The 111,975-nt window shown below is 71.7% G+C and carries 110 protein-coding genes, 2 tRNA genes and 1 riboswitch (1 of these 113 only partly in view); of the genes, 53 read left to right on the top strand and 59 right to left on the bottom strand.

The window, feature by feature from the left end:
* Positions 1-1,604 carry the 5' portion of an LLM class flavin-dependent oxidoreductase gene (locus Msi02_RS29885; RefSeq protein WP_204051313.1) on the bottom strand. It extends 667 nt beyond the left edge of the window, so the window shows 1,604 of its 2,271 coding nt (coding positions 1-1,604); the start codon lies at positions 1,602-1,604; its stop codon lies beyond the left edge, outside the window.
* A 92-nt stretch (positions 1,605-1,696) separates the two neighbouring features.
* Here Msi02_RS29885 and Msi02_RS29880 point away from each other — a divergent pair, with 92 nt between their 5' ends.
* A complete protein-coding gene (locus Msi02_RS29880; RefSeq protein WP_239108807.1) occupies positions 1,697-2,224 on the top strand; it encodes a MarR family winged helix-turn-helix transcriptional regulator in 528 nt (175 codons plus the stop codon).
* A 34-nt stretch (positions 2,225-2,258) separates the two neighbouring features.
* Here the strand turns inward: Msi02_RS29880 and Msi02_RS29875 are convergent, their stop codons facing one another.
* Positions 2,259-2,711: a MarR family winged helix-turn-helix transcriptional regulator gene (locus Msi02_RS29875; RefSeq protein WP_239108806.1), complete on the bottom strand. Its 453-nt coding sequence runs from the start codon at positions 2,709-2,711 to the stop codon at positions 2,259-2,261.
* A gap of 92 nt (positions 2,712-2,803) precedes the next feature.
* Here Msi02_RS29875 and Msi02_RS29870 point away from each other — a divergent pair, with 92 nt between their 5' ends.
* Together Msi02_RS29870 and Msi02_RS29865 are read left to right on the top strand one after the other, a co-directional pair.
* The gene (locus Msi02_RS29870) at positions 2,804-3,262 is read left to right on the top strand and encodes an SgcJ/EcaC family oxidoreductase (RefSeq protein ID WP_079313477.1); all 459 of its coding nucleotides are present in this window, start codon (positions 2,804-2,806) and stop codon (positions 3,260-3,262) included.
* A gap of 26 nt (positions 3,263-3,288) precedes the next feature.
* Positions 3,289-3,915, top strand: coding sequence for an NAD(P)-dependent oxidoreductase (locus tag Msi02_RS29865; protein ID WP_204051312.1), 627 nt, complete (start codon positions 3,289-3,291; stop codon positions 3,913-3,915).
* Between the two features lie 44 nt (positions 3,916-3,959).
* On the opposite strand, the gene Msi02_RS29860 is transcribed toward Msi02_RS29865, so the two are convergent.
* Complete coding sequence (locus tag Msi02_RS29860; protein WP_079313475.1) at positions 3,960-4,406, bottom strand: Lrp/AsnC family transcriptional regulator; 447 nt, start codon at positions 4,404-4,406, stop codon at positions 3,960-3,962.
* A gap of 93 nt (positions 4,407-4,499) precedes the next feature.
* Here Msi02_RS29860 and Msi02_RS29855 point away from each other — a divergent pair, with 93 nt between their 5' ends.
* A complete protein-coding gene (locus tag Msi02_RS29855) occupies positions 4,500-5,348 on the top strand; it encodes a TIGR03619 family F420-dependent LLM class oxidoreductase (RefSeq protein ID WP_204051311.1) in 849 nt (282 codons plus the stop codon).
* On the top strand, positions 5,345-5,770 hold the full coding sequence (locus Msi02_RS29850; RefSeq protein WP_204051310.1) for a nucleoside deaminase: 426 nt from the start codon (positions 5,345-5,347) through the stop codon (positions 5,768-5,770). Before Msi02_RS29855 ends, Msi02_RS29850 begins: the two co-directional genes overlap by 4 nt.
* Before the next feature lie 9 nt (positions 5,771-5,779).
* Here the strand turns inward: Msi02_RS29850 and Msi02_RS29845 are convergent, their stop codons facing one another.
* Positions 5,780-6,328, bottom strand: coding sequence for a dihydrofolate reductase family protein (locus tag Msi02_RS29845; RefSeq protein ID WP_204051309.1), 549 nt, complete (start codon positions 6,326-6,328; stop codon positions 5,780-5,782).
* Between the two features lie 110 nt (positions 6,329-6,438).
* Entirely contained in the window at positions 6,439-6,978 is a 540-nt protein-coding gene (locus Msi02_RS29840) for an NUDIX domain-containing protein (RefSeq protein ID WP_239108805.1), read from the bottom strand.
* Between the two features lie 189 nt (positions 6,979-7,167).
* Here Msi02_RS29840 and Msi02_RS29835 point away from each other — a divergent pair, with 189 nt between their 5' ends.
* Entirely contained in the window at positions 7,168-11,409 is a 4,242-nt protein-coding gene (locus tag Msi02_RS29835; RefSeq protein ID WP_204051308.1) for an nSTAND1 domain-containing NTPase, read from the top strand.
* Between the two features lie 52 nt (positions 11,410-11,461).
* A complete protein-coding gene (locus Msi02_RS29830) occupies positions 11,462-12,127 on the top strand; it encodes a hypothetical protein (protein ID WP_204051307.1) in 666 nt (221 codons plus the stop codon).
* A gap of 80 nt (positions 12,128-12,207) precedes the next feature.
* Here the strand turns inward: Msi02_RS29830 and Msi02_RS29825 are convergent, their stop codons facing one another.
* Positions 12,208-13,143: a CU044_5270 family protein gene (locus Msi02_RS29825; RefSeq protein ID WP_204051306.1), complete on the bottom strand. Its 936-nt coding sequence runs from the start codon at positions 13,141-13,143 to the stop codon at positions 12,208-12,210.
* Positions 13,140-13,718, bottom strand: a complete 579-nt coding sequence (locus Msi02_RS29820; protein WP_204051305.1) for an RNA polymerase sigma factor — start codon at positions 13,716-13,718, stop codon at positions 13,140-13,142. Before Msi02_RS29820 ends, Msi02_RS29825 begins: the two co-directional genes overlap by 4 nt.
* A gap of 287 nt (positions 13,719-14,005) precedes the next feature.
* Between Msi02_RS29820 and Msi02_RS29815 the strand changes: the two genes are divergently transcribed.
* Positions 14,006-16,396: a galactose-binding domain-containing protein gene (locus Msi02_RS29815; protein ID WP_204051304.1), complete on the top strand. Its 2,391-nt coding sequence runs from the start codon at positions 14,006-14,008 to the stop codon at positions 16,394-16,396.
* On the opposite strand, the gene Msi02_RS29810 is transcribed toward Msi02_RS29815, so the two are convergent.
* From Msi02_RS29810 to Msi02_RS29785, 6 genes are read right to left on the bottom strand one after another with little or no spacing between them, the layout of a single operon-like run.
* On the bottom strand, positions 16,384-17,262 hold the full coding sequence (locus Msi02_RS29810) for an SMP-30/gluconolactonase/LRE family protein (protein WP_239108804.1): 879 nt from the start codon (positions 17,260-17,262) through the stop codon (positions 16,384-16,386). The two genes, Msi02_RS29815 and Msi02_RS29810, sit on opposite strands and share 13 nt — an antisense overlap.
* Positions 17,259-18,203 (bottom strand): sugar kinase, encoded by a 945-nt coding sequence (locus tag Msi02_RS29805; RefSeq protein WP_204051303.1) that lies wholly within the window; start codon positions 18,201-18,203, stop codon positions 17,259-17,261. The genes Msi02_RS29810 and Msi02_RS29805 overlap by 4 nt, the downstream gene beginning before the upstream one ends.
* Positions 18,200-18,832: a bifunctional 4-hydroxy-2-oxoglutarate aldolase/2-dehydro-3-deoxy-phosphogluconate aldolase gene (locus Msi02_RS29800; protein ID WP_204051302.1), complete on the bottom strand. Its 633-nt coding sequence runs from the start codon at positions 18,830-18,832 to the stop codon at positions 18,200-18,202. The genes Msi02_RS29805 and Msi02_RS29800 overlap by 4 nt, the downstream gene beginning before the upstream one ends.
* 5 nt (positions 18,833-18,837) lie before the next feature.
* Positions 18,838-19,983 carry a galactonate dehydratase gene (dgoD, locus tag Msi02_RS29795; protein WP_204051301.1) on the bottom strand — a complete coding sequence of 382 codons (1,146 nt, stop codon included), beginning with the start codon at positions 19,981-19,983 and terminating at the stop codon, positions 18,838-18,840.
* Positions 19,980-20,684: a FadR/GntR family transcriptional regulator gene (locus tag Msi02_RS29790; protein WP_079313466.1), complete on the bottom strand. Its 705-nt coding sequence runs from the start codon at positions 20,682-20,684 to the stop codon at positions 19,980-19,982. Before Msi02_RS29790 ends, dgoD begins: the two co-directional genes overlap by 4 nt.
* Positions 20,685-20,702: 18 nt before the next feature.
* The gene (locus tag Msi02_RS29785; RefSeq protein WP_204051300.1) at positions 20,703-21,467 is read right to left on the bottom strand and encodes an SDR family NAD(P)-dependent oxidoreductase; all 765 of its coding nucleotides are present in this window, start codon (positions 21,465-21,467) and stop codon (positions 20,703-20,705) included.
* Between the two features lie 138 nt (positions 21,468-21,605).
* Between Msi02_RS29785 and Msi02_RS29780 the strand changes: the two genes are divergently transcribed.
* The 6 genes from Msi02_RS29780 to Msi02_RS29755 are packed head-to-tail and all read left to right on the top strand — an operon-like array spanning position 21,606 to position 28,083.
* Positions 21,606-22,619: a substrate-binding domain-containing protein gene (locus tag Msi02_RS29780; protein WP_204051299.1), complete on the top strand. Its 1,014-nt coding sequence runs from the start codon at positions 21,606-21,608 to the stop codon at positions 22,617-22,619.
* A 47-nt stretch (positions 22,620-22,666) separates the two neighbouring features.
* On the top strand, positions 22,667-24,160 hold the full coding sequence (locus tag Msi02_RS29775; protein ID WP_204051298.1) for a sugar ABC transporter ATP-binding protein: 1,494 nt from the start codon (positions 22,667-22,669) through the stop codon (positions 24,158-24,160).
* 8 nt (positions 24,161-24,168) lie between these two features.
* The gene (locus tag Msi02_RS29770; protein ID WP_079313463.1) at positions 24,169-25,182 is read left to right on the top strand and encodes an ABC transporter permease; all 1,014 of its coding nucleotides are present in this window, start codon (positions 24,169-24,171) and stop codon (positions 25,180-25,182) included.
* Positions 25,179-26,249: a zinc-dependent alcohol dehydrogenase family protein gene (locus Msi02_RS29765; RefSeq protein WP_204051297.1), complete on the top strand. Its 1,071-nt coding sequence runs from the start codon at positions 25,179-25,181 to the stop codon at positions 26,247-26,249. The genes Msi02_RS29770 and Msi02_RS29765 overlap by 4 nt, the downstream gene beginning before the upstream one ends.
* Entirely contained in the window at positions 26,242-27,195 is a 954-nt protein-coding gene (locus Msi02_RS29760; RefSeq protein WP_204051296.1) for a DUF4380 domain-containing protein, read from the top strand. Before Msi02_RS29765 ends, Msi02_RS29760 begins: the two co-directional genes overlap by 8 nt.
* 36 nt (positions 27,196-27,231) lie before the next feature.
* Entirely contained in the window at positions 27,232-28,083 is an 852-nt protein-coding gene (locus Msi02_RS29755; RefSeq protein ID WP_239108803.1) for a DUF72 domain-containing protein, read from the top strand.
* A 1-nt stretch (position 28,084) separates the two neighbouring features.
* Here the strand turns inward: Msi02_RS29755 and Msi02_RS29750 are convergent, their stop codons facing one another.
* The 4 genes from Msi02_RS29750 to Msi02_RS29735 are packed head-to-tail and all read right to left on the bottom strand — an operon-like array spanning position 28,085 to position 31,082.
* Positions 28,085-29,251 (bottom strand): methyltransferase, encoded by a 1,167-nt coding sequence (locus Msi02_RS29750; RefSeq protein WP_204051295.1) that lies wholly within the window; start codon positions 29,249-29,251, stop codon positions 28,085-28,087.
* A gap of 25 nt (positions 29,252-29,276) precedes the next feature.
* A complete protein-coding gene (locus Msi02_RS29745; protein WP_204051294.1) occupies positions 29,277-29,981 on the bottom strand; it encodes a DUF2812 domain-containing protein in 705 nt (234 codons plus the stop codon).
* Positions 29,978-30,316, bottom strand: a complete 339-nt coding sequence (locus tag Msi02_RS29740) for a PadR family transcriptional regulator (RefSeq protein WP_079313459.1) — start codon at positions 30,314-30,316, stop codon at positions 29,978-29,980. Before Msi02_RS29740 ends, Msi02_RS29745 begins: the two co-directional genes overlap by 4 nt.
* Positions 30,317-30,347: 31 nt before the next feature.
* Complete coding sequence (locus tag Msi02_RS29735) at positions 30,348-31,082, bottom strand: CPBP family intramembrane glutamic endopeptidase (protein WP_204051293.1); 735 nt, start codon at positions 31,080-31,082, stop codon at positions 30,348-30,350.
* A 215-nt stretch (positions 31,083-31,297) separates the two neighbouring features.
* On the opposite strand from Msi02_RS29735, the gene thrS reads away from it, so the two are divergent.
* Positions 31,298-32,584, top strand: a complete 1,287-nt coding sequence (gene thrS / locus Msi02_RS29730; RefSeq protein ID WP_275414184.1) for a threonine--tRNA ligase — start codon at positions 31,298-31,300, stop codon at positions 32,582-32,584.
* A 1-nt stretch (position 32,585) separates the two neighbouring features.
* On the opposite strand, the gene Msi02_RS29725 is transcribed toward thrS, so the two are convergent.
* The 6 genes from Msi02_RS29725 to Msi02_RS29700 all read right to left on the bottom strand — a co-directional run bounded on the left by Msi02_RS29725 (position 32,586) and on the right by Msi02_RS29700 (position 39,472).
* A complete protein-coding gene (locus Msi02_RS29725; RefSeq protein ID WP_204051291.1) occupies positions 32,586-33,644 on the bottom strand; it encodes an LCP family protein in 1,059 nt (352 codons plus the stop codon).
* A 2-nt stretch (positions 33,645-33,646) separates the two neighbouring features.
* Positions 33,647-34,225 (bottom strand): RNA polymerase sigma factor, encoded by a 579-nt coding sequence (locus tag Msi02_RS29720; RefSeq protein WP_239108802.1) that lies wholly within the window; start codon positions 34,223-34,225, stop codon positions 33,647-33,649.
* 503 nt (positions 34,226-34,728) lie between these two features.
* Positions 34,729-35,241 carry an SRPBCC family protein gene (locus Msi02_RS29715; protein ID WP_204051289.1) on the bottom strand — a complete coding sequence of 171 codons (513 nt, stop codon included), beginning with the start codon at positions 35,239-35,241 and terminating at the stop codon, positions 34,729-34,731.
* A gap of 90 nt (positions 35,242-35,331) precedes the next feature.
* Positions 35,332-36,588, bottom strand: a complete 1,257-nt coding sequence (locus Msi02_RS29710; protein ID WP_204051288.1) for an MFS transporter — start codon at positions 36,586-36,588, stop codon at positions 35,332-35,334.
* Positions 36,569-37,576 (bottom strand): glycerophosphodiester phosphodiesterase, encoded by a 1,008-nt coding sequence (locus tag Msi02_RS29705; protein WP_204051287.1) that lies wholly within the window; start codon positions 37,574-37,576, stop codon positions 36,569-36,571. The genes Msi02_RS29710 and Msi02_RS29705 overlap by 20 nt, the downstream gene beginning before the upstream one ends.
* 132 nt (positions 37,577-37,708) lie before the next feature.
* Positions 37,709-39,472 (bottom strand): ABC transporter ATP-binding protein, encoded by a 1,764-nt coding sequence (locus Msi02_RS29700; protein WP_204051286.1) that lies wholly within the window; start codon positions 39,470-39,472, stop codon positions 37,709-37,711.
* 326 nt (positions 39,473-39,798) lie between these two features.
* On the opposite strand from Msi02_RS29700, the gene Msi02_RS29695 reads away from it, so the two are divergent.
* The 5 genes from Msi02_RS29695 (at position 39,799) to Msi02_RS29675 (ending at position 46,188) form a co-directional block, all read left to right on the top strand.
* Positions 39,799-41,277, top strand: coding sequence for a PP2C family protein-serine/threonine phosphatase (locus Msi02_RS29695; RefSeq protein ID WP_204051285.1), 1,479 nt, complete (start codon positions 39,799-39,801; stop codon positions 41,275-41,277).
* Positions 41,277-41,660: an STAS domain-containing protein gene (locus Msi02_RS29690; RefSeq protein WP_204051284.1), complete on the top strand. Its 384-nt coding sequence runs from the start codon at positions 41,277-41,279 to the stop codon at positions 41,658-41,660. Before Msi02_RS29695 ends, Msi02_RS29690 begins: the two co-directional genes overlap by 1 nt.
* Before the next feature lie 128 nt (positions 41,661-41,788).
* The gene (locus Msi02_RS29685) at positions 41,789-42,265 is read left to right on the top strand and encodes a hypothetical protein (RefSeq protein WP_204051283.1); all 477 of its coding nucleotides are present in this window, start codon (positions 41,789-41,791) and stop codon (positions 42,263-42,265) included.
* Positions 42,262-43,437, top strand: a complete 1,176-nt coding sequence (locus tag Msi02_RS29680) for a zinc-dependent alcohol dehydrogenase (protein ID WP_204051282.1) — start codon at positions 42,262-42,264, stop codon at positions 43,435-43,437. The genes Msi02_RS29685 and Msi02_RS29680 overlap by 4 nt, the downstream gene beginning before the upstream one ends.
* A 465-nt stretch (positions 43,438-43,902) precedes the next feature.
* The gene (locus Msi02_RS29675; RefSeq protein WP_204051281.1) at positions 43,903-46,188 is read left to right on the top strand and encodes a HelD family protein; all 2,286 of its coding nucleotides are present in this window, start codon (positions 43,903-43,905) and stop codon (positions 46,186-46,188) included.
* Between the two features lie 290 nt (positions 46,189-46,478).
* On the opposite strand, the gene Msi02_RS29670 is transcribed toward Msi02_RS29675, so the two are convergent.
* Positions 46,479-46,898: a hypothetical protein gene (locus tag Msi02_RS29670; RefSeq protein WP_204051280.1), complete on the bottom strand. Its 420-nt coding sequence runs from the start codon at positions 46,896-46,898 to the stop codon at positions 46,479-46,481.
* Positions 46,899-47,119: 221 nt separating this feature from the next.
* On the opposite strand from Msi02_RS29670, the gene Msi02_RS29665 reads away from it, so the two are divergent.
* Together Msi02_RS29665 and Msi02_RS29660 are read left to right on the top strand one after the other, a co-directional pair.
* A complete protein-coding gene (locus tag Msi02_RS29665) occupies positions 47,120-47,653 on the top strand; it encodes a peptidylprolyl isomerase (RefSeq protein ID WP_079313446.1) in 534 nt (177 codons plus the stop codon).
* A gap of 121 nt (positions 47,654-47,774) precedes the next feature.
* On the top strand, positions 47,775-48,638 hold the full coding sequence (locus Msi02_RS29660) for a rhomboid family intramembrane serine protease (protein ID WP_204051279.1): 864 nt from the start codon (positions 47,775-47,777) through the stop codon (positions 48,636-48,638).
* Here Msi02_RS29660 and Msi02_RS29655 read toward each other — a convergent pair.
* Positions 48,631-49,344 carry a TetR/AcrR family transcriptional regulator gene (locus Msi02_RS29655; protein ID WP_204051278.1) on the bottom strand — a complete coding sequence of 238 codons (714 nt, stop codon included), beginning with the start codon at positions 49,342-49,344 and terminating at the stop codon, positions 48,631-48,633. The two genes, Msi02_RS29660 and Msi02_RS29655, sit on opposite strands and share 8 nt — an antisense overlap.
* Before the next feature lie 110 nt (positions 49,345-49,454).
* Here Msi02_RS29655 and Msi02_RS29650 point away from each other — a divergent pair, with 110 nt between their 5' ends.
* Together Msi02_RS29650 and Msi02_RS29645 are read left to right on the top strand one after the other, a co-directional pair.
* Entirely contained in the window at positions 49,455-50,189 is a 735-nt protein-coding gene (locus Msi02_RS29650; RefSeq protein ID WP_204051277.1) for an SDR family oxidoreductase, read from the top strand.
* A gap of 53 nt (positions 50,190-50,242) precedes the next feature.
* Positions 50,243-50,449: a 4-oxalocrotonate tautomerase family protein gene (locus tag Msi02_RS29645; RefSeq protein ID WP_079313442.1), complete on the top strand. Its 207-nt coding sequence runs from the start codon at positions 50,243-50,245 to the stop codon at positions 50,447-50,449.
* A 128-nt stretch (positions 50,450-50,577) separates the two neighbouring features.
* Here Msi02_RS29645 and Msi02_RS29640 read toward each other — a convergent pair whose 3' ends face one another.
* On the bottom strand, positions 50,578-50,823 hold the full coding sequence (locus tag Msi02_RS29640; protein ID WP_079313441.1) for a cell division protein CrgA: 246 nt from the start codon (positions 50,821-50,823) through the stop codon (positions 50,578-50,580).
* Positions 50,824-51,016: 193 nt separating this feature from the next.
* On the opposite strand from Msi02_RS29640, the gene Msi02_RS29635 reads away from it, so the two are divergent.
* On the top strand, positions 51,017-51,595 hold the full coding sequence (locus Msi02_RS29635) for an anthranilate synthase component II (protein WP_204051276.1): 579 nt from the start codon (positions 51,017-51,019) through the stop codon (positions 51,593-51,595).
* A gap of 214 nt (positions 51,596-51,809) precedes the next feature.
* Here Msi02_RS29635 and pknB read toward each other — a convergent pair whose 3' ends face one another.
* The 7 genes from pknB to Msi02_RS29600 form a co-directional block, all read right to left on the bottom strand.
* Positions 51,810-53,705, bottom strand: a complete 1,896-nt coding sequence (gene pknB, locus Msi02_RS29630; protein ID WP_204051275.1) for a Stk1 family PASTA domain-containing Ser/Thr kinase — start codon at positions 53,703-53,705, stop codon at positions 51,810-51,812.
* Positions 53,706-53,772: 67 nt separating this feature from the next.
* Complete coding sequence (locus tag Msi02_RS29625; protein WP_239108801.1) at positions 53,773-55,260, bottom strand: serine/threonine-protein kinase; 1,488 nt, start codon at positions 55,258-55,260, stop codon at positions 53,773-53,775.
* Positions 55,257-56,714: a peptidoglycan D,D-transpeptidase FtsI family protein gene (locus tag Msi02_RS29620; protein WP_204051274.1), complete on the bottom strand. Its 1,458-nt coding sequence runs from the start codon at positions 56,712-56,714 to the stop codon at positions 55,257-55,259. Before Msi02_RS29620 ends, Msi02_RS29625 begins: the two co-directional genes overlap by 4 nt.
* On the bottom strand, positions 56,711-58,057 hold the full coding sequence (locus tag Msi02_RS29615; protein WP_204051273.1) for an FtsW/RodA/SpoVE family cell cycle protein: 1,347 nt from the start codon (positions 58,055-58,057) through the stop codon (positions 56,711-56,713). Before Msi02_RS29615 ends, Msi02_RS29620 begins: the two co-directional genes overlap by 4 nt.
* 26 nt (positions 58,058-58,083) lie before the next feature.
* Positions 58,084-59,358 (bottom strand): Stp1/IreP family PP2C-type Ser/Thr phosphatase, encoded by a 1,275-nt coding sequence (locus Msi02_RS29610; protein WP_204051272.1) that lies wholly within the window; start codon positions 59,356-59,358, stop codon positions 58,084-58,086.
* Positions 59,355-59,819, bottom strand: a complete 465-nt coding sequence (locus tag Msi02_RS29605; protein ID WP_079313436.1) for an FHA domain-containing protein FhaB/FipA — start codon at positions 59,817-59,819, stop codon at positions 59,355-59,357. The genes Msi02_RS29610 and Msi02_RS29605 overlap by 4 nt, the downstream gene beginning before the upstream one ends.
* Before the next feature lie 17 nt (positions 59,820-59,836).
* Complete coding sequence (locus tag Msi02_RS29600; protein WP_079313435.1) at positions 59,837-60,577, bottom strand: FHA domain-containing protein; 741 nt, start codon at positions 60,575-60,577, stop codon at positions 59,837-59,839.
* Positions 60,578-60,734: 157 nt separating this feature from the next.
* Here Msi02_RS29600 and Msi02_RS29595 point away from each other — a divergent pair.
* Positions 60,735-60,820, top strand: a tRNA-Leu gene (locus Msi02_RS29595).
* 450 nt (positions 60,821-61,270) lie between these two features.
* Here the strand turns inward: Msi02_RS29595 and Msi02_RS29590 are convergent.
* Positions 61,271-62,287: a hemolysin family protein gene (locus Msi02_RS29590; protein WP_204051271.1), complete on the bottom strand. Its 1,017-nt coding sequence runs from the start codon at positions 62,285-62,287 to the stop codon at positions 61,271-61,273.
* Positions 62,284-63,765 (bottom strand): hemolysin family protein, encoded by a 1,482-nt coding sequence (locus tag Msi02_RS29585; RefSeq protein WP_204051270.1) that lies wholly within the window; start codon positions 63,763-63,765, stop codon positions 62,284-62,286. Before Msi02_RS29585 ends, Msi02_RS29590 begins: the two co-directional genes overlap by 4 nt.
* Before the next feature lie 254 nt (positions 63,766-64,019).
* Here Msi02_RS29585 and Msi02_RS29580 point away from each other — a divergent pair, with 254 nt between their 5' ends.
* Positions 64,020-65,273 carry an LCP family protein gene (locus Msi02_RS29580; RefSeq protein WP_204051269.1) on the top strand — a complete coding sequence of 418 codons (1,254 nt, stop codon included), beginning with the start codon at positions 64,020-64,022 and terminating at the stop codon, positions 65,271-65,273.
* Between the two features lie 90 nt (positions 65,274-65,363).
* Here the strand turns inward: Msi02_RS29580 and Msi02_RS29575 are convergent, their stop codons facing one another.
* Entirely contained in the window at positions 65,364-66,017 is a 654-nt protein-coding gene (locus Msi02_RS29575) for a GOLPH3/VPS74 family protein (RefSeq protein WP_204051268.1), read from the bottom strand.
* A gap of 43 nt (positions 66,018-66,060) precedes the next feature.
* Between Msi02_RS29575 and Msi02_RS29570 the strand changes: the two genes are divergently transcribed.
* The 4 genes from Msi02_RS29570 to Msi02_RS29555 all read left to right on the top strand — a co-directional run bounded on the left by Msi02_RS29570 (position 66,061) and on the right by Msi02_RS29555 (position 69,528).
* Complete coding sequence (locus Msi02_RS29570; RefSeq protein ID WP_204051267.1) at positions 66,061-66,666, top strand: TenA family protein; 606 nt, start codon at positions 66,061-66,063, stop codon at positions 66,664-66,666.
* A 22-nt stretch (positions 66,667-66,688) separates the two neighbouring features.
* Complete coding sequence (locus Msi02_RS29565; protein WP_204051266.1) at positions 66,689-67,567, top strand: Fpg/Nei family DNA glycosylase; 879 nt, start codon at positions 66,689-66,691, stop codon at positions 67,565-67,567.
* A 135-nt stretch (positions 67,568-67,702) separates the two neighbouring features.
* Positions 67,703-68,026 (top strand): rhodanese-like domain-containing protein, encoded by a 324-nt coding sequence (locus Msi02_RS29560; RefSeq protein WP_079313429.1) that lies wholly within the window; start codon positions 67,703-67,705, stop codon positions 68,024-68,026.
* Between the two features lie 54 nt (positions 68,027-68,080).
* Positions 68,081-68,197, top strand: a riboswitch (TPP riboswitch).
* Positions 68,188-69,528, top strand: a complete 1,341-nt coding sequence (locus Msi02_RS29555) for a purine-cytosine permease family protein (protein ID WP_204051265.1) — start codon at positions 68,188-68,190, stop codon at positions 69,526-69,528. It overlaps the preceding riboswitch by 10 nt.
* A gap of 34 nt (positions 69,529-69,562) precedes the next feature.
* On the opposite strand, the gene Msi02_RS29550 is transcribed toward Msi02_RS29555, so the two are convergent.
* A complete protein-coding gene (locus Msi02_RS29550) occupies positions 69,563-70,123 on the bottom strand; it encodes a methylated-DNA--[protein]-cysteine S-methyltransferase (protein WP_204051264.1) in 561 nt (186 codons plus the stop codon).
* A 281-nt stretch (positions 70,124-70,404) separates the two neighbouring features.
* Between Msi02_RS29550 and Msi02_RS29545 the strand changes: the two genes are divergently transcribed.
* Positions 70,405-72,216: an ATP-binding protein gene (locus Msi02_RS29545; RefSeq protein ID WP_239108810.1), complete on the top strand. Its 1,812-nt coding sequence runs from the start codon at positions 70,405-70,407 to the stop codon at positions 72,214-72,216.
* A gap of 150 nt (positions 72,217-72,366) precedes the next feature.
* The gene (locus Msi02_RS29540; RefSeq protein ID WP_308441839.1) at positions 72,367-72,819 is read left to right on the top strand and encodes an ATP-binding protein; all 453 of its coding nucleotides are present in this window, start codon (positions 72,367-72,369) and stop codon (positions 72,817-72,819) included.
* Between the two features lie 111 nt (positions 72,820-72,930).
* Here Msi02_RS29540 and Msi02_RS29535 read toward each other — a convergent pair whose 3' ends face one another.
* The 4 genes from Msi02_RS29535 to Msi02_RS29520 all read right to left on the bottom strand — a co-directional run bounded on the left by Msi02_RS29535 (position 72,931) and on the right by Msi02_RS29520 (position 74,655).
* Complete coding sequence (locus tag Msi02_RS29535; RefSeq protein WP_204051263.1) at positions 72,931-73,440, bottom strand: GNAT family N-acetyltransferase; 510 nt, start codon at positions 73,438-73,440, stop codon at positions 72,931-72,933.
* A gap of 28 nt (positions 73,441-73,468) precedes the next feature.
* A complete protein-coding gene (locus Msi02_RS29530; protein ID WP_204051262.1) occupies positions 73,469-74,131 on the bottom strand; it encodes a YidC/Oxa1 family membrane protein insertase in 663 nt (220 codons plus the stop codon).
* Positions 74,132-74,204: 73 nt separating this feature from the next.
* A complete protein-coding gene (locus Msi02_RS29525; protein ID WP_204051261.1) occupies positions 74,205-74,486 on the bottom strand; it encodes a DUF6412 domain-containing protein in 282 nt (93 codons plus the stop codon).
* Between the two features lies 1 nt (position 74,487).
* Positions 74,488-74,655, bottom strand: coding sequence for a hypothetical protein (locus Msi02_RS29520; protein ID WP_204051260.1), 168 nt, complete (start codon positions 74,653-74,655; stop codon positions 74,488-74,490).
* Between the two features lie 206 nt (positions 74,656-74,861).
* Here Msi02_RS29520 and Msi02_RS29515 point away from each other — a divergent pair, with 206 nt between their 5' ends.
* Both Msi02_RS29515 and Msi02_RS29510 read left to right on the top strand, forming a co-directional pair.
* Positions 74,862-75,575, top strand: a complete 714-nt coding sequence (locus Msi02_RS29515; RefSeq protein WP_079313421.1) for a response regulator transcription factor — start codon at positions 74,862-74,864, stop codon at positions 75,573-75,575.
* Complete coding sequence (locus Msi02_RS29510) at positions 75,572-76,687, top strand: sensor histidine kinase (RefSeq protein ID WP_204051259.1); 1,116 nt, start codon at positions 75,572-75,574, stop codon at positions 76,685-76,687. The genes Msi02_RS29515 and Msi02_RS29510 overlap by 4 nt, the downstream gene beginning before the upstream one ends.
* A gap of 8 nt (positions 76,688-76,695) precedes the next feature.
* Here the strand turns inward: Msi02_RS29510 and Msi02_RS29505 are convergent, their stop codons facing one another.
* From Msi02_RS29505 to Msi02_RS29470, 8 genes are all read right to left on the bottom strand, one after another.
* Positions 76,696-78,477, bottom strand: a complete 1,782-nt coding sequence (locus tag Msi02_RS29505) for an ABC transporter ATP-binding protein (protein WP_204051258.1) — start codon at positions 78,475-78,477, stop codon at positions 76,696-76,698.
* Positions 78,474-79,001 (bottom strand): TlpA family protein disulfide reductase, encoded by a 528-nt coding sequence (locus tag Msi02_RS29500; RefSeq protein WP_204051257.1) that lies wholly within the window; start codon positions 78,999-79,001, stop codon positions 78,474-78,476. Before Msi02_RS29500 ends, Msi02_RS29505 begins: the two co-directional genes overlap by 4 nt.
* Before the next feature lie 27 nt (positions 79,002-79,028).
* A complete protein-coding gene (locus Msi02_RS29495) occupies positions 79,029-79,505 on the bottom strand; it encodes a S26 family signal peptidase (RefSeq protein ID WP_204051256.1) in 477 nt (158 codons plus the stop codon).
* Positions 79,506-79,507: 2 nt separating this feature from the next.
* Positions 79,508-80,062, bottom strand: a complete 555-nt coding sequence (locus Msi02_RS29490; protein WP_204051255.1) for a MauE/DoxX family redox-associated membrane protein — start codon at positions 80,060-80,062, stop codon at positions 79,508-79,510.
* Positions 80,063-80,230: 168 nt separating this feature from the next.
* The gene (locus Msi02_RS29485; protein ID WP_204051254.1) at positions 80,231-80,428 is read right to left on the bottom strand and encodes a hypothetical protein; all 198 of its coding nucleotides are present in this window, start codon (positions 80,426-80,428) and stop codon (positions 80,231-80,233) included.
* A 264-nt stretch (positions 80,429-80,692) separates the two neighbouring features.
* The gene (locus Msi02_RS29480; RefSeq protein ID WP_204051253.1) at positions 80,693-82,258 is read right to left on the bottom strand and encodes a multicopper oxidase family protein; all 1,566 of its coding nucleotides are present in this window, start codon (positions 82,256-82,258) and stop codon (positions 80,693-80,695) included.
* An 11-nt stretch (positions 82,259-82,269) separates the two neighbouring features.
* Positions 82,270-82,740 (bottom strand): hypothetical protein, encoded by a 471-nt coding sequence (locus Msi02_RS29475; RefSeq protein ID WP_204051252.1) that lies wholly within the window; start codon positions 82,738-82,740, stop codon positions 82,270-82,272.
* A 214-nt stretch (positions 82,741-82,954) separates the two neighbouring features.
* Entirely contained in the window at positions 82,955-83,392 is a 438-nt protein-coding gene (locus tag Msi02_RS29470; protein WP_239108800.1) for a hypothetical protein, read from the bottom strand.
* Between the two features lie 224 nt (positions 83,393-83,616).
* On the opposite strand from Msi02_RS29470, the gene Msi02_RS29465 reads away from it, so the two are divergent.
* The 6 genes from Msi02_RS29465 to serS all read left to right on the top strand — a co-directional run bounded on the left by Msi02_RS29465 (position 83,617) and on the right by serS (position 91,916).
* Positions 83,617-83,967: an STAS domain-containing protein gene (locus Msi02_RS29465; protein ID WP_030511009.1), complete on the top strand. Its 351-nt coding sequence runs from the start codon at positions 83,617-83,619 to the stop codon at positions 83,965-83,967.
* A 4-nt stretch (positions 83,968-83,971) separates the two neighbouring features.
* Positions 83,972-84,718: a glycosyltransferase family 2 protein gene (locus Msi02_RS29460; RefSeq protein WP_239108799.1), complete on the top strand. Its 747-nt coding sequence runs from the start codon at positions 83,972-83,974 to the stop codon at positions 84,716-84,718.
* Between the two features lie 83 nt (positions 84,719-84,801).
* On the top strand, positions 84,802-86,262 hold the full coding sequence (mptB, locus tag Msi02_RS29455) for a polyprenol phosphomannose-dependent alpha 1,6 mannosyltransferase MptB (RefSeq protein ID WP_239108798.1): 1,461 nt from the start codon (positions 84,802-84,804) through the stop codon (positions 86,260-86,262).
* A 2,058-nt stretch (positions 86,263-88,320) separates the two neighbouring features.
* Entirely contained in the window at positions 88,321-89,574 is a 1,254-nt protein-coding gene (locus tag Msi02_RS29450; protein ID WP_204051251.1) for a glycosyltransferase 87 family protein, read from the top strand.
* A 117-nt stretch (positions 89,575-89,691) separates the two neighbouring features.
* Positions 89,692-90,612: a prephenate dehydratase gene (pheA, locus tag Msi02_RS29445; RefSeq protein WP_193201910.1), complete on the top strand. Its 921-nt coding sequence runs from the start codon at positions 89,692-89,694 to the stop codon at positions 90,610-90,612.
* A 38-nt stretch (positions 90,613-90,650) separates the two neighbouring features.
* On the top strand, positions 90,651-91,916 hold the full coding sequence (serS, locus tag Msi02_RS29440) for a serine--tRNA ligase (protein ID WP_204051250.1): 1,266 nt from the start codon (positions 90,651-90,653) through the stop codon (positions 91,914-91,916).
* Positions 91,917-92,269: 353 nt separating this feature from the next.
* On the opposite strand, the gene Msi02_RS29435 is transcribed toward serS, so the two are convergent.
* On the bottom strand, positions 92,270-92,473 hold the full coding sequence (locus Msi02_RS29435; RefSeq protein WP_041952879.1) for a cold-shock protein: 204 nt from the start codon (positions 92,471-92,473) through the stop codon (positions 92,270-92,272).
* Positions 92,474-92,713: 240 nt separating this feature from the next.
* Between Msi02_RS29435 and Msi02_RS29430 the strand changes: the two genes are divergently transcribed.
* Positions 92,714-93,523 (top strand): Cof-type HAD-IIB family hydrolase, encoded by an 810-nt coding sequence (locus Msi02_RS29430; RefSeq protein ID WP_079313411.1) that lies wholly within the window; start codon positions 92,714-92,716, stop codon positions 93,521-93,523.
* An 8-nt stretch (positions 93,524-93,531) separates the two neighbouring features.
* On the opposite strand, the gene Msi02_RS29425 is transcribed toward Msi02_RS29430, so the two are convergent.
* Together Msi02_RS29425 and Msi02_RS29420 are read right to left on the bottom strand one after the other, a co-directional pair.
* Positions 93,532-94,059: a bacterial proteasome activator family protein gene (locus tag Msi02_RS29425; protein WP_079313410.1), complete on the bottom strand. Its 528-nt coding sequence runs from the start codon at positions 94,057-94,059 to the stop codon at positions 93,532-93,534.
* A 64-nt stretch (positions 94,060-94,123) separates the two neighbouring features.
* A complete protein-coding gene (locus Msi02_RS29420) occupies positions 94,124-95,086 on the bottom strand; it encodes an NAD(P)H-quinone oxidoreductase (protein ID WP_204051249.1) in 963 nt (320 codons plus the stop codon).
* Positions 95,087-95,272: 186 nt separating this feature from the next.
* Between Msi02_RS29420 and Msi02_RS29415 the strand changes: the two genes are divergently transcribed.
* Together Msi02_RS29415 and Msi02_RS29410 are read left to right on the top strand one after the other, a co-directional pair.
* Entirely contained in the window at positions 95,273-97,627 is a 2,355-nt protein-coding gene (locus Msi02_RS29415; RefSeq protein WP_204051248.1) for a MinD/ParA family ATP-binding protein, read from the top strand.
* A gap of 99 nt (positions 97,628-97,726) precedes the next feature.
* Positions 97,727-97,815: transfer RNA gene (locus tag Msi02_RS29410), tRNA-Ser, on the top strand.
* Between the two features lie 154 nt (positions 97,816-97,969).
* Here the strand turns inward: Msi02_RS29410 and Msi02_RS29405 are convergent.
* From Msi02_RS29405 to Msi02_RS29395, 3 genes are all read right to left on the bottom strand, one after another.
* The gene (locus Msi02_RS29405) at positions 97,970-98,554 is read right to left on the bottom strand and encodes a hypothetical protein (RefSeq protein WP_204051247.1); all 585 of its coding nucleotides are present in this window, start codon (positions 98,552-98,554) and stop codon (positions 97,970-97,972) included.
* Between the two features lie 221 nt (positions 98,555-98,775).
* Complete coding sequence (locus tag Msi02_RS29400) at positions 98,776-99,945, bottom strand: endo-1,4-beta-xylanase (RefSeq protein ID WP_204051246.1); 1,170 nt, start codon at positions 99,943-99,945, stop codon at positions 98,776-98,778.
* Positions 99,946-100,016: 71 nt separating this feature from the next.
* The gene (locus Msi02_RS29395; RefSeq protein WP_204051245.1) at positions 100,017-100,646 is read right to left on the bottom strand and encodes a polysaccharide deacetylase family protein; all 630 of its coding nucleotides are present in this window, start codon (positions 100,644-100,646) and stop codon (positions 100,017-100,019) included.
* 693 nt (positions 100,647-101,339) lie between these two features.
* Here Msi02_RS29395 and Msi02_RS29390 point away from each other — a divergent pair.
* The 4 genes from Msi02_RS29390 to Msi02_RS29375 all read left to right on the top strand — a co-directional run bounded on the left by Msi02_RS29390 (position 101,340) and on the right by Msi02_RS29375 (position 106,332).
* Positions 101,340-102,770 carry an MDR family MFS transporter gene (locus Msi02_RS29390; protein WP_239108797.1) on the top strand — a complete coding sequence of 477 codons (1,431 nt, stop codon included), beginning with the start codon at positions 101,340-101,342 and terminating at the stop codon, positions 102,768-102,770.
* Positions 102,771-103,020: 250 nt separating this feature from the next.
* Positions 103,021-103,803, top strand: coding sequence for a carbon-nitrogen hydrolase family protein (locus Msi02_RS29385; protein WP_204051244.1), 783 nt, complete (start codon positions 103,021-103,023; stop codon positions 103,801-103,803).
* Between the two features lie 148 nt (positions 103,804-103,951).
* Positions 103,952-105,514, top strand: coding sequence for an alpha/beta hydrolase (locus Msi02_RS29380; protein ID WP_204051243.1), 1,563 nt, complete (start codon positions 103,952-103,954; stop codon positions 105,512-105,514).
* 83 nt (positions 105,515-105,597) lie between these two features.
* Positions 105,598-106,332 carry an alanyl-tRNA editing protein gene (locus tag Msi02_RS29375; protein ID WP_204051242.1) on the top strand — a complete coding sequence of 245 codons (735 nt, stop codon included), beginning with the start codon at positions 105,598-105,600 and terminating at the stop codon, positions 106,330-106,332.
* A 31-nt stretch (positions 106,333-106,363) separates the two neighbouring features.
* Here Msi02_RS29375 and Msi02_RS29370 read toward each other — a convergent pair whose 3' ends face one another.
* Positions 106,364-106,978 (bottom strand): GNAT family N-acetyltransferase, encoded by a 615-nt coding sequence (locus Msi02_RS29370; protein ID WP_204051241.1) that lies wholly within the window; start codon positions 106,976-106,978, stop codon positions 106,364-106,366.
* Complete coding sequence (locus tag Msi02_RS43520) at positions 106,975-107,169, bottom strand: mycothiol transferase (protein WP_373308321.1); 195 nt, start codon at positions 107,167-107,169, stop codon at positions 106,975-106,977. Before Msi02_RS43520 ends, Msi02_RS29370 begins: the two co-directional genes overlap by 4 nt.
* A gap of 152 nt (positions 107,170-107,321) precedes the next feature.
* On the opposite strand from Msi02_RS43520, the gene Msi02_RS29360 reads away from it, so the two are divergent.
* Together Msi02_RS29360 and Msi02_RS29355 are read left to right on the top strand one after the other, a co-directional pair.
* A complete protein-coding gene (locus Msi02_RS29360) occupies positions 107,322-107,546 on the top strand; it encodes a helix-turn-helix transcriptional regulator (protein WP_204051240.1) in 225 nt (74 codons plus the stop codon).
* Positions 107,546-108,274: a helix-turn-helix transcriptional regulator gene (locus Msi02_RS29355; protein WP_204051239.1), complete on the top strand. Its 729-nt coding sequence runs from the start codon at positions 107,546-107,548 to the stop codon at positions 108,272-108,274. Before Msi02_RS29360 ends, Msi02_RS29355 begins: the two co-directional genes overlap by 1 nt.
* A 10-nt stretch (positions 108,275-108,284) precedes the next feature.
* Here the strand turns inward: Msi02_RS29355 and Msi02_RS29350 are convergent, their stop codons facing one another.
* Positions 108,285-108,806: a helix-turn-helix domain-containing protein gene (locus Msi02_RS29350; protein WP_204051238.1), complete on the bottom strand. Its 522-nt coding sequence runs from the start codon at positions 108,804-108,806 to the stop codon at positions 108,285-108,287.
* A gap of 82 nt (positions 108,807-108,888) precedes the next feature.
* Between Msi02_RS29350 and Msi02_RS29345 the strand changes: the two genes are divergently transcribed.
* Complete coding sequence (locus Msi02_RS29345; RefSeq protein WP_204051237.1) at positions 108,889-109,230, top strand: hypothetical protein; 342 nt, start codon at positions 108,889-108,891, stop codon at positions 109,228-109,230.
* 14 nt (positions 109,231-109,244) lie between these two features.
* Complete coding sequence (locus Msi02_RS29340; RefSeq protein ID WP_204051236.1) at positions 109,245-110,180, top strand: alpha/beta hydrolase family protein; 936 nt, start codon at positions 109,245-109,247, stop codon at positions 110,178-110,180.
* Positions 110,181-110,210: 30 nt separating this feature from the next.
* On the opposite strand, the gene Msi02_RS29335 is transcribed toward Msi02_RS29340, so the two are convergent.
* On the bottom strand, positions 110,211-111,029 hold the full coding sequence (locus tag Msi02_RS29335; protein ID WP_204051235.1) for an oxidoreductase: 819 nt from the start codon (positions 111,027-111,029) through the stop codon (positions 110,211-110,213).
* A 238-nt stretch (positions 111,030-111,267) separates the two neighbouring features.
* Between Msi02_RS29335 and Msi02_RS29330 the strand changes: the two genes are divergently transcribed.
* A partial coding sequence (locus Msi02_RS29330) for a MarR family transcriptional regulator (RefSeq protein WP_204051234.1) occupies positions 111,268-111,975 on the top strand: 708 nt, incomplete at its 3' end.

Genomic DNA, 111,975 nt, shown 5'->3' with positions numbered 1-111,975 from the left:
GTGTCACGGGCGTCCAGGGTCATCTGGGAGAAGACGACGTCGCCGAGCTCCATCGCCTCGATCTCGACCCAGGTGACCACGCCGAGGTTGCCCCCGGCGCCGCGCAGGCCCCAGAACAGGTCGGGGTTCTCCTCCCGCGAGGCGTGCAGCACCCGTCCGTCGGCGGTCACGACCTCCGCGGCGACGACGTGGTCGATCGTCAGGCCGAACTTGCGCCCGAGCAGGCCGATGCCGCCCGTGGTCGCGAGGCCGCCCACGCCCACGCCGCCGAAGTCGCCCGAGCTGATCGCCCATCCGTACGGCACCAGGGCCTCGGCGACCTCGCCCCAGGTCGCGCCCGCGCCCAGCCGTACCCGGCGCGTGGCCGGATCCACGACCTCGACGGCGTTGAGCGCGCCGAGGTCGAGCACGATGCCGCCGTCGTTCGTGGAACGGCCGCTGATCCCGTGCCCGCCGGAGCGTACGCCGAGCGGCACGTCCTGGGACCGGGCGTACGCGAGCCCCTCGACGACCTGGCCGACGGTCCGGGGCCGCAGCACCAGGCCGGGGGACCCGGCACGCAGGTAGTTGTGCCGCACCGACTCGTAGGCGCGGTCGCCGGGCTCGACGGCGTCCGCCGCGAGGCTCACCGGGACCTTGTCGTAGTCGATCCCGTCACGGCGCAGTGCGAGCGCGGCGGCTCCGCGACGGGCCGCCGCGGGGACGGTGCCGGTGCCGGCCCGTTCGCGCGCCACCGCCTCCCGTACGGCGGGGGCGATCTCCTCGCCGTACACCTGAATGAGGCGCGGGTCGTCCGAGCCCAGGACGAACGTGCCGATGCCGTCCTCCAGCGCCAGAGCGGTCAGCTCCTCCACCCACTGCTCGACCGGCCCCTGCAGGAAGCCCTGACGGGCCTCGGTGACCGCGCCACCGATGTTCAGCAGGCGGCGCACCTGCGCCGGATCGCGCCCGGCCTCCTCGGCGGCCTCGTCGATGATTTCGTTGCCGCGCCGCAGGTCGCCGTCTTTGAGGTAGGCGAGCGAGGGCAGCCAGCCGTCGGCCTCGCGTGCCACCAGGCGCAGCATCCGCGGCTTGTAGGCGCCGATCCAGATCGGGATGTCGTGCGCGGGGGCCGGGCCGCGCTTGGCCCCGGCCACGCGGTGGTGTTCGCCGTCGACGCGCAGGATGCGGCGCTCTCGCACGTCCCAGATGCCGCGGATGATCTCGATGGCCTCCTCGAGCGCGGTCACGGACTCGGCCGGCGTCAGGCGGGTGCCGCCCATCGACTCGATCGCGTCCCAGAAGCCGCCCGCGCCGATGCCGAGCGCGAACCGGCCGTCGGAGAGCAGGTCGAGCGACGCCGCGGCCCGGGCCAGCACGGCCGGCGGGCGCAGCGGCAGGTTCAGCACGTTGCCCGAGACCGTGATCCGCTCGGTCCGCGCGGCAACCCAGGACAGCAACGTCCAGGTGTCCAGGAACCCCGGCTGGTACGGATGGTCCTGGAACGTCACGAGATCCAGCCCCGCGGCCTCGGAGATCTGGGCGAGCCGGACGGGCCCCTGCGGGTCGTGGTTCTGCGGGGTGAGGAACGTGCCGAAGGCCAGTTCGTGGCCGTAGTCCGTCATGCCGAGCCTCTCCGAGAAGTAATCTGTCGAACAGACGATATGCGGCACAACTTATCGAGGCGTCATCGTATTCCGGGGTTAGAGTGGACGATGTGACCACCCTCGAACCAGCCGAATCCACGACGTCGTCGTCGCAGGGTTCGTCATCGCACGGTTCCGTGCTCGGGTGGTCCCTCACCGTGCTGCTGCGGGAGTGGAGCGCGCGGGTCGAGGAGGCTTCACGCGACCTGCCGCACGGGGTGCGCGGCTACCAGGTGCTCTCCGCGGTCGTGCACGACGCCCCGCCCACGCAGGCCGCGCTCGCCGCCCGCCTCGGCATCGACCGCACGGTCATGACCTATCTGCTCGACAAGTTCGAGGGGTGCGATCTCCTGGAGCGCCGGCAGGACCCGTCCGACCGCAGGGCGCGGCGCATCGTGCCGACCGACCACGGCCGGCGGGTCCTCGCCGAAGTGGACGCGCGGGTCGCGCAGGCCGAAGAGGAGCTGCTCTCCACCCTCCCGCCCGAGGACCGGCGTGTCCTCCGGGCGCTGCTGGAGCACGCCGCGACCGGGGCGGCCCCCGGCGAGGACCGCTGCGCCGCCGTCGCGAGATCGGCCGGACTGACACAGGAGGCATGACCGGGTCCGGCGCGTCCCGGCCCGTCGCCGTCCGTCAATCGGTCCGTCTGCCGTGGAGCTCCGCGGTCGCCTCCAGGTATGCGTCGGCGGCACGGGCGAAGTAGTCGAACAGGACGGCCCGCTGTTCGGGCGAGTAGCCCTGGACGATGGCGCCGATCTTCTGGCGGGCCGGGGCCAGGGCCTCGTCGAGGCCGCCGGGCTGGGCGACGAGTTCGACGATGACCTTGCGGCGGTCGTCCGGGTCGGGCGCGCGGCGCACGTAGCCCGCCTGCTCAAGGCGGTCGATCAGCCGGGTCGTGGGCCCGGTGGTCAGGCCGGTGCGCCGGCCGAGCTCGCCGGGGGTCATCGCGCCGCCGAGCCCCAGGATGTTCAGCGCGTACAGGTCGGTCGCGCCCAGGCCGACGGCCTTGGCGCCGGCGTGACCGTGCAGCATCACGGCGCTGAGGTAGCGCCGGTACACCGCTCCCGCGTCCTCGGCTGTTGACACGTCCTCACCCCTTCACTAATCTCTTCCTCAGAGAAGAGAAATCTTCTGAGAAGCAAATGCTCCAAAGAAGCTATCATGAGAGGGTATGGGTCATGAACGCCTCCATCGCCGCCGACACCGCCGCCGTCACCGCCGCCGTCACCGCCGTTCTGGACCGTCTCACCGCCGCCTGGAACGCCGGGGACGGCGCCGCCTACGGCGCCGAGTTCACCGCGGACGCCACCTACATCACCTACGTCGGCACCCTCTACGTCGGCGGCGCCGAGATCGGCAGCGCCCACCAGGCCCTGTTCGAGAGCTTCCTCAAGGGCACCCGGCTCGCCTGCGAGATCGTCGGCATCCGCTTCACCGGCCCGGACACCGCCCTGGTCGTCACCCGCGGCGACGTCCACAAGGGCAGGCCCGGCAAGCTCGGCAAGATCCAGACCTACACGCTGGTCCGCCAGGCGGACGGCGACTGGAAGGTGGCCGCCTTCCAGAACACCAAGCACAAGGCCCTCATGGAGGCCATCTCGTTCAGGGTCCAGCCCGCCACCAAGCCCGCCGCCTGATCACGACCGACCGGAGGAGGACCCCCATGGCCCGTCTCGCCGTCGTCGGTGCCACCGGCCGCACCGGCCGTCTCGTCGTCGAACGCGCCCTGGCGGCCGGGCACCACGTGACCGCCGTCGCCCGCCGCCCCGAGAACCTCGGCCTCGACCATCCGCGCCTCACCCGCCGCGCCGCCGACGTGCTCGACCCCGGCGCGCTCCGCGAAGCCCTGGCCGGACTGCACATCGTGGTCTCCGCGCTCGGCTCGGCCGGGCGCGGACCCACCACCGTCTACTCGGCGGGGACGGCCGCGATCATCGCGGCGCTGCCGCCGGACGCCCGTCTCATGGTGATCTCGTCCGCCGGTCTATCGGTCCCGGCGGACGCCGGACCGGGAACCCGGCTGCTCGGACGTGTCCTGCATCGCCTGATGCGGGACACGTACGCCGACATGGCCCAGATGGAAGAGCTGCTCGCCGGGAGCGGCCTCAGGTGGACGGCGGTGCGGCCGACCGGCCTGACAGACCGGCCGGGCACGGGCCGTCCGCGCGTCTCGATCGGCGCGACCGGGCGTGTCGGCAACCGGACCTCCCGTGCCGATCTGGCCGCCTTCGTGGTGGACCGCCTCGACGACCCGTCGACCTTCGGCCGTCCCGTCGCGGTCTCGTCCTGAGCGCCGCCGGCCGTGGCTCGGGACCCTCGCCCACCCGTGCGATGTCACGGGGCGTGCGGTCCCCGATACGGGAGGGTCTCACTGTAGACGATGTTGGTGGTAGTGCTGCCGAACTGCGCGAGCTCGTCCACCACCTTCTCCAGGTGGGCCATGGAGGTCGCGGCGACCTTGAGCGTGTAGCAGTCGTCGCCGGTGGTGCGCAGGCACTCCAGGATCTCCGTACGCTCACCGAGCAGCCGGTGCAGCGGCTCGTGCCGGCTGCCCGGATATTTCAGCCGCACCACGGCGAGCACGGCGTATCCGGCCTTTCCCAGGTCGACGACCGCGCGGTAGCCACTGATGACGCCGGCCGCCTCCATGCGCCGCACCCGCTCGGTGGTCGCGGAGGCGCTGAGGCTCACCCGCCGGGCCAGCTCGGTGAGCGGTACGCGGCCGTCGCGCTGCAGCTCGGCCAGGATCGACCAGTCCGTCGCGTCAAGACTCTCGGCCATCGGCCGAATATACCGTGGAATCCACGGCGAAACCGCCCCTAACCAGGGGGTTCTTTCTTCCGGACGGCCTGATCGCCTGAATAGGCTGGTCCGGTGAAATTTGGCGTCAACGTCCCGAACTTCGGGCCGGGCACCCGCCCCGGCGTGCTGCGGGGCTGGGCCGAGACGGTGGAGGGGCTCGGGTTCGACCTGCTCATGGTCTCCGATCACGTCGTGGTGACCCCCGACGTGGCCGAGCAGTATCCAGCGCCGTTCTACGAGCCCTTCACCACGCTGTCCTGGCTCGCCGGGATCACCACCAGGATCAGGCTGGGCACCACCGTGCTGATCCTGCCCTACCGGCACCCGCTGCTGACCGCCCGGATGGCGGCCAACCTCCAGCAGCTCAGCGGGGGACGGCTGGTCCTCGGAGTCGGCGTGGGCTGGGCCCGGCAGGAGTTCGAGGCGCTCGGCGTGCCGTACGGGCGGCGCGGGGCGCTGACCGACGAGCACCTGCGGGCGATGCGCCTGGCCTGGCAGGACGAGGAGGACTACCGGGCCGGGCACATCCCGATCTGGGTCGGCGGCGGCAGCGACGCCGCCCTCCGCAGGGCGGTGCTCCTCGGCGACGCGTGGCACCCGCTGCGCTTCACCCTCCCCTGGGTGGACGAGCGGGTGGGCCGGCTGGCCGCCATCGCGGAGGATCTGGGGCGCCCCGTCCCGGCGTTCGCCCCGCGCATCCTGCTGCGGCTTACCGGCACCCCGGTGACCGGTGAGGGACGCCGGGCCGGCGAGGGCACCCTCGACCAGGTCATGGACGACCTGGAACGGCTGCGCCTCCTGGGCGCCGAGACCGTCCTGCTCGACCCCTTCAGCGGGGACCCCGATGAGACGAACCATCCGGAGGCGGCGTGGCACACGCTCGAAACGGTGGCCGCCGCGTACACGAAGGAGCATTCATGACACCCGACGACGAGAAGTTCCTGCGCAGGGCGATCGAGCTGGCCGCCGAGGCACGAGCGGGCGGCAACCCGCCGTTCGGCTCGCTGCTGGTGGGCCCGGACGGCGACGTGCTCGCCGAGGAGCGCAACACCACGCTGACGGAGGCCGACATCACCGCCCATCCCGAGCTGAAGCTCGCGCGCTGGGCCGCCCGCGAGCTCGACCCTGCCGCCGCGGCCGGTGTCACCATGTACACGAGCTGCCAGCCGTGCGGCATGTGCGCGGGCGCCATCGAACGCTCCGGACTCGGCCGGGTCGTCTTCGCGCTCTCCGGCGACCAACTGGGCGGGCTCAAGCCGCCGGCCGCTCCGTCGTCCTTCCGGCAGGAGGGGCCGGCGCTCTTCGACGAGGCGCGCGTACCCGTGGAGGGCTACTACATCTGACGCGCGCCGTCAGCCGGCGTCCGGGACGTACCTCAGGTTGAGCACGCCGGTCTTGAACGTCTCGGACTTCACCAGCTTCAGCTTGTGCGTGGGAGTGTCCTCGAACAGTCGCTGCCCGTGGCCGACGACGATCGGGTGGACGAGCAGGTTCAGCTCGTCGAGCAGCCCGTTGGCGAGCAGCCACCGCACGGTCGTCGCGCTGCCGGACATCTGGAGGTCGCCGCCCTCGATCCGCTCCTTGAGCTCGCGCAGCCTGGCCGCGACGTCGCCGTTGACGACGGTGGTGTTGTTCCAGTCCGCCTTCTCCAGGGTGGTCGACACGACGTACTTGGGGGCGTTGTTGAAGGCCTCGGCGATCTCCGGGTCCTGGTCCGTCGTCGTCCAGTAGGCGGACCACTCCTCGTACAGCCTGCGGCCCATCAGCATCCCGGCCGAGTTCTGCATGCCCGCCTGGACCACGGCACCCATCTCGTCGCTCCAGTACGGGAAGTGCCACTGGTCGGGCGACTCGACGACGCCGTCCAGCGAGATGAAGAAGTTGGCGACGATCCTGGCCATGTTGCTCCGCTCCTTGTGCCGTATGACGGTGGCTGTGAATGGGAGCCTAGGCGGGAACGCCCGCGCGGGTCTTGTACGGAAACGACACGAGAAACGACACGGCCCTACGGCTACGGCCGGCGCAGCCGCCAGAGCATGTAGGCGGCGATGGACGACGAGTCGCTGACGGCGCCGTCGAGGATCATCTGCTCGAACTCGGTGCGGTGCACCCACCGCTGGCGCATGTCCTGCTCGGTGTGCTCGCGGCGGGGCTCGCCCTTGGTGAGGCCGGTGGCCACGTACACGTGCAGCCCCTGGTCGGTCATCCCGTGGGCGTTGTCCATGCGCCCGAGATAACGCAGCGTGCCGGCCCGGAGCCCGGCCTCCTCCACCAGCTCGCGCCGGGCCTCGTCCTCACGGGTGTCCGCCTCGGCCGTCCCCTGGGGGAAACTCCACGAGCGGCGGCCGATCGGGTATCGGTACTCCTCCACGATGTGGAAGCCGTCGTCCTCTTCCGGAACGACCAGGACGAAGTCGGGCCTGACCACGTATCCGTACAGGCCGGGAGAGCCGTCAGGGTGCTCGATCGCGTCCTCTCGGACCGTCATCCACGGGTTGCTGTAGACGATTCGGGAGGACACCTGCCGAATTACGGGCTGCGCTTCGGTCACGTGGCCGGATCCTACCCACGCTCCGGCCGTACGGGAGGGCTTCTTGCGTATAACCCCTGGTAGGGGCGCATTCGCCGCCCGGCGGACGGCCCTCGATCGGCCCGGAGCCGCCGCCCTGACTGATGATTGACAAATCGGGCGATGATCCTGGATTCTTCACTCCCGGTGTCCGACAGAGGCGGAATCCGAGTGGAATTTCACGTCCTGGGGCCGCTCAGCGTTTCCCGCGATGGGCACCTGGTCCCTGTCGGTGGAGCGCCGAAACTGCGGCTCACCCTGGCCGCGCTGCTGTCGAAGGCGGGCCAGCCGGTGTCCGTCGACTGGCTGATCGCCGCCGTCTGGGGTGACCGGCCGCCCGCGTCCGCGCGGCGCAACATCCACCTCTACGTCCATCAGTTGCGGCGGGCGTACGGCGCCCACGTCCTGCCCGGACGGCCGGGCGGCTACGCGATCATCCCCGACGCGCTCGACGCGGCGCGGTTTCGCGGCCTCGCCGCGCAGGCGGGCGCGGCCCTGGACCGGGGAGACCTCGAATCCGCTCGGGACGGGCTTCGCGCGGCGCTCGACCTGTGGCGGGGGCCGGCGTTCGCGGAGTTCGCCGACTGCGCGCTCGTCGCCGACGAGGCCCGGCGGCTGGAGGAGTCGCGGCTCGTGGTGTACGAGCGGCTGGCGGAGGCCGAGCTCGCTCTGGGCCGGCACGCCGAGGTGGCCGCCGAACTCGCCGACCTCACCAGGGAGCATCCCTACCGGGAGAGCCTGCAGGGGCATCTCATGCTCGCGCTGTACCGGTCCGGGCGCCAGGTCGAGGCGCTCGAGGTCTTCCGCGCAACGCGCGACGTCCTGAACGCCCAGCTCGGCATCGAACCCGGCCCCGTGCTCCAGCGTCTGCACGAGGCGATGCTCCGGGGCGACGAGGACCTCCTCCCCGCCCTGGCCCCGCCCCCGCAGGCGGAGCGGCGCAAGACGGACGACTGCCCCTACCGGGGCCTGACGGCGTTCCAGCCGGAGGACGCGGACTGGTTCTTCGGCCGTTCCCACCTGGTCGACCGGCTCCGCGAACTGGTCGACCGGCTTCCCGTGGTCGGCGTGTTCGGCGCGTCGGGGAGCGGCAAGTCGTCCCTGCTGCGCGCCGGCCTGCTGGGGTCCGCCTCCGGCGAGTACGGCGAGGCGGCGCCGTGGCGGGGACTCCTCATGACGCCGGGGGAACACCCGCTGGACGCGCTGGCCGACGTGGTGGCCAAGGCGTCAGACGGCGACCCGGTGGCCCTGCGCGACGACCTCGCCCGCGATTCGGATGCGCTCGCCGTCGCGCTCCGCGGCGTACCGGAGACCCGCCTGCTGCTGGTGGTGGACCAGTTCGAGGAGATCTTCACGCTGTGCGCCGACGACGGGGAGCGCCGCCGGTTCGTCGAGGCCGTCCTCGGCGTCGCCCTCGGCACCGAACCCGACGCCGGCCGCCGCGCCGTCCTCGTGCTCGGCGTCCGCGCCGACTTCCTCGCCCACCTGACCCAGCACCCCGCCCTGGTCGAGGCGCTCGGCGGCGAGGCGCAGATGCTCGTCGGGCCGGTGTCGTCTCCGGACCTCCAGGAGATCGTCGTACGGCCCGCCGCCCGGGCGGGGCTCACCGTGGAACCCGACCTGCTGGCCACGGTGCTGGCCGACGCCGCCGAGGAGCCGGGCAGCCTGCCGCTGGTCTCGCACGCGCTGCTGGAAACCTGGCGGAACGCCACCGGCCCGAGGCTCACGCTGGCGGCCTACCAGGCGGCCGGCGGCGTACGCGGGGCCATCGCACAGAGCGCGGAACGGGTCTTCGGCGAGTTCGCCCCGGCCGAACGGCAGGCCGCCCGCAGAATCTTCCTGCGGCTGACCGCGCTGGGAGACGGCACGGAGGACACCAGGCGTCCCATCTCCCGTACGGAACTCGTCGGCGTGGCCGACCCCGGCGTCACCGCCCGCGTGCTCGACCGGCTCGCCGCCGCGCGGCTCGTCGTCCTCGCCGAGGAGACGGTCGACGTCGCGCACGAGGCGCTGATCAGGGCCTGGCCGCGGCTCCACCGCTGGCTTACCGACGACCGGGAGAACCTGCTCGTCCACCGGCGGCTCACCGACGCCGCGCAGACGTGGCGGGAGCTGGACCGCGACCCGGGCGCCCTGTATCGGGGCGCCCAGCTTCTCGTGGCCGGAAGCTGGGCGGAGGACCACCCGCAGGAGCTCAACGACATCGAAAGCGCCTTCCTGCGGGCCAGCCGCGCGTTGGAGGACGGCGAGCGCACCGCGGCGCGGCGCCGCACCCGGCTGCTGCAACGCCTGCTGGCCGGGATGGCCGCGCTCTTCCTGCTCGCCCTGCTCGGCGGCGGCGTCGCCGTACGGCAGGGCAGGGAGGCCGGCCACCAGCAGGTGGTCGCCCTGTCGCGGCAGCAGTCACTGCAGGCCCGGTCGCTCCTCGCCACCGATCCCGACCTCGCCGGCCTGCTGGCGATCGCGGCGTACCGGCTCGACCCGGAGGCCGAGACGCGGGGCGCCCTGCTGAGCGTGTCGGCCGCCGCGCGCCGACGGACCGAGCTCAACGTGGAAGGGCCCGCCGTCTTCGGGCTGGCGTTCGCCCCGGACGGGTCGCGGCTGGCCGCGGCCGGCACCGACGGAGCCGTCGGCCTCTGGGACCTGCGTACCCGCACCCGCGTGGCCGTCTTCCCCGGGCCGCTGCCCCGGACGGGACCGGGGGAGATCCACGCCAGGGCGGCGGCGTTCAGCCGCGACGGCAGGCTGCTCGCCTCCGTGGTCAGGGACGCCGCGCTCGAATCGAGCAGGGGCGTGGTCGTCGTGTGGGACCTGGCCTCGCGCAGGCCCGTGTTCCAGCGGCAGCGGGAGCGGCTCACCGACGCGATGGCGCTGAGCCCCGACGGGACGCGGATCGCCGTCGGGGCGGGCAAGGGCGCGGTCGAGCTGTGGGACCTGCGCGACGGGAGCATGCGCACCCTGAAGGGACACCGGGAGGAGGTCGTGGCCCTTGCCTTCAGCCCCGACCGTGCGTTCCTGGTGTCGACGACGGGCGGAACCGAGAAACCCCTCGTGTGGGACGCCGCCTCCGGGGCGAAGGTCGCGGCGCTCGACGCCGTGAACGTCCACAGGCTGGGCTTCGATCCCGCCGGCGGGATCCTCGCCACGGGATCGTCGCACTACGGCGTGCGGTTCTGGCGGATCGCTCACGACCACGTGACGCGCCTGCCGGGGCTGCCCAAGCGGTCGCCGTACACCTGGGACATGTCCGCTCCGGTCGCCGGCCGGATCGCCGTCGCCGACGAGGACGGCCTGATCACGATCTGGGACGTGGCACGACGGCAGCCCGTCGAGACCTACCAGGACAGAAGCCGCACCGAGACGCTGTCCCTCGCCCTGAGCGCCGACGGCTCGATGCTCGCCTCGGCCGGGCTGGGCCGGACCATCGTGGTCAGGGAGCACGCCGTTCCTCCGTTCAGCGGACACAACCAGGCCGTGAACGACATCGAGATCAGCCCGGACGGCCGGCTCGTGGCCTCCGCGAGCAGCGACAGGACCGTCCGGCTGTGGGACGTGCGCGGAAACCCGATCGCCACGCTCGGCGACCACCCCGATCACGTCCGGGCCGTCGCCTTCAGCCCGGACGGCCGCCTGCTCGCGACCGTCACCCGCAGCCACACGCTCACCCTCTGGGACGTCGGCAGCGGACGGAGGCTCGGCACGGCCGCGTACCGGGGGCTCGGCGCGTCGACCGACGTCGGTTTCGACCCGCGCGGGCGCTTCCTCGTCGCCACCGCGCTCGGCCGGTTCCGCTGGGACGTCCGCGATCCGGGCAAGCCGGTCGAGGTGCCGATCCCGGGTGGATATCTCGTCTCGGCGCTGGCGTTCAGCCCCCGCGAGCCGCTGCTCGCCACCACAGGACCCGCCGGCGACCTGGTCGTCCGGGACCTCGCCCGGGACCGGGAGGTGCGCGCCCTCAGGACCAGGCAGGGCTCGGTGCTCGACGTCGCCTTCAGCCCGGACGGCGGGTCCATCGCCACGGCGGGCGCCGACCGCACCGTGAAGCTCTGGGACACCAGGACCGGGGCGTCGTACGCCACGCTGACCGGCCACACCGCCCCCGTCCAGGCCCTCGCCTTCAGCCGGGACGGCCGTTCGCTCGCGTCCGCGGGGGACGACCGCACGATCATGGTCTGGGACCTGGCGACCAGGCGGCCGGCGGCCACGCTGACCGGGCACACCGCTCCGATCAGGGGCCTGGCCTTCACCGCGGACGGAGACCTGATCTCGGGCGGTGAGGACGGCAGGATCGTCCGCTGGGAGCTGCGGCCCGGCCCGCTCGTGGGGAAGCTCTGCGCGGAGATCGGCCGCGACCTCACCCGTGCGGAGTGGGCCGCCCACTTCCCCACGGTGGACTACCGGCCCACCTGCTGACGGCCGCCGCGGTCCTGGACCGGCTCCGACCGCGTTTGTGAGACTGCCAGGCATGACAGACCGGCTCTCCATCGCCGACATCCGCCGTCGGCTCGCGCATGTCCGCTGGATCGCCGGCGGCGCCGGAGCAGGCAAGAGCACCGTCACCCGGGCCCTGGCCGAACGGCATGACGTACTCGTGTACGACGGCGACCGCGCCGAACTCGGCTATGTCCACAGGTGTGACCCGCGGCGACAGCCCTACCTGTGGACGTTGCTGCGAACGCCCACGGAGGACAGATGGGCGAGCCGTACCGCCGAGGAGATCTTCCACGCCATGCCCAGCCTGCACGGTGAGACTTTCGGCTTCGTCCTCGACGACCTGCTCGCCCTGCCCGCCGACCGTTCCGTCCTCGTCGACGACTTCCGTACGCTGCCGAGGGAGGTCGCGCCGCTGCTCACCCGGCCGGGGCATGCCGTCTTCCTCCTGCCGACGCCCGAATTCCGGGCCCGTGCGCTGGGCGACCGGTTCGCCGATCCCGCGCGAGCGCGTGCCAACTGGGGAAACGGTGACCACGCCGTCGCCCTGGCCAAGCGACTGGCCCGTGACCGGCTCTGGGACGAGGAGGTGCGACGCCAGGCCCGCGAACTCGAGCTGCCGGTCCTTTCCGTCGACGGCTCTCGGGGTGTCGCGGACCTGGCCACGGAACTGGCCGCGATGTTCCAGCTCGTCAGATGACACAGGTCCGGGCGACGGCGACGAGTTCAGCCGTACAGGGCGGCCGGCAGGACGGTGCCCGTCGTCCGGTGAGCGCAGGCTCAGTCGCAGCTTCTCCGCTTCACGGACGTGGACCAGGCCGGAAGTACGTCGGTGATCCGCGGACGGGTCATGGACCAGAGTTCACGCCCTCGCCCCGGCGCGAGTTCCTGGCCTCCGAGGAAGACATAGGAGGTCTTGTCGAAGATGAGCGATTCGCGGCCCCGGTGGTCTACCCAGGTCACGGCGATGCCCGATTTGCCGGTGGCGTCCTTCAGTTCTTCCATCTCGATGCCCGGCAGGGTCGCGGTGATCTCGAAGATGGCCGCCTGCAGCGTGGGCGGCACCGGGGCGCCGAGGACGCTGACGGCGCCGTACCAGATCTGGGTCGCGGCGTCCTTGCCGCCGACCGACTCGTTACCGCGTTCGGCCAGCTTGCGCCGGAGCTGCTCCTGGTCGGTCGGCCACCTGCGGAGGTCGGCGTAGGCGAGGCCGGGCCGCCAGGGGCACCGGGTCAGGAGTTCCTTGTACTCGTTGCCCCGGGGGACGGACTTCGCCGGCTTGTGCCAGAGGAGCCCGGGGCGGGAGCCGTCGACGGATGCCCAGATCTCGCCCGTGATGTGGCGCGGAACGACGGTGGGCACCCCGTTCTCGGCGCGCGAATACGCGATCAGCTCGTAGTGGAAGTACTGGTCGTCCCGGGGCTCCGGCCACGAGGTGGCGGTCGCGGCCTCGGCCGCCAGCCTCAGGACCTCGGCGGCGCTCGCGGGCGCGGAGGGGGTGAGCGTCTGGACGAGGATCGCTCCTCCGGCCATCGCCGCGACCAGGCCGCCCGCCAGCATCAGGCGCCGCAGGCCGGCCGCCCGGGCCCGGGGCTGTCGCTCCGTGCGGGCTTGGGCCAGGAGGGCGGTACGGGCGGGGGCGAGGCGGTCCGCCGTGGGGTGCGGCTTGTCGGCGAACAGGTCGCGGAGTTCGGTCAGATCGGTCAGCTCGTTCATGAGGTCTGCTCCGTTGTGGGGTCGGTGCTGCCGAGGGCGTCGCGGACGATGGCCCGCGCGCGGTTGAGGCGGGAACGGACTGTTCCGATCGGGATGGACAGGGCGTTGGCGACCTCCTCGTAGGTGAGGCCGGCCCAGGCCACGAGTAAGAGGACGTCACGGTCGCGGGCCTTCAGCGAGGCGAGCGCCCGGGCGAGAGGCCGGCGTACGGCATGCGCGCTCGCCCGCTCAAGAGCTTGATCCGCGGCGTCGTCGGCGTCGGGAAGCACGCCCACTTTCGCGTACGCCTTGTAGCGGTGGGTCTCGGCGCGCTGATGCCGGCGGATGAAGTTGGTCGCGATGCCGTACAACCAGGGGAGGGCCTCAGGACGGGCGGTGTCGTAGTCGCGGCGCTGCCTGAACGCGGCGAGGAATGTCTCGGAGACGACGTCGTCGGCCGTGTCGTCGCCGAGCCGGCGGGCCACATAACGGTGGATGTGTCCCGCGTGCCTGTCGAACAGCAAGGCGAAATCCTCGGGATCTCGCCACGACCGTTCGATCAGGGCGGCGTCCGACAGGGTCGTACTGAGCGGCATGTGGGGGGCCTTCCCAAGGAAGTAGTGTCGCCCGTCTTTCACACGAGTCGGGAAACGAGTTCACGGGACGCTGCCGAGGGCAAGACACCTGCAAGCTTCGGCGCAAATGGTCGCAAAAATTTGGCCTATTGCACGAAGAAGTCGGACGCGGTAACCATTACGGCAAGCGGTCCGCCGGGCGGAAACGGCCCGGGCCGCTCCGTGCCTCCTGGCGTCCCCGGAGCTCTCCGGAAGGACGGCGCGGTCAGCGAACGCTGCCCAGCATGAGCCCAGCATGAGGAGTGCACGTGCCGTTCTCACGCCGTACGTTCATCACGTCCGTCGTCTCCGGATCCGCGTTGGCCGCGGTGTCGTCCAGTCAGCTGGTGTCCGCGCTGACCGCCGCCGCGAGCGCGGCGAGCGGCCCGGGCGACGTGGTGGGCAAGATCACTGTCGGCTACCAGGGCTGGTTCGCCTGCCCCGGCGACGGAGCCCCGATCAACGGCTGGTGGCACTGGAGCCAGAACTGGTCCCAGGCGCCCTCCCCCGGCAACACCGCCATCGTGGCCTGGCCCGACATGCGGGAGTTCACCCACGCCTACCCGACCGCGTACGGCAACCTCGGCAACGGGCAGCCCGCCACGCTGTTCTCCTCCTACGACCAGCAGACGGTGGACACCCACTTCCGCTGGATGCGGGACAACGAGATCGACACGGCCGCCCTGCAGCGCTTCAACCCGAATGGCGGCGAGGGCGCCACGCGCGACGCGATGGCCGCCAAGGTGCGCAGCGCCGCTGAGACGTACGGACGCAAGTTCTACATCATGTACGACGTGTCCGGCTGGACGAACTTCCACCCCGAGATCAAGACCGACTGGACGACCAAGATGTCGGCCCTGACGGCCTCCTCGGCGTACGCGCGCCAGAACGGCAAGCCGGTCGTGGGCATCTGGGGCTTCGGGTTCAACGAGGACAAGCACCCGTCCGACCCGGCGGCCTGCCTCGACGTGGTCAACTGGTTCAAGGCCCAGGGCTGTTACGTGATGGGCGGAGTGCCCACCTACTGGCGTACGGGTGTGGAGGACTGCCGGCCGGGGTTCATCGACGTCTTCAACGCCCTGGACATGCTCTCGCCGTGGATGGTCGGCCGTATCGGCAACGCGGCCGACTCCGACCGGTTCTACGCCAATCTCAACGTCCCCGACCAGGCGTACTGCGACGCCCACGGCATCGACTACCAGCCGTGCGTGCTGCCGGGAGACGTGAAGTCGCGGCAGCGGGCGCACGGCGACTTCATGTGGCGGCAGTTCTACAACATGGTCCGCGCCGGGGCCCAGGGCATCTACATCTCGATGTTCGACGAGTTCAACGAGGGCAACCAGATCGCCAAGACCGCCGAGAACGCCTCGATGATCCCGGTCGGCTCCGGTCTCCTCGGGCTGGACGAGGACGGCACGGTCTGCTCGTCGGACTACTACCTGCGGCTCACCGGCGACGGCGGCCGGATGCTCAAGGGCCGGATCGCGCTCACGTCCGTACGCCCGACGCCGCCCGTCATCGGCGGGGGCGGCGACACCAACCTGGCGCGGGGGAAGGCGACGTCGGAGAGCGGGCACACGCAGAACTTCGCCTCCGGCAACGCGGTGGACGGGGACGCGAACAGCTATTGGGAGAGTCCGAACAACGCGTTCCCGCAGTGGGTGCAGGTCGACCTGGGTGCCGCCGCGACGGTCGGGCGGGTGGTGCTGAAGCTGCCGCCCGCCGCCGCGTGGGAGAGGCGTACGCAGACGTTGTCGGTGCAGGCGAGCACGAACGGCTCGTCGTTCACCACGCTGGCCGGGCCGGGCGGCTACACGTTCGACCCGGCGTCCGGCAACACGGTGACGATCACGGTGCCGTCGACCTCGGCCCGGTATGTGCGGATCACCGTGACCGGCAACACCGGCTGGCCCGCCGCCCAGATCGGCGAGCTGGAGGTGTACGGCACGGCGGGGGACCGTGACACGAAGGCCCCCACCGCGCCGGGCAACCTGACCGTGACCGCGAAGACCGCCACCAGCGTCTCGCTGTCGTGGTCGGCCGCGAGCGACGACACCGGAGTGACCGGCTACGAGGTGCGCCAGGGGAGCACGGTCGTGGCCACCGTGCAGGGCACCACGCACACGGTGACCGGGCTCAGCCCGGCGACCGCGTACACGTTCACGGTCGCGGCGCGGGACGCGGCGGGCAACGTCTCACCCGCCTCGAACAGCGTGTCCGTGACGACCGACGCGGACCGGAACACGAACCTCGCGCGGGGGAAGGCGACGTCGGAGAGCGGGCACACGCAGAACTACGCCTCCGGCAACGCGGTGGACGGCGACGCCAACAGCTATTGGGAGAGTCCGAACAACGCGTTCCCGCAGTGGGTGCAGGTCGACCTGGGTGTCGCCGCGACGGTCGGGCGGGTGGTGCTGAAGCTGCCGCCCGCCACGGCCTGGGAGAGGCGTACGCAGACGCTGTCGGTGCAGGCGAGCACGAACGGGTCGTCGTTCACCACGCTGGCCGGGCCGGGCGGTTACACGTTCGACCCGGCATCCGGCAACACGGTGACGATCACGGTGCCGGCGACCTCGGCCCGGTATGTGGGGATCACCGTGACCGGCAACACCGGCTGGCCCGCCGCCCAGATCGGCGAGCTGGAGGTCTACTCCGGGTAGCGGGACAGGACGGCGGCGCGGGCCGGTGGGGCGGTCACCCCCGCCTCGCACGTCCACAGCGCTCCGTCGGCCGGGGCCGGGTCGGTGAGGCCGTACCGCGCGGAGGTCACCAGCAGCCGTGTCCCGTCCTCGCCGCCGATCGCCACGGACGACGGCTGCCGACACGGCAGGTGCACCACCCGGTCCACCTCGCCGTACGGGCTGACGCGCAGGACGCGCGACTCGCCCCAGACCGCCGTCCAGAGGAAGCCCTCGTCGTCCACCGTCATGCCGTCCGGGCTTCCGCTGTCCAGGTGGATGAGCGGTTCCGGGGCGCCGAGCGCTCCGGTGCGCGGGTCCAGGGGATAGGCGCTGACGACGCCGCGTGCGCTGTCGGCCAGATAGAGCCGCGTGCCGTCCGGGGAGAACGCGGGCCCGTTGGCGACGGTCACTCCGGTCAGGGCGGTGACCACGGTCCCGTCGGGATCGACCCGATAGAGGCTGCCCGCGCCCGGCGTGCCGTCGTAGGCCATGCTGCCGGCCCAGAACCGGCCGGTGGGATCGACCACCCCGTCGTTCATGCGGCAGCGCACGCTCTTGCCCGCCTCGGGACGGGCCAGCCAGCGGGCCGTGCCGTCCGGGCCGAGGACGGCGACGCCCTCGCCGACGGCCGCGAGCCAGTGCCCGGGGCGGTCCCGGAGCGGGGCGACCGCGCCCAGCGGTTCACCGCCCGTACGCAGCAGCGGCGTCAGGGCCGCGCCGGCTCCTTCTGAGACCTCGTACAACGCGCCGTCGAGGATGTCCACGACGACCCACCGGTCCCCGAGCCAGCGGGCGCCCTCGCCGAGCTCGAGACCGGCGTCGACCAGCATCTCCGGCGATGTCATCGCAGCGTCTCCCCGTCCGGCAGGGCCAGCGCGGGCAGCTCGGCCCGGGTGGGCAGCCCCTCCCAGTCCCCGGCGCAGGCCACGCTGGCGGCGCCGAGCAGGGTGGCCCGGTCGAGCCGGCCGTACGCGTCGAGCCCGTCGAGCCGCCCGGACAGATATCCGGCGGTGAACGCGTCGCCCGCGCCGACGACGTCCACCACGGGCACCCGGCGAGCCGGGACGTCGAACGAGGCGCGCGCGTCGTGGTAGCTCGCGCCCGCCGCGCCGCGCTTGACGACGACCTCCTCGACACCGGCGTCCAGCAGGGCCGCAACGCGGTCGCGTTCGCCGTCGCCGTCCGCCACCAGATCCAGCTCGTCGTCGGACGCGATCAGCACCGTGACGTACGGCAGCAGCGGGCGCAGCGCCCGCACGGCCGCCTCCCGTGACCAGAGCAGGGAGCGGTGGTTGACGTCGAGGCTCACCCAGGCGCCGGCCTCGCGGGCGTGTTCGGCGGCGGCGGCGACGGCCTCCAGCGGCGCGGGCCCCAACGCCGGCGTGATGCCGGTGAGGTGCAGGCCCGTCTGACCCGCCTCGACGGCGGGACGCACTTCGTCCCACGACAGCGTCGAGGCGGCCGAGTCCCTGCGGTAGTAGTGCACCCGGGCCCGGCCCCCGGCGGCCACGTCCCGCAGCAGCAGGCCGGTCGGGGCCTCCGTACGCCGCACGACGTGGTCGGTCAGCACGCCCTCGGCCCGCAGCGTGCGCAGGACCAGCTCGCCGGGCTCGTCGTCCCCGAGGGCGCCGGTCCAGCGGGCGGTGTGCCCGAGGCGGGACAGGGCGATGGCGACGTTGGCCTCCGCACCGGCGGTGGACACCCGCGAGTCGCCGCCGAGGCGCAGCGGTCCGGCGCAGCGGACCGTCACCATCGCCTCGCCGATCGTCAGGACGTCCGCCCTCATGAAGCGTCCACCAGGTCGAGCGCCGTCCTGACCCGGCGGCGCAGGTCGTCCAGGTCGCCGCCGCGCGGGGCGTCGCCGAGCAGCGGCGAGCCGAGGCCGACCGCGACGGCCCCGGCCTCCAGATAGTCGTGGACACTGTCGAGGCCGACGCCGCCGACCGGCACGAACGGCACGGCAGGGAACGGGTCGCGCAGCGCGCGCAGGTAGGAAACCCCTCCGGCGGAGGCGGGAAAGAGCTTGACGGCGGCGGCCCCCCGCGCGGTCGCGGCGATGACCTCGGTGGGGGTCATCGCCCCGGCGAGCACGGGCAGTCCGAGGCGCAGGGCCTCGTCCACTCCCTCGCCGAGGCCGGGGGTGACGGCGAACGTCGCGCCAGCGTCCCGGGCCGCGACGGCGTCCCGCGCGGTCAGCACGGTCCCGGCGCCGAGGTGCACGCCCGCGCCCAGGGTGGAGGCCGCCTTCCGGATGACCGACAGCGCGTCGGCGCCGCTGAGCGAGACCTCCATCAGGGTCACGCCCTCTTCGGCGAGGACGTCGATGCTGCGCAGCGCCGCCGCCGGGTCGTCGCCGCGGACGATGGCCAGCAGGCGCCTGGTCCTGAGGAGGTCGAGCAGATCGTGTGGTTGCACGCCGGTCACCATTCTGCGAAGGAGCGGTCGGGGTAGCGCCAGATCGGAGAGCGCCAGGTATGGCCCTGCTTGTCGGCCTCGCGCACCGCGGCCTCGTCGACCACGATGCCCAGACCCGGCCCGGTCGGCCGGGAGATCCGGCCGTCGGTGAAGGCGAAAACGGACGGATCGACCAGGTAGTCCAGCAGTTCGTTGCCGTCGTTGTAGTGGATGCCGATGCTCTGTTCCTGGATGAGGAAGTTGGGGGTCGCGAACGCCACCTGGAGGCTGGAGGCCAGGGAGATCGGTCCCAGCGGGCAGTGCGGAGCGAGCAGGGCGCCGAACACCTCGGCCTGGGCGGCGATGCGGCGGACCTCCGAGATGCCGCCGGCGTGGGACAGGTCCGGCTGTGCCACGGCGACGCCCGCCTGGAAGGCCGGCAGGAAGTCCCAGCGGGAGTAGAGCCGCTCGCCCATCGCGATGGGGACGTTGGACGCCTCCACGAGGCTGCGCACCTGGGACATGGACTCCGGCACGACCGGTTCCTCGACGAACAGGGGCGTGAGCGGTTCGAGCAGCGGCAGCAGCCGCCGGGCGTTCGGGTAGGACACCCGGCCGTGGAAGTCGACCGCGACGTCCCGGCCAGGGCCGAGCACCTCGCGGGCCGCCGCGACGCGGCCGATGACCTCGTCGATCTCGCCCGGGCCCGCGATGGGGGACATGCGGCCGCTGGCGTTCATCTTCACCGCGGAGAAGCCCGCCTCCACCTGGCGCCGGGCCTCCTCCTTGATCTCGCCGGGCTCGTCGCCGCCGATCCAGGCGTACGCCCGGACGTGTTCGCGTACGGGACCGCCGAGCAGTTCGTGGACGGGGACGCCGCGCGCCTTGCCGGCGATGTCCCACAGGGCCTGGTCGAGGCCGGCGACGGCGCTGGCGAGCACCGGCCCGCCGCGGTAGAAGCCGCCCTTGGTCATGACCTGCCAGTGGTCCTCGATGCGCAGCGGGTCGGCGCCGACGAGCAGCTCGGCGATCTCGCCGACCGCCGCCCTGACCGAGTGGGCCCGTCCCTCGACGACCGGCTCGCCCCAGCCGACGTGTCCCTCGTCGGTCTCGACCCGGCAGAACAGCCACCGGGGCGGGACCAGGAACGTTTCGATGCGGGTGATCTTCACCGGTCTCCCTGGAGGCGGGCCGCGCGGTCGACGTCGGCCATGGACTTGTCGAGGAGCGCGAGCGCGCGGCTTCTGGCGGCTTCGCCGTCCCCCGCCCGGATGGCGTCGAGCAGAGCGCGGTGGCTCGGCACCGGGTCGTCGGCGGTGACGACGTCGTGGACGATGCGGTCCCGTTCCGCGAGCACGGACTCGATGACGACCTCCATGCGGACCAGGAGCTCGTTGCCGGTCGCGGCCAGGACGGCGCGGTGGAAACGCAGGTCGGCGGAGGCCGCCTCGGCCGGGGTCCTGGCCGCGGTCATGTCCTCCAGGGCCGCCTCGAGTTCGGCGAGGTCGGCGTCGGTGCGCCGGCCGGCGGCCAGCGCGGCGGCGGCCGGTTCGAACATCTGCCGCACCTCGGCGAGCTGTCCGAGCATCTCGCTGCCCCGGTTCTCGAACTCCCAGCTGATCACGTCGGGATCGAGCAGGTTCCACTCGCTGCGGGGGCGTACCACCGTTCCTCGCTTCTGCCGCGAGTCGACCAGGCCCTTGCCGGCCAGCACCTTCAGCGCTTCGCGCACCACGGTGCGGGACACCTGCAGCTCGGCCTCCAGCTCGACCAGGTCGATGCGCCCGTTCTCGGCGAACTGCCCGGTGACGAGGCGGCGGCCGATGGTCTCGACGACCTGGCCGTGGATGCCACGCCCTTTGTAGGTGCTCATGCTCTGCGGTCATCCCTCTCAGGAGGAGTTCTTCGTCGCGCTCCAGCCGCCGTCGACGACGAGGGTGGTGGCGGTGATGTAGGACGCCTCGTCCGACAGCAGGAAGGCGATCGCCGCGGCGACCTCGGCGGGGTCGCCGAACCGCTTGGCGATCGTGGCCTCCACGCTCAGGCGCCGGTCCTCCTCCGCCACGCGGTCCCAAGCGGGGGACATGATCGGCCCGGGCAGCACGGTGTTGACGCGTACCTCGGGGCCGTAGTCCACCGCGAGCTGGCGGCCGAGACCCACCAGCGCCGCCTTCGTCGCCGCGTACGCCGGGTGGCCGGGGAGGCCGACGAGGGCGTGCACCGACGAGACGAGGACGACCGCCCCCGACGTCGCCTTCAAATCCTCGTGTAGCGTGCGAAAGGCCAGGTAGGAGGCGGTGAGGTTCACTTCGAGCTGCCGGTTCCACGATGTTGCGCCCAGGTCGTGCACGGGTCTCACGTCCACGACGTAGGCGTTGCTGACGAGGTGCCGCACCGGGCCGTACTCCCGGTGGGCGACGCGGCGGAGTTCCCCCCACGCGCTCTCGTCGCTGACGTCCATGCGCACGAATCTTGCCGTGCCGCCCGCCTCGACGACAGCCGCGGCGACGTCCTCCCCGGCCGGGGAGATGTCGCACAGCAGGACGGGCATGCCCGTCGCGCCGAGGCGCCTGGCGGTAGCCGCGCCGATGCCGGAGGCGGCGCCGGTCACGACCGCGCAGCATCCGGCCTCCGTGGAAGGTCCGGGGAGGTTCACGCCGCCACTCTACGATAAGTGTTTTTTTATGACAATTTATTGACAGGCACGTTACGCCCGCCTCATCATCTGGACGTGGCGCAGCGCGCCCTACCCGGTGGCGTCGCCAACCGAAGACAGACTCATGGGAGGCCATTCGTGGCATCAGTTCGACTCACGGCGATGCGCTGCATCGCCCTGCTGGCCGTCGGCGCCGTGCTCGCCGCCTGCGGTCAGTCCGCCGGGTCCGGCGGCGCCTCGGGCACGAAGGAACAGCTGCGCGTCGGCGTGATCTACCTGGACTCGCAGGGCTTCTACGCCGGCGTGAAGAAGGGCATCGAGACCGCCGCCGCCCAGGACTCGCAGCTCAAGCTGCTGGGCAACAACGCGCAGGGCGACGCGGCCAAGGAGTCCTCGTTCATGTCGACCCTGGTCGCCTCCAACGTGGACGCGATCATCACCTCGGCCGTCTCCGCCACGGCGTCCACCCCGGCGATCGCGGCGGCGAGCAAGGCCGGCATCCCGGTCGTCTGCTACAACACCTGCATCAACGACGCGGACGCCAAGAAGTACGTCTGGGGCTACGTCCTGTCCGACCCGTACGTCTTCGGCAAGAAGCTGGGTGAGCAGGCCGGCAAGTACTTCACCTCCCAGAAGATCGACAAGCCGAAGATCGCGATTCTGAACTGCGACTTCGTGGAGGTCTGCAAGGAGCGCAAGCGCGGCTTCAAGGACGGCCTGGCCGAGTCGGTGCCGGGTGCCCAGTACGTCGCCGACCAGGAGGGCGCGGTCGTCGACAAGGCCACCCCGGTCGCGGAGAACATCATCACCGCGAACCCCGAGCTCGACGCGTTCTACGCCGTGGCGGGCGGCGGCACCCTGGCCGGCATCAAGGCCGTCACCACGCGCTCCCGCGTCGGTAAGACCGTAGTCTTCGGCAGCGACATGACCGTCGACATCGCCAAGGCCCTGGTGGACGGCAGCATCCTCAAGGCGGAGATCGACGTGCCCGCGCAGACCGTGGGCAAGCTCGCGTACGAGGCCGCCCGCAAGGCGTCGAGTGGCGCCAAGAACGACTCGTTCGTCATCCCGGTGGACCCGATCCTCTACACCGCCGACGACAAGGCGACGAACGAGAAGTGGCTGACCGAGCACGCAGACGGGATTCCGTAAACCGTCCAGGTCACCCGTCCCCACCGAAGGCTCCCAGGAAGGCTCCCATGTCGAACACCGACGTCGTCGCGGAGGTGCGTGCGGGCACCAAGCGCTACCCCGGCGTCACCGCTCTCAGCGACGTCGACTTCGCGGTGCGGCGCGGCGAGGTCCGCGCGCTGCTGGGCAAGAACGGCGCCGGCAAGTCCACCCTGATCAAGGTGCTGTCCGGCGCCGAGCACCTCGACTCCGGTGAGGCGCTCGTACGCGGCACGCCGCTGGCGGGTCTCGGCACGCGGGACGTCGCCGCCCTGGGGGTCGCGACCGTCTACCAGGAGCTGAGCCTGGTGCCGGAGATGACGGTCGCGGAGAACCTGTTCCTGGGGGCCTGGCCGCGCTCCCGCGGCGCGCTCGACCTGCGCAGGATGCGCGCCGACGCGAAGGAGGCGATGGCGCGCATCGGCGTGGACATCGACGTCGACAGCCCGGTCGGCTCGCTGGGCTCCGCCGGGCAGCAGCTCGTGGAGATCGCCCGCGCCGTCAGCCAGCGGCCCACCCTGCTCATCCTCGACGAGCCGACCAGTTCCCTGGCCGCCGCCGAGGTCAGGCAGGTGATCGACGTCGTACGGACCGTCGCGGAGCAGGGCGTGGCGGTCATCTACGTCAGCCACCGCATGGACGAGATCCGGCAGGTGGCCGACACCGCCACGGTCGTCCGCGACGGCAGGATCGTGGAGACGCTGCCGGTGCGCACGGCCTCCACCCACGAGATCGTCGCGATGATGCTCGGCACGGCGCCCGAGACCGTGGCGGCCCGGGACCGCCGCCCGAGCGAGGAGCCGCCGGTGCTGTCGGCGCGCGGCCTGGTCAGCGACCGGCTGAACGGCCTCGACATCGACGTGCGCCCCGGCGAGATCCTGGGCATCGCCGGGGTGCTCGGCTCGGGCCGCACCGAGACGCTGCGCGCCCTGGTGGGGCTCGACCGCCCGGTCTCCGGCGAGATCCGCCTGCGCGGCGAGGCCGTACGGCCCGGCGCGTTCGCCGCGATGCTCCGCAGGGGCCTCGGCATGACGCCGGAGAACCGGCGGCGCGAGGGGATCGTGCCGCTGATGGGCGTCGACGAGAACATCGTCATCAGCGACCTGCGCAGGGTGAGCAGGTCGGGAGTGCTGGACCGCCGGGCGATACGGCAGGCCGCCCGGGCGCTCATCGACCGCCTGGCGATCAAGACGGCCCGTCCGGGCACGCCGATCGGCACGCTCAGCGGCGGCAACCAGCAGAAGGCCGTGCTCGCCCGGTGGCTGCACGCGGGAAGCGACGTGCTGCTGCTCGACGAGCCCACCCGCGGCGTGGATGTGGAGGCCAAACGCCAGATCTACGACCAGATGCGCCTGCTGGCCGACGACGGGCGCGCGGTGGTCTTCGTGTCCAGCGAGGTGGAGGAGCTGGCCGACGTCTGCGATCGGATCGTCGTCCTGCGCGGCGGGCGTGCCGTGGCCGAGCTGAGTGGTGACGAGATCGAGCTCAACCGGGTCATGGCCCTAGCGATTGCCGAGGAGTGAGGGAGAACATGAGCACGACCACGCCCACGGGCCCGCCCGTGGCCAAGGCGGCTGCCCGGGGCGGGCGGCTGGGACGCAACACGCAACGGCTGAACGAGATCGGGCTCATCGGGGCCATCGTGGTGCTGTTCGTGGTGCTCGCCGCCACGGCGCCGGGGTTCCTGACCGTGACGAACCAGCTGGCCATCCTGCGCGACGCGGCGACGATCGGCGTCGTGGCGTGGGCGATGACCCTCGTCATCGTGGCCGGTGAGATCGACATCAGCATCGGCCCGGCCGTGGCGTTCTCCTCGGTGCTGCTGGCCAAGGCCACCGGGGAGTGGCACATCCCGTTCGCCCTCGCCGTACTGGTCTGCCTCGCGGTGGGCCTGCTGCTCGGAGCCGGGGCCGGCTTCCTGCGCGCCCGCTGGGGCATCCCGTCGTTCGTGGCCACGCTGGGCCTGTGGAGCGCCCTGCGCGGGCTGGCGCAGTACATGACGGACGGACTGCCGGTCCCGCTGGAGGCCAACGGGTTCCTCGATGTCCTGTCCGGGAGCATCCTCGGCATCCCGACCCCGGCCATCATCATGGCGGTCCTGTTCGTCGTGTTCCTCTTCGTGGCCAACCGCACGGCGTACGGCCGCTCGGTCTTCGCCGTCGGCGGCAACGCCGAGGCCGCCCGCCTCGCGGGAATCAACGTCTCCCGGATCCGGGTGATCCTGTTCGCGACGACCGGCCTGCTCGCCGCGGTCAGCGGCCTGCTGCTGGCCGCGCGCCTCGGGTCGGGGAACGGCGGCGCGTCGGTCGGCCTCGAGTTCGACGTGATCGCCGCGGTGGTGATCGGCGGCACCTCCCTCGCCGGCGGCAAGGGTTCCCTGCTCGGCACCCTGCTGGGCGTCGCGTTCATCACCGTCATCGGCAACGGCCTCGTGCTGCTCGGGGTCAACGCCTTCTTCCAGGACGTGGTCCGCGGCGTCATCATCGTCGGCGCCGTGCTGATCAACGTGTTGCTCTCCCAGCGGAACGGAGCCCGTAGCTCATGACCACCATGAAAGGCGTCTTCCTGCCCGGCGACTTCACCGCCGTGCTCCGCGACGTCGAGGTGCCCACGCCCGGTCCCGGCCAGTTGCTCGTACGGGTGGGCGCGTCCGGCATCTGTGGCAGCGACCTGTCCTACATCTACCGGGGGCACAAGACCCACGTCGGACAGGAGGGCGCGGCGTACAAGGGGGTCGTGGCCGGGCACGAGCCCAGCGGCCAGGTCGTGGAGACCGGTCCGGGCTGCCGGCGTTTCGGGGTGGGCGACCGGGTGATCGTCTACCACATCTCCGGCTGCGGGCGCTGCTCCAACTGCCGCCGCGGCCACATGATCAGCTGCTCCGACCCCGAGCGCAGGTCGGCGTACGGCTGGCAGCGCGACGGCGGGCACGCCGAGTACATCCTGGTCGAGGAGAGCACGGCCGTGCCGCTGCCGGACGAGCTGTCCTACGTGGACGGCGCCCTGATCGCGTGCGGGTTCGGCACGGCGTACGAGGGCCTGCTGCGCACCGGGGTCGGCGGGCGCGATGACCTGCTCGTGGTCGGCCTCGGGCCGGTCGGGCTGGCCGCCGCCATGATCGCCCGCAGTCTCGGCGCGACCCGGGTGCTCGGCGTGGAGCGCTCGCCCGAGCGCGCCGCGCACGCCCGGTCCCTCGGCCTGTTCGACGACGTCCTGATCGCCGACGACGGGGTCGCCGAGGCCGTGGACGAGGCCACCGGAGGACGTGGCTGTTCGGTGACGATGGACTGCTCGGGCTCGGCCGCGGGCCGGAGCGTCGCGATCCGGGGCGCGGCCGAGTGGGGCCGCGTCTCCCTCGTGGGCGAGGGCGGCCGTCTGGAGACCGAGGTCTCCGACCTGCTGCTGCACCGCCAGCTCACCCTGTACGCCTCCTGGGTCACCTCGCTGCAGGCGATGGAGGAGCTGGCCTTCCGCCTGGTGCGGTGGGGCGCCAGCCCGCAGCGGCTGGTGACCGACGTGCTGCCGCTGGAGAAGGCCGACGAGGCGTATCGTCTGGCCGACTCGGGGCGGACCGGCAAGGTCTGCCTGGTCCCCACGCAGAGCGATGAATAGCCAGGAGCCGCTGGTCCGGCTCGCCGCGCCCTGGGGGGAGGCGGTCGTCCTGCCGGGCCGCGGCGGGCGGATCATCTCGCTGCGCGCCGCGGGCCGGGAGTGGCTGTGGCGCAACCCGGATCTGCTCGACGAGTCGCTGGCGCTCACCCCCGCCGCGCGGCGGCTGCCCGCCCCCACCGGATTCGCGACCTGGGCGAACTGGGGCGGAGACAAGACCTGGCCCGCCCCGCAGGGATGGTCGTCGGCGCAGGAGTGGGCGGGGCCGCCCGACCCGGTGCTGGACGCCGGCGCCTACACCGTGCTGGAGCGCGACGACCTGCGCGTACGGATGCGCAGCGGCGACGACCCGCGCACCGGGCTGGCCGTCACCCGTACGGTCACGATGTCGGCCGGTGAGCCCGTCCTCGTGGTCGACAGCGAGCTGGAGAACGTCACCGGCCACCCGGTGCGGTGGGCGGCCTGGACGGTGACCCAGTTCGAGACCGAGTCGTTCCGCGACCACGACGATCCCCGGTGCGGGGTGTGGGTCGGGCTGACCGAGCGGCACCGGGCGCCGGTGACGCTGTTCGCCCCCGACGGCGCGCCGGTCCTTGAGCGGGTCTCCCCTTCGGCGGGCCGGGTGCCGGTGGGCGACGTGGTCGGCAAGATCGGTATCGGCGGCACGGCCGGATGGCTGGCGGTGGTGGCCCCCGGCGGGGCGACGCTGACGCAGCGGTTCGACGTGCGGCCGGGCGCGCCCTACCCCGACGAAGGCTCCGAGATCGCCATCTGGATGCAGTACCCCAAGGAGGAGGAGCTTGAGGGGCTGGAGGGCCTGCGTCCCACCGCCCGGCTGGTCGAGGCCGAGACCATGTCGCCCCTGACCTCGCTCGCGCCCGGCGAGGTGCTGCGCCACCGCGTGACCTGGTCGGTGACGGACGTGCCGCCGCCCGTCGCCGGGGAGTGAACCGGGCAGTGATCCGAACCGGATAACGTCGGGGCCATGCGGCTTCATGTGGGGTGCGCGATGTGGACGCACGCGCCGTGGCAGGGGCGTCTCCTGCCGCACCCGCTTCCTCCGGGGGAGCGGCTGCGGGCCTACGCGACCTGGTGCAACGCGGTCGAGGGCAACACGACCTTCTACGCGACGCCCTCACGGAGCACGGTCGAGTCCTGGGCGCGGCAGACGGACCCCGGCTTCCGCTTCGTGGTCAAGCTGCCCAAGCCGATCACCCACGAGCGCCGCCTGACCGGGGCCGACGACGACCTGCGGGCCTTCCTCGACGCGATCGAGCCGCTCGGCCCGCGCGCCCACGCGCTGTGGATCCAGCTCCCGGGCTCGTTCGGCCCGGCGGACGTCGGCACGCTGGCGGCCTTCCTCGGCCGGCTTCCCCGCGACCACCGCTACGCCGTCGAGGTCCGTCACCGCGCGTTCTTCGACGACCCCCGGGCCGCGCGGCTCCTGGAGCGGGTGCTGGCCGGGGCCGGCGCCGAGTGGGTGCCGTTCGACACGACGGTGCTGTTCCGCAGCCCGCCGACCAGCGACGCCGAACGGGACGCCTGGTCGAAGAAGCCGCGCGTGCCGCTGCGGACCGCCGCCCTCACCGACCGCCCGATCGTCCGCTACATCGGCCGCGACGACCCGGAGCGTACGGCCGAGGGCTGGCGGCACTGGGTGGAGGCGGTCGCCGGGTGGCTGCGCGAGGGCCGCTCGCCCACGGTGTTCGTCCACACCCCCGACAACGCCGACGCGCTGACGCTCGCCCGCCGGTTCCACGACGACGTACGCGCCGAGGTGCCCGGCGTGGAACCGCTGCCCGAGCCCATGCCGAACGAGCCGTTGACCCTGTTCTGAGTCAGCGCTTCACGGCCCGCAGCACGACGAACTTCGGGTCGCTCGCGACGACCTCGCAGTTGCCGAAGAGCCGGCGCAGCTTCACGTGGTAGCCGAGGTGGCGGTTGCCCACCACCCACAGTTCGCCGCCCCGTCGCAGCGCGGCACGCGAGCCGTTGAACATGCGCCAGGCGGTCGCGTCGGTCCTGCCCCGGTGGGTGTGGAACGGCGGGTTGTTCAGCACCAGGTCCGCCGTGCCCGGCGGGAAGCCCGACAGACCGTCTGCCGCCACGAACCGGGCGGCGGCGCCCGCCCCGGCGTTCGCCCGGAAGGTGGCCTCGGCCGAGGCCAGCGCCTGGTAGGACTCGTCGATGAACGTCACCTCGGCCTCGCGGTTGGACAGCGCCGCGGCGAGCCCGATCACCCCGTTGCCGCAGCCGAGGTCGACCACGTGCTCGGCCCCCGTACGCGTGGGCAGGCTGCGCAGCAGGAGCCGGGTGCCGGCGTCGAGACGCTCGGCGGAGAAGACGCCGGCGTGGTTGACGACGGTCAGGCCGGAGACGACCCCGACGTCGGCGGGCAAGGCGTAGCTCCGCGGCCACGGATTCTCCCCACGCGGCGCGCCGGAGGCGGGCGAGCAGAAGATCAGCCGCGCCTTCCTGACCGCCAGCGAGGTCCTGGTCGGCCCGAGGACGCGTTCGAACAGCTTCAGCGTCGAGGTGTGGATCTCGGTGACCATCCCCGCGCCGACGACCACCGTGCCCTCGTGCACGTGGGGGGCGAGGCGGTGCAACTGGTCCTCCAGGAGGGCGAGGCTCTTGGGCACCCGCACCAGCAGCACGTCGATCCGGTCCGGCGGCGCGTCCCTGGTCGTGCGCAGCCGTACGGCGTCCGCGCCGAGGCCGTTGCGCTCCAGGTTGGCGCGGGTGGCCTGCTGGCCGAGGAAGGAGTCGCTGATCTGCACGGGACGGTGGACGGGGCGCTGCGCGGCGAGCGCGGTGGCCAGGGCGCCCCACCGGTCGCCCAGCACGACCAGGCTCCCCGACAGGTCCACCGGCCCGCCCTCGTGCTCGTCGAGGTGCCGCAGCAGGTACGCGTCGGCCGCGTCCCACGCGCGGAGCGGGTCGCGGGGGTCCTCGGGGAAGCGGGCGAGGTCGAGATCACCCCGTGCCGTCGTCATACGGTCCATCGCCGCTCAGGCTAGTGCCCCCGCTCTACTGGCGGCGGCGGGCCGTCCACAGCCACATCACCGCAAGGGCGGCGATCGCGACGCAGCCTCCGACGGCCATGCCGGCGAAGAAGCCCGGCCCGCCGCCGTTCGACGGCCCCCACAGGATCCCGGGGATGACCATGGCGAGCAGGGCCACGGCCAGCACCAGGTAGAACCGCCGGCTGAAGAAGACGTTGCGGCCGGGGGCCGGGGGCGGGGAGTCGAGCTGTGCGGCCGGTCCCACGCTGGCGGCCCTGGGCCGCTTGAAGTACCGCCAGTACATCCAGGTGCCGCAGGGCTCCCAGCCCTCGGGCGCCAGCCGCGCGGCCGGCGTGGAACCGCCGATCGACAGTTCCCTGCGGTACTCCCACCGCTGCGGCCGTTCCGGGTCGCGGTGGCTGACGAACCTGCCGAGGTGGTCGACCCGGTCGATCTCCCAGCCCTGGTCACCGAGCCGGGCCAGCATCTGGCGGTCGGTGAAGATGTCGGCGGTCCACCGCCACTCGGTGGCGTCCGTCGCGTCGGTCTCGGGCGCCCGCGCCGCCAGCAACTGGCCGGCGAAGTCGCCGACCGGCCCGAACTCCTCCTCCGGGTCGGCGCCGGTCTCGGCGACGTACGCGGCGAGGTCGGCGACGGTGGCCTCGACCTGCGCCGCGGGCACGCCGCCCGCGCGCAACAGGGTCCCCAGCTCGTCGAGGTAGCCGCTCACTTCAGTCCTCCCGAGGCCAGCACCGTGCGTACGGACTCGTCGAACGCCAGCCACAGGCGGCCCTGCTCGGCCAGCGTCCGCCTGCCCTGCTCGGTGAGCCGGTAGTAGCGCCGGCCGGGGCCCCGCTCGGTCACCCGGAACTCGGCCGACACCAGGCCCGCCTCCTCCAGGCGGTTGAGCACGGGATAGAGCGTGCCGCCGCGGATCTGCCCGAGCCCGGAGCCGGCGAGCATCTTGGCGATCTCGTAGCCGTAGTTCTCGCCCTCGGTCAGGCTGGCCAGCACCAGCAGGTCGAGGACGCCCTTGAGCCAGCTCGCGCGGCGGTCGGTCGCCATGTGCCTCATCCTCGCACGGTAGGAGTACTACCTAGACCGCTTGACCGACCGTCTTCCCGGCGGGTGCCGGCATGCACACGAGGCCCCGTACGTCGATCAGGACGTGCATCAAAATCGGCAGCAGCAGGCTGCCGGTGGACAGGTACACGATGGTGAGCCAGAAACCGAGGAGGGTCACCGCGACCATGCCCTTCCAGCCCTGGTAGAGGTGGCCCGCGACGAAGACCGCCAGAGCCAGGGCGGCGGCCGCGGCGGTGCCGAGGCCCAGCACGCCGACGCCGAACGCGATGAGCAGGCCGCGGTAGACGATCTCCTCGCAGACGCCCGCGGTCACCGCCATGGCGAGGCCGTGCCACCGCTCGGCGGGGGTGCGCGGCATCAGTTCCGCGAAGGCCGCCTGGCCCGGTACGGCACGGCCCGAGCGGGCGAGGCGGCGGAGCAGCAGCGTGCCGATCACGATGGCGCCGGTCATGCCGACGACCGCCGGGGCGATCTGGTCCAGGTTGCCCGGCATCGCGAATCCCAGATCCGCCGGGTCGAGCCCCGGCGACAGGACCAGGATCAGCGCCGTCACCGCCAGCCAGATCCACTCCTCGGCGATCCACAGCCGGTACGCGTGCACCAGCGCCCGGGGGTCGTGGGCGCGGCGTCGCGCCAGCCGGTCGTACTGGCGCTTGCCCAGCCAGGGAGCGGCGAAGGCCAGATAGGCCGTCAGCGCGACCGTCAGGAGCAGGCCCGGGGTCGAGAAGCTCGCAGAGATGCTCATGGATTGCCGTCCTTCTTACCTGTGTTGGCGATTTAGACGATAAAGCGAGCTAGTTAGGATTACAACCTATGTAGCCAAACACCGCCTGCGAAACCGGTTGGGAGACGATCAGCGGCTGTGTTAGCGTTCGCGGCATGATGCGCGCCTGCCTGACGACGACGCCGGAGACCGTCCCGGCGCGCTGACACGTACTTTCATCGAAGCCCCGGGGCGAGTTGCCCCGGGGCTTCGCCGTCCGGTCACTCGCCTCGCCGCACACGGAACGCGAGGAGACCACGATGCACGACCACCGCAAGCTGGGCCGCGAGCTCGGCCTGTTCGACACCGACCCGCTGATCGGCTCCGGGCTGCCCTACTGGCTGCCCGACGGCGCCGTCATCCGGCACACCCTGGAGGAGTACATCCGCGACGCCGAACGGCGCGCGGGATACCGGCACGTGTACTCCCCCGTGCTCGGCAAACGGGAGCTGTACGAGATCTCCGGGCACTGGTCCCACTACAGCGACGACATGTTCCCGCCGATGGACCTCGGGGGAGAGCAGGTCGTGCTGCGGCCGAGCCTGTGCCCCCACCACGCGTTGATCTACCGCTCCCGCTCGCACAGCTACCGTGAGCTGCCGCTGCGCGTCGCCGAGCTGGGCGGCATGTACCGCTCCGAGCTGTCGGGCGTGCTCGGCGGGCTCACCCGGGTGCGGGCGATCCAGCTCAACGACGCGCACATCTTCTGCACCCTCGACCAGGTCGCCGCCGAGGCGGCCGGGGCCGTGGAGATGATCAGGCGGGCGTACGCCGTGCTCGGCATCCGCCCGGTCCGTTACCGGCTGTCCCTGCCGGGGGCCGGTGGGAAGTACGTGGCCGCCCCCGACATGTGGCGGCGGGCGACCGCCATGCTGACCGACGTCCTCGACCGCTCCGGCCTGGCGTACGAGGCCGTCGAGGGCGAGGCGGCGTTCTACGGCCCGAAGATCGACGTGCAGATCGCCGACGGCGCCGGACGCGAGGCCACCCTGTCCACCGTGCAGGTCGACTTCCACCAGCCCGAGCGGTTCGACCTGCACTACATCGGCCCCGACGGCGCAAGGCACCGGCCCGTCATGGTCCACCGCAGCATCATCGGCAGCGTGGAGCGGGCCGTGGCGCACCTCATCGAGGTGTACGGCGGCGCCTTCCCCGCCTGGCTCGCCCCCACCCAGATGGTGGTCCTGCCGGTGACCGAGGCCGAGTTGCCCCCCGCCGAGGCGCTCGTACGGCACTGCGCCGAGCTGGGCCTGCGGGCGGAGGTCTCCGGGCCCGAGCACGGCAGCCTGGGCGCTCGCGTCCGGGCCGCCCGGCTTGCGCCCTACCAGGCGGTGATCGGCGCGAAGGAGGCCGCGGGCGACGAGGTCGCGCTGCGCCTGCGCGACGGCCGCGCCCTGGACGCGATGCCCGCCGCCGAGGCGCTGGCCCGCATCGGCGGTCTCGTCGAGGCCCGCGCCGCCGCCCTGTGGGAGCCCGCGTCGTGACTCAGCTCGCCGCGAGCTGTGCGAACAGGCGGGCGGCGTCCGGTTGCTTCCATTCGATCCGGTTCGGGTCCTTCCTGGAGGGCTGCCAGGGAACGGTCACGAACGTGACCCGGGTGCCGGCCCGCCGCACGTCCAGGGCCAGACCGAGCATGGTGTCCAGGTCCAGCCCCGCGTCTGCGGTGACCGACGTCGCGGCCACGCGGACGAGGGCGGCCAGGTCCGCGGGACGGTCGATTCGGGAGAACTTCTTCAGCAACGCCTGGACGAGGGCCTGGTTGCGCTTGATGCGCGCGATGTCGGAGCCGTCGCCCAACGCGAACCGCAGACGTGCGTAGGCCACCGCGGTCCTGCCGTCGAGGACGGACCGGCCGGCGGGCAGCTTCAGCTTCGCCTTGGGGTCGTCCACGGCACGGGGGAGGGCGACCTCGACGCCGCCGAGTGCGTCGACCAGCTTCTCCAATCCGTCGTAGCGGATGGCGACGGCGTGGTCGACGCGCACGCCCGTGGTGCTCTCCACCGTCTTCCACGCGCAGGTCAGGCCGCCGATCGCGTACGCCTGGTTGATCATGTCCTGATGTGCGGCGACGGTCCGGCCGTCGGCGGACCGGCACTGCGGGATCCGGACCATGGAGTCGCGGGGCAGGCTGACGGCCGTCGCCCGCTTCCGATCGGCGGACAGCCGAAGGAGGACCATGAGGTCGCTGCGCTCGCCCAGGTCGCCGGCGTTTGCGGACGTCGGGCGCCGGTCGGAGCCGAGGAGCAGCACGGTCAGGGCCTCGCCCTTCTTGGCCGGGCGGTCCCCGGTAAGCGGCGCCACGGTGTGCGCGCCGGTGGTCCCGCGCAGCAGCACGGTCGGCACCACGACCAGCACGGCGGTGACCACGGCGACCGCCACCAGGGTGATCCACCCTGCCCGGCGGCCGCCGCTCCATGGCGTCAGGCGTCGGCGGCGCCCGCCCGCCGCCTCGTCCAGCAGGCGCCGCCGCTGGCGCGCGAGACCGGCCGGTGGCTCGTGCTCGAGACCGCGGCCGAGATCGCGGAGCATCGTGAGGTCGTCCATGCTTACTCCTCGTCGCGCAGCGGGTTGGTGTGGCCGAGCGCCTCGCGCACCTTGCGGCGTGCCCGGTTCAGGCGTGAGCGGACGGTGCCCACGGGAATGCCGAGCGCCTGCGCCGCCTCGTCGTACGTCAGGTCGGCCCAGGCGATGAGCAGCAGGACATCGCGGTCGCCCTTGGACAGGTGCGCGAGCGCGGCGGCCAGCAGCGGCCGGACGGCCGTGGCGCTCACGCCGTCCTCGACGCGTTCAGCGGGGGACTCCGCGACGTCGTCCAGCGGGCTGCGCGTGAGCGCCCGGTAGCGGGCGGCCTCGTCGCGGTGGTGCCGGGAGACGAGCTTGCTGACGATGCCGAACAGCCAGGGACGGGCGTCGGGGCGGGTGAGGTCGTAGCGGTCCCGGCGCCTGAAGGCGACCAGGAACGTCTCTCCCACCAGGTCCTCGGCGACCTCAGGTCCGAGGCGGCGGGATACGTAGCGGTAGAGCATGGCCGCGTAGCGGTCGAACAGCGCCGCGAACGCCTCGGGCCGCGCCCTGGACTCGGCGATCAGGTCCGAGTCCAGGCGTGGGGTGGCAAGGGGGATCATCAACGACACCATGGCATCGAGCCGGCCTAACCCTTCGGGAATCTGGACAGCCGTGTCTCGCCACTTGTCGCGCTTCGGGTTCACGGTAGGGACGAGCGACACTCCCGCACGTCACTCGCCTACGAGTATCAGGATGAGCTGACGACGGCCGGACGGCGGAAGGTGACCGGCCGGACGCAGGCGCCCGGCATGGAGGGCGCGACGGCCCGGCGGTACCCGCGGCAGCGGCTCGGCTGTGAGGTGACCGCGCTCCATCCCGGCCGCACGTTCGTGGAGATCACTGCGGACACGCCCGCGGGGCGGGCGTGCGCGTCGGCGTGTGGCAGGGCGCCGCCGCCGACCTCCCCTTCCCCGACGGCCGCGTTCGACCTGGTCGTCTGCCAGGCCGTGTTCGGGACCTGTGAGATCCGCGCGGACGGATCATCGCCGAGGCCCGGCCGGCCAAGCCGGTCCGGTAGGTCCCGCGATCCCGGAGCGGGGGCGATCCCTGCTCCGGGCCCTGGTCACGCGTACGCGGCCGTCATCGCGTCGAGCGTCTCGGTCATGTGCTTGCGCAGCTCCTCAAGGCGTACGTCGAGGATGATCGGCGCGATCTCCGGGTTGTTGACGATCATCTCGCGCAGGCCGCTGTTTCCCGGGCCGTGCACGAAGCTGTGCCGCACCCTGGTCTGGCCGGGCAGGTCGCCGGGTTCGAGGTCGTAGCGCCAGAACGACGAGGGGCGTTCGGGGTCGCCGGCGCGGTCGAGCACCACCCATGCGAACGAGCGCGGCCGCTCGACCTCGGTGACGAGGCAGTTCACCGTCCAAACCCGGCCCTCGCGGCGGTTGCGCCCCTCGAAGCGGGTACCCACCGAGACCGTTCCCTCGCCGCCGTCGAGCAGGGCGGTGTGCTCGCACTCCGGGCTCCACTCGCTCACCCGGTGGACGGCGGTGACGAGGTCCCACAGCCGCTCGGGCGGCATGTCGACGACGACCTCCAGATCCACCCGCGCGCCGGTGATGCCGTAGTCCTCCATGGTGACCTCCGTGTGCGGCGTCCCGTCCCCCTCACCTTGGACGAAAGCCGCGCCGGTGAACAGACCGTCTTTGTTGGAGAATGCGCACTTTCAGGTCGCGGCCGGTACGCCCGACGGCTTCTCGTCGGCGACCCGCAGCCCGCGTACGCCGGGGGCCAGCAGCGCGGCCAGCGTGACCAGGACGATGACCGCCCCGCAGGCGACCAGCGCCGGCCGCGGTCCCACCGCGATGGCCACCGGCCCGGCCAGCAGCAGGCCGAGCGGCCCGAACATCAGGGACCCGAGCGCGTCGTAGGAGCTCACCCGGGACAGCGACTCGGCCGGGATCTCGCGCTGCATGGTGGTCTGCCACAGCACCCCGAAGATGTCGAAGCACACCCCCATCACGAACGCCCCGGCCACGACCGTCCACAGCGGTGCGCTCAGGCCGAGCAGCACGTACGGCGCGGCGGTGGGCAGCGTGAGGAGCGTGGCGAGCAGGATGGGCCGCCGAGGCCGCAGGCGCAGCGTGACGACCACCCCCACGATCATGCCGACGGCCTCGCCCGCGAGGACGGCCGACCATGCGGGCGCCCCGCCCAGCGACTGCTTGGCCACCAGCGGCCCGAGCACGCCGTGGGCGGCCTGCAGCGCCATGACCAGGATCGAGAACTGGGCGACGACCACCCACAGCCACTGCCGGGAGACGAACTCGCGCCAGCCGTCCCGCAGTTCGGCCAGCACCGAGTGCCCGCCGCCGGCCGCGCGCTCGGCGGGGGTGAGGCGCAGCAGCGCGATCAGCACGGCGGCCACGGCGAACATCGCCCCGCTCGCCGTCAACGCCCATCCGCCCCCCAGCAGGACCACGGCCGCGCCGCTCAGCACGAGGCCGGTGACGCGGGAGATGTTCTGTCCCAGTCCCAGCAGCGCGTTCGCGGTCTGCAGCCGGTCGGCGGGCACCACGTCCGGGATGATCCCGGTCAGGGCGGGGAACAGGACCGCGGCGGCGATGCCGCTCACCGCGCTCGCGGTGACGAGGGCGGGCAGCGGCGTCCAGCCGGTGAGCATCATCGCGGCCAGGGAGAAGTACGCCGCCGCGTTGAGCGCCTCCCCCGCCATCATGACCCGGTGGCGCGGCAGCCGGTCGGCGATCACGCCGCCGACGAGCATGAACAGCACCATCGGCAGCGCCTCGGCGGTGAGCACGGCGGACAGCGTCGTGGCGGTCGCGCCGGGGAGGCCGAGCACGCCGAAGGCGAGGGCCACCGGTGCGAAGGCGGTGCCGAGTACGGAGATCGTCCGGGCCGCCAGCAGCAGGGCGAACCGCCGGTCCCTGAGCAGGCCGAGATCACGGCGGAGGCCAGGCATGAGAACAACTCCGGAGGACGTGGGACATGAGGAAGGGGGGCGACGTTCCATCGTGCCGTCCCCGCCCGCGCCCGTCACCTGATTTACGGCCGTACGGGATCCGGCGGAAGGCGCGGACCGGACCCTCCGACCGACGCGGTGACGTCTCGTACGACGGCTGTCGATCGGCAAACGACTCGCGGCGGCACCTGCCGTCCAGCCAGGCGCGGTAGTCCGCGGTGTGGCTGGTCATCACGCTGGTGGGAGCCTGGTCGAACACGGCCTGCCACCGCGGCACGTTGAGCTGCCAAGGGGGCGGCGGCTCGTCCCACTTGACGCCGTCGGTCCACTTCGCCGCCGAACCTCGCAGGTGCTCGGGCAGCCGGTCGGCGAGCTGCGCCTCGATCCACTCGTCGCGTGAGTAGACGAGGATCGGCTGCTCGTCCTGCCGTTCGACGACGGGATCGATGATCTCCCGCCATGCGGCGGCGCCGTACTCCGGATCGGCCAGGACGGGCTCGGCGGACTTCTTGATCTCCAGCAGCGCGATCAGCCCCCGGGCGCGGACGTGGTCGAGCCACTCCCGCAGCGTCGGCACGCGCTCACCCGCGTACGGCCCGCGGGCGACGCGGCGGTCGCGCAGGTTGCCGGGCCCGTCGGCCCACCCGATCTCGCGGATCTCCTGCCGGGGACCGGTCAGCCCGTTCGTCGTCCTGTTGTGCCACATGACGGCCTTCGTGCCCTGCCGCGTGAGCTGGACGTCGGCCTCGACGCCGTCGGCGCCCCACGAAGCCTGGTCGTCGACCGCCCGCAGCACGTTGGGCTGGCGGATCACGTCCTTGGCCTTGGCGCCGGCGCTCTTCGGGTAGCCGCCGTGGCCGATCACCAGCGGACACGGCGGCGGCTCCGCCGCGGGCGCGGGAGCGGGCGCGGCGAGCACGGCGAGCACGGCGATCACGAGGGTCGGCGCGACTCCCGCCGGCGCCCTTGAGCGTAGGTGGAGGGTCATCGCTCGTCCTCCCCACTCGACCACGGCTGACCAGCGCATTGTGTGCGGACGCGGACGGACCGTGCGGCCGGCGCCGCGCGGGCGGACCCTTTCTTGACGACAACGGGAGTCCTTACGACGCCGGGGAGAGGGTCAGGCGAGCTGGGCGGCCTGGAGCCCGGAGTAGACGCCCGGCCTGCGGCTCAGCTCGTCGTGGGTGCCCACCTCGGCGATCCGGCCGTCCCGCATCACGACGATCCGGTCGGCCGTACGGATGGTGGACAGGCGGTGGGCGACGACGAAGACCGTGCGGCCCGCGACCAGGCGGGCGAGCGCCTGCCGGATCAGCGCCTCCGACGCGGTGTCGAGCGCCGAGGTCGCCTCGTCCAGGACCAGCACCCGCGGGTCGCGGACGAGCGCGCGGGCGATGGCGAGCCGCTGCCTCTGGCCGCCCGACAGCCGCGCGCCGCGCTCGCCCACGATCGTGTCGAGCCCGTGCGGCAGCCGGTCGATGAACTCCAGGGCGTTCGCGTCGCGCAGGGCGGCCCGCAGGGTCTCCTCCGGCACGTCCCGCATGCCGTACGTGACGTTGTCGCGGATGCTCCCCTCGAACAGGATCGACTCCTGGGGCACCACGGACAGGAACCGCCGGTAGGTCCGCAGGTCGAGCTCCTCCATGTCCCTGCCGTCCAGCAGGATGCGCCCCGAGGTGGGGCGCAGGAAGCCGATCACGAGGTTGAGCACGGTCGACTTGCCCGCCCCCGAGGCCCCGACCAGGGCGATGGTCTCGCCGGGGGACACGGTGAGGCTGAACTCGTCCACCGCGGGCCGGTCCGCCTCGTAGGCGAGCGACACCGACCGGAACTCGAACTCGCCGCGGACCGCCGTCACCTCGGCCTTGCCGTCGTTGTTCTCCAGGTCGGGCGCCTGGAGCACCTCGCCGATCGAGCGTACGGACTCCAGGCCCTTGCTGATCACGGGCGTCAGGCTCATCAGCGTGGTGACCGAGGTGGTGAGCGTGGTGAAGAACGTGCTGAGCATGACCACGTCGCCGGCTGTGATCGGCAGCACCTGGTAGTAGGAGACCAGCGCGGAGCCGGCGAGGAAGCCCCCGGCGAGCACGTTCAGCGTGATCCAGGCCATCGCGCCGAACCGGCCGTTGAGCAGGTCGAGCCGCAGGCCGGTGCGCAGGACGCGGGAGAGCGTGCCGTCCATGCGGTGCAGCGCGTCCTGTTCCAGGCCGTGGGCGCGGGTGATGGGGATCAGGTGCGTCATCTCGGTCACGCGCGCCGACAGCCGCTCGACTTCCTGCCGGAAGCTCTCGTTGTCGGCCCGCAGGCGGTTGCGCATCCGCATCACCAGGACCGCGGCGGCAGGGACGACCAGCAGGAAGACCGGCAGCGCGGCCGGCACCCGGAAGGCGATCACCGCGAGACCGCCCATGAGCATGGTCACGGCCGACAGGCCGCTGTCGGCCGTCTGCTGCACCATCTGCTCGACGCTCTCGACGTCCCTGACGACCTTGGTCTGCAGCACCCCGGCGCTCACGCGCGAGTGGTAGCCGATCGACAGGTGCTGCATCCTGCGGCACAGCGCCGACCGCAGCCCGGTGCCCACCTGCCGGATCGCGCCGTGCAGGCACCGTACGTACAGCAGGTGGCCGGGAAGGTTCAGCAGGAGCAGGACGAGCAGCACGGCCATCGACGTCAGCAGGTCGGTGACGGGCGCGTGCCGGACGAGCGCGTCGATGACGTTCGCGGTGACCAGCGGGAGGAGCCAGGTCGGGCTGTGCTTGACCGTGAAGGCCACGACGGCGAGGACGAGGCGGGGCCGGTGCTCCCGGAAGAGATAGGCCAGTGTGCGGAGCGGGTGCTCGCCCCGGTACCGATGGTCCAGAGCGTTGTGCGGAAGCACCATCCCGACAATCCCCCTACCGGAACCGAGAAGGGTAAAAAGTTCCTGAAAGATCCTAAGAGCCGGTAGGGGGCGTGCCCAGGGACGGGGCGGAACCTCGCGGGGAGACCAAGGGGCATCCAGTGCCTACTCTCAAGGACGGAGGGTAACCTCATCGGGAAGGCAAGAGCGATCCTCCGGAAAGTCCGCTCTTGTGGATGCCTCGCGGAAGGTGGCCGGCGGATTCAATGAGTGGAGGTGATCGCATCCTGCGGCTTACTCCTGTGAGTGGCCCCTCTCCAGGCACGGGCGACTGGTCCCCCGAAGCGATGGCAGGCGTGGTGCAGGCCATGCTCGATGCGGTCCCGGTCCAGGGCGTCTGGCTGGTGCCCATCCGCGATCAGGCCGGTGCGATCCTCGACTTCGAGGTGTGCGCGGCCAGTCCCGAGGCCAGGGACGTCCAGGACAGGACCGGCAAGGAGCTCGTCGGCCTGCGCGCGATCGAGGCGTATCCGGGCGTCGCCGGTTCTCCTCTGTGGGACGCCTACCTCCGCGTCATGGAGACCGGGGAACCCGAGGGCGTCGATCCCTACGTGCACCGGGAGGACGGGCACGGCGTGCCGCATCTGTCCACCTACGGTGTCCGTCTCGCCCGGCTGCACGGCGGCCTTCTCGTCTCCTGGGATCGCCACGACAGGGAGGAGCGCCTGTCGGCCCGGCTGCTCCACACCGAGCGCCTGGGCCACCTCGGATGGGGACACTGGAGCCTGATCACCGGCGAGGCCGAGTGGTCCGACCAGCTCTACGTCATCCACGGGCGCGACCCGGCCGAGGGGCCGTTCGCGCTGGAGTACTACCGCGAGATCGCCCACCCCGACGACGTCCCGATCGTCGAGCACGCGCTCACGACGCTGACCGGCAGCGGCGGGCCGCATGAGTTCGACATCCGCATCCGCGTCGGTGACGAGTATCGCCACATCAGAGTGACGGCCGAGGTCAGCCGGGACGCGGGCGGGCGGCCCGTCGAGATCCACGGCGTCGTGCAGGACGTGACTGACTGGCGCAGGACCGCCGTCGAGCTCGCCGAGGTCACCCAACGGCTGGAGGAGGAGTCGCAGCTCACCGCGCGGCTGCAGAGCATCATCCTGCCGACGCAGGACTCGGTGCCCGGGCTGCAGATCGGTGTGCGCTACTTCCCGGCCGAGACGGCGCCGCTGGGCGGCGACTGGTACCAGGCCATCCACATCGACCACGGGGAGGCGCTGCTGGCCGTGGGCGACGTCGCCGGGCACGGCCTGGCCGCCGCCTCCGCGATGGCCAAGCTGCGGCACGCGATCACCGGGCTGGCCTTCGCCGACCACGATCCGGCCCAGATCCTCGTGGCGCTGAACCGGCTGCTCCGGCGGATGCGGCCCGACGTGCTGGCGACGTCGGTCGTGGCCCGCTACCGCACCAAGGACCGCACACTGAGGTGGACCCATGCGGGCCACCCGCCGATGCTGCTGGTACGGGGGAAAAAGGTGCACCGGCTGCTCCACCCCGGCGTGCTGCTCGGCGTCTTCGAGGACGTGAGCTACAGCTGTGCCGAGATGCGGCTGGAGCCGGACGATCTGCTCCTCATGTTCACCGACGGCCTGATCGAACGCCCGGGCCGGGACCTGTTCGAGGGCCTCGACATCCTCAGCGCGGCGATCGCCGAGACCGTGCCGAAGGTGCCACCACAGGATCGGGTGGCGGCGGTCATGGAGACCCTGGCCCCGAGTAACACCGGTGACGACACCTGCATCCTGGTCGCGCGCATTCTGCCGAACTCCTTGGAAGTGTCCTGATGTCTGACGTACACAACATCTCGACAGCCGAGACCACGTTCGCCGCCGAGAGCAGCGGAAGCATCGGAGTGCTGACGGTGCGGGGGACGCTCGACTTCACCACGCACGAACCGGCCACCGAGTTCTTCGACAAGGCGTTCGCCCAGTTCGGGCCGTACCTCGTGGTGAACCTGCTCGAACTGGACTTCCTCGATTCCAGAGCGACGGGGTTGCTGGTCAACTGCTGGAAGCGGGCGCTCGACGACGGGGGCTGGCTGGGCCTCGTCGCGGTCGAGCAGGGCGCGGCCCGCGCGCTGTGGATCACCGGGCTGGCGTCCCACGTCCCGATCTTCCCCACCGTCGCGGACGCCCTCGCCGCCGCGCCGTCCCGCGACGCCGAATAGCCCGCAGGCCGTCGTCCCGAGACCGTCACCCGGCGTCCAACTCCTCCTCACTCACCCGTCGCGGGCGGGATAGAGCCCATGAGCGGGGGTAGCACCCGAGGAAGTCGGCCGTGGAGGGGGCGAAGGCCATGAAACGTCTCGTTGCCGGAGCGGCGGCGCTCGCGGCTGCCGGCCTGGGGGTGGCGCGATGGGCGGCCTCGCATCGCCGGGTGCCGTCCGCGGCGAAGGACCCGCTGGAGTCCAGCCGCTGGCTGGGCATCACGATCAACCGGCCGCCGGACGAGGTCGCGCCGGCCGGGCACCTGCCCGAACCGCTGGCCCGGGTGGACGCCGAGGTGCGGATGAACCGGGCGCCCGGTGACCGCGGCACGGAGATCTACGCCCGCCCGAGGGAACACCGGGCCGGCGCCGACGCCGTCCTCGCCCGGCTGCGGGGTGAGGACCCCCGCACCACGGTCCGTACGGCGCTGCGCGAGACGAAGTCCCTGCTGGAGACCGGCGACGTGCTGCGATCGGACGAGGAGATCGCGACGACCCGGCCGACCCTGCCGGGCAAGGTGCTCGACATGGCGCTGGGACGCGCGGCGGAAGGGGGCCGGCTGTGAAGGCGCTGTGCTGGCAGGGCGTGAACGAACTGTCGGTCGAGCAGGTGCCCGACCCCGCGATCCTCAACGCCCAGGACGCGATCGTGAAGGTGACGGCGAGCACCACCTGCGGCTCCGACCTCCACCTGCTCGGCGGCTACATCCCGGCCATGCGAGCCGGTGACGTCATCGGGCACGAGTTCATCGGCGAGATCGTCGACGTCGGCCCCGAGGTGAGCCGGCATCGGCCGGGCGACCGGGTCGTGGTCTGCTCGATCATCGGCTGCGGCCGCTGCTGGGCCTGCCGGCACGACGAGTGGTCGCTGTGCGAGAACAGCAACCCCAAGCCGGGCGTCACGGACCTGATGTGGGGCGGCACGACCGCCGGCATCTTCGGCTACTCCCACGCGATGGGCGGCTTCCGGGGCAGCCACGCCGAGTACATCCGCGTGCCCTTCGTGGACTACAACGCGTTCACCGTCCCCGAGGGCGTCTCGGACCTCGACGCCCTGTTCGCCTCCGACGCGGCCCCGACGGGCTGGATGGGCGCCGAGCTCGGCGGCGTACGGCCGGGAGACGTGGTCGCGGTGTGGGGATGCGGCGGCGTCGGCCAGATGGCCGCCCGGGCCGCCCTGCTCCTCGGCGCCGAGCGGGTCATCGCGATCGACCGCTATCCCGAACGGCTGGCCATGGCCGCCCGCCACGTCGGCTGCGAGGTGATCGACTACACGAGCACCGACGTCACCGCCGAGTTGCGCGAGCGCACCGGCGGCCGGGGCCCGGACGTGTGCGTCGAGGCCGTCGGCATGGAAGCCGACAGCACCGGGATCCAGCGCGTGTACGACGGGATCAAACAGCAGCTGCGCCTGGAGCAGGACCGCCCGATCGCGGTGCGGGAGGCGATCCACGCCTGCCGCAAGGGCGGCTCGGTGTTCGTGCTGGGGGTCTTCGCCGGCTTCGTGGACAAGTTCCCGCTCGGCGCGCTGATGAACAAGGGCCTCACGCTGCGCGGCGCGCAGCAGCACGGCCAGCGGTACATCCCGAAGCTCCTCGACCTCATCGCGAAGGGCGATCTGAAGCCCTCCTACCTCGCGACGCACACGATGACGCTCGACGAGGGGCCCAAGGGCTACGACATGTTCAAGCACAAGAAGGACGGCTGCGTCCGCGCCGTCTTCCGCCCCTGGGCTTGACGTGTGAGCCTGGGCCTGACCTGTGAGAGAGCGCCCGCCGCCTCCGTGTGAGGCGGCGGGCCGTGATCTCAGCGGACGGCCGGGGCGGCCAGCCGTTCCGCCTCGTGGTGCAGTGCCTCGATGAGGACGAGCTCCAGGCGGAGCTCGTCGTCCACGAGGCTCTCGAGGACGTCCATCCGGGCCTCCTTGTTTCCAAAGACGTCCCGCGGCGCGCGGCGGTTGACCATGGCGCGATGCGAATCCGGACGGAATGTGGCGATGCGTACCGCCGATCGCGCCGTACGCCCGTTACCCAGGAGGGACGCGACATCACTCACATCAGTCACAGAAGTCTCGAAAACAAAAAATCCACCCCGCGAGCGGAGTGGACGGAGGCGTGACACGTCACAGAGGCGCGATGCCGTATAGTGAGAGATTCCCAGTTATCTGAAAGCCAGACACTCTCACTAGGAGTTTATCACAGGAATGGGTGACCGTCAATCCGACTCCGCTCGCGCCGAGGCCCTGCGGAGCGAGCAGTCCTACGTCTCCATGCTGTACGGCCGCCTCGACATCGCCCGCGAACGGGCCGAGCGCGGCATCCGGGAAATCCTGGCCCGCGGCGGCACGGGAACCCGGCAGGCCGTCGTGGAGCGGGAGGTGGCGGCGGCCGAGCACGCCCGCCGCCTCGCGCAACTGTCGGCCGTCGAACACGGCCTGTGCTTCGGCCGCATCGACGACGCCGAGGGTGAGACCCTCTACATCGGCCGCGTCGGGCTGCGCGACGACGACCACACGTCCGTGCTCGTCGACTGGCGGGCCCCCGCCGCCCGCCCCTTCTACGTCGCCACCCCCAGCGACCCGGGCTCCCTCGTCCGCCGCCGGCACCTGCACACGCGGCACCGCGACGTCGTGGGCATCGACGACGAGGTCTTCGACCTCGACCGGATGGCCGACGGAGACCGCCGTACGCTCGTCGGCGAGGCCGCGCTGCTCGCGACGCTGCGCCGCGGGCGCACCGGACGCATGGGCGAGGTCGTCGCCACCATCCAGCGCGAGCAGGACCGGGTGATCCGGTCCGGCCTGGCGGGGGCGCTCGTCGTGCAGGGCGGGCCGGGCACGGGCAAGACCGTCGCCGCCCTGCACCGGGCGGCATACCTGCTCTACACGCACCGGGACACGCTGGAGCGGCGCGGCGTGCTCGTCGTCGGTCCCAACGCCACGTTCTCCCGCTACATCAGTCAGGTGCTGCCCGCGCTGGGCGAGACGCAGGTGGTGCTGACGAGCATCGGCGGGCTCCACCCCGGGGTGCGGGCCACCGCCGAGGACGAGCCGGCCGTCGCCGTCGTCAAGGGCGACCCGCGCATGGCCGCTGTGGTCGAGGCGGCGGTCCGCGACCGCGAGCGCGTGCCGGAGGGCGACCTGGAGGTGAAGATCCCCGTCCGTACGTCGGTGCGCGGCGGCGTGGAGGTCGTGGTCGAGGAGATGGCGCTGCGGGTGGACCACGCCACCTGCCTGCGGGCCCGCGACCGCGCACGCGGCCTGCGGCGGCAGCACAACATCGCCCGGTGGACGTTCGTGGACCAGGTGCTGCGGGCACTGGCGCGGGACGAGGCGGCCAAGCTCGACCGGCCGCTCGAGGACGGCGACCTGCGCTATGCCGCCACGGCCCTGTGGGAGCACCGGTCGGTGCGCGACGCGCTCGACGCCCTCTGGCCGGAGATCACCCCCGAGCGGCTCGTCCGCGAACTCCTCTCGGACGAGGAACGGCTGCGTACGGCGGCCGGGCCCCACCTGACGGAGGAGGAGCGCGCGCTCCTGCTGCGGCCCCGTGAGGCGCCGTGGACGGTCGGCGACGTCCCCCTGCTGGACGAGGCAGCAGAACTGCTCGGCGAGTACGACTACGGGGCGGGGGCCAGGCGGCGCCGCGCCGAGGAGGAACGCCGCGAGGAGGAACTGTACGCGCGGGAGGTCCTGACGATCACCGACGTCGATCCCGTGCTCGACGCGGCCCTGCTGGCCGGTCGCAACCGCGACGACGGGCCGTACACGACGACGGCCGATCGGGCCGCCCGCGACCGCACCTGGGCGTACGGGCACGTGATCGTGGACGAGGCGCAGGAGCTGTCGGCGATGGCCTGGCGGACGGTGATGCGGCGGGTCCCGGCCCGCTCTCTGACGGTCGTCGGCGACATCGCCCAGACCGGCTCGGCGGCGGGCGCGCGGTCGTGGGGCGAGATGCTCGACCCGTACGTGAAGGGGCGCTGGCGGGAGGAGCGCCTGCTGGTCAACTACCGGACCCCGGCCGAGATCATGGAGGTCGCCGCCGACGTGCTGCGCGCCGTGGCACCCGGGGAGAAGCCGCCCGAGTCGGTCCGGTTCGGCGGCGCCCGCCCGCGCGCCGTGCCCGCCGGCGGCACCGACCTGCGGCTGCTCGTGGAGTCGGAGCTGCGTGAGATCGGAGGGGGCGAGATCGGGGAGGGGCGGGTCGGCGTCGTCACGCCGGACGCCCGGCACCTGGAGGTCGCCGCGCTGTTCCCCGAGGCCGTCGATCCCCTGGACAGCCCGGTGGCCGTCCTCACCGTGCGCGGCTCGAAGGGCCTGGAGTTCGACGCCGTGGTCGTCGTGGATCCCGAGGGCATCCTGCGTCAGTCGCCGAAGGGCGGCCAGGACCTCTACGTCGCCATCACCCGGGCGACCCGGCGGCTCACCGTGGTCTACGAGGACCGCCTCCCCGCCGTACTGCACCGCCTGGAGCCTTCGATGACCTAGTTGGATTGTCACGGATGTTGGCCAAGTCGGTCGCTGCGCCGGAAGGAACCTCCGGTCCTCGCGAAGCCCGCTCCGCTGGGCCTTCGCTCCGGTCCTCGCTCCCTTCCGCTCCGCTCCCTCCGGACGACGCCTCTTTCGGGAACACCGAGTGAGCACGTGACGAAGGCTGTGTTCCCGGCGCGCTTCGGCACGACCCGGCGGATAACAGCGCCCCGATGAGCGAAGCGGGGAACACAGTACGGCCGGCGTTGGGGGAACGCCGGCCGTACTGGGTGGCTGTGAGGGATGTGCTAGGACATTTTTCCCGAGATCTCGTCGGCGGCCTTGTCGGCCTTCTCGCCGACTTCCCCGGCCTTGTCTCCGACCCACTTGCTGGCGTCGGAGCCGGTGTGCCGCATGCTCTCCCGCATGGTCTCGGCCCAGCGCTGAGCGTTGTTGCGGTACATCGCCACACCCACCGCGCCGATCGCGACTCCGCCCAGCAACGCCACGACCGGCCAGCGCCGGCGGGTCTTCCTGGTGCTGGTCACGTCGATGCGACGGGCCAACTCGGTCAGGAACGCACTCACGATCGGAGCGATCTGCTCCTCGACCGACTGCGCCGCCTGGTCGAGCTTCGGCGCCGCCCAGACCCTGGCGTCCTCGATCCGGTGCGTGGCGAGATCCCGTGCGGTCTCCGCCACCGGGCTCATCCGGCCGCTGGCCTTCATCGCCTGGTCCCTCATCCTGCTCAGCCACGTTTGCGGGATGACAACCTCGGCGCGACGCCTTCTGTTCATTGTCAGGGACACGATCAACCTCCCCAATCGACGGGGCCCCGGAACGACCCCTTCCCGGATGGTCGTGGCTCAATCACGAGCGGTGCTTGAAGGCATGCTCGATACCCTGTTCACCGGACAACTAACACGAGCTACCAAAGGGGGCGGCCCTCGTGGCTGACAACCTCATCGCGAATCTGCGCACGAACCACGGCACGATCCGCGTCCAGCTTTTCCCCAACAAGGCGCCGAAGACCGTGCGCAACTTCGTCGAACTCGCCGAGGGCACCCGGGAGTGGACCCACCCCGAGACCGGTGAGAAGCAGACGAACGTCAAGCTCTACGACGGCACGATCTTCCACCGGGTCATCAACGGCTTCATGATCCAGGGCGGCGACCCCCTCGGCCAGGGTGTCGGCGGGCCCGGCTACAGCTTCGACGACGAGATCCACCCCGAGAACCAGTTCAACCGGCCCTACCTGCTCGCCATGGCGAACGCGGGCAAGCGGTTCGGCAAGGGCACCAACGGCTCCCAGTTCTTCATCACCGTGAGCCCGCAGCCGCACCTCAACCAGGGGCACACGATCTTCGGTGAGGTGATCGAGGGCACCGAGGTGGTCGACGCGATCGCCAAGACCCCGACCGGCCGCAACGACCGGCCGGTTAACGACGTGGTCCTCGAAGAGGTCACCATCGAGCGGTCCTGACGCCGTCTCCTCCGACGCTCGGGACGCCCCGGCCGCGCGAACACGCGGCCGGGGCGTTTCCGGCTTATAGGCTGGCTGGTGGATGCGCCCCCGCACAGGGACTCGCCCAGGAAAGGACCCCATGACCTCCCAGCCTCCGCCGCCCCCGCAGCCGGGGGCGCAAGCCGTGCCCACCTGCTACCGGCACCCCGACCGCGAGACCTACGTCCGCTGCCAGCGCTGTGAGCGCCCGATCTGCCCCGACTGCATGCGCGAGGCCGCGGTCGGTCACCAGTGCCCCGAGTGCGTCCGCGACGGCAGCCGCGAGGTGCGGCAGGCCCAGGCGACCTTCGGCGGCGCCGCCGTGGCCACGCCCCGTGTCACGTGGACCCTGCTGATCCTGAACGTGCTCGCGTACGGGGCGGAGGTCCTGCGCCCGAACGAGGTCGTCCAGCAGTTCGCGATGTGGTCCCTCGGGGTCCATATGGGCGAGTGGTGGCGCCTGATCACCAGCGCCTTCCTGCACTCCCCGCCGCCGTCGTTCTGGCACATCCTGTTCAACATGTGGGCGCTCTATGCCCTCGGCCCCGAACTGGAGCGCAGGCTCGGCTCTGGCCGGTTCGCCGCGCTCTACCTGCTGTCGGCGCTGGGCGGCTCGGTCGCCGTCTACCTGTTCGGCACGTCGGCCGTCGGCGCCTCGACCGCCATCTACGGCCTGTTCGGTGCGTTGTTCGTCGTCGCCCGCAGGCTCGGCTACGACGCCCGCGGCGTCCTGTGGCTGATCGGCATCAACGTGGTGCTCACGTTCGTCGTCCCGGGCATCAGCTGGCAGGGCCATCTCGGCGGGCTCGTGACCGGCACGATCATCGCCGCCGGTTTCGCCTACGCTCCGCGCCGCAACCGCACCCTCGTCCAGGCCGGCGTCGCCGCCGCGGTGCTGGTGGCGCTGGTCCTGCTCGTCACCATGCTCCCGCCGTACGGCCTGCTGGAGGGCGCCTTCACCTGACGCTCCCCGCGCCGGGCTGTGTGATGCGGTCGAGCCAGCGCCGGAGCAGGGCGGTCTCGACCGGCTCGAGGGCCTCGGTGCCGGCGAGGTCGAGTTGCGCGCGCAGGCGCAGCGCGGCCTCGCGGAGGGGGTCGGCGTCCTCCCGCACGGTCGCCTCGGTGAGCACGTGCGCGAACACGGCGTCGCGCATGCGGTGGGACAGCGCGGGGTCGTCGAAGAGCTCCGGACTGGCGATGTGGTCGAGCGCTGCCCCGACGCTCGCGGACAGGATCAGCCGGGCCGCGATCGGCGGCTCCACTCTCAGCGCGCCGATCGCCGCGCACCGTACGAGCGTGGCCTCCAGGAGGGTGAACACCCGGTCGCGAGCCGTGGACCGGGACCACGGCCGAGGCGTGAACATGAGCTGGTAGAGGGCACGGTTCTCCCGCGCGAAGGCCATGTGGCCGTCCCAGCCGGCCCGGAGGTCGGCCACCGGGTCGGCCGTCTGCTCCTGCGCGGCCTTGAGCGCGGCGTAGCGCTCGTACCCGTGGTCGGCGACGGCGTCGAGGAGTCCCCGCTTGTCGCCGAACAGCCGGTAGAGCACGGGCTGGGTCACGCCGACCGCTTCACAGACCGCGCGCGTGGCGATGTCGTTGTCCGAGGACGTCGCCAGTTGCTTCTCGGCGGCCTCGATCATCGCCGCGCGTAGGGTGTCCGCACCTGCCATGTAACCAATGATACGGAATCCCGCTAGCGCCGTTATGGGGATCGTGCTAACGTCTGGTCTCGTAACACCGATACGAGCAGCTCGTATCAGCGATAGGAAGGAGTTCTCCGATGAGTGATCAGCGCGTGGCCGTCGTCAGCGGCGGCTCCCGTGGGATCGGCCGGGCGATCGCGACGACGCTGGCCGCACGCGGCTTCGCCGTCGTCGTGGGATATCAGGGCTCTGCCTCGGCCGCGGCCGAGGTGGTCGACGCGGTCACGTCGGCCGGCGGCCGGGCGATCGCGGCGCAGGCCGACGTCGCGGACGAGGACGCGGTCGCTGCGATGTTCGACGCGGCGGAGAAGGAGTTCGGCGGGGTCGACGTCGTCGTCAACTCGGCGGGTCGCCTGTCGCTGTCCCCGATCGCGGACCTCGATCTCGCCGAGCTGGACGCCCTGCACCGCACCAACATCCGTGGCACCTTCGTCATGGCGCGGGAGGCCGCGCGCCGCGTGCGCGGCGGCGGCACGATCATCACCCTGTCCACGTCCATCGTGGGCCTGCAACTGCCCACCTACGGGGCGTACGCCGCCAGCAAGGGCGCCGTCGAGGCGATGACGCTCGTGCTCGCCCGCGAACTGCGGGGGCGGGACATCACGGTCAACGCGGTCGCGCCCGGCCCGACCGCCACAGAGCTTTTCTTCGAAGGCAAGGATGAGGCCACGATCGAGCGGATGGCCAAGCAGCCCCCGCTCGAACGGCTCGGCACCCCCGAGGACATCGCGGAGGTCGTCGCCTTCCTGGCGAGCCCCGCGGGGCACTGGGTCAACGGCCAGGTCGTGCGCGCCAACGGCGGCATCGTCTGACGCCCGCCGCACTCCACCCAGGAAACACCCGAAACAACCCGAAAGGAACGAGCATGCCGTTCGCCAACCTCAAGGTGCCCGCCGACACCCTGACCCCCGAGTCCAAGAAGAAGCTCATCGACGCCGTCACCGACGCCTACGCCGACGTGTACGGCGAGCGGGCCCGGGCGACCACCCTGGTCCTCGTGGAGGAGGTGCCCGACGGCGGGTGGGGCCTCGGAGGGAACATCCTCACCGCCGAGATGCTTGGCCGAAGCTGACCGTCCTCACGCCAGGGCCGGGCCGGGCTGGGCAGTGCGCCGCCCGGTCCGAACCCGGCCTGGGGCAGCCTGATCACCTGTCCACAGGCTGTGGATAAAAGCTGTGGAAAGAATCTTAAGAAAGCAGCCTAACGCCACTTCGTCGACAGCACGACGCCGACGATGATGAGCCCGAAACCGATCAGCAGGTTCCAGTTCGCCAGGGCGGAGATGCCGGGAACGGTCGGCGCGATGTAGTAGATCGCGATCCAGGCGATACCGATGATCCAGCAGGCCACCATGACGGGGGCGAGCCAACGCGGGCTGACCTTCACCGTCTGCGACTTCTGCGGCGGCGTGTAAACGGCCTTCTTGCGGGTCTTCGACTTGGGCACGGGAGCTTCTCCTGGTGGGTACCCGCGCGGTCGTGCGGGCTGGTGTCAATAGCGTAATCGCTGTGGCGGTGAAGTCCCGAGCAAGGATAGTCGGCGCGGACCCCGCCGGGCGATCCCCCATGCGGGATTGCCGTACGCTGAAAGTCCGATTTCCGCTCTGTACACCCACCACCCCGGTGAAGCGGGAGACACTATGGGCCCGATCCGGGTGCTCGTGGTCGACAATCACGACAGCTTCGTGCACACGATCGTGCAGTATCTGCGTGGTCTGGGCGCGGACTGCGACGTACGGCCGCGCGACCACGTCGCCGTGGGCGACGCCGACGCCTTCGACGCCGTGCTCGTCTCGCCGGGGCCCGGCACGCCGGAGGCCGCCGGGGTGTCGGTGTCCCTCGTACGGCACTGCGCCGAGCGCGGCCTGCCGCTGCTCGGGGTCTGTCTCGGTCACCAGGCCATCGCCGTGGCGTACGGGGCCGTGGTGGACCGGGCGCCCGAGCTCATGCACGGCCGCACCAGCCTGATCTCCCACGACGGGCGAGGCGTGTTCCGGGAGCTTCCTTCGCCGGTCACGATGACGCGCTACCACTCGCTCGCCGTGGTCCCCGGCACCGTACCGGACGCGCTGGAGGTGACGGCCACCACGCCCGACGGCGTCATCATGGGCCTGCGCCACCGCGACGCCCCCATCGAGGGCGTGCAGTTCCACCCCGAGTCGGTCGTGTCCGAGCACGGCCATCGGCTGCTCGGAAATTGGCTCGCGCAGATCGTGTAACGCTTTCCGCTCTCGTTACGACTAGAAGAGTGAGGGCTTCCGCCATTGCCCCCGAGTGGCGGAAGCCCTTCCTCATGCCCGGAGTCGTCCGTCCTGCTCTATGCCGTTCGCCCGGCCGGCCGTGTCGCGGCAGGGCCCTCGAAACCCCGGCGAAACCCCGGTGAAACGCCGACGGCGGCCACCGCCTCGCGGTGACCGCCGTCCGCTCTTCCGGCTAGTTGCCGAACGGGTTGTCGTCGCCCTCTCCGGGCGGCCCGATCTGCACGCCGCCGCCGTCACCGCCGTCGCCACCGTCGCTGCCGTCGGTCGGCGTGTCCGTCGGCTCCTCCTGGGTCGGGGGCTGGGTCGGCGTCTCCTGCTGCTGAGAGGGGCCGCTGGAGACCGTCAGCGTGATCGTGGTGTTGGGGTTGAGCTTGGTCCCCGGCTGCGGCGACTGGTCGATCACGCTGCCCTGTGGAACCGTGTCGCTCGGCCGCTCCTGCGACTTGACCTTGAAGCCGGCGCCCTTCAGCGTCCGGGTCGCGTCCTCCAGCGTGAGGCCGAGCACGCTCGGGACCTCCGTCATCTCCTGGGGCACGTACAGCCGGACCAGGGCGCCCTTCTCGACCTTCTCGCCCGGCTTGGGGTTGCTGTCGAAGACCTTGCCCTGCTCCTTGGTGGAGGCCTTCGGCACGATGCTGACCTTCAGCTCCAGCGCCTCCAGTTCGGCCCTGGCCTCCTCCGGCGTCTTGCCGATCAGGTCATCGGGGACGGTGACCTTCTCCTCGCCCTTGGACACGATGACGGTGACCGTGGCCCCGCGGTCGGCCTGCTCGCCCCCGGGGGGGTCGGTGCTCACGACGGCGCCCTTGGGGACGTCGCTGTTGAACTCGTCCGGGCCGAAGGCGACCTTGAACCCGGCCGCCTCCAGTGCCTGCTTGGCCGCCGCCTTCGTCTGGTTCGTCACCGACGGCACCTGGACCTTGTCGGCGGTCGAGGAGCCCCCGGACCCGAGGAAGGCGTAGCCGACACCGATCATGGCGCCGATGACCACCAGCGGGATGAGGATCCACAGGGCGGTCTTCAACGCGGTGTTGCCGCCGCCGCCGCTGCGCCGCCGCCCGTCGTACCGGCCGCCGCCGCGCTCTTCCTGGGCGTACTCGTAGTCGGGGATGGCGCGCGTGCTCTGCGTCATGGGGGCGCCGCCGGCGGTGGTCATCGTCCGCGTGCGGTCTGCGCCGTACCCGTTGTACTGCTGGGTGGCCATCGCCATCGTCTGCGGGTCGACCGGCATGCCCGACAGCACCCGCTGGATGTCGCCGCGCATCTCCGCGGCGCTCTGGTAGCGGTGGACCGGGTCCTTGGCCATCGCCTTGAGCACGATCGCGTCGGCCCACTGCGGGATCTCGGGGTCGATCCGCGACGGCGGGATCGGGTCCTCCCGCACGTGCTGGTAGGCGATCGCCACGGGGGAGTCGCCGGTGAAGGGCGGCTGGCCGGTGAGCAGCTCGTACAACACGCAGCCGGTCGAGTAGATGTCGCTGCGGGCGTCCACGCGCTCGCCGCGGGCCTGCTCGGGCGACAGGTACTGCGCGGTGCCGATCACCTGGGCCGTCTGGGTCATCGTGGCGGCGGAGTCGGCCATGGCCCGGGCGATGCCGAAGTCCATCACCTTGACCTCGCCGTTGACCGTCAACATGATGTTGGCCGGCTTGATGTCCCGGTGGACGATGCCGCCCCGGTGGCTGTAGTCGAGCGCCCGCAGGATGCCGTCCACCAGCTCCATGGCCCGCTCGGGCAGCAGCCGCCGGTCGGCGCGCAGCAGGTCGCGCAGCGTCCGCCCGTCGACGAACTCCATCACGATGTACGGCACGGGCGTGCCGTCCATCATGTCCTCGCCGGTGTCGTACACGGCGATGATCGACGGGTGGTTGAGCGAGGCGGCGGACTGCGCCTCACGCCGGAAGCGCGCCTGGAACGTGTGGTCCCTGGCGAGGTCGGAGCGGAGCGTCTTGATGGCGACGACACGGTCCAGCCGGATGTCCCGGGCGCGATACACCTCGGCCATGCCGCCACGCCCCACGACGCCATCCAGCTCGTAGCGTCCGCCGAGTAGTCGTGGCTGAGTCATTTCCTGCACTGTCCCTTGCCGTTCATCGTGGGGTGCCACCGGTCTCCATCATCGACCCCTCTCCTCATCACTCCCCCTCATCCGGAGGGTTCGTGTCGGGTGGGGCGTCCGTCGGGAGCGGAGTCTCACTGGGTTCCGTGGCCGGGGTGGACGTCGGAGTCGGGGTCGAGGTCGGGGACGAAGCCGGTGTGGGCGTCTGGGTGGTTGATGCCGACCTGCTTACGGTAGCCGACGGAACGGCGCTCGGCTCGTCCGACGCCGCCGGAGCGGTCGGCCGATGCGTCCGCGGAACCTCTGACCTGTTCGTACGCGCCGACGACGGCGATGGCGACGGCGAGGAGGACGGTGAGACGGGCGCGGCCGTCTCACCCGGGTCCGGCGGTGATTCGCCGGTGTGGGCGGCGGTGAAGGCCAGGACCCCGATGCCGACCGCGGCGGCGCAGCCGGCCGTCGCGAGGAGCAGGGTCGCCCGGCGGCGCCGCCCGCCGACGGGCCCCTCCGGACCGCCTGGGCGCCGCGTACGGGCGTCGGGGACGCCCGCGGGAGCCCTGCGCGGGGAGGCGGGGGCAGGGCCGATGGGCGCGGTGGCGCCGGGACGCGGGGTGCCGGCTCCCGCGGGCTCGCCCAGAGGCGCCGTCAGGCCGGGCGTGGCCGGAGGGGTGGTCCGGCCCGCGCCGCCCGCCGCCGGGAAGCCCCGGGGATCGGTCAGCGAACCGAGCACCGCCGTCGAGGCCGCCGTGCCCGCGAGGGTCTCGCGCAGCACCCGCACCCTGTCGAGGAGCACCGGCCCGGTCTCCGGCCGCGCGGCGGGGTCCTTGGCCAGCATGGCCATCACGAGGGCCGCCACCGGCGCGGGCACGTTCCCCGGCAGCGGCGGGGGCGTGTCGTTGAGATGCCGCAGCGCGAGCGCCACCGGGGTCTCCGCCGTGAACGGCGGGCGGCCCGCGAGGCATTCGTAGGCCACCACCCCGAGCGAGTAGACGTCGCTCGCCGGGGTGAGGGTGGTGCCGGACGCCTGCTCCGGGCTCACGTACTGGGCGGTGCCGAGGATGGTGCCGGTCGCGGTCAGCGGCGCGGCCTCCAGTGCGCGGGCGATGCCGAAGTCGGTGATCTTGACCTGTCCTGCCTCGGTGACGAGCAGGTTGCCGGGCTTGACGTCGCGGTGGATCACCCCGGCCCGGTGGGCCGCGTGCAGGCCCCGGGCGGTCTGCTCGATGATGTCGAGCGTGACGTCCGGCCCGAGCACGCCGTTGCGGGCCAGGATGGCCGACAGCGGCTCGCCCCTCACCAGTTCCATCACGAGGTAGGCCAGCCCGTCGGTCTCGCCGTAGTCGAAGACCTGGGCGATGCCGGGGTCGGTCAGGGCGGCGGTGATCCTGGCCTCGGAGCGGAACCGGTCGCGGAAGGTGGCGTCGCCCGCGACATGGCGGCCGAGCAGCTTGATCGCCACCTCCCGGCCGAGCAGTTCGTCGTCGGCCCGCCAGACCTCGCCCATGCCGCCCGCGGCGATGGGGGAGGTCAGCCGGTACCGCCCGCCGAGCACCGTGTCCGTCACTGTCCGAGCACCGCCTGCATGACGTCGTGGGCGATCGGCGCGGCCACCGCACCGCCGGTGGCGTCGTTGCCGGCGCTGCCGGACTCCACGAAGACCGCCACGGCGACCTTCGGGTCGTCGACCGGGGCGAAGGAGATGAACCACGCGTGCGACGGCTTGCCCGGCAGCGTCTCCGCCGTGCCCGTCTTGCCCGCCACGGTGATGTTGGGGAGCTTGGCCGCGCCGCCGGTGCCGTGCTCGATCACGCCGATCATCATCTTGGTCAGCTCGCCGGCCACCTCGGGCGTGACGGCCTCGCTCAGTTCCTCGGGGTCGGTCCCGTCGATCTCCGCGCCGTCCGGCCCCATGATCTTGTTGACCAGGAACGGCTTCATGACGGTGCCCTGGTTGGCGATGCCGGCCGCGACCATCGCCATCTGCAGCGGGGTCATCTGGTTGCTCTGCTGGCCGATCGCGGTCTTGGCGAGGGCCGCCTTGCCCTCGTCCGGGCCGATGTTGCTGGCCGTGACCGTGAGAGGGATCTCCAGCGGCTGGCCGACCCCGAACTTCGCGGCCTGCTCCTTGAGCTTGTCGTAGCCGACGTCCATGCCCATGATGGCGAACGGCGTGTTGCAGGAGATCGTGAGCGCCTGCACCAGTGTCGCCCGGCCGCCGCACGACTCGCCGTGGTAGTTGGGCAGCGAGATGCTCGTGCCCGGCAGCGGCAGCGAGTCGGGCGCGTCGACCTGCGTGTTCTCGTCACGGGAGCTGTCGTCGCTGAGGTAGGCCGCCGAGGTGACCGTCTTGAACGTGGACCCCGGGGCGAACGTGCGCTCGATGGCCCGGTTGATCAGCGGCTTGTTGTCGTCCTTGTCCAGCTTGTTGTACGCCTTGTTGACGGTGTCTTTGTTCGCCTTGGCCAGCGGGTTCGGGTCGTACGACGGCACCGACACCATCGTGAGGATCTTGCCGGTCTTCGGCTCGAGCGCGACGACCGCGCCGCGCTTGCCGGTGCCCGCCAGGTCCTTGTACGCGATCTCCTGGGCCTTGGTGTTCAGGGTGAGGTCGACGCTCGCGCCCTTGGCGGGCTTGCCGCTGACCATGTCGATGGCCCGGCGGACCACCAGGTCGGGGTGGCTGCCGTCGAGGTAGCGGTTCATCGCGGCCTCGATGCCCGACGCGCTCTCCGGCGCGAACCAGCCGACCACGTGCGTGAACGGCTTGCCCAGCGGATACTCCCGCTCGAACCGGAACTGCTTGTCCCCGGTGTCCACCGTCTTGGCCAGCGTCGTCTTGCCGTTGTCGGCCGTGATCCACCCGCGGTCGACCTTGTAGCGGCCGTACAACATGCGTACGTTCCGCGAGTCGTTGCGCAACCCCTCGGCCTTCACCGCGCCGAGATACGTCACGTTGGCCATGAGCAGGCCGAACATGAGCAGACAGGCCACGGCGACACGCTTGAGCGGATTGTTCATCGCTGCATCACCTGGGTCAGTCCCTCGTCCTGGATCGCCTGCGGCGGCGGCCGGCGGGCCGCGTCGGACATCCGTACGAGCAGGGCGATGAGCATCCAGTTGGCCAGCAGCGCCGAGCCTCCGGCGGACATGAACGGCGTCACGAGACCGGTCAGCGGGATCAGCCGGGTCACGCCGCCGACGATGATGAACACCTGCCAGGCGAGGATGAACGACAGGCCGCCCGCGAGCAGCTTGGTGAACGGGTCGCGGGCCGCCAGCGACGTGCGCAGCCCCCGCTCGACGATCAGCGCGTAGATCATGAGGATGGCCATCAGGCCCGTGAGGCCGAGTTCCTCGCCCACCGCCGGGAAGATGAAGTCGGAGAACGACAGCGGGATCTTGTATGGGTAGCCCTGGCCGAGCCCGGTGCCGAGGATGCCGCCCGAGCCCATGGCGAACTGGCCCTGCATCAGCTGGGCGCTGCCGCCCACGGCGTCGTACAGCGCGGGGTCCTCTGCATGCAGCCAGACGTTGAAGCGGGCCTCGACGTGACTGAAGATCTGCCCGGCCACGAAGGCGCCGCCGACGAACAGCAGGATGCCGATGAGCACCCACGAGGTGCGCTGCGTCGCGATGTAGAGCATCGCGACGAACGCGCCGAACAGCAGCAGCGAGCTGCCGAGGTCCTTCTGCATGACCAGGACGCCGAGGCTGATGCCCCAGGTGATGAGGACGGGGCCGAGGTCGCGTGCCCGGGGTAGGTCGATGAACAGCAGGCGGCGGCCGGCGAGGGCCAGCACGTCGCGTTTGGCGACCAGGTATCCCGCGAAGAAGATGACCAGGGCCAGCTTGGCGAACTCGGCGGGCTGGATGCTGAAGGGGCCGATGCCGACCCAGATGCGCGCTCCGTTGATCTCCCTGCCGATGAAGGGCAGCATGGGCAGCACCAGCAGCGCGATGCCGGCGAAGCCGGCGGTATAGGTGAAGCGCTGCAAGACGCGGTGGTCCCTCAACGCGATCAGGGTCGCGGAGAACATCACCACGCCGAGCGCCGTCCACATGAGCTGGTTCGCCGCCGAGGCGAGATTCTCACCGGCCAGCTCGATCCGGTAGATCATCACCAGGCCGAGGCCGTTGACCAGCGTCACGAGGGGAAGCAGAAGGGGATCGGCCCATGGTGCCCACTTGGCCAGCACCAGGTAGGCCGCGAGCATCAGACCGCCGAGGCCGAGGCCGTAGCCGAGCATGCCGGACGGGACCTTGCCGTTGATCCCGAGCCCGACGCTGGCGTAGGCGCCCATCACGATCAGCACGGCGAAGGCGAGCATGCCCAGCTGGGCGCCGCGCCTCTTCGCGGTCATCGGTACGGGCGTGGCTTCGACAGCAGTCACTTACTGGACCTCGTGGGGGTCGGCGACGACTTGGCGTCCGGCGTGGGCGTCGCCGAGTCGCCGAAGCTCTTGATCCTGGTTATCCCGGCCTGCAGGTCGTCGACCGGGATGCCGCTGCGGACCTGGTCCTGCTGCACCGCCGGCAGCGACGAGACGCGTACGTGGTCGGTGTAGGCGACCTTCTTGAAGGACACCGGCCCGACCTCCGCATCGACGCCCTGGAAGACGACGAGCTCGTCTCCCTTGGCGCCTATGTAGAACTGGCTCTGGGTCCACTGGTAGCCGAAATAGCCGCCGACTCCGAGCGCGGCGGCGACGACCAGCACCCCGACGGCCACTTTCGGGCCCGATCGGCCTTTGCGCGAACGCCGCGCGGAGGCCTGGGCCTCGCGCACGGGTTCGTCGTCCAAGTCGTCGTCGGTGAGTACGGGTTGGGGCGCGGTGACGGTGGTGGCCCGGCCCGCCGGGGTGTCGGGCGGCGCCGAGCGGACCCGGCCCGAGCCGGCCGCACCGACGACCGCCGCCGCCCCCAGGGGCGGCTGCAGGTCGTCCACCTCGATCACGTCGGCGACCACGCAGGTGATGTTGTCCGGCCCGCCGCCGCGATTGGCGAGGTCGATGAGCTGCCGGACGACGTCCTCGGGATCGTCGATCGTGGTCAGGGTGTGGTGCAGGGTCTCGGCGCTGACCACCGTGGACAGGCCGTCCGAGCACAGCAGGTAACGGTCGCCCACCTGGGCCTCCCGGTCCTGCAGGTCGGGATCGACCTCGCCGCTCCCGTCCAGCGCGCGCAGCAGGATCGAGCGCTGGGGGTGGTTGGCGGCCTCCTCCTGGGTGATCCGCCCGTCGTCCACCAGTGACTGCACCAGTGTGTGGTCGTGCGTGATCTGGTACAGCTCGCCGTTCCTGAGCAGGTACGCACGGGAGTCGCCCACATGGACCAGGGCGAAGCGTGAGCCGCTCCAGAGCATCGCGGTGAGGGTGGTGCCCATGCCCTTGAGGCTGGGGTCCCGGGCCACCATCGCGTGCAACTGGTGGTTGGCGTCCCGGACCGCCGCCTCGATGGCGCTGAGCAGGTCACCGCCGAAGGCGTCCCGGTCGAGGGACGACAGTGCGGCGATGGCGACCGAACTGGCCACCTCGCCGTGGGCATGCCCGCCCATGCCGTCTGCGACGGCCAGCAGGCGGCCGCTGGCGTACGCCGAGTCCTCGTTGCCTTCACGGAGGAGCCCGACGTCCGAGCGAGCGGCGTAGCGGAGTGCGATGGTCATTTGCGCAATTCGATGACGGTCTTGCCGATGCGGATCGGAACTCCGAGGGGCACCGGGGTCGGGCGGGTCACTTTCGAGCGTTCGAGGTACGTGCCGTTCGTGGAGCCGAGATCCTCCACGATCCACTGGCCGTCCTGAGGAAAGAGCCGGGCGTGCCGGCTCGAAGCGTAGTCGTCGCTGAGAACCAGCGTGGCGTCGTTCGCCCGGCCGATGGTGATTGGCGTCTCCGTGAGGTTGATGATGGTCCCTTGCAGGGGACCACCGGTGACGATCAGCTGGCGGGGTTCGCCCTTCTTGGGCTTGGAAACCGGTCGGGGCTGCTTGACCGGTTTGCGTGCGGGCGCGGGAGCCGTACGCGGACCGAACAGGTCTGTCCGGATGACGCCGACCGCGGCGATCACGAAAAACCACAGCACCGCCAGGAAGGCGAGCCGGATCAGCAGCAGCGTTAGCTCGGACATGGACCGTTTGTCTACCTCTAATCGCGCCTGAACACCAGTGTCGTACGGCCGAGCGTCACCCTCGTCCCGTCCTGCATCTCGATCCTGCGGACCGGCTGGCCGTTGACGAAGGTTCCGTTGGTCGACCCCAGGTCCACGAGCACGACCTGCGGCCCTTCCACTCTTAGCTCGGCATGATGCCGTGATACGCCGGGATCCACCAGCCGAAGATCACAATCGGTTCCTCGGCCCAGCAAAGTGACCGGTGTGGTCAGCTCGTACGAGCGCTGGCCCTGGGGGTCGTCCTGGGTGGAGACGAGCAGCCGGGGTCGGCCCTGGAACGCGCTGGGACGGCTGGCCGGCAGGTCGCTCGGCGGCTGACGGATCTCGTCCTGCTCCACCGTGGCGCCCCGGATCACACCCGACCGGATGCGGAAGAGCCCGACCGCGAGATCGTCGGCGGTCTCGAAACGCACCCGCACCGGCCCGACGAACGAATAGCCCTGCTCCTTGGCGTACTCCCGTGCGAGAGTGGCGAGCTCGTGGCTGATGCTGTCGGCGTACACCTCCAGCCGCTCGCTGTCGGTCGTCGACAGCTCCACCACGAAGTCGTTCGGCACGAGCGTGCGACCCTGAGCGACGATCGCGGCGCGCTCGTCCATCTCCCTCTGCACGGCGCTGGCAACCTCGACCGGCTGGAGATCGGACTTGAACGCCCGCGCGAAGGCCCCTTCAACCAACCCTTCGAGCCTGCGCTCGAAGCGCTGAAGGACTCCCACCGGATACCTCCCTTCCATTGCCACTACGGTCGCGACCGCTCCGGTGCTGCACTGAGCTCCTTCGCATCGTCGTTTAGAAGGATCGTATCCGGGTTCGTAAGCACGGGCGGATACGTGCTAACCTTTCCAGGCACCCAGAGATGGGGGCCAACCGCAAGGGCAAGTGGCGGAATGGCAGACGCGCACGGTTCAGGTCCGTGTGTCCGAAAGGACGTGGGGGTTCAACTCCCCCCTTGCCCACCAAGAACAGGCCTCGCTCGGCAGTCGCCGGGCGGGGTTTTTTCTTTGCACCGCCCGGGAGGACGACCTTCTGCGATCCCCGGGCCGACGATCCCCGGGCAGATGGGCAGCCTCGCCTGGTCGCAAGCGAAGCTTCCACGTCCGGCCTCCCCTCCCGGCCCGTACGGCGCGGGCCCTCATGGCGATGTCGCGGCGGGGGCCCCGAAGATCGGGGCCCCTCGTCGCGCACTGCACATTCTCAGGAGGCCGCCTTTCAAACCACTTTCCCCGCGCTTGCAGGCGGCGACCTTTACCTTCTGTCCCAGTTCGTGAGCACACTTGTCTCGAAATGGGAGATTTTTGGGGAAGTTCCATGCATGGGGCCCGGCCGCGACGCCCCAGGTCGGCGCGCCCGCTCGGATGACGGGCGCGCCGCTCCCGAGCGAGCGATGAGCGAAGCGGGAGACACAGTCGTCAGGCGACGAGCAGTTCGCCGACCAAAGTGGTGAGATCGATCACACCGACGGGCGTGCCGCCGGCGTCCGTGACGAGCCCGAGCTGCGCCCGGGCCTCCTGCAGCAGGGTCACGGCGTCGGAGATCGTGGTGTCCTTCGCCATGCGGGGGACGGGGGTCGCCAGCTCGCCGGCCCTGCGTCCCGGCTGGAGGACCGCGTCGCGCACGTGGAGCACGCCGACCACGTCGTCGGGGGTCGTCCTGTCCGCGACGACCAGCATGCGCAGGCTCCCGCCGCGCGCGGCCGTCCGGCGTACGAGCAGGTCGTCGGCGCTCGCGGGCACCGAGGACGCCTCGCCGACGGGCACCATCAGCCGCTCCACCGGCTGGGCGTGGACCCGCAGCGCGCGGGTGAGCAGGTCGTGCTCGTCGCGGTCGAGCATCCCCATCCGGCCCGACTCGGCGACCAGCATGGCGAGCTGGCGGGGCGTGCGGGTGGTGGCCAGCTCGTCGCGGGGACGCACGCCGGCCAGCCGCAGGATGCCGTTGGTCAGCGCGTTCAGCAGGGCCAGGATCGGGCGGACGACCCAGGCGAAGCCGCGGAACGGCAGCGCCAGCCCCATCGCGGCGCGCTCGGGGTGCGTGAGCGCCAGCGACTTGGGCGCCATCTCGCCGACGACCATGTGGAGGAAGGTCACCAGGGCGAGCGCCACGACGTACGCCACGGGCGTGCGCAGCGACTCCGGCAGCAGCGTGAGCACCGGCTCCATCAGGTGCTCGATGGAGGGCTCGGCGACCATGCCGAGGCCCAGGGAGGCCAGTGTGATGCCGAGCTGCGCCCCGGCGAGCATGAGCGACAGCTCGCGCCCGCCCCTGACCGCGGCGCGGGCCGTGACCTTGGCCAGCCGGCCGCCGCTGACGGCGATCTCCTCCAGCCGGTGGCGGCGGGCGGAGACCAGGGCGAACTCGGCCGCGACGAAGAACCCGTTGACGGCGAGCAGGACCACGCCGAGCAGAACTCCGGTGAGAGAACTCATGCGGGCCTGCCCTGGAACAGCGCGGAGAACAGCTCGGGGGCGTAGTCGGCGCCGCCAGAGCCACGGGCCGCCGCGCGGGCCTTCTCCCGCTCCGGCCGCTCCTCCCCGTCGCCCGTCGCCTCGTCCGGCGTATCCGCCGGCGCCTGCGTCGACACCCGCACCCACTCGGGGACGCGGCGGCGCACGCTCAGGACCGTGAGCACGGCCCGCTCGGCGTCGTCGTCGTCCTCGTCGTCGAAGAGATGGGGCTCGGACACGAGGGGGGAGACGACCCGGTCGCCGGGCTCGGCCATCCGGCCGAGGAGTGCGAGGACGAGGCCGGCCACGGTCTCGTAGTCCTCGCTCTCGGGCAGCCGGACGTGGGTCGCGCGCTCGACCTCGTCGAGGCGGAGCGTGCCCGGCACGTCCCAGACGCCCTCGGCATGCCGTACGACGCCGAGCGGTTCCGGGTCGTTCTCGTCCACCAGCTCGCCGACGAGCTCCTCGGCCAGGTCCTCCAGCGTCACCACGCCGGCCAGCCCGCCGTACTCGTCGATCACGCAGGTGAACGTCTCACCGGCGGAGGTCATCCGCCGCAGCAGCTCGGGCAGCGGCAGGGTCGCGGGGACGAGCAGCGGCGCGCGGGTGATGCCGCCGACGAGCCCGCCGGAGGGAGAGCCGGCCTTCAGATACTCGGGCAGCCCCGCCACGCCGACGACGTCGTCGGCGTCGGTGCCCAGGACCGGATAGCGGGAGTGGCCGTGCGTGCGCAGGGCGTCGAGGAACTCGTCGACCGGCCACTCGGCGCGCAGCGAGACCACGCGCGGGCGGGGGACCATGACGTCCTCGGCGGTGCGGTCGCCGAACTCCAGCGCCCGCTCCAGCATGTCGGCCAGCCGGGGAGGCAGTTCGCCGGCCGCGGCCGACTCCGTCACGATGCGCGACAGCTCCTCGGGGGTGGCGCCGTGTTCGAGCTCCTCCACGGGCTCGATGCCGAACAGGCGCACGAGCCGGGTGGCCGCGGCGTCGAACAGGCGGATCACCGGCCCGGCGACCACGAGATAGACGTGCGTCGGGCGGGCGAGGAACTTCGCGACGTCCTCGGGCCGCGCGATGCCGAGGTTCTTGGGGGCCAGCTCGCCGATGATCATCTGCACGACCGTGGCGATCGCGACGCCGAGGGCCACCGCGACGCCGGGGACGGCCGCACCGGGAAGTCCGGCGGCCTCGAGCGGGCCGCGCAGCACGCCGGCGATCGCGGGCTGGGCGATGAAGCCCACCAGCAGGGTGGTGACGGTGATCCCGAGCTGCGCGCCGGAGAGCATGAACGACAGGCGTCCGGTGATGTCGAGGGCCCTGTGCGCGGCGCCGTCACCGGCCGCCGCCTGCTCGCGGAGGGCGCCGCGGTCGGCGGCCACGAAGGCGAATTCCTGCGCCACGAAGAATCCGGTGGCCAGGGTGAGGATGAGGACGGCCAGGAGGCCGAGGGCGGCGCTCATCGGGCGCCCGCCGTGCGATCATGAGATCCCGTGCCTGTGCACGGGCAGGTACTCCAGGGGTCCGGAACGGACACGACGATCCTTTCGCGTGGTGGTATACCACCGTAACGGCTGGAATCTCTCCTGTGTTTCCCGGCAGCCTTTACTGACTGCTTAGAGGCCGTCTGGGTACCGTGAACAAGGGGACGCATCGGCAAAGACTTCGGCCGCTGCGGTCAAAGCAGTCGCAAGGACGCTGAGGGCTGGGGGTTCACGTGGCCGATGAGGACGAGGCGACCCGGGCGTACCGGCGTAGCGCCCAACCCCCGGCGGCACAGGCCCCGGCGGCACAGGCCCCGGCCGGCCGGCCCCAGGCGGCCGCTCCGGCGGGGTCCGGCAGGGAGGACACGGTCCCCCGCGTCCGATCGAAGGTGTACGGCAAGCCGCGTTCCGGCGACACCCCGATCCGCCCGCTCGGCGGGAGCAGGCACGAGGCCGGGGACCAGGCAGGCGCCCCGCACGACGGTGGCGGCGGGCCGAGGGGCCGCGACGGCTCCGTGCGCGGCGGCGGCCGCGGGCCGCGCCGGACCGGCAGGATCGTCCTGCGGGTCGTCGTGGTGGTGGTCGTGCTCCTGCTCGTCGCCGCCGTCGCCGGATATTTCTGGATCGGCTCCCGGCTCCGGCCGGTCGAGTCGCTGACCGACTACGACGGGCGGCCCGCCGAGACGCCGGGCCAGGACTGGCTGCTGGTGGGCTCCGACAGCCGGGCGGGCCTGACGGCGGCGCAGCGCAGGAAGCTCGCCACCGGAAAGGCGGTCGGCAAGCGCACCGACACGATGATGCTGCTGCACATCCCCGAGAGCGGCCGGCCGACCCTGGTCAGCCTGCCCCGTGACTCGTACGTCCCGATCGAGGGGCACGGCAGCGGCAAGCTGAACGCGGCGTACGCCTTCGGCGGCCCGAAACTGCTGACCAAGACGGTCGAGCGGGTGACCGGCATCAGGATCGACCACTACATGGAGATCGGCTTCGGCGGCTTCGTCGGCATCGTGGACGCGATCGGCGGGGTCAACATCTGCGTGAAGCAGGACATCAAGGACCCGAAGGCCGGGATCGACCTGAAGAAGGGCTGCCAGGACATGGACGGCGGCACGGCGCTCGGCTACGTGCGCACCCGGGCCACCGGCGCCATCCCGGACTTCGAGCGCACCCAGCGGCAGCGCCAGTTCTTCTCGGCCGTCGTGCAGAAGGCCGCGAGCCCGGGCACGCTGATCAACCCGTTCACCTCGGTCCCGCTGGCGCTGAGCGCGGCCGACTCGGTCTCCGTCGACCCCGGCACCGGCCTGTTCGACCTGCTGTCGGTCGGCCTGGCCATGCGCGAGGGGCCCCTCGCCACCGCCGTGCCCATCGGCTCGCTGCCGACCATCGGCGGCCAGGCGGTGGTCAAGTGGGACACCCAGAAGGCGCTGCGCCTGTTCGAGGCGCTCGCCGCCGACAAGCAGGTGCCCAAGGACGTCATCACCAAGTAGTCCGGAGCTCCCGCGTGGTTCGCACGGCCCGCACCGGGCCGTGCGACGGCAGGGGGCCGGCTCCCGGCGGTGGCGGCGACTGGCAGGGGGTCAGCTTCCGGCGGTGGTGGCGGCGACCGTCGCGGCGGTCGTGGCGGCGAGCACGGCGGCGTGGATCGAGGCGATCGTCTTGCGGACCGCCTCGGCGGTCCACTGGCCCTCGGCGATCTCCTTGACCCGGCCCTTCGGCGCGTCGGGGAACGCCCTGCGGTCGAGCTTGGCCGCGTGTATGACCGCGATCAGGACCGCCGTCCGCTCGTCCGGATCGGCTCCGGCAAGCACGTTATGGACGCGCTCCCGCACGCCCTGCTCGTGGCTCGGGTCGAGCTCGGGGTAGCGCGTGGTGGGGAAGATCCCCAGGACCTTGCCCTCCTGCTCGCTCAGCACGCCCCGGGCGGCCAGGCGGGTCAGCAGCCGCTTGCGCAGCCTGCCCGCGCGGAGCTTGCCCACCCACCAGTCGGCCTTGCGCGGCCCGCGCTCCTCGGCGATGCGGGCGAGTGTCGCGTCCAGCTCCTCGTCGCCCACCGGGGTGGGGTCGACGGGCACGACCTTCGCGCCGTCGAGGTCCACCCGGCGGCGTACGGCCAGGTCCGCGAGCAGGGCCCCGGCCAGGGCGCAGTCGAGCTCCACCGACCCGATGATCGGCTTGCCGGTGTCCTCCCGGTAGGCCAGCAGCAGCACTTCCTCGGCGATCGTCAGTGTCACGGAGTCGAGCCTAACTCGCGGATTACGGCCACAATGAGCCCTTATGGGAATCTCTGCGGACCTGCACGCCATCGGGCGGCCGATGCTGGACGCCCAGCTCGCGCACCCGACCGTACGCGGCATCGCGGCGGGCGACCTGCCCGAGCCGGTCTTCCGGTCGTGGCTGGAGCAGGACTACCTGTTCCTGCTCGACTACGTCCGGGTCTTCTCGCGGCTGGCCTGGCAGGCTCCGGACGCCCACCTCGGCGACCTGGTCGACCTGGCGCACGCGACGTGGCACGACGAGCTCGACCTGCACCGGTCGCTGGCGGCCGGCTTCGGCGCCGACCTCGACGGCGCGGTGAAGGGGCCGGCCTGCGCGGCGTACACCTCGTTCCTGCTGGAGTCGGCGGCGGACTACGGCGAGGGGCTGGCGGCCCTCTACCCCTGCATGTGGGGGTACTCGATGCTCGGCCGGATCCTGGCCGCCGACCCGCCCGCCGAGCCGCGCTACCGGGCCTGGGTGGACACCTACGCCGATCCCGGCTTCGCCGCCCTCGCCGCGCGCATCGCCGTCATGATCGACGAGGCGGCTCCGGACCCGGCGCGCGCCCGGGAGCTGTTCGCCCGCGGGATGGAGCACGAACTCGCGTTCTGGGACGTCCCCTGACCGGCGGGGTTAGTGTGAGGGCATGCCGGAGCTGCCCGAGGTCGAGGCGCTCGCCGAGTTCCTCCGCGAGCACGCCGTCGGCCATGCCGTCATCGGGGTCGACGTGACCGCCTTCCAGGCGCTCAAGACCGTCGACCCGCCCGTCACCGCGCTCGCGGGGCTGCTCGTCACCGGTGTGGCGCGGCACGGCAAGTTCCTCGACGTCGACTGCGACGGCCTGCACTTCGTCACCCATCTGGCCCGTGGCGGCTGGCTGCGCTGGCGTGACGACCTCACCGGCGCGAAACCGGTGCGGCCGGGCAAGGGCCCGCTCGCGGTCCGGGTGAGGCTGTCGCCGGGCGAGGACGGCCGCGCCCCCGGGTTCGAGCTGACCGAGGCGGGCACGCAGAAGCGCCTGGCCGTCTACGTGGTGCGCGATCCGGAGGACGTCCCCGGCATCGCGGGCCTCGGGCCGGACCCGCTCGCCGAGGACTTCACGCCGGACCTGCTCAAGACGATCGTGGGCGGGAGCCGCGCGCAGATCAAGGGCCTGCTGCGGGACCAGAAGGTGATCGCGGGCATCGGCAACGCCTACTCCGACGAGGTGCTGCACGTCGCGAAGATGTCCCCCTTCAAGATCGCCGGAACGCTGACGGACGGCCAGGTCGCCGACCTGCACGACGCGATCGTGAGCACGCTGCGGGACGCGGTCGGGCGGGCCAGGGGGCTGGCCGCCAAGGACCTCAAGTCGGAGAAGAAGTCGGGCCTGCGGGTGCACGGCCGTACGGGCGAGGCGTGCGAGGTGTGCGGCGACACGATCAGGGAGGTGTCGTTCGCCGACTCGTCGCTGCAGTACTGCCCGACCTGCCAGACCGGCGGCAAGCCGCTGGCCGACCGCCGGCTGTCGCGCCTGCTGAAGTAGGCCTGCCGGGAGCGCCCGGTGGAGCGCCGCCCGGAGGATGATTTGGGCCCCCTGTGGACGCGGCTCGCGGATCACCGTGGGTCACAGCTCCCGGCATGGGCCCGGGCATCGGCGGCGTGGCGTCAGAATGGGCGCATGACATTGCCGGAAATCGCCCCCGACGCACTGCCCGAGGACGCGTACCTGCTGGACGTCCGCGAGAACGAGGAGTGGGTGGCCGGCCACGCCCCCGGCGCCGTCCACATCCCGCTCGGCGAGCTGCAGGCGCGGGTGGACGAGGTGCCGCACGACCGGCCGGTGTACGTGGTCTGCCGGGTCGGCGGCCGCTCGGCGCATGCCGCGATGTGGCTCAACCACATCGGCCGCGACGCCGTGAACGTGGACGGCGGCATGCGGTCCTGGGCCGCCGTGGGGCGTCCGATGGTGAGCGAGACCGGTGAGGCGCCCTACGTGGCCTAGGGACAGGGCGGCGTAGGAAAACGGTCAAACCAGTGTCATAATCACAAAGACATCATCAATACCCGCGGGAGCTCGGGCGTGACCGGGCTGAGAGGGCGGATCGAACTCGTGCCGCCGACCGCATGAACCTGTCCGGATAATGCCGGCGTAGGGAGCGTGTGATGACTTCTGCCGTCGTCGACGACGCGCACGCGGAGGTTCCGCTCACCCTGGACGAGGAGGCCCCGAGGACCCTGGGCCTGCTCGACCAGGGGGCGTTCTGGGCCAATCTCGGGGTCAGCCTCCTCGGTTTCTCGGGGGCGCTGTTCCTGCTCGACCCGCTGGGCGGCAAGCCGCTGACCTTCACCGCGGCGGTGCTCGCCGCCGTCGTCGGCAGCCTGCTGGGTACGGCCATGGTCGGCCTGACCGCGATCCCCGGCACGCGGACCGGCCGCCCCGCGATGGTGCTGCTGCGCGGTCTGTTCGGGGCCCGGCTCTCGTACATCCCGACCGTGCTGAACATCGTGCAGATGCTCGGCTGGGGCGCCTTCGAGCTGTGGGTCATCGCCAACGGCGCGCAGGCGCTGTTCGGCACCTCGGTGCCGTACGCGGTGTGGGCCGTCGCGGCGGGCGCGCTGACGATCGCGCTGACGATCCGGCCGCTCGGCGCGCTGCGGCTGCTGCGGCGGTATGTCACGGCGGGCGTGGTGATCGCGATGATCTGGCTGTCGGTCGCCCTGTTCGCCAAGGGACCGTCCGTGGGGGGCGGCTCCTGGGACGCCTTCGCCCCGGCCGTCGACTACGTCATCGCGCTGTCGGTGTCGTGGGTGCCGATGGCCGCCGACTACGCCAGGCACTCGCGGTCGAGCGGCGCGGCGTTCACCGGCGTGGTCGCCGGATACACGATCGCCCAGGTGGCCTGCCTGGCCCTCGGCATCGCCGCGCTCGCGCTCGTCGGCAACGACGGGGACAGAGTGTGGGAGCCGTTCGTGGCCGCCCCTCTCGGGGTCGTGTTCTTCGGCATCCTGGTGCTGCGCGAGGCCGACCAGTCGTTCGCGAACGTCTACTCGACGACGGTGTCGATCCAGAACCTGGCGCCGCGCTGGGACCGCCGGGTGATCTCGGTCGTGATCGGCGTGCTCACCACGCTGATCGCGCTGTTCGCCGACGTGAACTCCTACGGCGCGTTCCTGAGCGTCATCGGGGCCGTGTTCGTGCCGATGTTCGCCGTGCTCGTGGTGGACTACTTCCTGCTCGGCGGGGCCGCCCGGTGGAACACGGCCGGGGACGCCCCCTCCCGCTGGCTCATGGTGGTGCCGTGGATCCTCGGGTTCGCGGCGTACTGGATCGTCACCTCCACCCCGACCGTCGGCTGGTGGGACGGGATCTGGACCGAGGTCCGGCTCGCCCTCGGGTTCGTCCACCAGCCCTGGATGAATGCCGCGCTCGCCGCGTTCCTCGTCGCCGCGCTGATGACCGTGGCGCTGTCCCTCCCGGTCCGCCGCCTGCGGTCACGCCGTTAGAGACGGCCGGTTCCTCCCCCGGCCGGCGTCGCGGTCAGAGGGCGCCTTCCAGGCGGAGCAGATGCTCCTTGGCCGCCGGGCCGCCGGCGTATCCGCCGAGCGAGCCGGGGCCCTCCACCGCCCGGTGGCACGGCAGGAGCAGGCAGACCGGGTTGCCGGCCAGGGCGTTGGCCACCGCGCGGGGCGCCTGCGGCCGCCCGATCCGCTCGGCGATCTCCTGGTAAGTGGTGACGCTGCCGTACGGCACGGCCGTCATGAGCTGGATCACCGTACGGCTGAAGCCGGTGACCAGGCGCAGGTCCACCGGAAGGGAGAAGGTGCGCAGCCTGCTCGTGAAGTACGCGTCCAGTTCCCTGCGCAGAGGATCGAGGCGGCGCGGGTCGGGCCCGATGAACGAGCCGACGGCGCGGGAGACCCGGGCGAAGACCCCGTGCTCGTCCTCGTAGGTGCAGGCCAGCACGCCGCGCGCGGTCACCGCGAGGACCAGGCGGCCCACCGGCGTGTCGGTGGTGCCGAAGGCGACCTCGGGCGGGGTCTCGCCGACGTAACCCGGCGAGGTCACGCGGAGCAGGGCTTCGAGGTCCTCGGTGGACATGGGCGCCCCACTTTCTCTTCTCTGCGTGCAGGCAGCGTATCGGAGCGGTCGCGAGGTGACGGAAAACCCCAAGATCAAAAGGTGAAAGAAGGCACGATGGGGACGTGGGTGACAGCAGCGTGGACGGCCGGGCGGCGGACTTCGCCCCCGCGGTTCCGGGCGCCGCGATTCCGGACACGGTGGTTGCGGACGCCGTGGTTGCCGACGCCGGGGGTCCGGACGTCGCGGCCTTCGCCCCCGCGGTCTTCGGGGCCGTCGAGGAGGGCCTCGCGCGTGCGGTCCTGGCCGGCTCCCCCGACGCGATCGTCGCGCTCGACCGCGACCTGGCCGTGCTGAGCTGGAACGCGGCGGCCGAGCGGCTGTTCGGCTGGCCCGCGTCCGACCTGCTGGGCAGGCGGGCCCCGATCGTGCCCGACGAGCTGATGGCCGAGCACAACGCCGTGCTCGAACGCGTACGCGCGGGCGGCCGGGTGTCGCTGACCACCAAGCGCCTCCACCGCGACGGGCGGCTGCTCGACCTGCGGGTGGACACGAGCGCGTTGTGCTCGCCGGGCGGCGTCCTGCTCGGGTACGTGAGCGTCTACCACGCCGCCGAGGACGACGACGCCGCGCACGGCAGGATGGTGCGCCGCGCCCGCCTGGTGCGGCGGCTGACCGACGTGGTCGGCGACATCAACGCCGAGCTCGACCTGCCCGTCGTGCTCGACCGCATCGCCGCGAGCCTGACCGAGCTGACCGGCGCCGACGCCGGCGGTTTCGTGTCGATCGAGGGGGAGCGGCTGCGCCTGGTCGGCGTCCACCAGTTGCCCGAGACGCTGCGCGGGGCCACCGCCGGGCTGCACACCAGCCTGGTCGCCAAGCTGCTGCGGACCGGCAAGACCGTGCTGCTCGAGACCGGCCCGGAGGGCTTCCAGGACCTGATCTGGGCGCGCCTGCCCGGCCTGCACACGATCGCGGTCGGCATCGCCGCCGTGGGCGGGCGCCCCTATGGAGCGCTCTACGCGTTGTTCGCCCGGCGCAAGGCGAGCCATCTGGAGCTCGAACTGCTCGAACTGCTCGCCGGGCACGCCGGCATCGCGGTCGCCAACGCCATGGCGTACCAGGACGCGGTGCGGCAGCGCGCGCACGAGCGGGCCGTCTTCGACGCCAGCGCCGACGGCATCGCGGTGCTGGACGGCGCGGGCGCGGTCGTGCGGTGGAACCCGGCGGCGGCCGAGCTGACCGGCCACCCGGCGGACCGGGTGATCGGAGGGCCGCCGCCCTTCCCGCTGCCGGCGCCGGGGGAGAAGCTCACCTTCCAGCTTCCGTCCGGCCGATGGCTCGACGTGCTGTGCGCGGAGATCCGGGAGACGGGGGAGACCGTCGTCGACTTCCGCGACGTGACCCGGGCCAAGGAACTGGAGGAGGCCAAGGACCTGTTCCTCGCCACCACCAGCCACGAGCTGCGTACGCCGATCACGATCGTGCACGGCTTCGCCAGCACGCTCGACTCCCGCTGGGACCACCTGTCCGACGAGGAGCGGCGGTCGGCGGTCCACACGATCGCCGAGCGCGCCCGGTCGCTCGGGCAGCTCATGGACCACCTGCTGCTCGGCGCGCGGGCGGGCGCGGAGGAGCTGAAGGTCAAGGTCGAGCCCTTCGACCTGGCCGCCCGGGTGCACGCGGCGACGCTCGGGCTGCCCGTCCTGTCCGACCGGCACCGGCTGGAGGTGGACATCCCGCCCGATCTCCCCTTCGTGTACGGGGACGCGCTGGCCACCGACATCCTGCTGGCCCAGCTGCTGGAGAACGCGTTCAAGTACTCCCCGGACGGCGGCCTGATCCGGGTCGAGGCATGGCCGGAGGACGACCGGGTCGTGCTGGTGGTGGACGACGAGGGAGTGGGGATCGCGGCGGGCGACCGGGAGCGGATCTTCGAGCGGTTCGTCCAGGCCGACAGCGGCAACCGGCGCAGGTTCGGCGGGGTCGGGCTCGGGCTGTACATCGTGCGCAACCTCGCCCGCGCCCAGGGCGGGGACGTCGCCGCGCTGCCCCGATCCGGCGGGGGAACCCGTATGCGGCTGGTGCTGACCTCGGCAGGATCTTCATCCTGATAAGACAGATCGGAGCGTGGCGTCACCACTTAAGGACTGAACTATTGTCCAATGTGCACAAGCTGTGATCCGGGGCACGGTTTCCCGGCCGAGTAAGCGGGGCATTTCGGTCGTACTGGCTCGTGCAGCAGAAACGGGGGGAACGGGGAGGTGAGTGCGTCGAGCGTCGTGATGCTGCCGTACGCACCGTCGAGCGTCGCCGTCGCACGTCAGCGCCTCAGCGCCGAACTTTCGAACGCGGGGCTGATCGCCTCCGCCGTCGACGACGTCGTTCTGATCATGAGCGAACTGCTGAGCAACGCGCTGCGCCACGCCCACCCTCTCCCGTCCGGCCAGCTCAAAGTGGCGTGGCTCTGCTCGGACACCCAGGTCGAGGTGGCCGTGAGCGACGGCGGCGCGTGTACGGAACCGCGTGCGGGCCGCCCGACGCTGTCGTCCCTCGGCGGCCGTGGACTCGGCATCGTCGAATACCTGGCCGAGCGCTGGGGGGTCAGGCACGAGGAGGAGGCGACCACCGTCTGGGCCGTCGTCCCCGCCTCATGGCCCCCCCGAAACGGGCATCACGAGCTGTCCGAAACCCCGGTGCTGCGCGAGGTCGGCTGAGCACCCCCGGCCGCTACCCGCGCCTCTGCCGCTACCCGCCCGCGTGCCTGTCGCTACGCTCCGCCCCCCGCCGCTACGCTGTGCCCCCACCACTACGGCGTGCGCCGGCCGCTACGCCGCGCCCCCGCCGCCGAAGGCGTGCTCCATGCAGACCAGGTCGTCGCGGGAGTCCCACGACTCGGTGACGGTGAAGCCGAGCCGCTCGTAGAGGGCGATCGCCGTCGTCCGCCAGCGCCACACCGACAGCCGTACCGACCGCAGGCCGGTCGCGTGCGCCCGGGTGAGCGCGGCGCGGACGAGCGCGCCGGCCACGCCCCTGCCCCGCTCGCCCGGGGCGACCCACAGCCGTTTGATCTCCGCCCGCCCCTCGACGGGCGCCGCGAGCACCACGCAGCCGATCGCGATGTCCCCGCGACGCGCGACCAGCACGACGTCGTCCGCGAACGCCGTGCCCGGGTCCTCGACCTCCACCCGGTAGCGCTCGGGCAGCCGCTCCTGGCCGGCCACCGGGACGCCCTTCTCGGCCTCGGTCCGCAGGTGGTAGGCGGCCAGGAGCGCCCGCAGGCCGTCCCCGCCGGTGTCCCCGGCCGCCCAGGTCACGATCACGTGGTCAGGGGTCATGTCCTCAGCATTCCAGCCCGCGTCGGCGTCACGCCGTGCGCGGGTAGAGGACGGCCCGCTCGGCCGTCGTCCAGGCGCTGCTCACGAGCAGGTAGACGCCCGCCGCGAGCGGGAGGAAGGCCGCCACCGCCACGGTCCAGAACGGCGCGAGGACCTGGAGGCGCCGCATCGGCGCCGTGGGCTCGACCCTGCGGGCGGCGATCACGGCCACGACGACGAGCAGCGCGAGCAGTGCGGCGAACACCCCGGCCGCGGGGCTGACCAGGCCCGCCCCGGCGACCGCGGCCGCGAGGTGCTCCCCCAGCGGCACGCCGAGCACGCTCTGCGCCAGCAGCAGGTTCGGGTGCCCCGCGATCACGGCGGCCGTGAACAGCCGGTAGGTCACCATGAAGAACGGCGACTGCGCGAACGCCGGGAGGTAGCCGGTGAACTGGCCGACGCCCTCCTTGGCGTACAACGCGTTCACCTCGCGCAGGAGCCGCTGGGGGTCGTTCTTCCACCGCGTGCGCAGCCTGTCCACCTGGGGAGCGAGCCGCGTCCGGATCCGCTGGGCACGGGCGACGCGTACGCTCAGCGGCAGCAGCGACAGCCGTACGGCGAGGGTGACCAGGACGATCGCGAGCCCGCCGCCGGTGACGTGGCTGAGGGCGTCGATGAGCCGGTATGCGGGATCGAGCACGAAGTCGAACATGGGAAGCCTTTCGTCTGTGACCTTCTGCCGGTGGATGAGGGCATGACGAAAGCGCTCGTGACCGGATGGCCGGTCAGACGAGCGCGGGGCTTCCGGATGGCGCGCGGGGACGGGGACGGCCAGGCGTGCCGGGATCGCGCAGCCTGACCATCGCCGTCTCACCGTTGTACGACGGCCTGCCCGGCCCCTGACCCACGACAGGGACGCCGGTCAGCCGGCAGAGCATCCAGGCGAACACCAGGACGGCCGCGCCGGCCAGGCCGACCGCGGTCAGCGCGCCGGGCCCGGAGGACCCGGCGGCCAACTCGGCCAGCAGCCAGACGAGCGATCCGATGGCGGCCTGGAGAGCGTTCACGTCAGCGGGACAGCTTCCCGACGACGGTGACCGCGATGACGACGACGAGGGCGATGATCCCGATGATGAGCAGGAACTTCAGCGTCGCGAACAGGGCGGGGATCACGAATCCGAACACCAGCCATAGGGCCAGGAGGATCCCCAGTACGGTCAGTACGGTACGGGCCATGGCCCCAAGGTACGCGGTGGCACCGACAACCGCGAGCTTGATCCAGAATCGGTTCCCATACCCGGGATTCAGGGAAGTTTCACGTGAATCATCGCGTCGGGCGGCGGTTCGCCAACAGACGGTCATGACGGCGCCGCGCGTGGCCGGTTCTTACGAGACGGTGACGGGACTCGGCCGGGTGGCCCGGCGGACTTACCGTTGAGGGCGTGCCGGCCTCGAAGTCTCCCCAGAACCCCGCCCGTGTCCTCGTGGTGGACGACGACCCCACCGTCGCCGAGGTGGTGGCCCGCTACCTGGAGCGGGACGGCCACGAGGTCGAGTGCGTGGGCGACGGGGCCGAGGCGCTGCGGCGGGCCCTGGCCGACCCGCCCGACCTGATGGTGCTCGACCTGATGCTGCCCAAGCTCGACGGCCTGCAGGTCTGCCGGAAGCTGCGGGAGCGCTGGCCCGTGCCGGTGATCATGCTGACCGCCCTCGGCGAGGAGATGGACCGGGTGGTCGGCCTGGAGACCGGCGCCGACGACTACGTGACGAAGCCGTTCAGCCCGCGCGAGCTGGCCCTGCGCGTGCAGTCCGTGCTGCGGCGGGCCCGCGGCGCGCTGGTGCCGACGGGCACCGGCGTGCTGCGCGACGGCGACCTGGTGGTGGACGTCGGCGCCCACGAGGTGCACCTGGGCGGCAAGGAGATCACGCTGACCGCCCGGGAGTTCGACCTGCTCGCTTACCTGCTGCGCAATCCCCGCCAGGCGTTCAGCCGCACGGCCCTGCTCGACCAGGTCTGGGGCTGGTCGTTCGGCGACTCCTCCACCGTGACGGTTCACGTGCGCAGGCTGCGGGAGAAGATCGAGGACGACCCCACCGACCCGCGCAGGATCGTCACGGTCTGGGGCGTCGGCTACCGCTACGAGCCGCTGTCGTGATCGTCCAGATCGTCGCGGTCGCCGCCGGGCTCGGCCTCGTCATCGCGGCCCTCGGCCTCGCGCTGCTGCGGGTGCTGCGCCGCCGGTCGATCGGCGTGATGCTCGCGGTCGTCGCGGCCGTGACGGTCTCCGCGACGCTGGCCGGGGTGGTCGCCATCACCCTCGCCATGATCATCGACGGGCGGCCGAAGAACATCGTGCTCACCGTCGTCGGCATCGGCGGCCTGGTGGGCCTCGGCGTCGCGCTGGTGAACGCCCGCACGGTGGTGCGCGCCAGCAGGAGCCTCGTGGGCGCGCTGGAGAGCGTGCCGCCCTCCGGCCGGTTCACCCCGCCGCCCGCGCCGCTCCCGGCCGAACTGCAGACCATCAGCACCGCACTGGAGCAGGCGTACGAGCGGCTGCGGCTGGGCCACGAGCGCGAGCGGGCGCTGGAGAGCGCGCGGCGCGAACTGGTCGCGTGGGTCAGCCACGACCTGCGCACCCCCCTCGCGGGCATGCGGGCGATGGTGGAGGCCCTGGAGGACGGGGTGGCCGACGACCCCGAGACCGTCAAGCGCTACCACGTCCAGATCAGGGTGGAGGTCGACCGGCTGGCCGGGATGGTGGAGGACCTGTTCGAGCTGTCGCGCATCCACGCGGGCACGCTGCGGCCCACTCTCACCCGCACGGGGCTCGGCGACCTCGTCGCGGACACCCTCGCCGCCGTCGAGCCGCTGGCCCGCGCCGAGGGCGTGCACCTGACCGGCGAGGCGGACCCGCGGGTCCCGGTGCACGCGGACGCCGGGCAACTCGGCCGGGCCGTACGCAATCTGGTGGTGAACGCCATCCGCCACACGCCCGCCGGGGGCACGGTCGTCGTGCGGGCGTCGGCGGAGGAGACGACCGCCCGCCTGTCCGTGCTGGACGGCTGCGGCGGCATCCCGGAGGAGGACCTTCCCCGGGTCTTCGACGTCGCGTTCCGCGGCGAGGCGGCGCGGACACCCGGCCCCGACGGCGGCGCCGGGCTCGGCCTCGCCATCGCGCGGGGCATCGTGGAGGCCCACGACGGCGAGATCGGCGTGGTCAACGAGGGCCCCGGCTGCCTGTTCACGATCACGCTGCCGCTGGCCTGACGGGGCCCTCAGCCGACCTGGTAGCCCTCCGCCTGGATCGCGAACAGGCTCGCGTACAGGCCGCCGAGGCGCAGCAGGTCGGCGTGCGAGCCGTGCTCGGCCACCCGCCCCTCGTCCAGGACCACGATCAGGTCGGCCTCCCGGATCGAGCCGAGACGATGGGAGATGAGCAGGTTGGTCCGCCCTGCCCGGTGCCGCCGCAGCCCGCTGTGGATCTCGTGTTCGGCCTCGGCGTCCAGGCCCGAGCTGGGCTCGTCCAGGATCAGCAGGTCACGTCCGCCTCTGAGGTAGGCGCGTGCCAGCGCGAGACGCTGCCACTGACCGCCGGACAGGTGGACGCCCGCCTCGCCGCCGTCGAGGAAGATCCGCGACAGCAGCGTGTCGTAGCCGCGGGGCAGCGCGCCGACGAAGCCGTCGGCCCCCGCCCGGCCGGCCGCCTCGGTGATCCGCTCCCGGTCCCCCATCGCGTCGAGATCGCCGAGGCCGATGTTCTCCGCCGCGCTCATGTCGTAGGTCATGTAGTCCTGGAACACCGAGCCGATCCGCCGCCGCAACTGCGCGGGATCGACATCCCTGAGGTCGACGCCGTCCCAGAGGATCGCGCCCCGCTCCGGGTCGTACATCCGGCACAGCAGCTTGACCACCGTGCTCTTGCCCGCGCCGTTGCGGCCGACCAGGCCGACCGAGTGCCCGTACGGGATGGTGAACGAGACGCCGCGCAGTGCCCACTCGTGCTCGGCCGAGTATCGGAACCAGACGTCGCGGAACTCGATCCCCCGCCGCAGCCCGGGCACCTGCCCCGGCTCGGGCCGTACGGGGAGGTCCGGCGGGGCCGTCAGCACCGACAGGTAGTGGCCGAAGAGCAGCGCCTGCTGGTGGATCGTCGCGATCTCACCGACCAGGCCGGTGATCGCCGCCTGGACTCCGGCGACGGCGGCGACGAACAGCGAGATGTCCCCCACGCTCCGGCCCCCGCCGAGCGTCTCCAGCAGGGCCCAGACCAGACCCGCCCCCGCCAGCAGCGCGCTCGCGCCCCCCATGACGCTCTGGACGGCCGTCTCCCGGCGGTCCGAGCGGCGGCGCTCGGCGTCGGCGGCCGTGCGCTGCTCGCGCATCAGGCCGCGAAGGTGGCCCGCGAGGCCGAACAGCCTGATCTCCTTGGCGGCCTGGGCGCTCAGGAGGAGGTCCTGGAAGAAGAACTCCCTGCGCTCGTTCGGGCCTATCCCGACCAGCATCGCGGCACGGCGCCGGGACAGCCAGACCTCGGCCGCGAGGCCCGGCACGGCGGTGGCCGCCACGAGGACGGCCATCCACGGGCTGATCAGGGCGAGCGCGCCGAGGAAGCCCACACCGGCCAGCACCGACCTGACGATCCCGAAGGCGGCCATGACCACCATGCCGGGAGTGGCGCCGCCGTACTGCAGCGCGAGCCTGAGCGTGTCGAGGAAGGCGGGATCCTCGAACCTCGCCAGGCCGACGAACCGCTCGGTGGCGGCGAACAGGCGGTCCTGCGCGACGACGCCGATCCTCCTGCCGATCTCCTCCCGCAGATACAGGGTGATCTGGGGGACGACGGCCGCCATGGTCCCGCAGGCGGCGAGCGCGGCGCCGAGCCAGGCGATCGACGCCGGGGTCGCCGTCCCGTGGGCGACCAGGTCGAGCACGGCCTTGGTCAGCCAGGCGATGGCCGGTGGGATCACCGCGCCTGCCGCGATCAGCGCGCCGTAGGCCGCCAGCCTCGCTCTGCCCGCCTCCCACGCCAGCCGTACGGCCGCCCAGACGGCCTTCACGCGCCGAGGCCCTCCATGCTGGTGCCGCTCGCGAGAATCGTGCGGGAGGCGTCGACCAGCGCGAAGGCGGGGAACCCGGACACCGACAGCGCCCTCGTGAGGCCGCCGCCGGAGCTTTCGATCACCACACGGGCGACCGGTTCGAGCGCGGCCCGCTCCGCCGCGACGTCCTCCTCGCGACCGGCCAGTACGGCGAGGACCGACGACCTCCCGCCCGCGCGGTTCTTGGCGGCGTCGACGAACGACGGCATGCGCTCGGCGCAGGCGGGGCAGCCCGGAGAGAAGACGCCCACGAGCGTGGGCGTCCCGGGGAGGGTGTCGTCGGACACCGTCTCCCCGTCCGTGGTCACGGCGGTGAACGGGCCGAGGGCCGACCCCGCGGGGGCCATGACCTCGGGTCCGCGGCGCAACGCCGCCAACGCCTCCGAGTGTTCACGGAGCCTTCTGATGATGCCCACGGACAGGACGAGGTCCACGGCGCACAGGACACCGACGACCGCGACGAAGGCGATGAGGAACGGCATGAGATCTCCCTGCTTGGGCCGTGATTTTCAGCGACTGCCGTCCGGCGGCAACCGCCGCAGGACCACTCCCAGGACCCGGTCGGCGGGCACGAAGCCGCGCTGGCGCGAGTCCAGGCTCGAGCGTGGGTCGTCCCCCAGCACGACCAGATGACCGGCCGGCACCCGGTCGGCGTTCCGGAGCGCGGGCGCGTCCGCCACCCGCGCGGGCACCGGGTCGCCCCCGACCGCCGCCACCCGCTTGATGTGCCACTTCCGTTCCGGCCCCGGCTGGTGACCCCGGGGCCGTGGCGCCTCGACCACGACGACCTCGCCCACCCGTACGCCGTGCGACGGGACACGCCGCACCAGGACGCGATCTCCCGTGCGGAAGCTCGGCCGCATGCTCGTGCCGGACACCTCGACCAGGACGAACCGCCGGCGCAGCCAGGCGACCACGGCCAGGCCGGAGAGCGCCACGGCCACGACGGGAAGGAGGACCAGCCGCCTCCGCACCGGATGGGCCACCGCTACCTGCTCTCCCGGGTGAGCCCGAACAGGTCGGCGATCTCCCCCGTCAGCACGACCAGGACCGTGACCAGGAGCGCGGCCAGGGCCGCGACCGCCGCTCCCGCGAGCTCGGCCGGCCCGCGTACGGGGACGAGGACCGTCAGCGCCAGGCCGGTGAGGGCGATCAGCCCGAGGAGGGCGTTCCTGGTGAGGTCGGCGGGCCCGACCGGCAGCTTCCGGCCGCCGAAACAGTGGCACGGGACCGCGAGCCCCCTGCGGATCGCGGCGTGGATGACGAAGGAGAACGCCGCCAGCGCGGCCAGCGCCACCGCGAACCCGGCCGACGCCGTGGCCGGGACGGTCAACAGCACGACGACGGCCCCCTCCGCGACGGCGGCCACGGCCGCGAGCGCGTGGCGCCGCTCGGCTCCCACGGCCCCCATACGGGCGGGAAGCAACCGTGCCGTGGCGTCGGCGAACCGCAGCCAGGACTCCCGCCCGCGCAGCTTCGACGCGAGTGAGACCAGGAACGTCAGCCCGATGGCCATCCGGCAGGCGAGGAGCAGGTAGTTCACGACTTCCCCCTTCGGCTTGGACTCCGCCGCGACACGTGATCGCCGAGAGGTGACCCGGCGGCAGGGACCGGGCGGACGGCCCCAGCGCATCCGCGGCACATCCCCGGGGCCGGGCCGGCCGAGGCCACGCGCGGGCCGTCGCCCGCGCGTGCCCCGCCGCGCCGGACCTCAGCAGGCCTGGCTGTAGCAGTAGTAGCCGTAGTTGCCGCCGTAGCAGCACACCTGTCGTACGCCGTTGTTGCAGGGGCAGTTCGGGCCGGCCTGGCTGTAGCCCGGGCACCAGCACGGCACGGCGGCCGACGCCTCGGTCCTCGGCACCAGACGGGCCAGCAGGCGGTCGCCCCAGGACTGGAACGTGCTAACCATGCGAGACTCCTCCCTTCGCGGGCTGATCATGCGAGCAGCCGTCATCACGTTCTCATCGGGGCGACGGAGATCAACCGATGAGACGACGCGATGCGGTCCGGTGGCCCTCGCAGTCAGGGGTCCCGGCGCGGTGACATGCGGGGTCGCCGCGCGGACCGGAGCCCGATCCGGCGCGGGTGACATCGCCTGTCATGAAAGGTTCAGGCGGGGGGCCGGAGCGTTCCAGGGTCACGAGACCGTCGCGGCGCCGGTGGCCACCGGAGGTCATTCCGGCTTGTTCCCGCCCGTCCCGCCCACGGTGAAGGGCGTGGTGACTCCCTCGTACATGAGGTGGGCGACGAGCCCCTCCGTGGCGTGCGGCAGGTTGTGGCAGTGGTCCATCCAGATGCCGGGGTTGTCGGCGACGAAGGCGATGTCGTACGACTCGCCGGTGCCGACCTCGAGCGAGTCCACCCACCAGGGGCCGCCCGTCGCCCGCACGCCGTCTCGGCTCAGCACCACGGCGTGGTGGCCGTGCAGGTGCATCGGGTGTGGTTCGCCGCTGTCGTTGACGATGCGCATCCGCACCACGTCGCCCTTCGCGACGACGAACATCGGCACGTCGGGGAACATGTGGCCGTTGATCGTCCACCAGACCCCGGGACGCCCGTCGAGGAAGCCCGGGCGGCGCCCGATCTCGTAGTCGAACCGCCGATCGGGCCGGTCCGGGTCGAACCCGAGCGGCGCTGGCGTGCCGTACGAGAGCAGGTCCAGCGTGGTCGAGGGCCGGGGGACGGCGGGCGCGTCGTACGACCGCGAGCCGAGCACGACGCCGGCCGGGCCGCCGATGTGGACCCGCACCGGCGAACCGTCCTCGGGCATGGTCACCTCGATGTCGGCGCGGCCTCCCGCCGTGACCGTCACGGCGGTGTCCCGTACGGAAGCGGGCTCGTGCAGGTCGGTGCCGTCGACGGCGGCGAGCCGGAACGGGGCGCCGCCGACCCATACGGGCGTCTGGCCGTTCTCCGTGTTGATCACCCGTACGCGCACCCGTTCGCCGGGACGTGCCTCGGCGCGGACGTCTCCCTCCCGCCCGTTGATCGTGCGGGCCCCGTCGTAGAGGTGCAGCAGCGCCACGACGTCGGCCGTGCCCGCCGGTGGTCGCGCCGCCGGGGTCACCACCAGGGCGCCCAGCAGACCGCGGCGTACCTGTTCGTGGGACACCTGATGCGAGTGGTACCAGAAGGTGCCGGCCTGGCCGGCGACGAAGCGGTAGGTGAACGACCGGCCCACGCCGACCGCGTCCTGGGTCACACCGGCGACCCCGTCCGCGGCGTTGGGCACGTCGACGCCGTGCCAGTGCAGCGTGATGCCGTCCGGCACCGACTCGTTGACCAGGCGGACCTCCACGAGCTGCCCGACGGTGGCGTGGATCACCGGGCCGGGGGAGGCGCCGTTCAGCGTGTATCCGTCAACCGAGCGGCCGGTGGGCAGCCGGAACCGCTGCCTGCGCGCGACCAGGGTGATCGCGACGTCGGCCGCGCGGTCCGGGTCGGCCGTCAACGACGTCAGGCTCCGCGCCGACGCCGTGTGCTCGGAGTGCCCGCTGTGTTCCGAGTGCTCGAAGTGTTCGGAGTGTTCGGAGTGTTCGGAGTGTTCGGAGTGTCCGGAGGTGGCCCCCACGTGTGTGAGAGCGCCGCCGTAGTCCGCGTACCCCATGTCCATGACGGAGTACGCATCGGGCATGAGACTGTCCTGCCACATCCAGGCCAGAGGGCCGAGCAGGGCGATGGTCGCGGCGCCCGCCAGAGCGAGCCGGAGGCGGGCGCCGCGACGGCGAGTCCCGTTCATGCGAGATGTCGTCAGGCGACGGTCTCGACACGGGCGTGCGACTGGGCGGGCGCGCTCACCACGGCGCCGCGGCCGCGACGCGCGGCGTGGACGGCGGCGCTGAACAGCAGCAGCGCGTTCAGGCCGTGCAGGGCGCCCAGGGCGGGGATCTGGTGGCCGAGAAGGCCCAGGGAGACCTGGACCGCGACGAGCAGGACCACGAGGGCGGCCCCCTTGACCGCTCCGGGGATCTTCGCGAAGAACGAGGAGACGAGCAGGAGCAGCGCGATCAATGGGATGACCATCATCCCGTTCATGCCGTGGACCACGAAGGCGAAGAACTCGGGGAACTCGATCCCCCCGCTCTCCGCGGCCGCCTTGTCGATCACGCCGCCCTGCTCGACGTACTTGAACAGCCCGGCGTCGCCGAGGACGACCATCATCGCCTGTACGGCGACCTCGGCCGCGACGAGTGAGGCCAGGACCTTGTAGACCAGTTTCATGACGCTCTTCCCATCCGGGACCTGGCAAGCCCTTCGACGTCCGGGCCCCGCGGTCCTCTCCTGTGCCGGCCGGCGGCCCTCTCGGCACGCCGGCCCTTACACAGGGGAAGTTAGGAACGCCTCCCTGGCGAACACTTAATGACGACTTCTGCGCCTCTTGGCGTCGCAGAACCCGGCACGAAAGCGCAGGTCGGCGCGGCGCCGGCCGCCGAGGTCACGGGTCGAGCTGGTGCTCCAGCTGGCCGCGCCAGGAGGGGACGTCCGGGGCGGCGTCCCGCTGACGCGGGGTGAACGCCTCCGCCATGGCCCGGAACGTGGGGCACGGCCAGCGCCACATGCAACTGCGGCACCGCAGGATCGGGTTGGCCGCGTCGCTCGAGATGCCGCCCGCGTCCCTGGGCTGGTGCAGATCGAGCAGCCGGATGCCGAGCTCGGAGAAGCTCAGCAGCTCCTCGCGCGCCTCGGCGAGGAAATCGAGGTCCTCGGCCGCCAGCCGGGCGCTGACCGGGACGTACCCCTCGCGGTTGACCAGGCCGCGCAGCGGCTCGGCCGCGTCGCGCCACGACGAGGCCTTCTCGGTGCGCACCTGGATGGTCTCCAGATGCTCGCGCAGGACGCGCCGCTGTGGATCCTCGGGTATCTCACTGTTCATCTGCTCTCGGGCCCGCTGTGCTCGGCGCCCGCCCTCCTTTGCGAAGTGACGACCAAGACGCGGAGGTTCCGGGCCCTCCATCCGGCGACGCCGGTGTCGCATAGCGTCAAGCTTCGCGCACTCGGCGTTTACATGGGGCCGGAATCGGGGACAAAGGGCGGACGACTCTTCGATGAATCCGATGGAGCGTGACCCGGGGCCGGGACGACGCTAGTGTGCGCCTCGTGGAGCTCAAAGTCGCGACGCAATCCCACGCCGGTCAGGCCGTCATGGCCGTCTTCGGCGAAATCGATCTATATACCGCGCCCCGGCTGCAGGCGGAGTTCACCCGTCTGCTGGAGACCGGGCCGGACCGGGTGGTCATCGACATGTCCGGAGTGGAGTTCTGCGACTCCACGGGCATGAACGTGCTGCTGTCGGCGCTCAAGCGGCTGCGCGAGCGGGGCGGCACGCTGGAGGTGGCGGCCCCGAGACCAGCGGTACGCAAGATTCTCCAGGTCACCGGCTTGGACTCGGTGTTCACCGTGCACGACACGGTGCCCGCCGACCTGCTCACGGCCGAGCATCAGGGCTAGGCGCATGGGGGAGATGGCAGTGCCCGAGCCGGACACCGCGGTGGTGATCCCGGCGAAGGACGAGGCCGACCGGATCGGCGCCACCGTGACCGCCGCCCTGAAGTTGCCCGGCGTGGATCTCGTGGTCGTGGTCGACGACGGCTCGTCCGACGAGACCGGCCGGGTGGCCAGGGCGGCGGGCGCCCGGGTCGTACGGCACAGCCGCAACCGGGGCAAGGCGGCGGCGATGGAGAGCGGCGCCGAGGCCGTGCGCCTCCTCGACGAGGACCATCCCCGGCACCTGCTGTTCCTCGACGCCGACCTGGGCGAGACGGCGGCGGCCGCCCTCCCGCTGATCGCGCCGGTACGCGCGGGCGAGGCCGACCTGACCATCGCGAAGTTCGCGACCAGGGTCAAGCTCGGCGGGCACGGCATCGTCGTACGGCTGGCCCGCGACGGCATCAAGCGGCTCACCGGCTGGGAGGCGACCCAGCCGCTCAACGGGCAGCGGTGCCTCACCCGGGCGGCGTTCGAGGCGGCCCGGCCGCTCGCGCACGGCTTCGGCGTCGAGACCGGCATGACCGTCGACCTGCTCAGGAAGGGCTTCCGGGTGACCGAGGTCGAGGTCGAGATGTCGCACCGGGCGACCGGCACCGACTGGCGCTCCCAGTTGCACAGGGCCAAGCAGCTCCGCGACGTCGGCCTGGCCCTCGCCGCCCGCGAGCCCGCCGTGGACCAGGCGCGCGCCGCCCTCCGCCCGCCGCGCCGCTGAGCCGCGCTGTCGAGCCGGGCTGTCGAGCCGGGCCACCTGGTGGCTTCGCCCACGTCGGCGGGCCGGTGTGGTGGAATTCTCGGGTGGATTCGAGGGGGCGCGCACGGTTCGCCGCCCGGCTGGCCCCGGCCGCCGGCGGCCTGTCGATCGTCCTCACGATCGCGATCGGGGTCCTCGGGCCGTCCGCGATGGTGCCCGGGCTGCCCGGGCCGTCGTGGCAGCCCCCCTACTCGCTCGATCTCGCGCCCGACGGCCACCTCGTCGTCGCGCTGGCCGCCGCGGCGCTCATCCTCGGCACTGCCGGCCTGGCATCCGGTCTCGCGTACGCCGACCGGATGCCGCGGGCGCGCACGCTCGTCGTCGCCGGGTGCGCCGCCGCCGCGGTCCTCGCGTTCCTCCCGCCCTCCGGGTCGGCCGACCACCTCAACTACGCCGCGTACGGCCGGATGGCGGTCCTCGGCCACGACCCGTACGCGACCGTGCCCGCCGACCTTCCCGCCGATCCGGTCGTCGGGCGGGTGGAGGAGTGGAAGGGGACGCCCAGCGTGTACGGCCCGGTCGCGACGGCCGTACAGGCGCTGGCGAGCCACGTGGGGGGCGATTCCGTCCGCCTGACGGTCTTCGTGATGGCCCTGGTCAACGCCGCCGCCTTCGTCGCCACCGGCCTGCTGCTCCACCGCGCCACCTCCGGCGATCCCGTACGGCAGCGCCGCGCGGCCCTGCTGTGGACGGCCAACCCGCTGATCGTCTACGAGCTCGTGGCCGGGATGCACCTCGACACCGTGGCGATCGCGTTCGTCGTGGCCGGGCTGGTCGCCCGCCGGGGCGTGCCGCTCGGCCTCGGCGTCGCGGTCAAGGCCACCGTGGGCCTGGTGGCGCTGGGCACGGCGTGGGAGCTGCGCCGGAGCCCCCGGCGGCTCGCGCTGGTCGCCGGGCTGGCGGCGCTGACCGTGCTCGTGGCATATCTGCTCGCCGGGCCCCACTCGCTCGACCAGTTGCTCAACGCCAGCAAGTCGGTCTCGCTCGCCACGCCGTGGAAGCTGGCCCAAAGGGCGCTGCAGGGGGTGTTCGGGTCCGGGGCCTACCGGGTGTGGATCCAGGCCGGGTCGCTGCTCCTGCTGGCCGCGCTCGCCGCCCTCCTGCTGCGCGGCCGTCCGGCGGCCGAGCGCGAGGGGCCGGTGGTCGCCCTGGCCGTCGCCGTGGCCTGGCTGTTCTCCACGCCGTACGCGCTGCCCTGGTATGACGGGCTGGGGTTCGCGCTGCTGGCCCTGGTCGCCTGGCCGGGCCTGGAGGCGTTCCTGGTCGCCCGGCTCGCCGTGCTCTCGCTCGCCTACCTGCCCGCGCGTCAGACGGATCAGCCGGACGACCTGAGGTGGCTCGTCGACGTGGTCAGGGGCTGGGTGGCGCCGTCGCTCCTGCTGGCGCTGACGATCGCGCTGCTGTGGTGGGCGGCGCGGTCTGGAGCGCGCGTACGGACGCCGCCAGCGCCAGCGGCACCGCGACCGTCAGGGCCATCGCCGGAATCGCGATCCCCGAGTCGTTGATCAGGAACCCGGCGAACGCCGCGGTGAGCGCGCCGAACAGCCCGGCCCGCAGCTCCGGCGCGCGCTCGTAGGCCAGGCTCAGCGCGGGCGCGCCCCACCGGGACGGCCGGGCCAGCACGAGGAACAGGAACGCCAGCGCGACCAGCGACAGCAGCGTCAGCGGGAGATTGCCCAGCGTGTGGAGCATCGCCCCGAGCTTGCGCCCGACGACCGAGCCGCCCTCGCCGCCGATGATCTGCTGGACGAACGCGCCGAGGTGGGTGCGCCGGTCGGCGGGACGCAGCCAGTCGGCCACCGCGATCAGCGAGATGAGCACGACCCCCGCCACGGCGATCAGCCCGAGCCGGAGGACCGACACCCGCCTGCCCGCGACCATCAGCACGCACACCGCCACGCCCAGGACGAACGACGGCACCCCGCCGAAGTCCGCGCCCCACGTCGGCCAGCCGTCCCCGGCGATCGCGAGCAGGCCGTACGCCACGCAGACGGCCACGGCGAGCCTCGGCCGGCGGCGCAGCGCGTGGGCGACGGCCGCCAGGAGCAGGATCGTGCCCGTCGAGTAGACGGCGAAGGCCATGTTGCCGAAGCCGTAGAACCGGCCGCCGGTCACGGGCTCGTAGCCGGCCACCGCGTTCACCTGCAGCCGCGAGCCCGTCACCACGTCGGCGAGGAGTGCGAGCGAGCTGATCCCGGCGACCACGGCGGGCGGCCCCAGCACGTGGCGGCGCCACGGCCCGGCGTACGCGAGCCCGGCCACCAGGACGGCGAAGCCCAGGATCGTGCCGAGCAGGGCGGGCATCGGATGCGCGAAGCCCCACCAGGGCACGAGCTGCGCCAGGAAGATCGACACCGGGAGCGCGCCGCTGACCGTCGCAACGACCCGCGTGGTCGTCAGCATCCGCCGGTGGCGCCTGATCACGAGCGCGGCCAGGCCGTAGAAGAGCAGTTGCGCGGCGACCAGCGTGATGAAGAACGGCTCCCTGACCTCCCTGAGCACCTGGCTCGCGAGGTCGGCGTCGGCCAGCCTGGGAGCCGCCTCGCTCACGGGCGGCGCCGCGCCGCCGCCCGACCACGCCCGGCCGACCGCGCCCTCGGGCGTGGGCAGGCCGAGCAGGTGCGTGACCGTCGCCGTGACGTCGGTGATCGTGACCAGCGCCCGCTGCCGGGTCGAGGCGGCGGTCAGCCACCCGTGCCCGTACGGCCCGCCCGAGGCGATCGCGACGTGCAGGTGGGCGATGGAGCCCTCGCCGCGGCCGGGGGAGTCGGACAGCCCCGCCACGAGCACGGTCGAACCGGCGGGCACCTTGGCGAGCACCTCGGCGACGGTCCGGTCGGCCGCGCTCACGGCCGACCGCCGCGCCTGCCCGCGCCCGTCATCCACCCGGGCTTGCGTGATCTCCCCCGCCTCGGCGACGACGAGGGCGTACGGCGTGAGGTCGGGCAGCGCGGCGGGTGTCGCGGCGTACGTCGCGACCCTGCCGGAGCCGTCGGCGGCGGCCAGGGCGGCTCCCGGTCCGATGGCCGCGATCTTCCCCCCGGCGGCGGTCACGGCGTCGGCGAGGAGGCCGAGCCGGGCCTTGAAAGGACCGGCCTGCTGCACGGCGACCAGTTCGGACCAGTTCGGGATCGTCGCCGTGCCGCCGGCGGCGGTGACGGGCTCGGGAAGGGGCCCGCAGCCCGCGCCGGGTGCTCCCGCCCGCTGGCCGGCGGAGACCGTCAGCCAGCCGGCGGTCGGACACGTCACCGGCAGCCCCTCGGGAGGGACCGCCCTCGTGGACAGCGACGCGCTGGAGCCGCGGGCGGCCAGCCCCCACAGCGCGGGGGTGCGCCGCGGGTCGAGGTCGTCCCAGCGGAGGCCGGGCACCCCGATCACCACGACCCGGCCCGTCAGCGCGGCGGCCTGCGGTGAAGCCGACGCGGGAGCGGCGGGCAGGACGAGGGCCGCCACGACGAGCACCAGGATCGACGCGAAGAGCCCCGCCAGCCTGCGACGCACTGTTCCGCGCTCCCTCATGATCGATAACGGTGCGGACACGGTCCACGGTAGCCTGCCTGGTCATGACGACTGGCCGGATCGCCGGGGCCCGCCGGCCCGCCTGGGCGTGGGCGCTCGCCCTCGTGGCGCTGGCCGCCGCGGCGTCGCCTCTGATCGCCTACTGGCTGACCAACCCCGAGGACCAGCGTCTGGTGGACCTGGACGTCTACCGTACGGGCGGCTGGGCGCTGCTGCGGGGTCTGCCCGTCTACGACGTGATCACGCCGGCTCCCCAGCTGCTGCCGTTCACCTATCCGCCGGTGGCCGCGATGCTGGCGGTGCCGCTCGCCGTCATGTCATGGCCGGTCGCGCAGTGGGTGTGGACGGTCGCCATCGTCGCCGTCCTCGCGGTGACGGTGCGGCACGCCTTCCGGGCCTTCCTGGACGGCGTGCGCGGCGCTTTGGCCGCGCCGCTGCTGTTCGCCGTGCTGTGCGCCGCGTGCACCTATCTCATGCCGATCAGGGACCAGTTCAGGTTCGGCCAGGTGGACCTGTTCCTCCTGGCGTTGTGCCTGCTCGACTGCGTGGTGCGCAGGCCGTGGTGGCCGCGCGGGATGCTGATCGGCCTCGCCACGGCGGTGAAGCTCACCCCCGGCGTGTTCCTCGTCTACCTGGCGATCACCGCCTTCCCCGCCCGGGAAGGGGATGAGGGACATCGCCGGGCCTTCTTCATGGCGGTGTTCACGGCGGCCCTGCTCACACTGCTGCCGTTCCTGGTGATCTTCGACGACGCCCGGGACTTCTGGTTCGGGGCGCTGCTCGACTCCGAGCGGTTGGGCGCGAACGCCGCCACCACCAACCAGTCGCTGCGCGGCATGCTGCTCAGGCTCTACCTGCCCGGCTGGCTGACCACGGTGCTCTGGCTCGCCGCCGTCGCCGTGATCGGCTGGTACGGCTTCCGCCGCGCCCGGCGGGCGTACCTGGACGGCGACGTGACGACCGCGGTGGCGCTGACGGGGCTGATGGCGGTGCTGCTGTCGCCGGTGGCCTGGATCCACCACATCGCCTGGGTCGTGGTCGTGCTCGCGGCCCTCGCCGGGTCGGGCCGCGACCGGGTCCGGCTGCTGGTCGCGGCGGGCGTGTGGCTCTACTACGTGCTGCCCATCCCGTGGTGGGGAGTGACCCTCAAGGCGCTGGAGATCCCCGTGCTCAGCCCGGTCGCGGGGAAGATCGTGCAGAACGCGTTCGGGCTCGGCGCCATCGGCCTCGTCTGGCTCCTCGGCTCCTGGTTGCCCCGGCGGCGGGCCGCTGTCGCCGTTCCCGCCGCGGCCACGTGACCGGGCGGTTGTCCACAGGATGAGCGGGCTTGTCCACAGGACGAGCCGGACCTAGGTGTTTTCCACAGGAGTGTCTCCGCATGCCCGCCACACCTACCTGCGGATACCCTTGAGGACATGTCGAAGCTCGCGTACCTGGGGCCTCAGGGCACCTTCTGTGAGGCGGCCCTGCGACTCCTGGAGCCGGATGCCGAGCGCCTGCCCTGCGCCAACGTCGGAGTCGCGCTCGACGCCGCCCGTGACGGCGCGGCGGACGGCGCGGTGGTCCCGCTGGAGAACTCGGTGGAGGGGGCGATCACCCAGACCCTCGACGAGCTGGCCGGGGGAAGGCCGCTCCACATCACCGGTGAGCTGCTGCTCCCGGTCGAGTTCTCCCTGCTGGTGCGGCCCGGCACCGAACTGGCCCAGATCAAGCGGGTCATCACCCACCCGGCGGCCCACACCCAGTGCCGCGGGTTCATCGAGCGTGAGATGCCCGGCGCCGTGGTGATCGCGGCCTCGTCGACGGCCGCCGCCGCCCAGGAGGTCGCCTCTCCCGAGTCTCCGTACGACGCGGCGATCAGCCCGGCCATCGCCGGGGAGTACTACGGGCTCGACGCGATCGCCTCGAACATCGGCGACCGCTCCGACACCGTCACCCGGTTCATCAAGGTGAACCGGCCCGGGCGGCTGCCCGAGCCCACCGGCGCCGACCGCACCTCGCTCGTGGCCTTCCTCCGCGACGACCACCCGGGCGCGCTGCTGGAGATGCTGAGCGAGTTCGCGGTGCGCGGGGTCAACCTGACCCGCATCGAGTCGCGTCCCACCGGGGACGGCATCGGCCGCTACTTCTTCCACTTCGACTTCGAGGGTCACATCGCCGACGCCCGGGTCGGAGAGGCCGTCGCCGGCCTCCACCGGCTCTGCGACGACCTGCGTTTCCTCGGCAGCTATCCGCGGGCCGACCGGGTTCCGACGCAGATCAAGGAGGGTACGACCGACACGGACTTCGCCGAGGCCGCCGAATGGCTCGGAAAGATCCGCGCCGGTCTCGCTTGACGGGCGGGAGCCGCACCGGCTCCGGTAGCCTTTGAGCCGTGATTGACCTGCGAACCCTTCGTGAGGACCCTGACCGGCTCCGGGCGTCGCAGCGCGTCCGCGGCGAGGACGACTCGGTCGTGGAGACCCTGCTGTCGCTCGACGAGCGCCGCCGTGCCGCGCTCAACAACTTCGAGTCGCTGCGCGCCGAGCAGAAGAGCATCGGCAAGTCGGTGTCCCGCGCGTCCGGAGACGAGCGCCAGTCGCTGCTCGACCGCGCGAAGGAGCTGGCCGCGCAGGTGAAGGCGGCCGAGACCGAGGCCGCCGCGCTGGCGAGCGAGCTCGACGAGCTGCTCATGACCGTGCCGAACATCGTCGAGGAGGGCGCGCCCCCCGGCGGCGAGGACGACTACGTGGTGCTGGAGGAGATCGGCGAGAAGCCGGTCTTCGACTTCCAGCCCCGCGACCACGTCGAGCTGGGCGAGCTGCTCGGCGCGATCGACATCGAGCGCGGCGCGAAGGTCTCGGGCGCCCGGTTCTTCTTCCTGACGGGTGTCGGCGCGCGGCTTCAGCTCGGGCTGCTCAACATGGCGATGCAGCAGGCGATCGAGGCGGGCTTCACGCCGATGATCACGCCTGTGCTCGTGAAGCCGGAGTCGATGCAGGGCACCGGCTTCCACGTCGCCCACGACAAGGAGATCTACCGCCTGCCCGAGGACGACCTCTACCTGGTGGGCACCTCCGAGGTGCCGCTGGCGGCCTACCACTCCGACGAGATCCTCGACCCCCGCGCGCTGCCGCTGCGCTACGCCGGCTGGTCGTCCTGTTTCCGCCGCGAGGCCGGGTCGTACGGCAAGGACACCCGGGGCATCATCCGGGTGCACCAGTTCGACAAGGTCGAGATGTTCTCCTACTGCCGGCCGGAGGACTCCCACGAGGAGCACCTGCGGCTGCTCGCCTGGGAGAAGGAGATGCTCGAGAAGGTGGAGCTGCCGTACCGCGTCATCGACACGGCGGCGGGCGACCTCGGCACCTCGGCGGCCCGCAAGTACGACTGCGAGGCGTGGATCCCCTCGCAGGGCCGCTACCGCGAGCTCACCTCGACCTCCAACTGCACCGACTTCCAGGCTCGCCGCCTGAAGGTGCGCTACAAGGACGAGGACGGCAAGCCGCACCACGTGGCGACGCTCAACGGCACGCTCGCGACCACCCGCTGGATCGTGGCGATCCTGGAGAACCACCAGCAGGCCGACGGCTCGGTGGTCGTCCCCAAGGCGCTGCGGCCGTACGTCGGGCTCGACGTCCTGGAGCCGCTGTCCCGGTAGACCTACCGGCCTCCATCGAGGACCTCCGGCGTGGTGCCGCCCACCGCGTACGGAGGTCTTCGTGTGTGTCCGGGCGGTTCCTGCGGCGGCCGGGTTCCCTGGCGCGGCGTCGTGCGGTCGGAAGCCTCGGATGTCCCTGAAAAGTGGGATCTGCACCTTTGACAGCAGGGGCGTCAGATGTGATGTAAATCTCTCGGTTTGGAGGAGCGCCGAGTGCGAAGAAGGCCCCCGCGCGTGAAACTTTCATGCGCGGAGGCCTTCCAAGGGGTCGCCGCGGCGCTGACGGCCGGGGCGCCCCCGGGTACGCAAAAGGCGGGGCTCGCCGACGCGAGCCCCGCCTTCGTCACGTCAGGTCAGAGGCCACGGACGTTCGACGCCTGCGGGCCCTTCGGACCGGCGATGACCTCGAACTCGACCCGCTGGCCGTCCTCGAGGTTGCGGTAGCCGCTGCCCGTGATCGCGGAGAAGTGCACGAACACGTCGGGCTCGCCGCCGTCCGGTGCGATGAAGCCGAAGCCCTTCTCAGCGTTGAACCACTTGACGGTTCCCTGAGCCATTACTGCTCTCCCTAAGGAAGTGAATCTTGGGGACCACACCTCGTGGACCCCGGGTGTGTCGCACAGCTCCCCGGGTGGCTCATACAGTCAAACTGGTTTTCGCTACGGGAACAGCTAATACAACGCCTTCACATCTAACACTATGTAGCCCGTTGGTGTTCCACGTCCGGAGGAGATTTCTCGCCCCGGGTGTGGCCGAGGGCATGGCACGGCCTATCTCGGTGCACACTGGAACCTGTCATGACCTGCCCCCGCCTCGTCGCCACGGACCTCGACGGCACCGCTCTGCGCACCGACGGAACAGTCTCTCCACGTACCGCCGCCGCCTTCGCCCGGGTGGAGGATGCCGGCGGCACCCTCGTCTTCGTGACCGGGCGGCCGCCCCGGTGGATGCACACCGTCGCGGGAGCCGTACGGCACCGCGGGCTGGCCATCTGCGCGAACGGCGCGCTCGTGTACGACCTCCACACCGAGGAGATCGTCGAGTCGCACCTGATCGACCCCGACGTCCTCGAAGAGTGCGTCACCCGGCTGCGGCGGAATGTGCCCGATCTCACGTTCTCGGTCGAGTACGAGGGTGGCTTCGCGCACGAGTCCGACTATGCGCTCGGGCGCTGGGACGCCCGGGAGCTGTCCTATGGCCGGATGGTCGCCATCGCGGCGCTGACCTCCCGGCCGTGCGCCAAGCTGCTCGCGCAGCACCCCTCGATGGACCCCGACGAGTTGCACCGCGGCGTGCTGGAGATCGTCGGCGACATCGTGACCCCGACCCACTCCAGCGGGCGGGCGTTGATCGAGATGAGCGCGTACGGCGTGACGAAGGCCACGGCGCTGGCCACACTGGCCGAGGAGCGGGGGATCAAGCCCGCGGAGGTGGTCGCCTTCGGCGACATGCCGAACGACCTGCCGATGCTGACCTGGGCCGGCACGTCGTACGCGGTGGCGAACGCCCACCCCGACGTGCTGGCCGCCGTCGATCACGTGACGGCGGCCAACAACGACGACGGTGTGGCGGTCGTGCTCGAGACCCTGTTCCGAGTCAGCGGGTAGGTGGGGTTCTACAGGTAGGGGCCGCCCGCGCGGTGGCCCTGGTCGTCCTGCGCGGCCTGGCCCATGCCGCCGGGGAGTGCGCGGCGCATCTGCTCCAACTGCGCCCGCGCGGCCATCTGCTGGGCGAACAGCGTGGTCTGGATGCCGTGGAACAGGCCCTCCAGCCAGCCGACGAGCTGGGCGTGCGCGACTCTCAGCTCCGCGTCGCTCGGCGGGGTCTCGCTCTCGTCGCTGAACGGCAGGGACAGCCGTTCCAGCTCCTCCACCAGTTCGGGGGCCAGGCCCTCCTCGAGCTCCTTGATGGAGCTCTGGTGGATGTCCTTGAGCCGCTTGCGGCTGGCTTCGTCGAGGGGAGCCGCCCGCACCTCCTCCAACAGCTGGCGGATCATGCTGCCGATCCGCATCACCTTGGCGGGCTGCTCCACCAGGTCGGCGACGGACCGCTCCTCGTGCTCGCCCTTACCGTTGCCGCCGGAGACCGAAAGGCCCTGCGGCCCCACGACCACGATCTGCGGCGTGCTCTCGTCTGCGTTCATCGATCGCTTACAACTCCTGATTCGCTCCGCTGGGCCACACCGTGCTCACCCGATCCAACCTAACTCACCTGACCAGCAGGAGCTTTCCGATGTGTTCGCCCTCTTCGAGCATCCGGTGGGCGCGGGCGGCCTGGTCGAGGGGGATCCGCTCGTGCACCACGGGCCGTACGGCCCCGGCGGCGACGAGCGGCCACACGTTGTCCACAACGCCGCGGCAGATCACGCCCTTGTCGTCCACCGGGCGGTTGCGCAGCCCGGTCGCGTGGACCGCGGCCCGCTTGGCGAGCAGCGTGCCGAGGTCGAGCTCGCCCTTCGCGCCGCCCTGCATGCCGATGACGACCAGGCGGCCGCCGGTGGCGAGGGCACGGAGGTTCCCGGGCAGATACTTCGCGCCGACGATGTCGAGGATGACGTCGGCCCGGCCCTCGAACCGCTCGGCGAAGTCCTCCTCGCGGTAGTTCACGCCCTCGTCCGCGCCGAGTTCGCGGCAGCGTGCGAGCTTGTCCGCCGATCCGGCCGTCACGAGCACGTGGGAGCCGTACGCCTTGGCGAGCTGGACGGCCATGGTGCCGATGCCGCTCGCGCCGCCGTGGACGAGCAGGGTCTCGCCCTTGCGCAGGCGGGCGGTCATGAAGACGTTCGACCACACCGTGCAGGCGACCTCGGGCAGGCCGGCGGCCTCGTCCAGCGTGACGCCCTCCGGCACCGGCATCACCTGCTGCCAGGGGACCGCCACCCGTTCGGCGTATCCGCCGCCGGCCAGCAGGGCGCAGACCCGGTCGCCGGGGGCGAGATGCGGGACGTTCTCGCCGACTTCGATGATCGTTCCCGAGCATTCGAGTCCGGGAATCTCGGAGGCTCCGGGCGGCGGCGGATAGAAGCCGCGACGCTGGAGCAGGTCCGCCCGGTTGACGGCCGAGGCGGCGACCTCGATGACCACCTCACCTGCGCCGGGACGCGGGTCGGGCACTTCCTGCCAGGCCAAAACCTCAGGTCCGCCGGGTTCGGAAATCACGATCGCACGCATGTGACCTAAAGTAGCGTGACGGAGAACTCGGCGGTTGCCCGCATTCACCGTATTACGTGGCGCTAATCTGCAATGTGTTTGCTACCCCATTAGCCCAGCCCGAGGGGGTACACGGTGGCGAGACATGATCGTGAGGATCCCCATTCTCTCGAGGACCAGCTGGCATGGCTTGACGCGATCAAGGAAATGCCCGACGAGGTGGAGATAGCGGTCAGCGCGGTCACCTCCGCCACGCTCGCCTCTCCACCGCCGCCACCCGCCGACCCCGAGCCCGCCTCGCCGTACCCCGCCGACCCCTGGAGCCTCGTCCCGGCCGAGCCCGCGTCCGGCGGTCTGCTCCGCGGCACGGCCGACAGCGCGACCGGCTCCGCGTACGGCGCTCCGGTACAGGAGGACGCTTCGGAGGCGTCGTCCACCGGCCCCGTCCGCGAGCCCCTCTTCGGCGCAGGCTATTCCGAGGGTTTTGGGTACGAAAGTAGCGAAAAGTCCGGATTTGGGTCCGGGTATGGCGCCGACTCGGCGTACGGCGAGACGAACTTCTCCGACACGAACTTCGGCGACACGACGAACGTGGGTGACACGGCGGCCTTCGGCGACACGACGGCCTTCGTGACCAGGCCCGAGTCCTCGCCCTCTGAGGAGCGTGAGGACCCGTCGCCGGCCGAGTCGCCCAGCGCGTTCGGCGCACCGCCGGAGACGAAGGGCGAGGAATCCGCCACGGCGACCGGGCCGGTGAGCGCCCCGCCGTTCGATTCGCCTCTCGGTTCTTTCGGCGCGCCGTCGGATCGTTCTGTGGAGTCGTCCTTCCCGGGGTCTTTCGGTGCCTCGTCCGGTGCGGGATCGGAGTCCCCCGAGGGGGCCTCGGGCGACGACCAGGAGTCGCCGGAGGACGAGGGACGCCCCACCACGCCGCCGGGCGGCCTGAGCGGTCCCTCGTCCTTCACCACCCCTCTGTTCGGCGAACGGGCTCCCGGCGGCGCCTTCCCCGGCTCCCCGGCGGACACCGACGCCTACAAGAACATCGGTGCGTTCTCCGGCAGCGAGTCGGTCAAGCCCTTCGCCTCCCCGGCGTCCGGCTCGACGAGGGAGCCGCTGCGTGGCTGGCTGGAGCCGGCCGTGCCGGTGCCGGCCGCCCAGCAGGAACCCTCCGCCCCCGCCTCCCCCGCCGAGCCGGAGGAGCCGCCCGCGCCGCCGGAGATCCCGTCTCCGTTCGCCACCCCACGGGCCGAGACCGCGCCGGACTTCACGGACGACCGCTTCACCGGCTCGCTACGGGAGGACTTGGCCGCCGAGGAGCGCAAGCCGTACGAGCCGGGTCCGATCGCGGCGCCGACGCCCCCGCCGGCGGCCGCACCCGCACCTCAACTCGCGCCAGCGCCCGCACCCGCCGCACCTCAACCCGCGCCCGAGCGCGCGTCGGCGCCGAGCCCCGCACCGGACCAGACGTCCGCTGTGGAACGGGACGCGGTGACGGAGCGGGAGGCCTACCAGCCCCCGCGCCGACCGGCTCCCCCCGTCTCGGCCTTCAGTTCGCCCGCGCGTACGACCGGGAGGTCGGCGGGGTCGAAGCCGACCGCCGACAGCCTCGACCCGGTCACCCTGCTGCGGGGACGGAGGAACGCTCCCGCGACGGGCTGGCGGCGGCTGGTCTACAAGGCGTCCGCCGGGCTGATCAAGCCGGGTGAGGCCCCGGAGGTGCGGCGGCGCCGTGAACTCGTGCAGCGCGCCCGCACGCCCGTCGCCACCGGCCACCACCGGGTCGCCGTCCTCAGCCTCAAGGGCGGGGTGGGCAAGACCACGACGACCGTCGGACTCGGCGCCACGCTCGCGCAGGTGCGCGGCGACCGTGTCATCGCGGTGGACGCCAACCCCGACCGTGGAACGCTCTCCGACAAGGTCGAGCTGGAGACCTCGGCCACCGTACGCGACCTGCTGAACGAGCGCGCGCAGATCAAGCGGTACGTGGACATCCGGGCCTTCACCTCCCAGACGCCCTCGCGGCTGGAGATCCTGGCGTCGGACCGCGACCCGTCGGTGTCGGAGGCCTTCAGCGCCAAGGACTACCACGCGGTGGCGAACGTGCTGGAGAACTTCTACTCCATCTGCATCACCGACTGCGGCACCGGTCTCCTGCACTCCGCCATGTCGGGTGTGCTCGGCATGGCCGACCAGATCGTGCTGGTCAGCTCGCCGTCCGTGGACGGCGCCCGGGCGGCCTCGGCGACGCTGGACTGGCTGGAGGCGCACCACTACGGCGACCTCGTCCGGGCCGCCACCGTGGTGCTGTGCAGCGTACGGCCCCGGTCGAAGTCCACGGTGGACCTCGACAAGCTGGAGGCCCACTTCGCCGCCCGCTGCCGCACGGTGGTCCGCGTGCCGTACGACGCCCACCTGGAGGAGGGCGCGGAGATCGACCTGGACCGCCTCCAGCAGGCCACCCGGGACGCCTACCTCCGCCTGGCCGCCTCCGTGGGCGACGGCTTCGCCGGGCCGCAGGCGCTGGCCGAGCCCAGGTTCTCGGAGATCCCGGACCACCTGTGAGTTATCGCGGAGGCGGGATGATCTCTTTCGCGGTCGCGGTCACGCGCCGAGGAGTGAGAGACTAGGCTGCTGCGTGGCGCTCCAGCGTGGGGCGCCCGGGGAGAGCTCGCCTAGTGGACGATGGCGGCGGTCTTGAAAACCGCTAGGCCGGGTGACCGGTCTCGTGGGTTCGAATCCCACGCTCTCCGCTCAACCAGCAAAAACGGCGTCTGACCAGCGGTTTCGCTCGGTTCAGACGCCGTTGCTCGTTCCAGCCATGCCTAGCCGTAGGCCACCAAGAGCAGCCCCCGGCCGATGGTGAGCCGCTCGCGGTGGGTGGGCTTCCTCGCTGTCTCGCCGGTCTCATGTGATCAAGCGGGCGAGCGGATCGGCGGCCAGGCGACGGAGGGTCATGGCCGTCTGGATTGCCTGGCCGGCGAAGGGCTCAGGTCGGCTACCGGACTCGATTGCCTCCGCGATGGCAAGGAGATCATCGGGAGGCATCAGTGGGGTATGGACATCGCGAAGGTACAGCCGCCCGCTGGCAGAGGCAGACTCCACTATCTGCAGGTAGGGGATGCGCCGGCCGATCGTGGCGTCCAGGCGCACGTACGCCGTGGACAGGTCGAATCGCTTGGCCTTCAGGGCCCCTTGGATGACGAGCACCGTGCCGAAGAGGTCGACGCGAAAGCGCAATACCCGCACACTCACGTAGGTCATCGCGAACACGGGAAAGAGCGCGATCAACGCGGTACCTGCGAACAGGACTAGCGCGGGCGAAGGCCCGCAGCCCAGATAGTCCCTTATTTCCTCCTGCTGGCTCGGCGGAGCATCTTCCGGAATGAACTCGCAGAGGACCGGCCCATGCAAGGCTTGCTGGAATGTCGATGACCGTACGAGCGTGACCGCGGATATGGCCAGGTAGAGGATGACGAGAAGAGTGGCCACCGGGACAGTGGTCTTCGCCAGGACGGACGGGCCTACGCGGAGCCGCAGAGGGGAAGTGGCCACCCGATCAAAGCTATAGATCTTGTGCTCTTCCCGATAGCCCTGTCCAGGCGACGGCAGTGCAGGGGCACATCGTGGACGAGGAAAAACGCCGCCGCACTCCATGAGTGCGGCAATGGGGCCGCACTCACGGAGTGCGGCCCCCATGCGTGTCGGTACGGTCAGTTGTGGCCGGCGCCCGGGCCGGAGCGGTGCGGCGCGCCCGCGGCGAGTGCCAGGTCCTGCTGGAGCACGTAGTACTGCGACTTGGGCTGCAGGTTCCCGTCATACAGCAGGGCGGCGCCCTCCTGCGGGTTGTCGAACCAGCCGGGGATCCAGGAATACGTGTCGCCGAATCCCCAGGGGGTGAACGAGATGCACTCGCGCACGGCGAGACACGCCTTCAGGGCGCGGGACCAGTAGCTCTCCTGGGCGTACCCGGCCAGCGGGTTGGTCGGGGTGTTCTCGTTCGGCGGGGCCTGCGTGAACGTGCGGACGTCCACCTCGGTCTCGGCCACCTTCAGGCCGAGGTCCGCGAAGCGCTGCAGGTTGTTCTGCAGGTCCGGGAAGCCGTACTGGGTGTCCAGGTGACCCTGGAAGCCGACGCCGTCGATGGGCACACGCTGCGCCTTCAGGGACCGGACGAGGTCGTAGACGGCGTTGCTCTTCACCCCGGTGAACTCGAGGTTGTAGTCGTTGTAGAACAGCAGGGCCTTGGGGTCGGCCTCGTGGGCCCAGCGGAAGGCGTCGGCGATGTAGCCGAGACCGCCCCACGCCTTGTACCAGATGGTCTGGCGGGGCTGCCCGTCGTCGTCGAACGCCTCGTTGACCACGTCCCACTGCCAGATGTCGCCCTTGAAGTGCTTCACCTGATCCTGGATGTGCTTCTTCAGCAGGGCCTTCAGCTCGTCGTTGGACAGCGTGGTGGTGTAGCCGTCGGAGGAGAGCCAGGTGGGGAGCTGGCTGTGCCACACCAGCGTGTGGCCGCGGACCAGCTGCTTGTTCTTCTTCGCGAAGGCGACCAGCCGGTCGGCGGCAGCCCAGTCGTACGTGCCGCGGGTGGGCTCCACCAGTTGCCACTTCATCACGTTCTCGGGAGTGACGCTGGAGAACTGCTCGGCCGTGATCCGGGTGTAGTCGGCGTTGCTGCCGAGTTCGTCCGTGTTCACGGCGGTGCCGATACGCAGACCGACCCGGTCGCCGAGGGCACGCAGCGAGTCCGCGGGGTACCTGGCGGCCTGGGACTGTGCGGGGGCGGCGCCGGGTTCGGCCGAGGCCGAGCCGGTGAGAGCCATCCCGCCCAGCAGGACCGTGGCGCTCACGAGGCCGATGGACAGTGCGGGACGAAGCAAAGGAACTCCTCGGGTTGGGGGGAAACGGGGGGTGATGGGTGGTGCGTTCAGGTGATGGTGGTGCGTTCAGGTCAGCCCCGGCGGGCGGGCAGCGACAGGTGCCATCCCTCCGACCGCAGCGCGGGGATGACGGCGTCGACGGCGTCGACGGTCTGGCTCCGGTCCCCGCCGCCGTCGTGCATCAGGACCACCGCGCCCGGCGTGATTCCTTCTCGCAGGCGGCGGATCAGCTCTGCGGTGCCCGGCGGATCCCAGTCGCCGATGGCCATGCGCCAGCCCAGCGCCTGCATGCCGAGATCGGCCGCGACGGTCGGTGTCTGCCCCCAACTGCCGTACGGGGCTCGGAAGTACGGGATGTGCGCCCCCGGCACCGCTGCGCGGATGGCGGCGCTCGTCTCCAGGAGATCGGCGCGGATCTGCTCCGCCGACCAGGTCGCCATGTCGTCGTGGTGCATGCTGTGGTTGCACAACGTGTGGCGGTCGGCGACGATCTGCCGGACGATCTCCGGATGCCGCCGTACGTGATCGCCCCAGAGGCAGAAGACCGCTTTCACGTGGTGCTCGCGCAGCACGTCGAGCAGGCGCAGCGTGTCGGGCGGGTTCGGGCCGTCGTCGAAGGTGAAGCCGACCGACAGCCCACCGCTGCGGGTCGAGTCGACGACCGTGGGGATCGGGTTGTCCGCCAGGACTGGATGCGCCATGCCCAGCACCAGCCCTATGGCGGCCAGTGGGACTGAGAGAAGACGTGGCCGGCGTGGGCGTCGGCTTCGATTGACCACGACTACTCCTCTTCGGACGACAAGACTGCCCGAAAGTTTCGGCAGTGTTGCGAAAGCAATGCCGACCATAGGAACCTGTTTGTTGTACGTCAAGAGTCACAACCACCAGCGAGTTCGCGGGCAGCGCGGGTTTCATGGGGTGAGAGGCGAGACTCGGCCTCCATCATGCTGCGAAGCAAGGGGTGCTTGTTCCGAAACTTTTCGGCGACTCCGTGTGGGGAAGGTGGTCGTGCGAGGTGGCGTTGTCGGCAGGACCGCTGCAGCGTCTTGGCCGAGTACGTGGAAGAGGCTCGGGAGGCGGAGATCTTGTAGAGGAGACGCCGGCGGGAGCATATGGTGATCTTCTTGCGGCATCTGCGGCTGAGCCTCGGGCTCACTGCCATGTGTGGCCGTATGCGGTGAATCCTCCGCCGGTGAAAACCAAGTGACATTTCGGGTCGCTTGCCGGAATGCTGGCTGAGGACGACGAGTTTTGTCGGTGGCGCCTGTCAGGCTTTCTACGACCACAACTTCTTGGGAGACCCAAGGCTGGGGCCGGCAAGGGCCTCGTCATGTCCCGACAACACTGATCGAGGTGCCGTGACCATCACCCAATCCGATTCCCCTGTCAAAGCCGTGACGGCCGTTTCGAAGAGCACCCCCGGCACCCCGCCCGTGATTCGGCTGCTGGTGCTCGCCACGTTCGTGGTCGTCCTCAACGAGACGATCATGATCAATGCGATCCCCCGGCTGATGGGTGCTCTGCACATCACCGAGCAGACCGCGCAGTGGCTCTCGACCGCCTTCATGCTGACCATGGCCGCCGTCATCCCGATCACCGGATGGTTCCTGCAGCGGGTGTCCACCCGTCGCGCGTACGCCACCGCGATGGGTCTGTTCCTGCTCGGCACGGCGTTGGCCGCCGTCGCGCCGTCGTTCGAGGTATTGCTGGGCGCCCGGATCATCCAGGCGTCCGGGACCGCCGTGATGATGCCGCTGCTGATGACCACATTGATGCAGGTAGTGCCCGAGGCGGATCGGGGCCGCGTGATGGGCAACGTCAGCCTGGCCATCTCGGTCGCGCCCGCGATGGGCCCGGCGGTCTCGGGGTTGATCCTCCAGCTCGGGTCCTGGCGGCTGCTGTTCGCCGTGGTGCTCCCCATCGCCGCGCTGATCACCTGGCGCGGCCTGAAGCAGCTCAAGAATGTGGGAGAGCCGCAGGTCAGCACCATCGACTGGTTGAGCGTGGTGACCGCTGCCGGCGGCTTCGGCGGCCTGGTCTACGGGCTCAGCCGGTTCGAGGGCGGTGACGTCCGCGTTGCCGCCGCAGTCGTCGCAGCGGGCCTGGTCGCCATCGTCGTCTTCGTCGTCCGCCAGTTGTCGCTGCAGAAGCGCGGCGTGCCGCTGATGGACCTGCGCACCCTGCGCCACCGCACCTACACGGTCGCGCTGATCCTGATGTCGGTTGCCTTCATGGCGATGCTCGGTTCGATGATCCTGCTGCCGCTGTACCTGCAGAACGTCCGTGAGCTCAGCCCCCTGGAGACCGGACTCCTCGTGATGCCGGGCGGCCTCGCGATGGGGCTGCTCGGCCCGGCCGTCGGCCGCCTGTTCGACCGTTTCGGCGGCCGGGTCCTGGTCATTCCCGGCGCGGTCGGGATCACCCTCGCGCTCGCCGGCTTCACACAGGTCACGATGACCATGCCCTACTGGCAGCTCCTGGGTCTGCACGCGTTGCTGATGGTGAGTCTGGCCGCGGCCTTCACCCCGGTGTTCACCCTCGGGCTCGGAGCGGTTCCTCCACGGCTCTACTCCCACGGCAGCTCGATCCTGAGCACGCTGCAGCAGGTCGCCGCGGCCTTCGGCACCGCGCTCGTGATCACCGTGATGAGCGCGCGAGCCGAGGCACTGAAATCCGCGGGAACCGCGGAGGTGCTCGCCAACCTCGAGGGCATGCGGCTGGCCTTCATCATCGGCGCAGTGCTGTCTTTGGCCGTGGTCGTCACCGCCGTGCTCCTCCCGGCCCGCGCGGACAGCACCGCCGAGGTCGAGGAACCCGCCAGGTGAAGCGGCGCGACGGCTGCCCGTCTCCGTCCCGGTCACAGCCTGGGCGTTCACGCTGCCGTCGCCTCGGCCTGGGCCGGTGTGGGTTCGCAACACGGTTTCGCAGCACGGTTTCGCAGCGCGGTTTCGCAGCACGGTACGGAACACCAGCCGGCTGAGGGCCGGCATCGCTCCCGGGGCCCACCACCCGAGGAGGGCCGCGCCTGCCGTTTCGGCGTAGTTTCGAGATCTACGGGCCGACGTGGAGGTGTTCGTGCGAGTCGTGGTGACACAGCCTGCGGAATGGCACTCTGACGGCGACCGGAACTTCGACGCGGTGCTGCGCGACGCCGAGCGGTCGCGCATCCGGTTCGGTCCGGATGACGTCGTGGTGCTGCCCGAACTGGCCGGCGCGGAGCTCGGCGACCGGCGGTATCGGCGGCGGGTCGAAGGGCTCGCCCGGTCGCTGGGCAGCTGGGTCGTCGGCGGATCGCACCACTGCGCGTCCGGCTCCGGCACGGTCAACCGCGGAGTCGTCGCCGACCCCGGTGGATCGGTGGTCGCGGACTACGAGAAGCTCAATCCGTACGGCGACGAGCGGGCCGCCGGAGTCCTCGGCGGCAGCCGTCCGCGTGCCGTCGAGGTCGGCGGCCGTCGGTTGCTCGTCCTGTTGTGCGCGGACTTCTGGTATTTCGACTCGCTCGCCGCCGAGTCCGGGCCCGACCTCGTGATCGTCCCTGCGTTCTCGGTCACCCAGCGGCCGTCGCCCGCCATCGCGCGCTCCCTCTGGCGGCACATGGCCGTGTCGCGGGCGTACGAGTTGACCGCGTTCGTGGCGATCAGCGATTGGGCGCACCCCTCGGCGTACCGGGGGCGGACGGGGTGCGGGGTGGCGGGCTTCGCCGATCCCAACCCCGCGACCTCCCGAGGGCTGTTCCGCGGGCTCGGCAACAGGCGCCTGGCCGCCTTCGAGCCCGACTTCGCCGCGCTCACCGACCTGCGGGACAACCGGAGGGACAGGAACTTCGCCGCGGTGCGTTCCCGTCCTGTCGCCTGACCAGGAATTACGCTCGCCGTACAACGGGTGAATCGGTCGTGAGTACGCCGAACTGATGAAACGTTTTTCCGTCTCTGGTCGGATTCCTGTTTGACATAAATTGCTCACAATTGGTGCTCCATGTCGTCATCCCCAAATGGAGGGCCGTGTGCGAGCACGAGCGCGATTAAGCGTCGTCGTCTCTTCCCTCATCGCCGCCCTGCTTCCCCTCTCGCCGGTCGCCGCGGGCACCGCCGAGCAGGGCAGAGGCGGGCCCACCCCATCCGTCACCTGGACACCCTGCGCGGACGACCCCACCGCGGACTGCGGCACGCTGGCCGTGCCGATCGACTGGGCCCGGCCCCGCGGCGCGACCATCGACCTCGCGCTCGTCCGGCGCAAGGCGACCGACCCGGCGGCCAGGGTGGGTTCGCTGGTCATCAATCCGGGCGGACCCGGCGGATCGGGCGTGGACGCGGTCCTCGGAAACCGGCTTCCCTTCAGCGCGGAAATCACCCGCCGTTTCGACCTCGTCGGCTTCGACCCGCGCGGCGTCGCGCGCAGCCACCCCGTCATCTGCTCGACCGCTCTCGCCTACCAGGCGCCCGACCCGCTCTCGCTGCGCAGCCAGGCCGACTTCACCGCTCTCGTCGCCTACAACCAGCGGTTGCGCGAGGACTGCCGGGCGCGCACCGGGCCGCTGTTCGACCACGTGGACACGCTCAGCGTCGTACGCGACCTCGACGCCATCCGCGCCGCCCTCGGTGACGAGAAGCTGACCTACTACGGGGTCTCGTACGGCACGCTCATCGGGCAGCTCTACGCGGAGCGCTTCCCCGGCCGCGTACGGGCCCTGGCGCTCGACAGCAACATGGACCACAGCCTGGGCACCGGGGCGTTCCTCGACACCGAGACCGCGACGGTGCAGGACTCGTTCGACGAGTTCGTCTCCTGGTGCGACCGGACCGAGTCGTGCGCGCTGCACGGGAAGGACGTACGGGCGCTGTGGGCCGGCCTGATCGCCCGCGCCGACCGGGGTGAGCTGCCGTTCCCCGGGGACCCGTCGATCTCCCTGAACCGGGCCTCCCTGCTGTCCCTGGTCTTCGGCGCCTTCTACGGACCGTCCTGGTCGCGGCTCGCGGAGTTGCTGGTCGCCCTGGACACCGGCGTCCGGCCCTCCGTGTCGCCGCCTGTCGAGCCGCGCGGCCAGGAGGACGAGGTCATCGAGAATCCGGCGCAGGTGTTCTGCGAGGACTACTCCCTGCCGGTGCGCGACTTCCGTGACTACGCCGCCCACCTGAGCCGGGCGGCGAGGATCGCGCCGGACATGCGGATCAGCCCGCTGGCGATCTCGATGATCGCCGCCTGCATCGGCCAGCCCACGCCGATTCCCAATCCCCAGCATCGGCTTCGGGTCGCCCCGAACGCGCAGGTGCTGCTGGGCAACGCGGTCCACGACCCGGCCACTCCCTACTCCTGGGCGGCGAGCACCGCCGGGCAGATCGGCCGCGCGGGCGTGTTGCTCACCTACGAGGGCTGGGGACACGGCATCTACGGGCGCGGGGACTGCACGACCGGGGCGTTCGACCGCTACCTGGTCTCGCGTACGCTCCCGGCCCGGGGCACCCGCTGCCCGGCGGTACCGCCCGCTGAGGCCACGCTGCGCCGGGCCCCATGGCCCGTGCCGTCCGGACCCATCCCCGGCCTGCCCGGCTGGCGATTCCGGTCCTGACCGATGACACCACCCGGGTGCGGACCGTACGACCCGCGCCCGGGACGGGCCCCGGTCCGTGGGCCGTGGATAAACTCGGTGAGGTGACGTTCGATCTTCACGGGCGGACGAGGCGGCTGGAGCTGACCGACCAGGATCTGCGGTCCTTCGAGGCCGTCGTGCTGGAGGCCACGCCGGACGGGATCGTCCTGGACCGATCGGCCTTCTACCCGGGCGGCGGAGGCCAGCCGCCGGACCACGGCGTGCTGCTGTGGCAGGGCGTCGAGACCCGCATCGAGGGCGTGCGCAAGGGGGACGACCTCTATCTCATCCCTGCGGCGGACGACCCGATCCCGCCCGCCGGCACGGTCGTACGGGCGGCGGTCGCCGACGAGCGGCGCTCCGCGCTCATGCGCACCCACTCGGGCCTGCACGTGCTGTGCGGCGTCGTGTTCCGCGACTACGGGGCCCTGGTCACCGGCGGGAACATGGAGCCGATGACCGCGCGGATGGACTTCAACCTCCCCGAGGTGCCGCCCGGCTTCAAGGAGGCGGTCGAGGACGCGTGCAACGCCGAGATCGCCGCCGACCGGCGGATCGACGTACGCGTGCTGCCGCGCGCGGAGGCCTTCGCGATCCCCGACATCATCCGCACCGCGACGAACCTCGTGCCGGAGGACATCCCCGAGGTGCGGATCATCGACATCGTGGGTCTCGACACCCAGGCCGACGGGGGCACGCACGTCGCGTCGACCAAGCAGATCGGCAGGATCAAGGTCGCCAAGATCGAGAGCAAGGGTCGCGGCTTCCGCCGCCTCCGCATCGCGATCTCCGACTGACGGCCCGACCACGCCGTACGCCGCGGGACGGTCAGAAGTCGATCCGCACGACGGCTCGCCTGAGGGTCGGCCTGCTCACCTCGGTGAACCCCGCGTCGAGGAAGACGTCGCGGCTGCCGACGTGCAGTTCGCCCCAGGTGATCTCGACGCCCGGACGGGTGATCATCGGGTATGCCTCCAGGGCCTGGGCTCCCCGCCTCCGGGCGAAGTCGATCGTGGCGCGTGCGAGCGCGTACGTCACCCCGCGCCGGCGGAAGCCTCTGCGGGTGACGAAGCAGGTCACGGCCCAGACGCTGTCGTCGGTTTCGTCCTCCTGCCGCCCGGTCCAGGGGACGCGGGTGCGGGTCAGCTGAGGGTAGGCCGTCCGGGGCTCGACCGCGCACCACCCGACCGGCTCACCGTCCAGATAGGCCACGAGACCGCTGGTCGACCGGGCTCCGGGGGTTCCGCAGCCGGTCTGCTCGCGCAGGCGCGCGGCACGCTCGGCGTCCGAGACCGAGCCCCACTGGTAGGTGAAGATCTTGTAGCGCTGGCAATGGCAGTCGGTCGTACCGAAGATCGCCCGCAGGTCGTCCCACGACGCCCGGTTGGCGGGGACGATGACGAGCCGATCGGGGGGAATCGGCTCGGTGATGTCCTGCCTCATTCCGCCGGCTGGTCCTCTCCGACCAGGCCGTCGACGGACTCGCGGATGAGGTCGGCGTGCCCGACGTGGCGGGAGTACTCCTCGATCATGTCGATCAGCAGGCGGCGGAGGCTGGGCGACTCGCCGCGTGAGCCGGTGTACGCCGCGAGCCGTCCGAGGCCGCCCTCGGCCAGCGCCTGCCGCACTTCCACGCGAATATCCGGCGCTGGCGGTCCAGGGAGCCCAGCAAGGTGTCGATCTCGTCGCCCGCCACCGGCGGCTCATAAAGGACGTTTTCGGTCATGGCGGACAGGCTACGGTGCATTCCGGACGATCTGCTTCCGGAATGCGACGAGGTTGCCGAATGACGCACGACGAGAGCCCGACCGCCCGGGCGCTCCTGCTCCTGGAAATGGTCCAGAGCAGCCCCGGCATCACGGCGCAACGGCTGGCCGTCCGGCTCGGCGTCTCCGAGCGGGCGGCCCGGCGTTACGTCGGCATCCTGCGCGAGGCCGGCATCCCGATCGAGTCCGAACGCGGCCCCTACGGGGGATACCGCATGGCCGGGGGCTACGGCTGCCTCCCCTGATGTTCACGCCGGCCGAGGCGCTCGGGCTGGTGATGGCCGTGCTGGACGGCCACCACAACACGGGGGACCCGGCCGATCCCGTGGGCGGCGCGCTCGGCAAGATCATGCGAGTGCTTCCCGAGGCGGTCGCCGGGCCGGCCGCGGCGGTGCGGAGCCTGAGCACGAGACACCCCGAGCCCGGGGCAAGGACTCCCGACCCGGAGACCACGGCCGTCCTCGCCCAGGCCTGCGCCGCGAACCGCCGGCTGCGGCTCGGATATCGCATCCGCCCCGGTGACGAGCGGGTCATGGAGGTCGACCCGTGGGCCGTCGTCGTACGCCGCGGCCGGTGGTATCTGCTGTGCTGGTCGCACACGAAGAACGCCCGACGGGTGCTGCGGGTGGACAAGGTGGCGGACGTCGAGGTTCTCGACGTCCTCGCCGTCCCTCCGGCCGATCTCGACCCCGCGGAGATGCTGGAGGACCACTTGTCGGCAGGGTGGCGGCACGAGGTGGAGGTCGTCGTCGGCGCGCCTGCCGAGGCCGCGGCCGAGTGGATCCCGCGCAGTCTGGGCCGCCTTGAGCCGATCGACGCGACCAGCACGCGACTGGTGGGCAGCACCGACGAACCGGACTGGTACGTCCGGCAGCTCACGGCGATCCGGGCGCCCTTCCGCATCGTCGGGTCACGCGAACTGCGGGAGGCCGCCGAAGCCCTCGGACGCCGCCTCCTCCGAGCGGGCGCTTGACGCGGGCGTTTCAGGACGGCATGACGATGGTGGACAGGATGCGCCGGGTGCGGCCCGGCGCGGGCTGGTTGGCGAGCCTCGGGACGAGCACCGCTCTCAGGTCCCGCAGGAAGTCCTGGAACTCCTCGTCGTCGAGGTACATGGCCGCCTGCCGGAAGCCCACGCCGTCGCGGCCGAGGTCGATGTCGTCGCGCGTGAGGTAGCGGTCGAAGTCGGCCAGCAGCGACGCGACGAACGTCATGAAGGCCTGACGGTGCTCCTCCGTCCCCAGCCCGGCCGCCTCCTCGGCGCTGACGTTCGCGTTGGCCGTACGCAGCCGGTAGGTCCGCTCGAAGGTGCCCCGCACCTTGCGCTCCGCCGCGACCTCCAGAACCTCGCCCTCGACCAGCGCCGCGACCTGCCGGTAGAGGGTCGCGGGCGGCACGTCGGGGAGCTCCGCGCGCAGGTCGGCCGTCGTCAGCATCCGCTCGCCCAGGAGCGCCTGGACGATGCGCAGCCGGATCGGGTGCAGCAGCAACTCGGCCGTCGTCATGGTCCTACGTTCTCACATTTGACATCATTCTCACAATCGAGAACAATCGGCCTCACCGAAGCGACAACCTGCGAGGAGTGCCATGAGCACCGTGACCGTCACCGCCGACGCCGTCGAAGTCCGCCTCACCGCCGTGGAGAAGGCCGCCGCCCTGCGTGCCGACCTGCGCGTCCCGCGCTCGGCGGTCCGATCCGCCGAGATCGTGGACGACGCGCTCGGCGCGGCCAGGGGTGTGCGCACCGGCCTCGGCGTGCCCGGCCGGCGCAAGCTCGGCACCTGGCACAGCCGGTCCGGCAGGGAGTTCGTCGACGTGCGCGACGGCCAGCCGGCGGTGCGGATCCACCTCGACGGGCACGGCTACTCCTCTCTGCTGCTGGGCGTGGACGACCCGCACACCGTGGTCGCCGCCCTCGCCGGCGCCTGAAACGGATCGACACGATGCGCGACATCGACCTCGACTTCGCCTCGGGCGGCGAGCGGCTCGCCGGCACGCTGACCCTGCCCGGCGGCGACGGGCCCTTCCCCGCGGTGCTGCTGGTCCCCGGCTCGGGACCGGTCGACCGTGACTCCGACCATCGGCGCCTCCCCCTCGGGGTGACCCGTCAGCTGGCGGAGGCGTTCGCGGCCGCCGGGATCGCGTCCCTCCGATACGACAAGCGGGGAGTGGGGGCCAGCACCGGCGGTTTCCTGGCGGCAGGGTTCCGCGACAACATGGACGACGCCGGAGCCGCGCTGGCCGCGCTGCGCGAACGTCCGGAGATCGACCCCGGCCGCGTGGCGCTGACCGGGCACAGCGAGGGCGCCCTCATCGCGACGTACCTCGCCGCCCACGACCCCGCGGTGGCGGCGGTCGTGCTGCTGGCCGGCACCGCCAGGAGCGGCGCGGAGACGCTGCGCTGGCAGGCCGCGCGCCTCGCGCCGACCATGCCGGCCTTCGTCCGCGCGGTGCTGCGCCTCACCCGCACCGACCTGGTCGCCAAGGTGACGAAGAACCACGAGCGCATCCGCCGTACGACGACCGACGTCGCCCGTATCGGCGGGGTCCGGGTGAACGCCCGGTGGACCCGCGAGTTCCTCGACTACGATCCCGCGGAAGATCTCGCCCGGATCCAGGCGCCGGTGCTGGCCGTCACGGGGGACAAGGACCTCCAGGTGAACCCGGAGGATCTGGCCCGCATGGCGGAGCTGGTGCCGGGACCGATCGAAACCCACGTGATCCCGGATCTCAGCCACATCCTGCGCAGGCAGCCCGGACCGCCGTCGCTGCGCGCGTACCGGCGTGAGGCGCGCGAGCCGATCGACGCGCAGGTCAGGGAACTCGTCACCGGCTGGCTCGCGGCACGGCTGTCGTCCTCGGCGCGAGACGCGGCGTGATTCCCTTTCAGGCCGTCGCACCGGGCCCGGCTACCCGAGGGAGCCGGTGACGAGCTTGTCGAACTCGCGGTCCGGCAGCGTCCTGTTGAGTTCGAGCAGGTTGTCGGCCATCCAGCCGACGGCGTAGCGGGTCTTGGGCTTACCGGCTTCGACGGCCTCGCGGATGGCCGCGGCCACGACGCCGGGATCGGAGGCCGGGCTGTCCACGCCGAGTTGGGTCTCGCTCCGCCTGGCCATGGCCTCGGCCATCGCCCCATAGGCGGTCGCGCCGGAGATCTCCCGCAGGTCCTGCGCCGTGTGATCCTCGAACCCGGTCTTGATGATCCCGGGCTGAATGATGACGACCTCGACGCCGAACTGCTCGACCTCCATGCGCAACGAGTCGGAGTACGCCTCCAGAGCGTGTTTCGCGGCGTAGTACCAGCAGCCGAGCGGCAACGCGATCTCGCCGCCGATCGACGACACGTTGACGATCGTGCCCGACCTCCGCTCGCGCATGTGCGGCAGGACGAGCTGGACCAGCCTGGCCGGTGCGAAGAGGTTCACCTCGAACTGGTCGCGCGCCAGTTCCAGGGGGACGTCTTCGGCCGCGCCGTGCACCACGGTGCCGGCGTTGTTGACCAGGACGTCGATCCGGCCCTGCTCCTCGATGACGGTGCGGACGACCCGTTCCAGGTCGGCGGGCTCGCGCGCGTCCATCGAGTGCACGTGCCCACCGGCGTCGGCGATGACGCCCATGTTCCGCACCCGCCTGGCCGCACCGTACACGATGTGACCCGCCCGCAGGAGTTCCAACGCGGTGGCCTTGCCGATGCCGGACGAGGCTCCGGTGACGAGTACGACCTTCATGATCAAACCTCCCGGACGGGGACTCCGTGGGGCGGCGTGCCGGCACGGGCGTCACGCCGTTCACGACTGGGGAGGCTACGGACGCCTTTTGCGCCGCGGCAACAAGCTCTTCGTATATGCGCAGGTGGACGGCGTTCGATTGGTGCAAAGAGCTGTCGCGGAATGCACCGGACGTTCTCTCCTGTTGCATTCGGCCGTCGCCGACCAGGACGATCTGACGAACGACGAGGAGGATCGGATGCCCGCACGAAGCCGCCTGAGCTTCGAGGACCGCCGCCGCATCGCCGAAGGGCTGGGGGACGGGCTGACCTACGCGGAGATCGCCCGGCGGTTGGGGCGGCCCAGGTCCACCGTCAGCCGCGAGATCTCTCGCAACGGCGGCCCGCACGGCTATCGGGCCCACCACGCCCAGCAGGCGACAAACTGGCGGGCTCGCCGTCGCCGGCCGGTCTCGCAGCCCGAACCCCCGGACACGTACGGCGACCGGGACGCCCGCACGGTCCAGGAGTTCACCGAGGACTTCACCGCCATGATGATCCAGACGGGGATGTCACCGCTGACGGCCAGGGTGTTCGCCGCGCTGTTCGTCAGCGACGGAGCCAGCCTGACCGCCGCGGAGCTGGTCCAACGCCTCCACGTGAGCCCGGCGTCGATCTCCAAGGCCATCCGATGGCTCGAGCAGCGCGGCCTGGTCGGCCGCGAACGTGAGGTTCGGCGCGAGCGTTACACCATAGACGTCGACGTGTGGTATCGCACCTGGTCGGAGAGTGCCAGGTCGATGGCACTGTGGGCGGACACCGCACGGCGTGGGGCGGGCGTCCTCGGCACCGGCACGCCGGTGGGCATGCGGCTGCACACGACCAGCCGGTTCTTCGAGCTCCTCAGCCGCGACATGGCGCAGGCCGCCGAGCACTGGCGGCAGGCCCTCTCCCTCCAGCGCCTCTCC

It is taken from the genome of Microbispora siamensis (assembly GCF_016863095.1).
GTDB classification, from domain to species: domain Bacteria; phylum Actinomycetota; class Actinomycetes; order Streptosporangiales; family Streptosporangiaceae; genus Microbispora; species Microbispora siamensis.
This window is presented reverse-complemented; position numbering and strand designations above follow the sequence as displayed.

Bases quoted from the DNA above. Each gene is read 5' to 3' on its own strand.
- Msi02_RS29870 (WP_079313477.1), top strand. From the start codon at position 2,804: ATGAACGCCTCCATCGCCGCCGACACCGCCGCCGTCACCGCCGCCGTC.
- Msi02_RS29865 (WP_204051312.1), top strand. From the start codon at position 3,289: ATGGCCCGTCTCGCCGTCGTCGGTGCCACCGGCCGCACCGGCCGTCTC.
- Msi02_RS29860 (WP_079313475.1), bottom strand. From the start codon at position 4,406: ATGGCCGAGAGTCTTGACGCGACGGACTGGTCGATCCTGGCCGAGCTG.
- Msi02_RS29850 (WP_204051310.1), top strand. From the start codon at position 5,345: ATGACACCCGACGACGAGAAGTTCCTGCGCAGGGCGATCGAGCTGGCC.
- Msi02_RS29845 (WP_204051309.1), bottom strand. From the start codon at position 6,328: ATGGCCAGGATCGTCGCCAACTTCTTCATCTCGCTGGACGGCGTCGTC.
- Msi02_RS29830 (WP_204051307.1), top strand. From the start codon at position 11,462: ATGACAGACCGGCTCTCCATCGCCGACATCCGCCGTCGGCTCGCGCAT.
- Msi02_RS29825 (WP_204051306.1), bottom strand. From the start codon at position 13,143: ATGAACGAGCTGACCGATCTGACCGAACTCCGCGACCTGTTCGCCGAC.
- Msi02_RS29820 (WP_204051305.1), bottom strand. From the start codon at position 13,718: ATGCCGCTCAGTACGACCCTGTCGGACGCCGCCCTGATCGAACGGTCG.
- Msi02_RS29810 (WP_239108804.1), bottom strand. From the start codon at position 17,262: ATGACATCGCCGGAGATGCTGGTCGACGCCGGTCTCGAGCTCGGCGAG.
- Msi02_RS29805 (WP_204051303.1), bottom strand. From the start codon at position 18,203: ATGAGGGCGGACGTCCTGACGATCGGCGAGGCGATGGTGACGGTCCGC.
- Msi02_RS29790 (WP_079313466.1), bottom strand. From the start codon at position 20,684: ATGAGCACCTACAAAGGGCGTGGCATCCACGGCCAGGTCGTCGAGACC.
- Msi02_RS29775 (WP_204051298.1), top strand. From the start codon at position 22,667: ATGTCGAACACCGACGTCGTCGCGGAGGTGCGTGCGGGCACCAAGCGC.
- Msi02_RS29770 (WP_079313463.1), top strand. From the start codon at position 24,169: ATGAGCACGACCACGCCCACGGGCCCGCCCGTGGCCAAGGCGGCTGCC.
- Msi02_RS29765 (WP_204051297.1), top strand. From the start codon at position 25,179: ATGACCACCATGAAAGGCGTCTTCCTGCCCGGCGACTTCACCGCCGTG.
- Msi02_RS29760 (WP_204051296.1), top strand. From the start codon at position 26,242: ATGAATAGCCAGGAGCCGCTGGTCCGGCTCGCCGCGCCCTGGGGGGAG.
- Msi02_RS29755 (WP_239108803.1), top strand. From the start codon at position 27,232: ATGCGGCTTCATGTGGGGTGCGCGATGTGGACGCACGCGCCGTGGCAG.
- Msi02_RS29750 (WP_204051295.1), bottom strand. From the start codon at position 29,251: ATGGACCGTATGACGACGGCACGGGGTGATCTCGACCTCGCCCGCTTC.
- Msi02_RS29740 (WP_079313459.1), bottom strand. From the start codon at position 30,316: ATGGCGACCGACCGCCGCGCGAGCTGGCTCAAGGGCGTCCTCGACCTG.
- Msi02_RS29735 (WP_204051293.1), bottom strand. From the start codon at position 31,082: ATGAGCATCTCTGCGAGCTTCTCGACCCCGGGCCTGCTCCTGACGGTC.
- Msi02_RS29725 (WP_204051291.1), bottom strand. From the start codon at position 33,644: ATGGACGACCTCACGATGCTCCGCGATCTCGGCCGCGGTCTCGAGCAC.
- Msi02_RS29720 (WP_239108802.1), bottom strand. From the start codon at position 34,225: ATGATCCCCCTTGCCACCCCACGCCTGGACTCGGACCTGATCGCCGAG.
- Msi02_RS29715 (WP_204051289.1), bottom strand. From the start codon at position 35,241: ATGGAGGACTACGGCATCACCGGCGCGCGGGTGGATCTGGAGGTCGTC.
- Msi02_RS29710 (WP_204051288.1), bottom strand. From the start codon at position 36,588: ATGCCTGGCCTCCGCCGTGATCTCGGCCTGCTCAGGGACCGGCGGTTC.
- Msi02_RS29705 (WP_204051287.1), bottom strand. From the start codon at position 37,576: ATGACCCTCCACCTACGCTCAAGGGCGCCGGCGGGAGTCGCGCCGACC.
- Msi02_RS29700 (WP_204051286.1), bottom strand. From the start codon at position 39,472: ATGGTGCTTCCGCACAACGCTCTGGACCATCGGTACCGGGGCGAGCAC.
- Msi02_RS29695 (WP_204051285.1), top strand. From the start codon at position 39,799: ATGCTCGATGCGGTCCCGGTCCAGGGCGTCTGGCTGGTGCCCATCCGC.
- Msi02_RS29690 (WP_204051284.1), top strand. From the start codon at position 41,277: ATGTCTGACGTACACAACATCTCGACAGCCGAGACCACGTTCGCCGCC.
- Msi02_RS29685 (WP_204051283.1), top strand. From the start codon at position 41,789: ATGAAACGTCTCGTTGCCGGAGCGGCGGCGCTCGCGGCTGCCGGCCTG.
- Msi02_RS29675 (WP_204051281.1), top strand. From the start codon at position 43,903: ATGGGTGACCGTCAATCCGACTCCGCTCGCGCCGAGGCCCTGCGGAGC.
- Msi02_RS29670 (WP_204051280.1), bottom strand. From the start codon at position 46,898: ATGAAGGCCAGCGGCCGGATGAGCCCGGTGGCGGAGACCGCACGGGAT.
- Msi02_RS29660 (WP_204051279.1), top strand. From the start codon at position 47,775: ATGACCTCCCAGCCTCCGCCGCCCCCGCAGCCGGGGGCGCAAGCCGTG.
- Msi02_RS29655 (WP_204051278.1), bottom strand. From the start codon at position 49,344: ATGGCAGGTGCGGACACCCTACGCGCGGCGATGATCGAGGCCGCCGAG.
- Msi02_RS29650 (WP_204051277.1), top strand. From the start codon at position 49,455: ATGAGTGATCAGCGCGTGGCCGTCGTCAGCGGCGGCTCCCGTGGGATC.
- Msi02_RS29645 (WP_079313442.1), top strand. From the start codon at position 50,243: ATGCCGTTCGCCAACCTCAAGGTGCCCGCCGACACCCTGACCCCCGAG.
- Msi02_RS29635 (WP_204051276.1), top strand. From the start codon at position 51,017: ATGGGCCCGATCCGGGTGCTCGTGGTCGACAATCACGACAGCTTCGTG.
- pknB (WP_204051275.1), bottom strand. From the start codon at position 53,705: ATGACTCAGCCACGACTACTCGGCGGACGCTACGAGCTGGATGGCGTC.
- Msi02_RS29620 (WP_204051274.1), bottom strand. From the start codon at position 56,714: ATGAACAATCCGCTCAAGCGTGTCGCCGTGGCCTGTCTGCTCATGTTC.
- Msi02_RS29615 (WP_204051273.1), bottom strand. From the start codon at position 58,057: ATGACCGCGAAGAGGCGCGGCGCCCAGCTGGGCATGCTCGCCTTCGCC.
- Msi02_RS29610 (WP_204051272.1), bottom strand. From the start codon at position 59,358: ATGACCATCGCACTCCGCTACGCCGCTCGCTCGGACGTCGGGCTCCTC.
- Msi02_RS29605 (WP_079313436.1), bottom strand. From the start codon at position 59,819: ATGTCCGAGCTAACGCTGCTGCTGATCCGGCTCGCCTTCCTGGCGGTG.
- Msi02_RS29590 (WP_204051271.1), bottom strand. From the start codon at position 62,287: ATGAGTTCTCTCACCGGAGTTCTGCTCGGCGTGGTCCTGCTCGCCGTC.
- Msi02_RS29585 (WP_204051270.1), bottom strand. From the start codon at position 63,765: ATGAGCGCCGCCCTCGGCCTCCTGGCCGTCCTCATCCTCACCCTGGCC.
- Msi02_RS29570 (WP_204051267.1), top strand. From the start codon at position 66,061: ATGGGAATCTCTGCGGACCTGCACGCCATCGGGCGGCCGATGCTGGAC.
- Msi02_RS29565 (WP_204051266.1), top strand. From the start codon at position 66,689: ATGCCGGAGCTGCCCGAGGTCGAGGCGCTCGCCGAGTTCCTCCGCGAG.
- Msi02_RS29560 (WP_079313429.1), top strand. From the start codon at position 67,703: ATGACATTGCCGGAAATCGCCCCCGACGCACTGCCCGAGGACGCGTAC.
- Msi02_RS29555 (WP_204051265.1), top strand. From the start codon at position 68,188: ATGACTTCTGCCGTCGTCGACGACGCGCACGCGGAGGTTCCGCTCACC.
- Msi02_RS29550 (WP_204051264.1), bottom strand. From the start codon at position 70,123: ATGTCCACCGAGGACCTCGAAGCCCTGCTCCGCGTGACCTCGCCGGGT.
- Msi02_RS29535 (WP_204051263.1), bottom strand. From the start codon at position 73,440: ATGACCCCTGACCACGTGATCGTGACCTGGGCGGCCGGGGACACCGGC.
- Msi02_RS29530 (WP_204051262.1), bottom strand. From the start codon at position 74,131: ATGTTCGACTTCGTGCTCGATCCCGCATACCGGCTCATCGACGCCCTC.
- Msi02_RS29520 (WP_204051260.1), bottom strand. From the start codon at position 74,655: ATGGCCCGTACCGTACTGACCGTACTGGGGATCCTCCTGGCCCTATGG.
- Msi02_RS29500 (WP_204051257.1), bottom strand. From the start codon at position 79,001: ATGCCGTTCCTCATCGCCTTCGTCGCGGTCGTCGGTGTCCTGTGCGCC.
- Msi02_RS29485 (WP_204051254.1), bottom strand. From the start codon at position 80,428: ATGGTTAGCACGTTCCAGTCCTGGGGCGACCGCCTGCTGGCCCGTCTG.
- Msi02_RS29480 (WP_204051253.1), bottom strand. From the start codon at position 82,258: ATGAACGGGACTCGCCGTCGCGGCGCCCGCCTCCGGCTCGCTCTGGCG.
- Msi02_RS29475 (WP_204051252.1), bottom strand. From the start codon at position 82,740: ATGAAACTGGTCTACAAGGTCCTGGCCTCACTCGTCGCGGCCGAGGTC.
- Msi02_RS29470 (WP_239108800.1), bottom strand. From the start codon at position 83,392: ATGAACAGTGAGATACCCGAGGATCCACAGCGGCGCGTCCTGCGCGAG.
- Msi02_RS29460 (WP_239108799.1), top strand. From the start codon at position 83,972: ATGGGGGAGATGGCAGTGCCCGAGCCGGACACCGCGGTGGTGATCCCG.
- Msi02_RS29450 (WP_204051251.1), top strand. From the start codon at position 88,321: ATGACGACTGGCCGGATCGCCGGGGCCCGCCGGCCCGCCTGGGCGTGG.
- pheA (WP_193201910.1), top strand. From the start codon at position 89,692: ATGTCGAAGCTCGCGTACCTGGGGCCTCAGGGCACCTTCTGTGAGGCG.
- Msi02_RS29435 (WP_041952879.1), bottom strand. From the start codon at position 92,473: ATGGCTCAGGGAACCGTCAAGTGGTTCAACGCTGAGAAGGGCTTCGGC.
- Msi02_RS29430 (WP_079313411.1), top strand. From the start codon at position 92,714: ATGACCTGCCCCCGCCTCGTCGCCACGGACCTCGACGGCACCGCTCTG.
- Msi02_RS29425 (WP_079313410.1), bottom strand. From the start codon at position 94,059: ATGAACGCAGACGAGAGCACGCCGCAGATCGTGGTCGTGGGGCCGCAG.
- Msi02_RS29420 (WP_204051249.1), bottom strand. From the start codon at position 95,086: ATGCGTGCGATCGTGATTTCCGAACCCGGCGGACCTGAGGTTTTGGCC.
- Msi02_RS29415 (WP_204051248.1), top strand. From the start codon at position 95,273: ATGCCCGACGAGGTGGAGATAGCGGTCAGCGCGGTCACCTCCGCCACG.
- Msi02_RS29395 (WP_204051245.1), bottom strand. From the start codon at position 100,646: ATGGCGCATCCAGTCCTGGCGGACAACCCGATCCCCACGGTCGTCGAC.
- Msi02_RS29370 (WP_204051241.1), bottom strand. From the start codon at position 106,978: ATGAGGCAGGACATCACCGAGCCGATTCCCCCCGATCGGCTCGTCATC.
- Msi02_RS29360 (WP_204051240.1), top strand. From the start codon at position 107,322: ATGACGCACGACGAGAGCCCGACCGCCCGGGCGCTCCTGCTCCTGGAA.
- Msi02_RS29355 (WP_204051239.1), top strand. From the start codon at position 107,546: ATGTTCACGCCGGCCGAGGCGCTCGGGCTGGTGATGGCCGTGCTGGAC.
- Msi02_RS29350 (WP_204051238.1), bottom strand. From the start codon at position 108,806: ATGACGACGGCCGAGTTGCTGCTGCACCCGATCCGGCTGCGCATCGTC.
- Msi02_RS29345 (WP_204051237.1), top strand. From the start codon at position 108,889: ATGAGCACCGTGACCGTCACCGCCGACGCCGTCGAAGTCCGCCTCACC.
- Msi02_RS29340 (WP_204051236.1), top strand. From the start codon at position 109,245: ATGCGCGACATCGACCTCGACTTCGCCTCGGGCGGCGAGCGGCTCGCC.
- Msi02_RS29335 (WP_204051235.1), bottom strand. From the start codon at position 111,029: ATGAAGGTCGTACTCGTCACCGGAGCCTCGTCCGGCATCGGCAAGGCC.